Here is a 115,343-nt window from a genome sequence, read left to right as displayed (position 1 = left end):
TCAGCCGGAAGTCCGCGGCGGCGGCGCTCATCCGCGGCAGCAGCGCGGTGATGATCGAGACGGCGACGATGCCGTGGGCCATCATCATCAGCAGGTACACGTTGTTGTAGACCAGCACGCCGGCGGCGCCGGCCGGCGACTCGGCCCGGGCGTTGTTCAGCAGCCGGAGCAGGATGACCACCCCGACCTGGCTGACCACGACGTAGCAGAACATCCAGGCGCCCAGCCGGCCCAGCTCGCCGAGGTCCAGCTCGCGGAAGCCGCCGCGCCACTTCCAGGTGAACCCGACCCGGCGCAGCGCCGGCCACATGCCGGCGGCCTGGACGGCCACGCCGAGCAGGGTGCCGCCGCCGAGCAGCAGGATCGCGCCGGCGGACATGTCGGCCAGCTCGGGGCGGTTCGGGCCGTACACCGCGATGAAGACGCCGCCGATGCCGATCACCACGAGGTTGTTCAGGATCGGCGCCCAGGTCGGCGCGGCGAAGTGGCCGCGGGTGTTCAGGATCGCCGTGAACAGCGCCGACATGCCGGCGAAGAACATCATCGGCAGCATCAGGTACGACAGCAGGGTGACCAGCCGGCGGTACTCCTCGCCCGCCCCCGCCCCGGCGAACACCGCGGTCAGCAGCGGCGCCGCGACCACCGCGAGCACGGTGGCCACGCCCAGCGCGAGCACCGCGAGGGTGAGCAGCCGCTGGGTGTACACCTGGCCGCCGTCGGCGTCGGACCGGCGGCGGCGCACCAGCACCGGCACCAGCACGCTGGACAGGATGCCGCCGAGCAGCAGCTCGTAGATCATCGCGGGGAAGAACTGCGCGGTGCTGTACGCGTCGCCCACCGCCAGCGCGCCCAGCGCCGCGGCCACCGTCGCCGTCCGCAGGAACCCGGTCGCCCGGGAGATCACGGTCAGGCCGGCCATCGTCGCGCTGTGCCCGGCCACGCCGGGGTCCGCGGGCTCGCCGCCGCCGGTCGCGGGCGGTTCGACCGGGTCGCCGCCGGAGCGGGAACTGCGGTACACGCGACCAGACAAGCGGGGCCTCCTTCGCGGGCGTCTCGCCCACCTTAGTGAGCCGCCGCGCGCGGCGGTTAGGCTGCATGACCGATGTCCTCCGCCAACGCACCCACCCCCACCGGCCCGTCCGCCGCCGCGCTGACCGCCGCCCAGCGCCGCGCCGTCGCCGAGCTGCTCCGGGTCTCCCCGGTCGCCGACGAGCTGGGGCGCCGCTTCGCCGCCGCCGGGCACGAGCTGTACCTGGTCGGCGGCTCCGTCCGCGACGCCCTGCTCGGCCGGCTCGGCGACGACCTCGACTTCTGCACCGACGCGCCGCCCGAGGCGACGCTGGCCGCCGTCCGCGGCTGGGCCGAGGCGATCTGGGAGACCGGCCGCGAGTTCGGCACGATCGGCGTCGCCCGGCGCGGGCTCCGGCTGGAGATCACCACGTACCGGGCCGAGGCGTACGACGGGGTCACCCGCAACCCGGCCGTCGCGTACGGCACCGACCTCGCCGGCGACCTGTCCCGCCGCGACTTCACCGTCAACGCGATGGCCGTCAGCGTGCCGGGGCACGCGTTCGTCGACCCGCACGGCGGGCTCGCCGACCTCGCCGCCCGGGTCCTGCGCACGCCGGGGCCACCGGAGCGGTCGTTCGGCGACGACCCGCTGCGGATGCTGCGCGCGGCCCGGTTCGCCGCGCAGCTCCGGTTCGCCGTCGACCCGGCCGTCCGGGCGGCGATGACCGCGATGGCGGCCGACCTGGACCGGATCACTGCCGAGCGGATCCGGGACGAGTTCAGCAAGCTGCTCTGCGGCGCCGACCCGGTGACCGGCCTGCGGCTGCTCGTCGACACCGGGCTGGCCGACCGGTTCCTGCCGGAGCTGGCCGGGCTGAAGCTGGAGATCGACGAGCACGCCCAGCACAAGGACGTGTACGAGCACACCCTCACCGTCGTCGCCAACGCCGTCCGGCTGGAGCGGGACACCGGGCCGGACCTCGTGCTGCGGCTCGCCGCGCTGCTGCACGACGTCGGCAAGCCGGCCACCAAGGAGGTCAGCGGCGACGGGCGGGTGAGCTTCCACCACCACGAGGTCGTCGGCGCGCGGCTGGCCCGGACCCGGCTGCGGGCGCTGCGGTACCCCAAGGACGTGATCGGCGACGTCGCCCACCTGGTCGCGCTGCACCTGCGCTTCTACGGGTACGGCCGCGGCGAGTGGACCGACTCGGCGGTGCGCCGGTACGTGACCGACGCCGGGCCGCTGCTGTCCCGGCTGCACCTGCTCACCCGGTCGGACTGCACGACCCGGAACAAGCGCAAGGCGGCGGCGCTGGCCGCCGACTACGACGCGCTGGAGGGGCGGATCGCCCGGATCGCGGCCGCCGAGGACCTGGCCCGGGTCCGGCCGGACCTCGACGGCAACGCGATCATGGAACTGCTCGGGGTACCGCCGGGGCCGGTGGTCGGGCGGGCGTGGCGGTACCTGAAGGAGGCCCGCTTGGAGCGGGGTCCGCTGTCCCGCGACGAGGCGGAGACCCTCCTCCGCGAGTGGGCCGCCCGCGAGGGCCTCTGACCCCGCCGCCCGCGGACCGGTTGGAGATCATGAGGGTGAGTACCTCGTCGAGTGCCGAGAGGTGTGTCAGCCCATGTTCGCGTCAGCAGGTCTTGTAGACGCCGCCGCCGGTGTACGCGCAGGTGTCGATGAGCTGGTTGTTCGGGTTGTACAGGCGGGCCGTGTCCGTCCCGGTGTTGTTCCAGACGTAGTTGCCCATCCCCCAGTACCGCGTCGTGCTCGTGTTCGTCCCCTTGCCGGTGCGGACGACCACCCGCCGGTTCGGCTGGACGAGGAAGGTGCCGGTGAACGTGTACTTGTGGCCGTGCGCGTCCTTGAACCACCACTTGTACAGGTTCGTCGGGAGCACCCGGCGGTTCCACAGTTCGATGTACTCCTGGTTGATCTTCGCGTTCGTGCGGGTGTCCGTGCCCGGCGGGTCGTAGTAGATCTTCGTGATCATGACCGCCGGGCCGCCGGCCTCGGCCGGGGCCGTCGCCGCGACCGCGCCGCCGGTCGCGCCCAGCGCGAGCGCGAGCACCGCGCGCACCATCCTGCTCATCGGGACCACCTCTTCTCCGTACGGGGACTGCCCGGATAACCCGGCCGCCCCGCCGATGGTCGCGCGGGCCGGGCGGGTCGATCACGGGAACGGGCGTTTCGCTCCCGCCCCGACCCGCCCGGCCGGGCCTCACGGAGTCAGCGTCGCGACCCGGCCCGCCTCGCCGGAGGCCCAGCACGCCCCCGCCGCCGTACAGGCGACCGCGTCGAAGCTCCCGGTGTCGAACCGGGTCCAGGTGCGCCCGCCGTCGGCGCTGGCGTCACTGCCGGTCGGGCCGACCGCCAGCACCGTCTCGCTGCGGCCCACCCAGGCGGCACCGGACCGGTACTCGCCCGGCGCCCGCCCCGCCGGCTGCCACGTGCGCCCGGAGTCCTCGCTCAGCGCCGCGTGCTGCGGCGCCTCGGTGGGCTTGGTGTAGTCGCCGCCGAGGGCGACGCCGCGCCACCAGTCGCGCATGGCCAGCGTGTAGATGCCGGTGCTGCCGCCGCCCGGTACCGGGCTCTCGGCGAGCGTCCACGTGAGACCGCGGTCGTCGGTGCGGAACACCCGCGAGCGCGGGCTGCCGGTGGTGGCGAACCACGCCGCGCTGCCGCCGCGCTGGGCGACCAGGCAGGTGCCGCTGGCGGCGAACGCGCCCTCGCCGGCCTGCGCGGCCGGCATCCCGTCGCTCGGCACGACGCTCCAGCTGTCGCCGCCGTTGCTCGTGCTGACCAGGCGGAACTTGCCGTCTACCGCGTCGGACAGGGCCAGGCCGTGCCGGGTGTCGAAGAAGGCCAGGCAGTCGTAGAACGCCTTCGGGTCGGTGTTGCGGAAGCCCTCGGTCCAGGTCCGGCCGCCGTCGCGGGTGCGGTAGATCCGGGACGCCTCGCCCTCCCCGATGGACAGGATCACCGCGCGGTCGGCGTCCCAGGCCGTGATGTCGCGGAAGTCCAGGGCCTCGGCCCCCGGTACGGCGAGCCGGGTCCAGTGCTGCCCGCCGTCGGTGGTGCGCAGCACGGTGCCCTTGCTGCCGCTGGCCCAGGCGACCCTGTCGCTGACCGGGGCGAGGCCGCGGAGCCGGGAGTCGGCGCCGGTGGGGCGCAGGGTCCACGTCGGAGCGTCGGCGGGGGCGGCGGCGGCCGGTGCGGCGCCGGCCAGGGCGAGCAGGAGCGCGGTGGCGCTGATCGATGTACGTCTCATGCTCCGGCAACCTACCGCCGGCCCGGGGCGCGGGCGAGGGCCGCGCCCCGGGCCGGCGCCGGGTCAGCGGGTGCCGGCCAGCGTGGCCGCGACGCCCTTGTCGCCGACGGCGAAGCAGGCGCCGGCCGCGGCGCAGCCGACGGAGTTGAAGCCGGACGCCGAGAACGTCGACCAGCTCTGCCCGTTGTCGGTGGTGACGTCGCTGCCGGTCGGGCCGACGGCGACCGCCCGGCCGTCGGACACCCACGCGACCGCCGACTTGAAGTCGGCCGGCTGGGCGCCGGCCAGCGCCCACGTCCCGCCGGTGTCGCCGGAGACGGCCGAGCCACCGGAGACGCCCGCCGCGGCGCGCGCGTCGCCGCCGACGGCGATGCCCCGGTCGCCGCGGAAGGCGAGGCTGAAGATGCCGCCGTACTCGGCGGCCGGGAAGTCACTGGCCGCGGAGGTCCAGGTGGCGCCGTGGTCGGTGGTGCGGAAGTAGTGCGACGCCGTACCGCCGCTGCCGAAGACGGCCGTGCCGGCCGGCGCGCCGGCCGGGGCGACCAGGCAGCCGCCGGAGGCGGCGAACGCGTACTCGCCCTCGGCGGCGGCCGGGCCGTCCGAGGTGGTCCAGGTCTTCCCGCCGTCGGCGGTGCTGATCAGCCGGAACTTGCCGCCGACCGGGTCGGAGACGGCCAGCCCGCGCTGGGTGTCGAAGAAGGTGACGCAGTCGTAGAACGCGGTGTCCTCGGCCGACCGGAACGTCTCGGTCCAGGTCTTGCCGCCGTCGGTGGTCCGGTAGATCCGGGACAGCGCCCCGGCGCCGGCCGACAGCGCCAGCGCGTGGTTCTCGTCGACCGCCTCGATGTCGCGGAAGTCGAGGTCGGCGGTGTCGGGCGGGCCGACGGCGGCCCAGGTGGCGCCGCCGTCGGTGGTGCGCAGTACGGCGCCGCCGAGGCCGCTGGCCCAGGCGATCCTGTCGCTGACGACGGCGAGGCCGCGGAGGTTGGCCTCGGACCCGGTGGCGGACGGCTTCCACTCCAGGTCGCGGGGGGCGGCGGCGGCCGGCGCGGCCAGGGCGCCGACGGTGAGCACGGGGGTTATCGCAAGGGCGAGGGCGATCGATGCGCGTCTCATGTCGACGGAACCTACCGGCGTAGCGGTCCGGTCGCACCGGGTGATTTTTGCGCCACGGGTCAGTCCGGCGATCACGGTGCGTGCACGGTGCTGGTCATGGTCGTCGCCGCGGGCGGATCGGGTCGGGATCCGAAATGTGATGCTGCGCAGCATCCCCCATTTCGGCGGGCCCGGTGGTCGGTGCGGTGGCGGATCGGACGACGGGTGGGCGGTGCCGCGGGGACCTTGTCCACGGCACCGCCCGCGGCCCGCGATCCCGTGAGGTCGGTCGCGGAACCGCCGTCCCCGGCCGGCCGCCGCCGCCCGCCGCCGGGCTGGCCGCGAGGCGCGGGCCGGCGTCCGCGGGCGGCGGGGAGCCGCCGAACCGGGGGTGTCCCGTGAGGACAGACGTTAGGGTGCGGGCCTGGTCGCGGGCTGTCTGCGATCCGACAGTGTCAGGTAGCGGACTCGGCACTGTCGAGCAGGCCGGCGAGCGTGCGCAGGTCCACGTTTCCGCCGGTGACGACCGCCACCGTCCGGCCGGGCGGCAGCTCGGCGCGCCGGAACAGGTACGCCGCGGCCGCGACCGCCCCGCTGGGCTCGGCGACCAGCCGGCCGCGGGCGGCGAGCACCGGTACGGCCGCGGCGATCTCCGCTTCGGAGACCGTGACGATCCCGGCCACCCGCTCGCGCAGGTGGGCGAGCGTCAGGGCGGACAGCGACCCGCGCAGCCCCTCGGCGGCGGTCCGGGCGCGCTGCTCCACCGGCCACTCGCGCAGCTCGCCGGCGCGCAGGCTCTCGGCGGCGTCGGCGGCCAGCTCGGGCTCGACGCCGACCACCCGGGCCCGGGGCGCCAGCGCGCGCAGCGCGGTCGCCACGCCCGAGGCGAGGCCGCCGCCGCCGACCGGGACGAGGACGACCTCGACGTCCGGCAGGTCCGCGGCGATCTCCAGGCCGACCGTGCCCTGGCCGGCGATGACGTCCGGGTGGTCGTACGGCGGGACGAACGTCAGGCCGCGCGCGGCGACCAGCGCGGCGGTCCGCGACTCCCGCTCTGCCGCCGGCACTCCGACGATCTCGGCGCCGAGCGCCGCCACCGCGTCCCGCTTGACCGCCGTGGTCGCCGCGGGCATCACCGCCACCATCGCCACCCCGGCCCGCCGCGCCGCGTACGCCAGGGCGAGCGCGTGGTTGCCGGACGAGTGGGTCACCACGCCGGCCCGCCGCTGCCGGTCGTCCAGCCGGGACAGCGCGTACGCCGCGCCGCGCAGCTTGAACGCCCCGGTGGGCTGCAGGTTCTCGGGCTTGAGCCACAGGTCCCCGCCCGCGGGCACCAGCGGCGTCCGCACGACATCCCCGGCCAGCACGCCGGCCGCCCGCTGTACATCCTCGATCGTCACCAACCGCATCCCGCCAGCATGCCCCGGGCACCCCGCGCTCCGCGAAGATCGACAAGAGCCGGGGTACCGAATCCGCGTGTGATTCGGTACCCCGGCTCTTGTTCGCTGGCGCGGGTTCGGTGGCGCGGGGTCAGCGCTCGATGTCGCCGCGGATGAACGACTCCACCGCCGCGTGGGCGTCGTGGTCGGCGTACTGCTCCGGCGGGGACTTCATGAAGTAGCTCGACGCCGACAGGATCGGGCCGGCGATCCGCCGGTCCAGGGCGATCTTCGCCGCGCGGACCGCGTCGATGATCACGCCGGCCGAGTTCGGCGAGTCCCACACCTCCAGCTTCAGCTCCGCGTTGAGCGGCACGTCGCCGAACGAGCGGCCCTCGAGCCGGATGTACGCCCACTTGCGGTCGTCCAGCCACGGCACGTGGTCGGACGGGCCGATGTGGACGTCGCCCTTGGCGATCTCGTGCGGGATCTGGGACGTCACCGACTGCGTCTTGGAGATCTTCTTGGAGATCAGCCGGTTGCGCTCCAGCATGTTCATGAAGTCCATGTTGCCGCCGAAGTTGAGCTGGTACGTGCGCAGCAGCTCCACCCCCCGGTCCTCGAACAGCTTCGCCAGCGCCCGGTGCACGATCGTCGCCCCGACCTGGGACTTGATGTCGTCGCCGACGATCGGCAGCCCGGCGTCGGTGAACTTCCGCGCCCACTCGGGGTCGGAGGCGATGAACACCGGCAGCGCGTTGACGAACGCGCAGCCCGCGTCGATCGCCGCCTGCGCGTAGTACTTGGTGGCCGCCTCGGAGCCCACCGGCAGGTACGCGACGACCACGTCGGCCCGCGCCTCGCGCAGCGCCGCCGCCACGTCGACGGCCGGCTCGTCGGCCTCCTCGACGATCTCCCGGTAGTACAGGCCCAGCCCGTCGTGGGTCGGCCCGCGCTGGACGGTCACCCCGGTCGGCGGGACGTCGCACAGCTTGATCGTGTTGTTCTCGCTGGCCACGATCGCCTCGGCCAGATCCCGGCCGACCTTCTTGGCGTCCACGTCGAAGGCGGCGACGAACTCCACGTCCCGGACGTGGTAGTCGCCGAACTGGACGTGCATCAGACCCGGAACGCGCGTGGTCGGGTCGGCGTCACGGTAGTACTGCACGCCCTGAACCAGGGACGACGCGCAGTTCCCGACTCCGACGATAGCGACGCGGACGGAGCCCATCGGGTGCCTCCTCTTCCTGTGGCGGGCCGCCGCCGGCGGCCGCCGTTCCTCGTGTGGTGACCGCCGCAGCGATCGGGACTTCGGTGCGTGCGGGCCGGTACGCGATGCCCGGCTCCGGGTGCCGCGGCGGGCCGCGGGTGGTGCCGGCGGCCGCCGGCCGCCGTGGTGCGTCGGGACCGCGGGGCCGCGGTCGGGGGGCGGGGGTCAGCCGCCCCGGCCGCCGGTGGGCGGCGCGGGGTCGGCGGGGTGGCCGGGCGTGCGGCCCGACCGCTCGTTGGCGATCAGCTCCTCCAGCCAGCGCACCTCGCGCTCGCACGCCTCGAGGCCGTGCTGCTGGAGCGCGAGGGTGTAGGTGTCGAGGCGCTCGGCGGCCCGGCCGAGGACGTCCCGCAGGCCCTCCCGGCGCTCCTCGACCCGCCGCCGGCGGCCCTCGAGGATGCGCAGGCGGGTCGCGCGGTCGGTCCGGGCGAAAAAGGCGAAGTGGACACCGAAACCCTCGTCGTCGTACGTCTCGGGACCCGCGCTGGCCAGCAGCGCGGCGAAGCGCTCCTTGCCCTCGGCGGTGATTTTGTACACAACCCGCCCGCGCCGGCTGGTCAGCGGCGGCGCCTCGGCGGCGCTGTCGTCGAGTTCGGTGATCCAGCCGGCCTGGCGGAGCCGGCGCAGCGTCGGGTACAGCGTGCCGTAGCTGATCGCCGCCCGGAACGCGCCGAGCTTGGTGGTCAGCTCCTTGCGCAGCTCGTACCCGTGCATGGGGGTCTCGCTGAGCAGTCCGAGGATGGCGAACTCGAGCACGGCATCCTCCTCGGGCGGGTCGGCGCCGCCGCCCGCGGCCCGGCCGGCGGCCGGTGGGGCGCCACGGTGGCGCGGTGTACTGGCGGCGCGCCACAGCGTCGAGCTGTCGGCGCGATGTATCGGTGCGATACATCGCAACGGTAGATCGTCGCCCACCCCGGCCGCAACAGCCGGTGTCCCCCGGGTGTCGTCCGTACCGCTTCCCGCACTGGTAGCGACGGATGTCGCCTTGCGCGGGGGTTCCGCGTACCCTTCAGCCATGTCCGCGCAGCACCGGGTGGTCGACTACTCGCTGAGGAGGCGAGCGGTCCTGCGCGATCATGGGCGCGGTCTGGTCGCCACGGGGGAGATCTGCGACGCTTCGCCCTACCTGCGCAGTGCCGCCCGGTTTCACGGGGAACCGACCGAGGTCCGGTGCCCGGTGTGCCGGCGGGAGCACCTGACGTACGTGCACTTCGGCTACGGGGACGCGCTGCGGCAGTCGTCCGGCCAGGCGCGGCGTCCGGCCGAATTGTCCGAGTTGGCCGCGACGGTCGGCGAGTTTCTGGTCTACGTGGTCGAGGTGTGCCGGCGCTGCAGCTGGAATCATCTACGTGAGCACTATCCCCTGGGTGGACGCCCCGGGGCCGGGCCCGGGGCGGGGGAGTCCCCGGGCGGCGAACCCGCGGTGCGGGCCGGGAACGGTCGGCGGCGCGGTGAACGGCCCGGGCCGTCCGTCCGTACTTATCGAGTGGTGGGGCGCGACAGCGCAATCGCTACGGCAGGGTGTGACGAATGACTTCCTTCGGTGACTCGAACTCCGCCTACGGCGGGGCCGCGCCGCCGGCCGACGACAACGGCGGGTGGCCCGCAAACGGGCGCGCGTCCGCGCGGGCGAGCGTGAGCGCGTCGACCCTGTCGGCATCCGTACCGGCCAACCCCGCCCGCGCCACCGCCTCCGCCCGCGTCGCCGCCCGGCCGCCGGCCGGCGGCGCCCGCGCCTCGGCCCGGGTGCCGGGCAGCGGCCCGGCCGGCCGCGCCGCGCCCACCGGGCGGGCCCGGGTCACCGCCTCCGGCGGGTACGGCGGCCCGAACGGCCCGCACACCGGCTCGATCAGCCGGTTCATCGAGAACCTCGGCGGCAACTCCGAGGACCCGCGCGCCCGCAAGCGGCGCCGGATCAACATCATCGTCGGCGCGATCTCGATCCTCGGCGTGCTGCTCGGCGCGAGCGTGGTGGGCCTGACCTACTACTCGACGACCGTCGCCCTGCCCGCCGACTTCGACAAGCTCGCGCTCAGCTCGAACCTGCTCTACGCCGACGGCAAGACCGAGATCGCCAAGATCGGCAAGGAGAACCGCACCTACACCAAGATCAACCAGATCCCGGCGCACGTGCAGTTCGCCGTCGCCTCCGCCGAGGACCGCAAGTTCTACGAGCACTCCGGCGTCGACTACGTCGGCATCGCCCGGGCCGCCTGGAACAACGTCAGCGGCGGCGACCAGCAGGGCGCCTCCACGATCACCCAGCAGTACGCGCGCAACGCGATGGACCTGCAGGCCGAGGGGTACGCCCGGAAGGTGAAGGAGGCGATCCTCGCCTCCAAGCTGACCGACAAGTACAGCAAGCCCGAGATCATGGAGTTCTACCTCAACACGATCTTCTTCGGGCGCGGCGCGTACAGCATCGACACCGCCGCGCAGGCGTACTTCGGCAAGCCGATCAGCCGGGTCAGCATCGCCGAGGCGGCCGTGCTCGCCGGCGTGATCAAGCAGCCCGAGCCGTCCGAGACGCACAAGGGCTTCGACCCGGGCTTCAACAAGCAGGACGCGGTCGACCGCTGGCGGTACGTGCTCGACGGCATGCGGGAGAAGAACTGGATCAACCCGCAGCAGTACCAGCAGGCCCTCGCCCGGTACCCGACCGTCAAGCCGGTGCTCAACAGCAACTGCGGCAACGAGTGCGGGCTGGCCAAGCCGGCCGGCATCATCCTGCCGTACATCACCCGCGAGCTGGCCCAGATGCGCGACCCGAAGACCGGCAAGGCCCTGTGCACGTTCGGCCAGTGCCGGGACGCTCTGGCCACCGGCGGCTTCCGGGTCACCACGACGCTGGACCCGAAGGCCCAGAACGCGGCGGTCAACGCGGCGTCCGAGACCGGCCAGATCCTGCGCGACCAGCCGAAGAACCTGCGCGCCGCGCTCGTGTCGATCAACCCGGAGAACGGCGCCGTCGTCGCCTACTACGGCGGCATGAACAAGAACACCGCCGCCACCGACTACGCCGGGCTCAACGTGGCCAGCAACGGCAAGCAGTTCGGCGGGCACGCGCCCGGCTCGAGCTTCAAGGTGTACACGCTGGCCGCGGCGCTCGCCGAGGGGTACCGCACCGACTCGCGCTGGCGGGCACTGCCGCGCAAGGGCGCCAACGGCGAGACGCTGACCAACGCCGGCCGCGACAGCGCCAGCGGCGGCCTGATCTGCGGCAACAGCTGCACGCTGCGGACATCCACGGTCGAGTCGTACAACATCCCGTTCTACGGCATCGCCGAGAAGATCGGGCCCGGCAAGGTCGTCAACATCGCGGTCAAGGCCGGCGTCCGGACCATGTGGAACGACCAGGGCCAGGCCCTCGACGTCGCCGGCATGAGCCCGAACAAGTACGAGGGCCGGTCGCTGTTCGACTACAACATCGGCTTCGGGCAGTACCCGGTGACGGTCCTGGACCACGCCAACGGCATCGCCACCTTCGCCGCCCGCGGCATCTACAACAAGGCGCACTTCGTCGCCAAGGTCGAGCGCAAGAACCGGGCCACCGGCAAGTACGAGCCGGTCGGCGGCGCGGTGATCAAGCCGGAGCGGCGGATCGAGCAGTCGGTCGCCGACGACGTGACCGACGTGCTCAAGGGCGTGCCGCCGCACGACGGCAAGCAGCTCTTCAACCGGCAGTCCGCCGGCAAGACCGGCACCTGGGAGTTCAACGAGACGTCCGGCAAGAACGGCGACGCCTGGATGACCGGGTACACCCCGCAGCTCGCCACCGCCGTCTGGGTCGGCAGCCAGGAGGACAAGCGCTCGCCGATCGTCACCAGCGGCGGCGCCGACATCTTCGGCGGGCGGACGCCGGCGGAGATCTGGCGCACGTACATGAACGACGCCCTGCAGGGCGAGGAGCGGGCGGACCTGCCGTCGGCGGCCAACGGCGGCGACCCGAACCTCAAGGGCGACGGCGACTACCCGCGGCCCTGCCTGTTCGGCATCCTGTGCGACGACAACGGCCGCCCCGGCCGCGGCGACGACGACGGCCGCGGCGACGACGACGACGGCGACATCTTCCCGTTCCCGATCCCCGGCGGCGCCACCCGGCCCGGCCAGGGCGACGGCACCGGCGGACCCGTACGGCCCGGTACCGGCAACAACGGCGTATCGCCACCGGGTACCGGCCTCGTCGGGTAGCGCCCGCCGCACGGAAATCCCCTGATCGCCGTCGCGTGGCTCGGCCCGTCGCCGCGGCGGCGGTCGGGCAGGATGGTGGCATGAACCTGCGGCGTGCGGTGGTCGACCTGCCCGGTCGGTCGGACGGATTCGTCCGCGGGCTGAGCGAGGCGATCGGCGGGCCGCCCGGCAGCCACACCGCGGGCGCCGACAGCCCCGGCGGGCCGTGGCGCGGTCGCTTCTGGACGGCGTCGCGGGTGGTCCTGGCGCTCGCCTGCCTGACGCTGGTGCTGCACTGGGTGCAGAAGTCGCCGTGCATGGACGGTGCGTGGACGGACAACATCCAGTACAAGCGGTACTGCTACACCGACGTCCTCGCGCTGTACTTCGCCGAGGGGCTGGACCAGGGCAGGATCCCGTACGTCGATCACCCCGTCGAGTACCCGGTGCTGACCGGGGCGTTCATGGGCCTGCTCGGGCTGCCCATCCACCGGCTCGGCGCTGGCGACCCGGCGATCAACCAGGGCATGTGGTTCTACCAGGCGAACGCGCTGGTGCTCGGCGTGCTGGCCGTCGCCGCGGTCGGGATGCTGCTCGCGCTGCGCCGCCGCCGGCCGTGGGACGCGGCGCTGTTCGCCCTCGCCCCGGCCATGTTCATCAGCGCGACCGTCAACTGGGACCTGCTGTCGATCTTCTTCGCCGTCGGCGGGCTGCTCGCCTGGGCGCGGTCCCGGCCGGTCCTCGCCGGCGTGCTCCTCGGGCTCGGTACGGCGGCGAAGCTCTGGCCCGGCTTCCTGCTGGTCGCCATCGCCCTGCTGGCGCTGCGCGCCCGGCGGCTCGGCCCGGCCGCGGCCGCGGGGGCGGCGGCGGTGCTGACCTGGCTCGCCGTGAACCTGCCGGTGATGTGGCAGCACTACGACAACTGGTCCCGGTTCCTCACGCTCAACCGGGAGCGGGCGGTGGACTGGGGCACGCTCTGGTACATCGGGGACCACTTCCCGCGCGGCGGCGGCAAGTACGGGCTGGCGCTGTTCCAGGACCTCGCCCGGGACATCCCGCGGCTGAACCTGGTGACGTACGTGCTGATCGCGCTCGCCTGGCTGGCGATCGGGCTGCTGGTGCTGCGCGCGCCGGAGCCGCCGCGGCTCGGGCAGGTGGCGTTCCTCGTCGTCGCGGCGTTCCTGATCTTCAACAAGGTGTGGTCGCAGCAGTTCGTGCTCTGGCTGGTGCCGCTGGTCGTGCTCGCTCGGCCGCGGTGGTGGGCGTTCCTCGCCTGGCAGGCGGCGGAGTTGTGTTACTTCGCGGCCTTCTACGGGGAGTTGATGGGGGCCGGGGGGAAGCAGGTTTTCCCGGAGGGTGTTTTCGTGCTGGCTTCGGTGCTGCGGTTCGGGACCGTGGTGCTGTTGTGCGGGTTGATCGTTCGGGATGTGTTGCGGCCGGCGGGGGACGTGGTGCGGGGTACGTACGGCGGTGATCCCGATGCCGGGCCGCTGGCGCCGCGGCCGGTGCCGGAGGTGTCGTCGCCGCCGGTTCCTGTGCCTGCTTGACCGGTCGCCTCCAGCGGCTCTCGGCCTGTCCGATCCCGCCCGCCGCCGAACGGGATCACCCTCGACCGCCCCCTCCCGCTGGATCGGCGGCGTACGGTGCTCGCGGGTTCGGGGCTCGGGCGCTCGTGTTCTGTTCTCTGTGTTCAGTTCAGGCGGAAGGTTGTGGCGCCGGGGGTGTCGGTGCGCTGGACCGAGTAGTCGAGGTTGGGGTTCGTCAGGAGGTTGGCCCAGGGGGTGCCGGGGAGGCGGTCGGGGAGGACCACGACGGAGCGGACGCCCAGGCTGCGGAGGTTCGCGACGCTGGCGGCGTCGGGGAAGCCGGCCACCGCCTCGCGGGTGCGGGCCAGCGACTCCGGGGTGAAGCCGCTGTTGCCGTTGACCAGGCGGGGGAAGCCGTCGGTCGACCAGAGCAGGGCCAGGCTGTCCGTGGTGAAGTCGCTGGGGAGGACCAGGACCGGCGACGGGGCGTCGCGCAGCGCGGCCGGCGGGCGCGGGACGCGCGGGTGGGCGACGGTGTTCAGGCACTCGACCGCGAGGACCAGGACCGGCAGGACCGTGGCGAAGCGCAGCAGGGTGCGCAGGCCGAAGCGCAGGGCCGTGGGGTGCATCCGGGCGGCGCGGCCGAGGACGGCGCTGATGCCGCCGGCGGCCAGGATCGCCAGGAACAGGGTCGTCCACAGGATCAGGCGGCCGGGGGCGCGCAGGCCGTCCCAGCCGGGGAGCCAGCGCAGCAGCGGCAGGTACGTGTACCGGCCGTCGAGGAACTGGGTGCCCAGGGCGAGCACGGCGGTGACCACCGCGCCGGCCAGCAGGAGCAGGCGCTGGCGGACGGTCCAGACCGAGTACAGCAGGCCGGTCGCCGCCAGCGCGTACAGCGTGAAGCCCGGCAGCAGGGTCATCTCCGGCGCCCAGCCGAGGTCGGCGCGCAGCGGCGCGTGCGCCGGGCCCCAGAGCAGGGACTCGCCGGGCGCGATGAGCAGCGAGCGGGCCGGCGGGGAGTAGAGGTCGATCAGGTCGGCGGTGCGGCGGGCGTACGGGTGGGCGGCGGCGACCAGGAAGTACGGGATCGCCATCCCGACGCCGACGCCGGCGAAGACCAGGCCGCCGACGCCGTCGGCGAGCAGCAGGCGCCAGCCCCACGGGTGCCGGGGCGCGCGCCGGATCCGGGCCACCAGCCAGCACAGCGCGGTCACGAGGACGGCGAGCAGCATCAGGTACCCGAACGGCAGGCCCACGCCGAACCCCAGGCTGAGCTGCCACGCCGCGACCATCCAGCCGGCCAGCGCCCAGCCGGGCCGGCGGACCCGGAACCGGTGCCCGCGGCGCAGCGCCCAGCCGTGGCCGCGGGCGAGCATCGCCAGCGCGAGCACGATCCCGCCGGTGGAGACGACCTGGAGGTGGCCGGCCTGGGCCAGCCGCCACGGCGCGAACGCGAACGCCAGCCCGGCGATCGCGCCGCCGGCCCGGCCGGCGCCGAGCTGCCGGACGAGGGCGTACGCGCCGAACAGGGCCAGCGCGTGCGCCAGCACGAAGACGATGTTGTACCGCAGGACCGCGGCGGCCGGGCCCTCGCCGAGCAGGCCGAACGGGGCGTAGCCCAGCAGGGTGTCGGAGAAGGCGTAGCTGAGCCGCTCCGGGAAGAAGCCGTTGCCGTTCCAGAGCCCGCCCGGGTCGGTGGTGAGCGCGTGGCCGGACCAGGCGAGCTGCCACGCCTGGAGGGCGGGGTCGACGGTGTCCTGCGGCAGCGTACGGGTGGGGTGGCGCAGGGTCGGCCAGGTCAGGGCGGCGGCGGTCGCGACGCTGACCAGGGCGGCGACCGTCCACTCGTGCCGGACGACGCGGGCGGCGGCGCGGCCGAACCGGCGCAGGCGGCCGGGCGGGCGCGCGGCGGGCGGGGCGAAGGCGGCGAACGGGTCGGACTCGGTACCGGTCCCGGCGTCCGCGGCCCCGGCGTCCTTGCTCGCGGGGTCCGCGGTTGTGGTGTCCGCGGTTGTGGTGTCTGCGGTTGCGGTGCGCGTGGTGCCGGTTGCGGTGCTCGCGGCCGGGCCGTCGCGCTTCGCGTCGGACCCCTCCGGGGCGCCGGACCGCGAACCGGGATCGGGCGCGGACCCGGAGTCGGACGCCAGCGGCGGGGCCGCTGCGGAGTCCGCGCCCGCGGCCGGATCGGCACCAGCAGCGGAATCCCCGGTGCTGGTGGCGGGGTCGCCGTCGGTGCCCGTGCCCGTGCCCGTGCCCGTGCCTGCGGTGGCGGTGGCGGTGGCGTGGCTGCTGTCGGTGGATGCGGTGTCGGCGGGGGTGGGCTCCGGGTCGGCCGTCGTGGCCGGCGTGGGCTCGGTGTTCTCGGCCGCGGTTGCCGGTTCGGCGCTCGCGGCGCGGGCGTCGCGCGGGGGCGCTGCTGATGCGGCCGCGGCGGTCGGATCGCTCGCGCCGGGGCCGGTCGCCGCGGGGTCGGCAGTCGTGGCGGGGCCGGCCGGCGGGTCGGGGTCGGCGGCGGGTGGTGCGTCGGCGTCGTCGCGAGGGGTCGCGGCGCCGACCGGTGCGGCCGGCGGGTCGGCGGCCGGGGGCGGTTCGGGGCGGCGGGCGTCCGGGCGGCGGCGGTCGCGGCGCCACCAGCGCCGGCGGCGCGCCGGCCCGCCGGCCGGCTCCGCGCCGGTCGGCTCCTGCCCGCCGGGCGGGCGCTCCGGGTCCCTGGCCGCGGTGGTCGAGGACATCACCCGCCCAGCTTGTCACGCAGGTAGGCGATGTCGCTGGCCTGCCCGGCCGTGCCGCCCGGGGTTTCGACGATCGCCGGGGCGTCGGCGGCCCGGACGACGGCGACGAGCAGGTCCGGGTCGATCACGCCGCCGGTGAGGTTGTCGTGCCGGTCGCGGCCGGAGTCGAACGGGTCCTTGGAGTTGTTGACGTGCACCAGGTCGATCCGGCCGGTGATCGAGCGCACCCGGTCGACGACGCCGAGCAGCTCCTCGCCGCCGGCGTGGGCGTGGCAGGTGTCCAGGCAGAAGCCGGCGCCGTACTCGCCGACGGCGTCCCACAGGCGCTTGAGCGCGTCGAGGCGGCGGGCGCAGGCATTGTCGCCGCCGGCGGTGTTCTCGATCAGGATCGGCAGGCCGAACCCGCCCTCGTCGGCGGCGTACGCGAAGGTCTTCCGCCAGTTGTCGAAGCCCACGTCGGGGTCGGCGCCGGCCGGGACGTGGCCGCCGTGCACGATGAGCCCGGCGGCGCCGACGGCGGTGGCGGCCCGGGCGTGCGCCAGCAGCAGCTTGCGGCTGGGGATGCGGATGCGGTTGTTCGTCGTGGCGACGTTGAGCACGTACGGTGCGTGGATGTAGACCGCGGTCTCGGCCGCGGCCAGCTCGGCCGCGTCGGCGCGCGGCTTCGGGGCCGTCCAGCCCTGCGGGTCGGCGAGGAAGAACTGGACCGCGTCGGCGCCGCGGGCCGCGGCCTCGGCGAGTGGGGTGCTGCGGTCGACGTGGGCTCCGATACGCATGCGGGGCAGCCTACGACGCCCCACCGACACATCCCGGCCGGGCGGGTCGGTGGCGCCGGCCACCCGGACGTCACCCGACCGATGGGCGTGTCGTTGCATCGGGTGGTGACGCACGCTTCGCCGACCTGGGGGTAGTGATGGCAGTTTCGGTTCGCGGCCGGGTGCTCGCGACCGCGGGGGCGGTCGCCGCGCTGGTCGGCCCGGCCGTGCCCGCGTCGGCGCGGCCGGAGCAGCGGGTGCGGGAGGTCGTGTTCGACGGCGGCGGGCTGCTGGGGCTGCGCTGCGCGTCCACCCCGGACCAGGACACGATCACGGTGACCGCCGAGACCCAGCTCCGGGTGCGCAACGAGACCGGGCACCGGGCCACCCTGCTGATGGACGGCGAGCCGCGCGGCGAGATCGGCGAGGGCACGGTCGCCGAGGTGCTGTTCCACCGCGGGCCGGTCGAGGTGGCGCTGAAGCCGCACTGCGTGGTGACCCGGCAGGAGCCGCTGCGGGTACAGGTGGTGGGCCAGCCGGTCGAGCCCGGCGAGCCGACGCCGAGCCCGCTGCCCGGTACGCCGTCGCCGCAGCCCACGGCCAGCGCCGGCGCGCCGACGCCGAGCCCGACGGTGGCGCCGCTGCTGCGGCCGCCGGCCGGGACGCCGAACCCGCTGGTCGGCCTCGGCCCGGGCGGGACCGCCGGGTCGGTGGACGTGCCGGTGGTGGACGAGGCGCTGGCCGCCGACGGCAACCCGGCGGCGGAGCCGATGGCCGCGGTGGACCCGGTGGTGGACCGCGGGCCCGTCACCCTTCTGGGGTTGATCGCGCTCATCTGCATCGGCGGAGTTTCCATTGGGGCAATACGTGCTATTCTCGCACAGCGGTCGATTCGGGCTATTCGCGTCTAAATCACCGCCTGTTCTCCGCGGGGTACCGTCGCTTCACACTCGTCGGTGTGGTCGTTCCTCCCCAGGTCCCACCCTAGGAATGCGGAACGGCGGTCCCCGCGGTCCGTGCCCGGCCGCGCCCCGCCCCCGCGCGGCCCGCGGCCGCCCACGACCGGTATCCTGACCGGGCTCGCCGCCCGACCCTGTGCGGCCGGCGGGCGACGCCGGACCTCCTGCCGCGGAACGACCGCGGCCATCAGCCCATGGGAGGTGAGTACGTCTTGCGTCATTACGAGATCATGATCATCCTCGATCCGAGTCTGGAGGAGCGCACCGTCGCTCCGTCACTGGACACGTACCTCAACGTCATCCGCACCGCGGGTGGCTCGGTCGAGAAGCTCGACATCTGGGGCCGTCGCCGCCTGTCCTTCGAGATCACGAAGAAGGCCGAGGGCATCTACGCGGTGGTCGACCTGCAGGCGACCCCGGAAGCGGTCGCCGAGCTGGACCGCCAGCTCCGGCTCAACGAGTCGGTCCTGCGTACCAAGGTGATCCGGCCGGACGTTCGCTGACGCGACGTACGGCTCCCACTCGCACTGTCGCACGCGGCGTGTAAGCCTGGTGCGGCAGACGCGGCGACTGAGGAGTTGGCAATGGCAGGAGACACCACCATCACCGTCGTCGGGAACCTGACCGACGACCCCGAGCTGCGCTTCACCCCGTCGGGTGCGGCCGTGGCCAAGTTCCGGGTCGCCTCGACGCCCCGGTTCCTGGACAAGGCCTCCGGCGAGTGGAAGGACGGCGAGCCGCTGTTCCTGGCCTGCAACATCTGGCGCCAGGCCGCGGAGAACGTCGCCGAGTCCCTCCAGCGCGGCTCGCGGGTCATCGTGACCGGCCGACTGCGACAGCGCTCGTACGAGACCCGCGAGGGCGAGAAGCGCACGGTCATCGAGCTGGAGGTCGACGAGATCGGCCCGTCGCTGCGGTACGCCACGGCGAAGGTGCAGAAGATGTCGCGCTCCGGCGGCGGTGGCTTCGGTGCCTCCGGCGGCGGCCAGGGCGGCGGCGGCAGCAACAACGCCGACGACCCGTGGGCCAACGCCGCGCCGGCCGGCCGCAGCTCCGGCGGCGACTCCCGGGGTGGGAACTTCGACGAAGAGCCACCTTTCTAGAGACTTCACGAGGTACGGATATGCCGAAGAACGCGCCACTGCGCAAGCCCAAGAAGAAGGTGAACCCGCTCGACAAGGAGGGGATCACCTACATCGACTACAAGGACACCGCGCTGCTGCGCAAGTTCATCTCCGACCGGGGCAAGATCCGCGCCCGCCGGGTCACCGGGGTGACCTCCCAGCAGCAGCGGCAGATCGCCCGCGCGGTCAAGAACGCCCGCGAGATGGCGCTCCTGCCGTACACGGCCACGGCCCGCTGAGAGGAGGACCGAGCATGAAGATCATTCTGACGCAGGAGGTCTCCGGCCTCGGCTCGCCCGGCGACATCGTCGAGGTCAAGAACGGGTACGGCCGCAACTACCTGCTCCCGCAGGGGTACGCGATCGGCTGGACCAAGGGCGCTGAGAAGCAGGTCACCTCGATCAAGCGGGCCCGCGAGGCCCGCGAGATCCGGGACCTGGGCGAGGCGAGCACGGTCAAGGAGCAACTGGAGGGCCTGAAGGTCACCCTGCGCGCCCGGGCCGGCGACGGCGGCCGGCTGTTCGGCTCGATCACGGCCAGCGAGGTCGCCGACGCGGTCAAGGCCGCCGGCGGCCCGGCGCTGGACCGGCGCCGGATGACCGTCTCGCCGATCAAGGCGATCGGCCGCCACACGGTCGCGGTGCGGCTGCACCCCGAGGTCGTGGCGGACATCAACGTCGACGTCGTCAAGTCCAAGTAGGGCGACGGTACGGCCGGAAGCGGCGCGTCGGGCTAAGGCCCGGCGCGCCGCTTCCGTATGGCGGGGGTGCTCGCGGGGCGGTCAGCCGAGGGGCTGGCCGGTGATCACCGAGACCGCGACCGTGGCCAGGCCGCCGCCGACGACCGCGGCCGCGAAGCCCACCGTGGACGCCTTCCACGTCGAGCTGAGCCGCCGCAGCGCCACGGCCACGGCCAGGCTCAGCACGAGGATCGCGCCCCCCTTCGGCAGCTCGGTCAGCAGCGAGGCCAGCGCGGCGCCGCGCTGGGAGTCGCACGGCAGGCCGTCGACGCAGTTCGCGGACGCCTCGCCGTTCAGCGTGAGACTCCACAGGACGAGCACCACCAGCGGTACCGCGAACCACAGCGCGGTGTACGCCATCGCCTGCTTGTAGCCGTTGTCCCGCTTCGGCGGCTCCTCGGCCTCCACCCGGCGGATCCGGCTCTGGGTGCCGGTCGTCGAGCCGGCCGAGCCGCCGCGGTACGACGCGACCCCGGTCGCCGGCCCGGCCGGCGGTGCCGCGGCCTGCCGGTACGCCGCCGGCTGCGCCGCGATGGCCCGCCCGCCCAGCGAGTCGCTGACCGGCTGGTCGAGCAGGTTGTTCGAGGAGTCGTCGGTCAGCACCGGGCGGCGCCGCGCCGCGCCCCGGTAGCCGGCCGGGTCGGGGCGGCGGGACTCGGCGGTCTCCGGCCGGCGGCCGGGCGGGCGGCGGTCGCCGTCGCGGCGGGGCTCGGCGGGGTCGGGGCGGCGGGCGGCCGGGGCGCGGCGGGGTTCGCCGTCGTCCGGCCGTCCGGCCGGGCGGCCGCGGCCGTCGGTGGCGGAGCGGTAGCCGCCGGCGGCGGTCGGCTCGGAGAAGTCGTCGTAGGGCGCGTCGTCGTCGCGGTCCGCGGGGCGGCGGTCGCGGCGCTGGTCCGGGCGGCCGCCGTCCGGCTGGCGGTCGTCCGGGCGGCGGGGGGCCTCCAGGGCGGCGCGGGGGCGGGTACCGGACCGGGGCGGCGGCGCGGCGGCGCGGCGGCGCGGGACGTCGTCCGGCTGCGCCGAGCCGGCCGGGCCGCGGCGGGGCTCGCCGCCGTTGCGGGGGCGCGGGGCGGGGTAGGGGTCGTCGTCGCGGTCGCCGCGGGGGGCGTAGCGGGTGTCGGCGTCGGCGGGGCGGCGCGGTTCGGGGTACCGGGCGTCGTCGCGGGAGCGGCGGGGGCGGTCCGCCGCGGAACGGTCGCCGTCCCGGGCGTCGCGGTCCGGCCGTTCGCCGCGGCGGGGGGCCTCGGGGCGGTCGCTGTCGCCGCGGTCGTACCGGGGGCGGCCGCGTGCGTCGGCGGGGTCGGGTCCGTCGTCGGGGCGGCGCGGGTCGGGCTCGCGGAAGCGGTCGGCCCGGCGGGCGCGGTCGGCTCGACCGCCGCGGTCGGCGGGGCGGTCGTAGGCCGGGTCGTCGTCGTAGCCGGGATCGTCGTCGTAGCCGGCTCGGGCGGGGTTCTCGCGGTCGTCGCGGGTGGCGCGGCCGGAGGGCGGCCGCGCGGTGCCGTAGCGGTCGCGGTCGAGCGGCCGGCGCTCGCCGCGGGGTCCTTCGCGGTCGGGTCCTTCGCGGTCGGTCGCGTCGCGGTCGGCTCGCTCGTCGGCGTAGCGGTCGCGGTCGGCGCTGCCGTAGGCGGGCTCGTCGCGGTCGGTGCGGTCGCCGTCGGCTCGGACCCGGTCGGCCCGATCGCGATCGGCCCGGTCGCGGGTGCGGTCGGTCGCGCGCTCGTCCGGGTAGCTGTCCCGGCCGGCGGCGCGGTCGCGGCGGGCCGGATAGCGGTCGTCGCGGTCGGCGTACCGGCCGGGCTCGGGGCCGTCGTCGCGGTCGGCGTACCGGGTCGGCTCGGCGTAGCGGGCGTCGTCGGGGGCGCGGCCCGCGCCGGTGCGGCGGGGCTGGCCGGCGTCGGTGTCGCCGGGGCGGCCGCGGCGGAGCACGCCGCGGGTGTCGTCCAGCCGGTCGTCGGCGCGCGGGCCCCGCGACGCGGCGGGGGCGTCGTCGTACTCGTCCTCGCCGTACGCCGGGCGGCGGCCCGCGGGCGGCCCGGTGCGGCGGGCGTCCGGCTCGTCGTCGGCGCGCGCCGCGGCCCGGCGGTCGGCGCGGCGGCGGCGCGGGGCGTCCCCGCCGGCCGGTCGGGCGTACTCGTCGGGCTCCGCGGGCCGGTCGTCGCGGGCGAAGCCGTCGTCGTCCGGGCCCTCGGTCGGGCGGCGGCGGGAGCGGGTGGGGCGCTCGGCGTCGGGGTCGCCGGGCGCGGTGCGGCCGCCCCGCGGGTCGTCGGCGGCGCGGCGGTCCTCGGCTGCCCCGCGGGGCGGGCGGCTGGTCTCGGGCTCGACGTACGCCCGCCGGCCGGCGGGGTCGCCGCCGTACCCGTCGGTCCCGCGGCGGCGCGGGTAGCGGTCCTCCGCCGGGTCGTCGGCCTCGAACCGGCCCGGGGTGCCGCGGCGGTCGTCGGACCGGCCCGACCCGCCGTCGTACGGGTCGTCGGCGTCGAACCGGCCGGCCGCGGCGTCGTAGCGGTCGTCGGACGGGCGCCGGTACGCGCTGTCCGGGTCGGCCGAGCGGCGCGGGCGGTAGCGGTCGACGTCCTCGTCGCGAGCCGGGTACCGGTCGGCGTCGGCGGCGTACCGGGTGCCGTCGGCGGGGCGGGCGTCGTCCGCGGGGTACCGGGCCCCGGCGCCCGACAGGCCGGCCGGTGCGTCGTAGCGGTCGTCCGCGGCGTCCCGGCGGTCGTCGTGGGGTGCGGCTCCGCCGGTCCGGCGGCGCCCGGCGCCCGGCGGCGCGGCGGGCCCGCGGTCGGCGGCGCCGCTGCCGGGGGCGTAGTCGGCGTCGTACGCGCGCGCGTAACGGTCTGCCGTGGGCGGCGGGGGTGCCGCCGGGCCCGGGCCGGCGGGTCCGGCGCCCGCGGGTCCGGGGACCGCGGGCCCGCTCCGGCCGGGCGCTGCGGGGTCGGGTGCGGCGGGCCCGTTCGGGGCGGGGTAGGCGGCGGGGGCCGGGTCGGCGGGGGCGTAGCCGCTGCCCGCGGCGTAGCCGGCCGAGCGGCCGACCGCGTACCGCGGCGGGTCCGGGTCGGCGCGGCGGCGGCCCGCGCGGGTCCGGTCGGCGTCGCGCGGCCCGGCCGGGTCCGGCGCGGCACCGGCGGGTGCGGCCGGGCCGCCGGCGGGCGGCGGACCGCCGGGGACCGGGCGGGTGTCGACGCGCGTGTGGTCCGCGGCGCGGGTGTCGGGGTAGCGGCGCGCGTCGGCGCCGCCCGGGGCGGCGCCGGGGCCGGTGTTGTCGCGGGGGCGGCCCGCGTCGCCGTACGGCTCGCGGGCGCGCGGTACCGGGCCGTCGCGGTACCCGGCCGGCGGCTGGGTGGCGGCGGGCCACTGTGGTCCGCCGGGGTGCGGCGGGGCGCCGGGGTCGGCGCGGGCCTCGTCGTCGGCGGCGTACCGGCGACGGGGCGGCGGATAGCCCGCGCCCGGCCGGCGCTCGACGTCCGACCCGGTACCGGCCGCGGCGAAGCCCCCTGCCCCGGCCACGCCCCGCTCGGTCGAGCCGAAGCCGGTCGAGCCACCGCCGGTCGAGCCGAAGCCGGCCGAACCACTGCCGGTCGAGCCACTGCCGGTCGAGCCGAAGCCGGCCGACCCGGGGCCGGTCGAACCAGGTGCGGTCGAACCGGGGGCAGTCGAGCCGCGGCCGGCGGAGCCGGCCGCGTAGCTGTTGGGGTCGGCCGCGTAGCCGGAGCCGGCCGCGTGGTTGCCGGGCCCGGGCGGGTAGGCGCTCGACCCACCCGCATAGCCACTCGACCCGGCCGCGCCACCGCCGGACCCGCCCGCGTATCCGCCACCGCCCGCCGCGCCGGCGTAGCCGCTCGACCCGCCCGCGTAACCGCCTGACCCGGGTACATAGCCGCCCGCACCGGACGCATCGCCGCCCGATCCGGTCGGGTAGTCGCGCGATCCGCGCGAATCGGGTCGGGCAGGGTCGTTCGGGCCGGGGGTGCGCGCGGTGAAGCCGGGAGCGCGGTCGCTCGGTGCGGGCCGGACGTACCCCTTGGGCCGGTACCCGTTGGGGCCGAAGCCGTTGGGTGCGGAGCCGTTCGGGTCGTACTCCGGCCGCTCGGGACCCGCGGTGCCGTAGCCGGCGTACCCGGACGACGAGCCGTCCGACGCGGCGCGGTCCGGTGTGGAGTATCCCCGGGGCGTCGCGGGGCCGCCGGGCGGAGTGGGGTCGGCGCCGTGCGGCGCCGGGTAACCCGCGGTGGCGCCTCGACCGCGGGGAGTGCCGTCGTCGGCAGTCGGCCGCCGGCCGGCCGCGCCGGGGTCGCGCGACGCCGGATAACCGTCACCGGCGGCCGCCTGGCCGCCCGCGCCGGAAGCTGCATAGCCGCCCGCGCCGGCACCCGAGTAGCCGTCCGCGCCATTGCCCGAGTAGCCGCCGGCACCGGCGCCCGGGGAGCCAGCGCCCGAGTAGCGCCCGGAACCGCCGTAGCCGCCCGCCGGATCCCCGGCGCGGCCGCTGGCGCCGTAGCCGCCCGACGCGCCGGCACCCGGCCGGCCGCCGGCCGCGGACCGGCCAGCGGCGTCGGACCCGGTCCGACCCGGGGGCGTCGCCCCGCCGGACATGGCGTCGTAGCCGCCGCCCTGCCGGTAGCCCGGTGCCCCGCCGGCCGGGCGGTCCCGCGGCGGTTCGCCTGCCGCGTACCCCGGGCCGTCGGCGGGGTACCCCTGCCGCGGGCCGTACTCGTTGCCGGGGGCTCCGGACCCGTCCGCCCGGCGCGGCCGGTACCCCGGCGCCGGGCGATCGTCGTAGCCGCCCGCGGCGTCGACCGGCCCCGCCGGTCGCCAGCCGGGCTCCGTGCCCGCCGGGGGTTGGCTGTCCCGCCACGCGTTGCCCGCGGCCCAGTTCGGCCCGGCGTCGTACCCGCCGGTGCGGCCGGCCGGCGGCAGGATCTCGCCGACGTACGCCGTGTCCTCTTCGTCGCTGGCCCGGTGCCGTCCGGAATCGGACTCGGACCAGCCGTTCGCGCCCACGCCGGCGGCAGCGCCCAGCGACGCGCGGTCCGCCCCTTCGAGCCACCCGTCCGCGGGGTACCGGGCCGTCCGCGCGCGTGGGCCCTCCTCCCGATCTCGGTGGTAGCTCACCTGGCGATGGTTTCCTCTCCACCACGGGTTAGCAATGGGCTGGTCAGGCAGGGACCGCTGACCGACGCCGGGCCGCTCGACAGTGGGCGGAGCGACGCCGTCCGGCCGGGTGGGTGGTACGGGCCGCTCGGCTGACATGGCCGCTGTTATACCCATGGCGGCCGCTGTTGTACCGAGCGTAGCCAGCGGTTGTGCTGATTCGTCGATGGCCGGGTGTGGGAAGCGTAGCCGGCCGACCGGTACGGGCGGAAGGGGACGTGAGCGTCATGACCCCCACGATGGGGACCCGCCGGGGGCCGACTTTCTTTCATCCACAGGCTGTGTATTTCTGAACCACAGGTCAGCGGCTATATGGGCGGATCATTCATGTTTCTGTCCACAGGTTGTGCACAGGGTTATCCACAGGATCCGAGCGGTTATCCACAGGTTGTCCCCGGGCCTGTCCACCGGTCGACTGGCCGTCGGGGGTGACCCTTCCCTATCGTTTGCGGACGGCCTCCGCACGCCGGCGCGGCACCACCCCCCGGCCGCGTCCCCGGCCCCGCCGAGCACGCCGCACCACGCATTTCAGCGAGGGGGAACCAGTGTCGATCGACGACGGCGTGCGACCCGACCAGCGGTCGGGCGACGACGCCGCGCCCCCGCCCGTACCGGAGCGGCGGGCCCCGTCCGGCGGCGGCGGATATGACCGGACCCCGCCCCAGGACATTGCCGCGGAGCAGTGCGTCCTCGGCGGCATGCTGCTGTCCAAGGACGCCATCGCCGACGTCGTCGAGATCCTCAAGCCGAACGACTTCTACCGGCCGCACCACGCCACGATCTTCGACGCGGTGCTGGACCTGTACGGCCGCGGCGAACCCGCCGACGCGATCACCGTGGCGGCCGCGCTCGCCGACTCCGGCGCCCTGGCCCGGATCGGCGGGGCGCCGTACCTGCACACGCTCATCGCCGCCGTGCCCACGGCCGCCAACGCCGCCTACTACGCCCGGATCGTCGGCGAGCGGGCGATCCTGCGCCGGCTGGTCGAGGCCGGTACGAAGATCGTCCAGCTCGGGTACGGCTCGGCCGGCGGCGGCCGCGACGTCGACGACGCGGTCGACCTGGCCCAGCAGGCGGTGTACGACGTCACCGAGCGGCGGGTCAGCGAGGACTTCGCGGTGCTCGCCGACATGCTCCAACCGACGCTGGACGAGATCGAGGCGGTCGGCGCGGCCGGCGGCGTGATGACCGGCGTACCGACGGGCTTCTCCGACCTGGACCGCCTGCTCAACGGCCTGCACTCCGGCCAGCTCATCATCGTGGCCGGGCGGCCCGGCCTGGGCAAGTCGACCGCGGCGATGGACTTCGCCCGGTCGGCCTCGCTCAAGCACAACCTGGCGAGCTGCATCTTCTCGCTGGAAATGAGCAAGGTCGAGATCGTCATGCGGCTGCTCTCGGCGGAGGCCCGGGTCGGCCTGCACACGCTGCGCTCGGGGCAGCTCTCCGACGACGACTGGACCAAGCTCGCCCGGCGGATGGGCGAGATCAGCGAGGCGCCGCTGTTCGTGGACGACACCCCGAACATGAACCTGATGGAGATCCGGGCCAAGGCGCGCCGGCTCAAGCAGCGGCACGACCTGAAGCTGATCGTCGTGGACTACCTCCAGCTCATGTCCTCGCCGAAGCGGGTGGAGTCGCGGCAGCAGGAGGTGTCCGAACTGTCCCGGGGCCTCAAGCTGCTGGCCAAGGAGGTCGAGTGCCCGGTGATCGCGGTGAGCCAGCTCAACCGCGGCCCCGAGCAACGAACGGACAAAAGGCCCCAACTTAGCGATCTACGCGAGTCGGGATCAATCGAGCAGGATGCCGACGTCGTGATCCTGCTGCACCGCGACGACTACTACGACAAGGAGTCGCCGCGGGCCGGCGAGGCCGACTTCATCGTGGCCAAGCACCGTAACGGCCCCACCGACTCGGTGACCGTCGCCGCGCAGCTCCACTTCTCCCGCTTCGTCGACATGGCCCTCTGACCCGCCGGCCGGCGTGCGCCGGAACCAGCGTGCGCCGGAACCAGCGTGCGCCGGAACCAGCGTGCGCCGGAACCAGCGTGCGCCGGCGTGCGCCCGCAGCAGCGTGCGCCGGGTTCAGCCCGCTGCGGCCGCCGCGGCCAGCAGCACCGCCCCGCACCCCAGCCCGAGGTGCGCCGTACCCAGCAGCAGCGCCGCCGCCACCCGCCGCTCCCGCAGTAGCGCGAACAGCTCGTACCCCAGCGTCGACCACGTGCTCAGCGCCCCGCACACGCCGGTCGCCGCGAGCAGCAGCAGCCACCCCGGCAGCCGCGGCCCGGCCGCGGTCAGCGCGCCGAGCCCGGCGGACGCGGCGCCGTTCGCCGCCAGCGTCGCCCACGGCAGCCGGCCGGGCGGCAGCAGGGCGGCGAGCAGGTACCGCAGCACCGCCCCCGCGGCCCCGCCCAGCACCAGCGGCAGGACCGTCACCGCCGCCACCCCGCCGCCGTGTGGCCGCACCACGTGGCGGCGAGGACGAGCGCGACCGTACCGAGCAGGTACGCGACCGCCGGGCCCGGCCGGCCGGCGAGCAGCAGGGCGCGGACGTCGACCGCGTACCCGGAGAAGGTGGTGAAGCCGCCGAGCAGGCCGGTGGCGAGCAGCGGGCGCAGGTACCGGTCCGGGCGGCCGGCGGGGCGGCGCAGCAGCGCGCCGATCGCGAGGCCGCCGAGGACGTTGATCGCCAGGGTCCCGGCGGGGCCGGGCCAGAGCTGGCCGGCGGCGTACCGCAGCAGCGTCCCGGCCGCGCCGCCCAGCGCGACCGCGGCCGTGGTGCGCGCGGTGGGCCGGCGCGCGGTCACGCGGCGCCCCCGACCGGCCCGCCGCGACCCCCGCCACCGACGCCCGCCGGGCGGGCCGCGGGCGCCGGTGCACGCGCCGCCGACGCGGGTGCGCGCAGGGCCGGGGCCCAGGCGGCGAGCGCGGCCGGGTACAGCAGGTAGCCGAATCGGGTCGCCGGCAGCAGCAGCATCGCGGCGAGCAGCCCGGCGGCGCACAGCAGCGCCGCGGCGGCCGCGTCGCGCGGCGGCCGGCGGCACAGCCGGGCGGCGATGGCGGCGCCGGCGGCGGCGAGCGCGGCGAGGGCGAGCAGGCGGCCGTACGGCAGGGCGTGGGCGACGAGGTACCCGGGCAGCGGCGACGCGGCGGGGCTGCGCACGACGCCGTGGCCGAGCGGGAAGCCGACGAGGTTGTCGGCGACGGCGCGCGGGTCGGCCAGCAGGACGGGCAGCAGGCAGGCCAGCGGCAGCCCGACGGACCCGGCGAGGTACCGCCCGAGGGCCGCCCGGCCGCCGCCCGCCGCCGCGCCGCGCGCGCCCGCGGCGGCGGCGACGGCGAGGACGAGGGCGATCGGCCAGGCGAACAGCTTCAGCGCGCCGGCCGCGCCGATCGCCAGCCCGGCCGCGCCGGGCCGCCCGGCGGCGAGCAGCGCGCAGGCGAGCAGGGCGAGGGCGAGGACGGGCAGGTCGTCGCCGCCGGTGGCCAGGGTGAGGGCGCAGATCGGCAGGACGGTGGCGGCCTGGGCGGCGCGGATCCGGGCGCCGGGCGGGCCGGGCGCCAGCCGCAGCGCGGCCGCGAGCGCGGCGAGGGTGGCGAGGGCGAAGGCGAGCCGGGCGTCGGTCCACCAGTGGGTGCCGGCGAGGGCGCGGGGCAGGCCGAAGGCGGTCATGCCGGGCTGGTACGGCAGGTACCCGACCAACTGTTCGGCGGGGGCGCGGGCGGCGATGGCGGCGTCGGTGAGGTACGGCGTGCCGGTGTCCAGCAGGCGGCGGGCGCCGTCCTCGACGACGGCGACCTCCTCCTGGGCGCGGTCGGCGCGGCCGGCGGCGCGCTGCGCCGCCTGGGCGAGCAGCGGGGCGAGGACGGTCGCGGCGGCGGTGGCGGCGGCGAGCGCGGCCCGGGCCCGGCTGCCGGCGAGCGGGTGGGCGGGGTCGCGGGCGCGGAGGGCGAGCTGGGCGGCGACGGCGAGCGCGGCGGCGGCGTAGCCCCAGGCGGCGAGTGCGCCCCAGGCGCGGTGCGGCGGCAGGGTGGAGGTGGCGGCGGTGAGGCCGGCGAAGAGGGCGCCCGCGGTGTACAGCGCGGCGTCCGGGGCGAGCCCACCGCCGGCGGCGTCGAGGCGGCGCCAGCGGTCGGCGGTCACGCCGGCAAGTGTGGCAGACGGGGGTTGCGGCCGGTGGGACGGCGGGCGGTGGGGATGCGGATGACGGCCCCCTCGTCGTGCAGGGGCGAGGCGAGCAGGCCGGGGCGGCCGTGGGTGCCGCGGTGCAGGGCGGCGAGCAGCCGGCTGGCGGCCATCGGGCGGGCGAAGAGGTGGCCCTGGCCGGCGGCGCAGCCGAGTTCCCAGAGGACGCGGCGCTGGGCCTCGGTCTCGACGCCGGTGGCGACGACGGCGACCTTGAGGCTGCGGCCGAGTTCGACGGCCGACCGGACGACGGTGGCGGCCTCGGCGGAGCTGGCCATCCCGCGGACGAACTCCGGCCCGATCTTCAGCTCGTACAGCGGGAGCTGGGACAGCACGGCCAGCGAGGCCGAGCCGTGGCCGACGTCGTCGAGGGTGAGCTTGACGCCGGCGGCGCGGAGCTGGCCGAGGACGTCCTGGACGACGTCCAGCGGGGTCAGGGCGAGGCTCTCGGTGAGTTCGAGGATGAGCCGCTCGGGGGCGATGTCGTGGGTCCGCAGCCGGGTGATCACGGCGGCGGGGAAGCGAGGGTCGAGCAGGCTGCGCGGGGCGATGTTGACGCTGACCGGCAGGTCGAAGCCGGCCTCGCGCCAGTCGGCGGCGGCGAGCAGGGCGAGGTCGAGGACGATGTCCTGGAACTGCGGCAGCAGGCTCGGCCGGTCGACGGCCTCCAGCAGCCCGGCCGGGTCGTCGGCGGGGGTGGGGAAGTCCTTGAGTCGGACCAGCGCCTCGGCGGCGACGACCTGCCCGTCGGCGAGGTCCACGATGGGCTGGAACAGCACCGAGAACTCCTGGTCGGCGACCAGCCCGGGGCGCTCGCCGCCGCGGGTGCGCCGGCCGACCTCGCTGGTGTCGCGGCGGCGGCTGTACACGGCGACGCGGTCGCCGGCGCGCTTGGCCTGGTACATCGCCACGTCGGCGCGGCGCAGCAGCTCGACCATTCCGGAGGTGCCGGTGGCGACGGCGACGCCGCCGCTGGCCTCCATCGCGACCTGCATGCCCTCGATGTCGACGGGGTGGTGCAGGGCGTCCACGATCTGCGCGGCCCGGTTGCTGGCGATGGCCGGCGCGGGGAGCTGGGTGAGCAGGACGGCGAACTCGTCGCCGCCGAGCCGCGCCACGATGTCGCCGGTCCCGGCGGCGGCCCGCAGCCGCTGCGCCGCCGCGATGATCACCTGGTCGCCGGCGGCGTGGCCGAGGGTGTCGTTGACCTCCTTGAAGTGGTCGAGGTCGATCAGCAGCAGGGCCATCACGCCGTGGGTGTGGCGCTGGCCGAGCAGCTTGGCGCCCTGGTCGAGCAGGGCGCGACGGTTGGTGAGGCCGGTCAGCGGGTCGTGCGCCGCCGCGTGCGCGTGCGCGGCGGCGACCCGTTCCAGCTCGGCGTAGGCGGCCGCGTTGCGCAGCGCGGTGCACAGGGCCGAGGCGAACGTACGCAGCGTGTAGCGCTCCCGTTCGGACAGCGTCACCTTGCCCCGGAAGCGCAGGCGCAGCTCCCCGATCTCGGGGCCGTCGTGCGGCCCGCTGAGCGGGACGGCGATGGAGTCGCGCGCCTCGGTCGGCGCGACGGTCTCCGGCGGGCCGTCGTGGTGCACGCCCCGGGAGTCGCCGCGCAGCAGGCGCGTGGTCTCGCCGTCGCGGTAGGCGATCTCCACCTCGTCGGCGGAGAAGAGTTCGGCGGCCCGGATGACCCCGAGGGTGAGGACGGCGTCGAGGTCGACGTCGTTGAGCCCCTCGGTGGTCGTGGCCAGTTGCTGCCACGCCTCACGTTCGGCGCGGCTGCGCAGCCGGCTCGCGGACCACAGGTGCAGACTCAGGACCAGTCCCGGTACGGCGACCAGCAGCGACGGCGTCATCAGGACGAGGACGACGGTGCCGATCGCCAGGACGGTCTGCGCCGCGACGAGCATCAGGCGGATGTCGAGCTTGTCGGTGAAGCGTTGGATGATCGGGGTGCGGCTGGCGAGCGCGACCACGGGTACGACCAGGAGGTCGCCGACCAGTTCCATGGTGACGTACGCGCACAGCAGCGAGCCGATCAGGCGCCACGATTGTGGATCGCCGGCGGAGAAGTGGGTGAGTGCGAGTGCCGCGCTGCCCGCGGCGGCGAGGACGACCTCCTTGGCGATGCTGAACAGGAAGCGCAGTGCGGCGAGGCGGAGTACCGCGCCGTAGACGATCGAACTGACGAAGACGCACAGCACGACCCAGTGCGATTCGATGGTGGCCAGAGCGATGAGGATGCCGAAGCAGTTCCAGCTCGTCGCCTGGTGCGTACCGCCGACGCGGAGGCGCACATAGGCAATGCGGGAAACCGAGATGAGGACGGTGAGCGTCATCATCGTGGCAACGGTCGGCGTGCGGCTGTCGGGCTGAATGGCCCGATGAACCGCCCAGGTCAAAGCTACTATTGCCGAGACTGCAGCGAGCGTGACCAGGCGCCTCAATTGGCGATCGGCCCATGCGTTGCCCGGCTGGTTCACGCAGCTATTCCTGCTTCTTTCGACTGTGTGGTGCCCCATTGTTCGTGCGGCTGGCCCGATTTCCGGGCGGCCGGATTACTGCCAGTCCTGCCCACGCATGGTAACCCTCCTCCATCGACTCCGTCAGTGGTGAAAGCCGTTGTCTTGCGATGGAGAGAACGGTAGAACAGGATTCAATGGTTTGGGTACTATTAAATGTCCATTTGTACATATTCCGATAATGTCGGCATGGTTTGCCACGTATTGTCCACATAAGACCACTGACTGTCCCGGCGACCACGGGACGTGTAGATAGTCCCACCGGCGGCGTGGGTTTGTTCTGATGGAAATTGCGGCGGATGCACCACAACTCGCCAGTAGAGAAATGGTATACACCGAAAAGTATGGATAAATGGTTCAACGGTTTCGCGTACGATGAGCGCATGTCCGCCGCCTCGCCCTCACCCTCCGCCAATGCCCGGTCCCTCGGCGCGGCGCCCGGCGATCCGCCGGCGGCGACCGCGCCCGACCCGGACCCCGCGGGACTGACCCATCTCGACGCCGCCGGGGCCGCGCGGATGGTCGACGTGAGCGCCAAGGCGGTCACCGCCCGCACCGCCGTCGCCACCGGCCGCCTGCACACCACGGCCGCCGTGGTCGACGCGCTCCGCCGGGACGGGCTGCCCAAGGGCGACGCCCTGGCCACGGCCCGGCTGGCCGGGATCATGGGCGCGAAGCGGACGCCGGACCTGATCCCGCTCTGCCACCCCATCGCCCTGCACGCCGTCGCGGTGGAGCTGGCGCCCGGCACGGACACCGTGGAGATCACCGCGACCACCCGGACCGCCGACCGCACCGGCGTGGAGATGGAGGCGCTGACCGCGGTGGCGGTGGCGGGGCTGGCGCTGTTCGACATGATCAAGGCGCTGGACCCGGCGGCGCGGCTGGACGGCGTCCGGGTGCTGCACAAGTCCGGCGGGGCGACGGGCACCCGGAACCACCCGTGACCCCGCACCCCTCCCCACCCGCCGACCCCGCTCCCGCGCCGACGGCGGCGGTGTCGCCAGCCGCCGCCCACCTCGACGAGCGGGTGGTCGGCGGGCGGGCGCGGGTGGTGGTGGCGTCCGACCGGGCCGCCGCCGGCCGGTACGCCGACCGCAGCGGGCCGCTGCTCGCCGACGGCCTGCGCGCCCTCGGGTACGCCGTCGAGGTCGTCGTCGTCCCCGACGGCCCGCCGGTCGCCGCCGCCCTGCGGGACGCGCTCGCCGCCGGCCTGGACCTGGTGTTGACCAGCGGCGGTACCGGAGTCAGCCGCACCGACCGCACCCCCGAGGCCACCGCGCCGCTGCTCGACCGCCCGCTGCCGGGGATCGCGGAGGCGATCCGCGCGCGCGGTGCGCGGTCGGTGCCGACGGCGGCGCTCTCCCGCGGCCTCGCCGGCGTGGCGGGGTCGACGCTGGTCGTCAACGTGGCCGGGTCGCCGGGGGCGGCGCGCGACGCCCTCGCCGTGCTCGGCCCGCTCCTCCCGCACACCCTGGCCCAACTGCGCCCCGCCCCCGCCCCCGCCCCCGCCCCGGCCCCCGTCCCCGCCCCGGCCGCGGCTGCGGACGAGCCGCCGGACGCCGACCCGTCGCCTGCCGCCGAACCGGCCGGGGCGGCGGCCGGGTGCGGGGGTGGCGGGGCGCTGGCGTGGGCGGAGGCCCGCGTCGCCGCGCACGCCGCCGCCCGCCCGCTGCCGCCCGTCGACGTGCCGGTCGGGCGCGCCGCCGGCGGTGCGCTCGCCGCGCCGCTCGCCGCCCGGACCGCGCTGCCGGCGTACGACACGTCCAGCGTGGACGGCTACGCCGTGCGCGGCCCCGGGCCGTGGCGCCCGGTCGGGCGGGTGCTCGCCGGGCAGCGGCCGGAGCCGCTGGTCGCCGACGGTACGGCCGCCGAGGTCGCCACCGGCGCGATGCTGCCGGCCGGCAGCACCGCGGTGATCCGCGTCGAGGAGGTCACCCGGCGCGGCGACCGGATCCACGGCACGCCGCGCCCGGCCGGCGCGCCGGTGCCCGAGTGGCGGCCCGCCGGCGCCGAGGCCGCCGCGGGGGCGGAGCTGCTGCCCGCCGGTACGGTCGTCACCCCGGCCGTCGCCGGGCTGGCCGCGGCGTGCGGGTACGACCGGCTGCCGCTGCGCCGCGCGCCCCGGCTGGCGCTGCGCGTCTTCGGCGACGAGCTGCGGACCGCCGGGCCGGCCGGCGACGGCCGGCTGCGCGACGCGCTCGGCCCGGCGCTGCCGGCGCTGCTGCGCGCGCTCGGCGGCGCGGTCGCCGACCCGCCGCCGCCGATCGCCGACACCCTCGACGCGCACGTCGCGGCGCTGCGCGGGGCGCTGGCCGACGCGGACGTCGTCTGCACCACCGGCGGGACGATGCGCGGCCCGGCCGACCACCTGCACCCGGCGCTGGCGGCGCTGGGGGCGCGGTACGTGGTGGACACCGTCGCCGTCCGGCCGGGGTACCCGATGCTGCTGGCCCGGGTCGGCGACCGGTTCGTGGTCGGGCTGCCGGGGAACCCGCAGTCGGCGGTGATCGCCGCGCTGACGCTGGTCGGGCCGCTGCTGGCGGGGCTCGCGGGGCGGCCGCTGCCGGCGCTCGCGGCGGTGCGCGCGGGGGTGGCGCTGGGCGGGCGCGGAGCGGACACGCACCTGGCGCTGGTCCGGGTCGCGGGGGGCGGGGCGGAGCCGGTGCCGTACGTGGGGTCGGCGATGCTGCGCGGGCTGGCGCTGGCCGACGGGTACGCGGTGATCGCGCCCGGCGGCGGGGCGGCCGCGGGCGACGAGGTGCCCTACCTGCCCCTTCCGCCGGCACCGCCGCCGGAGTACGGCGCGGCCGACCGCGCCGCCGGCAACGCGGTGGCGTCGGGTTCGGGTGTGGTGATCGCGGCGGTGGGTGCCGCGCCGCTGGACCCCGCCGCGCACGAGGCCGCCGTCCGGCACCCGGCGGCGGGTGCCGTGGCGGGGTTCGCGGGCGTCGTCCGGGACCACGACGGCGGGCGGGCGGTGGTCGGGCTGGAGTACGAGGCGCACCCCGACGCCGCGGCCGTCCTCGCCGGGATCGCCGCCGAGGTGGCCGCGGACCCGGCCGTCCGCGCCGTCGCGGTGAGCCACCGGGTCGGGCCGCTGGCCGTCGGCGAGGTCGCGCTGTGCGCGGCGGTGAGCAGCGCCCACCGAGGGCCGGCGTTCGCCGCGGTCGCCCACCTGGTCGAGTTGGTCAAGGAGCGGCTGCCGGTGTGGAAGCGGCAGCGGTTCGCCGACGGTACGCAGGAGTGGGTCAACTGCGCGTGAGGGCCCGGCCGCGACATCGGCCGGGCCCGCGCCGCGCGGTCAGCGCTTCTTCATGCAGAGCACGTAGCTGTCGGTGGGCGGGTCGCTGCCGGGGTGCGTGTACGTCGAGTCGTACTGCCCCCGCCCCGCGCCCAGGAACGGGTTGTCGCACTTGGTCCGGTCGGTGGTGAACAGCAGCCGGGCCACGACCTCGTACGCGCCCGCGGCGCACGGCACCTTGCGCAGCTTGGCGTCGCCCTCGTTGCCGTCGTTGACGACGCAGTCGCCCTTCTCGAACAACTGGTTGTCCGCGCCGGACGTCGTCGGCGTGGCCACGCCGGTGGGCAGCGCGTCGTCCTTCTTCTTCGCCTCGTCGAAGCCGAGCTTGGCGATCCAGATCGCCGCCGCGCCGCAGAGGCAGAGCAGCAGCACGATGACCGCGATGATCACCGCGACGACCTTGCCGGTCTTGCGCTTCGGCGGCGGTACGGGGAGGCCGGGCCCGGGGTACGGCTCGCCGATCGCCGGCGGCGGACCGCCGGGCGGGGGGAACGCGTCCCCCGGCGGGAAGGCGCCGCCGGGCGGCGGTACGGGCGGTGCCGGCGGCGGGGCGGCGGCGGGCGGGAAGCCGGGCGGGACCGCGCCGGGCGGCGGGAACGCGGCCGGCGGCGGCACCGCGCCGGGCGGGGGCGGTCCGGGCGGCGGGGGGAAGCCGCCCGGCGGCGGGCCGGGCGGGGGCGGGGTACCCGGCGGCAGGTCCGCCCCCGGCGGCCGCGCGGGCGGCGGCGGCGTGGGGTCGCTCGCCGGGTACATCGGCGCGGTGGGCTCCTCCGCCGGGTACAGGTGCCGCGTGGGCTCGTCCGGGTCGTTGCCGTACGGCGGCCGGGGCGGTTCGGACATGGTTCTCCTAGAGTCGTGGTCGCCGTGAGCGCCCGGGCACGGATCGCCCGACTCCCGGCGGCGCGCCCGGTGGGCACAGTCTTCCGGTCCTCAACCTAGCGGGCGGGGCGACACGCAGGGCCCCCGCGGCGCCGGTCGCGGCCCCGTCCGGCGCCGCTAGCGCGGGGTCGGAGCGGGGCGGCGGCGCAGGCACAGCACGAAGTCGTGGCTGTCCTCCGCGGCGTCGAAGAAGTAGTAGAACTCGTACCCGTCGATCTTGCCCTTGCACTTCTTCGTGTAGTCGCGGGTGCCGTCGAACCGGGCCAGGACCTGGTACTCCGCCGCCGAACAGGCCGCCACCCGCAGGTCCGGCTTGCGGTCGTTGCCGCGGTTGACGAGGCACTGCCCGGCGGTGACGCTGCGCGCGTCCGTGCCATGCGGGGTGGGCTCCGGCGGGCTCGTCGGCTGGTACGTCGGCGACGGCGGTGTGATGGTCGGCACGGCCTGCGGCGCGCGGCCGCCCTGCCGGCCCCACAGGTAGATACCGACGCCCCAGCCGGCGGCCGCGAGGATGGCCAGCAGGCACATGACCAGCGCCACCGTGAACGACCGCCGCCCGCGCGACGGCGGTGCGGGCGCCGTCCACTCCGGGGCCGGCGAGTCGACCGGCGCGGCCTGGGCCGGCGGGGCGTAGGAGACGCCGGTCGGGTCGTACGGCGGGACGTTCTGCGGCGGATGCGCCCACGGGCCGAGCGGGGCGCCGTTGCCGCCCCACGGGTCCGAGGGCTCGTCGTACCGTTCCGCGGCGGCGTCCTCGCCGGCGCCCCATGGTTCGGGCGGCTGCCCGGCGACGGGCGCGTCGTGCGACATCGGACCTCCTGGCTGCCCGGCGATCTCGCTCGCCGGTCCTGACGGGCACAGCCACCGTAGCGTGCAGGCCCGCCCGGGTCGCCCCCCGGGAACGCGCGGTCACCCCGCCGCCGCCGGGAATCGCGCGCCGCGCCGACGTGCGTGATCTGCGGAAATTCCCGCCGGTCGGCGCGCCGCGGCGAACGGTGCGCCCGGTCGGCGCCGGCCCGCGCGCCGGGCGACACCACCTCCGGGACACGCCGCGACACCACCTCCGTTACACCGCAGCGCATCCGTACCCACACGACGAGTGACCAACGCCACGGTGCATCCGGGGCTCGCGCGCTGGCCGGGGGTCCGCGGCCGGGGCCGTCGGCATCGCCCGGATCCGGGGCCGCGCCGGCGCGGCCGGGGTCAGAGGAGGCCGTGCTCCGTGGCCGCGGCCAGCGCCTCGGCGCGGCTGTGCACGCCGAGCTTGTCGTACACCCGGGCGAGGTACGTCCGGACCGTCGACTCGGTGAGGTCCATGCTGGTCGCGATCGCCGCGTTGTTGGCCCCCACGTACAGGTGGCGCAGCACCTGGGTCTCGCGCGGGCTCAGCGCGGCCGGCGCCCGCCGGCGGGACAGCGCCCCGGTCGGGTCCGGCGCGGCGAAGTTGGTCGGCGCCAGCGCGGCGCGGTGGATCGCCGCGCGGACCGCCTCGACGCCCGCCGAGCGGGTGAGGTACCCGGAGAACCGGTGCTCGAACGCGCGGTACAGCACCGCGTCGTCGACCGGTCCGACCAGGATCAGGCCGAGGTGCGGCTGGTCCTGCCGGAGCAGGCGGCCGAGTCGCAGGCCGTCGACGCCGGGCAGGTCCAGGTCGACGAGCAGGACGTCGGGGCGCCGGGCGGCCACGAGCTGCCGGGCGGGCGCCGCGTGGCCGGCCTGGCCGACGAGGTCGAGTTCGGGGTCGGCGTCCAGCGCGGCGGCGTAGCCGAGCTGGGCCATGGTGTGCGGGTCGGCGGTGACGACACGGATCACGGCACCCTCCTCTGGATCTGTCGTACGGGAAGCCCAACGCGCCGCGCCCGCCGAGGAAACCATCACGACTCGCCATAAGTATGGTCAAGGTAAGACAAGTAGGTCGTGCGGCGTCACCCCCTCCTCGACCAGCGCGCCCAGGCCCCGGACATCGAGCTGGCGCAGCGGCGAGCCCGTGTCGGCGTCGTACGTGGTCAGCGTCGCCGGCTGCCCGAGGTCCACCGGCTGGTGCAGGACGTGCAGCCGGCTGTCCGACCAGTACGTCAGCGCCAGGCCCATCCGGTACGGCGGCAGCGGCAGCGCCACCCCCCGCCGGACCTCGCCGGTGGCCAGCGTGACCGCGAGGATCCCGCCCTGCCCGTCGACGTGGTACAGCCGGCCGGCGTGCACGTGCGTGCTCCGGTCGACGTGCCAGCTCGTCAGCTCCTCCTGCTCCTCGGTGTCGGCGTACTTGCGGACGAGCCGGTGCCGGACCGCCGCGGTGCGCAGGTCGACGCTGCACACGGCGGCGGCGGGGGCGGCCCCGATCGTCTCGTACCAGAAGTGCACCGCGCCGCCGGCGCAGCCGAGCCGCCCGGCCACCGTGCCGAACGTCGCCGGCGTGCGCGGCCAGCGGGCGACCGTGGTGACGTCGAGCCGCTCGCCGAAGCGCAGCCGCAGCAGGCTCACCGGGCGCTCCGGCGCCCCGCCCGGGCCGTGCGCCTCGGCGAGCGCGTACACGTCGTCGCCGCACTCCCCCGCGGCGATCAGGTACCGGTCGATCGACCCCGCCCGGGCCGGGCCGGTGCCGTCGGGCCCGCCGCGCCAGGTCGCCTCGAAGCGGTACCCGCCGGGGACGCCGGTGCGACCGGCGTTGAACAGCGTCACGTACCCGGCCGACGGGAGCCAGGCGGCGAAGAAGCCGATCGCCCGCGGCGCGCGTCGGTACGTGCCGCCGGCCCCGCCGACGACCGTCTCCGCGGTGGCCTCCGGGACCTGCACCGAGAGCCGGCCGCGGCCGGCCAGCTTGCCCATGTCGAGGCCGCCGGTGCGGTACACGTCGATCCCGCCGTCCCGGCCGACGAACACCGCCCGGCCCTGCTGGCTGCTCTCGAACGACTGGGTGGACAGGTGGATCACGGCGGCGCGGTCGGTCAGGTAGTCGGTGGGGAACCGGTGCCCGGCCAGCAGGGGGGCCTCCCGCCCGCAGCCGGCGGCGGCCAGCGCGAGCGCGAGGACCAGGGTGAGGGCGGCGGGCAGCGCCGGGGGGATGCGGGGGATCACGGCAGCGCGCTATCCGCCGATGACGCGGTACACGGTCGACTGCGGCGCGTCGCGCACGTCCCGCGGGTACACGCCGGCGCCGCCGTTGCGGTCCAGGTCGGGCCCGCCGGTGGCCCGGTACGCGCTCCACACCAGCTTGCTGCAATTCTTCGCGCCGACGTGCGCGGTCAGCCGGTTGGTGGCGAAGTTGTACGAGTACCCGTCCCGGCCGACCCGGCCCAGCGCCCAGGCCACCGCCCGGTCCCGGCCGGCCCGCGCCACCCGCACCTCGAACAGCGCGGCGCCGGAGCGCACCCAGCGCCCGTGGTACGGGATCGTGTACACCTTCTTCCCCGCCGCGATCTCGGTGATCTGGTCGACGGCCGAGTACAGGCCCACGTGCCCGTGGTCGACGCCCGCGGTCGCCGCGGGCGTGTAGTAGGCGTCGCCGGCGTGCCGCGCCCGGACCAGCCGGTGCTCGCCGCCGCTCCCGCCGTACGGCCGGGGGGCGGCGGCCGCGCGCACCCGGCGCTGCTCCGCGGCGCCGCGGGCGCGGTCGGCGGCGATCTCGGCCAGGACGCGGCGCGCGGCGCGCGCGACGGTCCCGCCGTCGGCCGCCGCGGCCGCGCGCAGGGTCGCCCGGACCTCCGCCGGGGGGACGCCGGGCAGGGCCGCGACCAGCGCGGCGACCGGGTCGTCGGGGGCCGCGGCGGGCGCGCCCGCGGCCAGCATCGTCAGCACACCCCACACCGCCAGGTCCGGCATCGGACACCTCCCGCGGGACGGCCGAGCCCGGCCGGGGGGTGCCGGTCGGGGTCGGGAACGGGCTCCACTGCGGACGCCCTACCCGACGGTAAGCGCGGGCGAGAAGGCGGGTCAATCGGCGGGCGCGCGGAGCGAAATCGATCACGTCGAACGACGCCGAAACGCCGCCCGCCACGCCGCCGCTCGACATGATCACGACCACCACCGCGACCACCACCGCGACCGCGGCCACGCCGTCCGGCCACGACCACGGCACCGGGAGCGCCCGGCCGCGGTGGGCGGATCAGAGCGCGCACCCGCTGATCGACGGCCAGCGGGCTCGGCCTCGGCGGCGGCGGGTCGCGATGGACGGGATCAGAGCAGGCGGAGCTGGCGGTCGCGCGGGGCGCGGACCGTCGTGTCGTGCAGCGTCCGCAGCAACCCGGGGTCGATCGCCGCCAGGAACGGCGTCACCCGCGCGTCCCGCTGCGCCCCGAACCGGAACCGGGTCGCCGCCGACGACAGGTACAGCCGGTTCTGCGCCCGGGTCAGCCCGACGAAGAACAGCCGCCGCTCCTCCGCCACCGCGCCCTCCGACGGCGGGTCGCCGGGCAGCCGCAGCGGCAGCAGCCCGTCCTCGCAGCCGACCAGGAACACGACCGGGAACTCCAGGCCCTTCGACGCGTGCAGGGTGAGCAGCGTGACCGCCTCGGCGCGCGGGTCCAGCGCGTCCACCTCGGCGCCGGTGGCGATGGCGGTAAGGAACGCCGCCGGGTCCGCCGCGTGCTGCGCGGCCAGCGGGCCGAGCAGGTCGGCCGCCGCCCACACGTCCTCCGGGGTGACCGCGCCGGCGCCGTCCAGGGTCGGGGCGGTGTGCCGGTCGGCGAGCTTGCGGGCCGCGGCGGCGAGCCGGTCCGGTACCGCGCCGCCGCCGCTGGCCAGCCGCAGCTCGCGGGCGAGCGCCGCCACGCCCGCGCGGTCGCGCAGCCGGTTGTGCGAGCGCTTCTGCACCGGGATGTTGGCCCGGCTGAGCGCGTCCACGATCGGGGCGGCCTGGGCGTCGGTGCGGTACAGCACCGCGATGTCGCCGAACGACAGCGCCTCCGGCACCGCCGCCCGGGCGTCGACCCGGCCGTCGAACGAGCGGTGGGACAGGCCGCCGACCAGCTCGTCGACGGTCCGCGCGACGAACTCGGCCTCGTCGGCGGGCGTCCGGGCGGCGTACCGGCCGATCAGCGGGGCGTCGGGGTCGAGCCGGGCCGGGTCGAGCCGGCGGTCCCGGACCAGCGAGGTCGGGGCGATCGCCTGGACGGCCGCGGCGACGATCGGGGCGGCCGAGCGGTAGTTGCGGGTGAGCCGGACCTGCCGGGCGTCGGTGAAGTCGTGGGCGAACCGCAGGAAGTACTCCACGTCCGCGCCGCGGAAGGAGTAGATCGCCTGGTCGGGGTCGCCGATCGCGTACAGGTTGCCGTCCGCCGGGGAGAGCAGCCGGAGCAGGGCGTACTGGTCGGCGTCGACGTCCTGGTACTCGTCCACGAAGATCCACACCCACCGGTCGCGGTACTCCCGGACCAGCTTCGGGTGGCCGTCCAGCATCGCCACGGCGAGCGGGACCAGCTCGTCCAGGTCGACCAGGTTCGTGGCGCGCAGCGCCTTGCGGTACGCCGCATCGTCCTCCCCGGCCTCGTCGCGCGCCGCGGCCCGCTGGACCTCGTCGGCGATCGCGAAGCCGTCGGCGAGGCCGGCGGCGCGCGGGTGCTCGCGCAGGAGTTGCAGGGCGAGCGCGTGGAACGTGCCGACGGTGATCTGGTCGGCGTCGAGCGCGAGCAGGTCGGTGAGGCGTTCGCGCAGCTCCTGCGCCGCCCGTCGGGTGAACGTGATCGCCAGACATCGCTGCGGGTTGACGTTCAGCTCCGCGCACAGGTACGCGATCCGGTGGGTCAGCGTGCGGGTCTTGCCGGTGCCGGGGCCGGCGACGATGAGCATCGGTCCGCTGTGCACGGACGCGGCGACCCGCTGCATGGCGTCGAGCCGGTCCAGCAGGCCCGTCCCGACCTCCTCCATCCCGGCCAGCATCGGCTCGAACGGCTCGTGCGGCGACGCCTTGCCCGCCGGGCCGACGGCCGCGGGCCGCGGCGCCGGGGCGGGGGGCGGGGTCGCCGGGCGGGCGGCCGCGCCGTCCCCGCCGCGCCGGGCCGCCGCCGCCACGGGGGCGGCGGGCGCGTCGGCCACCACGGGCGCGGCGGCGCCGTCGCCGCCGCCCCGCCCGGCCGGGACCGCCGGCCGCGCCGCGGGCGCCGGCCGCGGCGCCGGCACGTCGAACAGCGCCTCGGCCTGGGCGGCGGTCTCCCGGCGCAGCTCGTCCGGGGCGAAGACCTTGATCACGCCGTACACGCCGTCGTAGCCCGGCGTCCGGTGCACCGCGCCGCGGCGCAGCCGGCCGATGGCCTCGCCGAGCAGCTCGCCGCCGGCCCGGCCGACCTCGTCCAGCGGTACGGACGTGAGGATGTCCAGCTCCGGCCCCAGCGCGGCGACGAGGTGCTGGATCCGCCCCTCGACGGTCTTGCTGCGCGGCCCGACGCCGTGGATCTCGCCGACCACCTCGGCCAGCGGGATGAGGTGGGTGACCGGTTTCGCGTTCGGCCGGGTGGCGCCGGCCGGGCGGTCGGCCAGCTCCTCGATCCGGCTGAGTACGCCGACGGTCAGCCCGTGCCCGCAGACCGGGCAGATGCCGCCGGCCGCCCGGGTGCGCTCCGGGTCCCAGCGGACGTCGCAGGCCCGGTGCCCGTCGGCGTGGTACTTGCCCTCCTCCGGGAAGAACTCGATCGTGTCGTGCAGGCCGTCGCCGGTGCGCAGTGCCGCCCGGATCGCGTGGTAGTCCAGGGCCGCGGTGAACCGGGTCGCCTCCCTGGCCAGCGCGGGCGGCGAGTGGGCGTCCGAGTGCGACACGAGCTGGTACCGGTCCAGGCTGGACACCCGCCAGTTCATCGCCGGGTCGCTGGACAGGCCCGTCTCCACCGCGAAGATCTCGTCGGCCAGGTCGGCGTAGCAGTCGGCGATCGCGTCGAAGCCGGACTTGCTGCCCAGCGCGGCGAACCACGGCGTCCAGATGTGCGCCGGGACCAGGTATCCGTGCTCGCTGGCGGTCAGCGTGATCTCCAGCAGGTCGCGGGAGTCCAGGCCGAGGATCGGGCGGCCGTCCGAGCCGAGGTTGCCGATCCGGCCGAGCACCTGGTTGAACCGGGCCGCGGCGCCCAGGTCCGGCAGGTACACCAGGTGGTGCACCTTGCGGGTGGCCCCGTCCCGCTTGTAGATCGTGGAGATCTCGACGGACAGCATGAACCGGGTGTACGCGCCCTCGTCGGCGAGGATCGGCGGCAGCCGGCGGTCCACATCGGCCTGCGGCTGCGGGCGCAGCCGGAACAGCCCCGGCTCGGCGGGGACGAGCGACTCGCGCAGGTGGTCGTACCAGGCGGGATGGGTGAAATCACCCGTACCGAGCACGCTGATCCCCTTGCGCCGGGACCACCAGGCGAGGTTCGGCAGCGTGAGATCGCGGCTGCACGCCCGCGAGTACGAGGAGTGAATGTGCAGGTCGGCGACGTACGGCCGGTCGACCGGCGGGGGCGCGGCCGCGGGCTCCGGCCGGGCCAGCGGCGACCCCTCGACCCCGTACGGCGACACGACGGTCCCGGGCACACCGGCCCCGGGTACGGCGGGATCACCGGCTTCGGAACGCAGCGGAGGCACGCCGCATCTTGGCACGCCGCGCCGGCGCGTCCGCACGCGCCACGCGCGGGAGGCGGAATCCGCCGGACCGGCGCCGGTCCTTACCGGTCCGCGCGCAGCCGGACCAGCGAGACCTGCGGCGGCGCGCCGACCCGCACCGGCGGACCCCAGAAACCGGCCCCGTTGGTCACGTACACCCGGGTGCCGTCGACCTCGCCCAGCCCGGAGACGACCGGCTGCTCCAGCCCGACCAGGTAGTTGAACGGGACCATCTGCCCGCCGTGGGTGTGGCCGGAGAGTTGCAGGTCGACGGCGTACTTCGCCGCCTCGTGCGCCTGCACCGGCTGGTGCGCCAGCAGGATCGACGGCCGCGCCGGGTCCCGGTCGGCGAACGTCCGGGCGAAGTCCGGGGCCAGGCCGTCGCCGACCGGGCCGAAGCCCTGCGGCTCGCCGCCGGCCACGTCGTGCACGCCGGCCAGGTCGAGGCCCTCGATCGGTACCCGCTCGTTGGCCAGCACCCGGACGCCGAGCCTCGGCAGCTCCACCAGCCACGGCGCGACGCCGGAGTAGAACTCGTGGTTGCCGGTGACGAAGAACGACCCGTACCGGGAGCGCAGGTCGCGCAGCGGCGCGGCGGCGGCGCCCAGCTCCTCGACCGTGCCGTCGACCAGGTCGCCGACGATCGCGACGGCGTCGGCGCCGAGGCGGTTGATCGCGGCGACGATCCGCTCGGTGTGCGCGCGGCCGTTGATCGGGCCGAGGTGGATGTCGGAGACGACGGCGATGCGGAAGCCGTCCATCCCGCGCGGGAGCTTGGCCAGCGGGATGTCGACGCGGTCGAGCTGCGGGGGGCCGAGGGCGGTGCGGATGCCGTACCCGGTGATGCCGGTGGCGGTGAGGCCGGCGAAGATCGCGGCCCCGCGGCGCAGGAGCAGCCGCCGGGCGGCGTCGTGATCGGCCCCGTCCGGCTCCGCCCGGCCGGGCGGAGCCGCTGGGTCCGGGGCCGGCTCCGCGGGCTCGCCCGGCGCCGGCTCCGGCTCGCCCGGCGTCGGCTCGCCCGGCGTCGGCCCGGCCGGCTGCTCCCCGGTCGCGGGGGTGGCCGGGGCGGGCCCGCGGGCGCGGCGGCGCCAGAGCGCGGCCGCCAGCGGGAGTTCCAGGGCCAGGAGGACCACCAGCAGGTAGAACATGAGGGCGATCCACACATAGCCGGGGGCCAGCCACCCGGCGCCCTGCCGGGTGCCCACCAGCACCACCGGCACCAGGAGGGCCAGCGCGACCACCAGCGCCGTCCCCGCCCGGCGCGGCCAGCCGCCGCGCGCGGTCGTGTCCGCGACCAGGCGCCGCCACAGGTAGCCGTGGATGCCGCCCACCACGGCGAGGATCACCCCGAAGAAGATCACCGTACGCACTCCGCACCCCACTCCCCGGCCGCCCGGCCCGGCTCGAACGTACCCGGGGGGAGGTCAACTCCGCGACGGGACACCTCGTACGGTGACGCGATGACCATGTCAGTCGGGCGCGGGCGGGTCCTGGTCGTGTGCTCGGCGGCCGGGTTCGGGCTGATGCCGGTCCTCGCCCGGTACGCGTACGCCGCCGGTCTCAACGTGCCCACCCTGCTGCTGTGGCGGTTCGGGCTGGCGGCGGCGCTGCTGTTCGGGTACCTGGCGCTCGCCGGCCGGCTGCGGCTGCCCGCCGGGCGGGAGTGGGGGCGGCTGCTCCTGCTCGGCGGGGTGCTGTACGCGCTCCAGGCGATGCTGTACTTCTCCGCCGTCCGGTTCGTCTCGCCGGCGCTGGCGGCGCTGCTGCTGTACCTGTACCCGGCCCTGGTCCTGCTGCTGCACGCGGCGCTGTCCCGGACCCGGCCCGCGCCCCGGCAGCTCGCCGCCGTCGGGGTGTCGCTGGCCGGGCTGGCGGTGGTGCTCGGCTACCCGGGCGGCGGCGTCCGGCTGGCCGGGGTGCTGCTGGCGCTGGCCGCGGGCGGCGTCTACGCCGCGTACATCGTGCTCGGCGACCGGACGGCCGGGACGATGCCGCCGCTGCTCACGGCGGGCTGGGTGGCGGCGTTCGCGGCGGCGGCGTTCGGCGTGACCGGGGCCGCGACGGGGTCGCTGCACGGCGGGATCACGGCGGCCGGCTGGGGCGCGATCGCCGGGGTGGCCGTGTTCTCGACCGTCGTGGCGATCGGCTGCTTCTTCGCCGGGATGGCGGTGATCGGGCCGACCGGTGCGGCCATCCTGAGCATGGTCGAGCCGGTGGTGAGTGTGGTCGCGGCGGCGGTGCTGCTGAGCGAGGCGGTGACCGGGTGGCAGGCGGCCGGCGGCGCGCTGGTGCTGGCCGGTGCGGCGTGGGGCGTCCTGGCCGACCGCCCGCCCCGCCGCGACACCCCGCCCACCTAGCGGCCCGCCCGGCCCGCGCCGGCCCGCCCGCGCCCGGCCCGCATCGGCCCGGCCGGCGCCGGCCGCCAGGCCGCGGCGCCCGGCCGCCGGCGGCCCGCCGGTCAGCCGCCGGCGAAGGGCGGCAGGACGTCGAGGGTCGCGCCCGGCCGGACCGGGCCGGCGCGATCCCGCGCCGCCGCCCCGTCGACCAGGTACGAGCAGCGGGCCAGCACCCCGGCCAGCGCCGGCCCGTGCCGCTCGCCCAGCCCCGCCAGCACCGCGCCCAGCGGGCCGGCGGGGACCCGCTCGCTGTCCGTGCCCGCCGCGGCCCGGGCCGCCGCGAAGTACCGCACCGTGATCATCCTCAGCCCCCGATCGCCGACATCGGCCGCGGCGGCGGGGCGAACCCCGGCGCGTCGACCCCGTGCCCGGCCGCCTTGCCCCACATCGCCGTCCGCCAGCGCTCGGCCAGCGCGGCGTCGTCCGCGCCGGACCGCAGCGGCCCGCGCAGGTCGGTTTCGGCCCGGGCGAACAGGCACGCGCGGACCTGCCCGTCCGCGGTCAGCCGGGTCCGGTCGCAGGCGCGGCAGAACGGGCGGGTCACGCTGGCGATCACGCCGACCCGGGCGGGCGCGCCGGCGGCGTCGCGGTACCCGTCCACCAGCCAGGTCTCGGCCGGCGCCGGGCCGCGGTCGGCCGGGTCGGGGCGCAGCCGGTACCGCGCCCGCAGCGCGCCGAGGATCTCGTCGGCGGTGACCATGTCCGCCCGGCGCCAGCGGCCGCCGGCGTCCAGCGGCATCTGCTCGATGAACCGCAGCGCGTACCCGTGGGCCAGCGCGTACGCCAGCAGGTCCGGCGCCTCGCCGTCGTTGACGCCGCGCATCAGCACGGCGTTGAGCTTGACCGGGGCGAGCCCGGCCGCCGCGGCCGCCGCGATCCCGGCGAGCGTGTCGGCGAGCCGGCGGCGGCGGGCCAGCGCGGCGTACCGGTCGGGGTCGAGGGTGTCCAGCGAGACGTTGACCCGGTCCAGGCCGGCGGCGCGCAGCTCCGCCGCCCGCGCGGCCAGGCCGATCCCGTTGGTGGTGAGCGACAGCCGCGGGCGGGGGCGCAGCGCGGCGGCGGCCGCGACGATCCCGGCCAGGCCGGGGCGCAGCAGCGGCTCGCCGCCGGTGAACCGCACCTCGCTGACCCCGAGCCGGGTCACCGCCACCCGGATCAGCTCGCCCACCTCGGCGTCGGTGAGCAGGTCCGGCCCGGGCAGCCAGGGGACGCCCTCGGCCGGCAGGCAGTACGTGCAGCGCAGGTTGCACCGGTCGGTCAGCGACACCCGCAGGTCCCGGGCCACCCGCCCGTGCACGTCCACCAGCCCGCCGGCCGGGTCGCGCTCGCGGCCGGCCGCGCCGGGCGGGTCGGTGGTCACAGCCGGTCCGCCGCCGCGCGGACCGCCCCGGCGTACCCCGCGCCGAACAGCGCCGCGTGCACCAGCAGCAGGTGGAGCTGGTGCAGCGGCACCCGGTCCCGCCAGCCGTCGGCCAGCGGCGCGGCCTCGGCGTACGCGGCGAGCAGCCGGTCCAGGTGCGGCAGCCCGCCGAACAGCGCCAGCGTCGCCAGGTCGGTCTCCCGGTGCCCGCCGTGCGCGGCCGGGTCGACCAGCCACGCCCGCCCGTCGGCGGCCCACAGGACGTTGCCGGGCCACAGGTCGCCGTGCAGCCGGGCGGGCGGCTCGTCCCCGCCGTACGCCCCGATCCGGTCCCGCACCCGCTCGACGGCGGCGACGTCCGCGGGGGACAGCGCGCCGGCGTCGGCGGCCCGGCGCAGGTATGGGTCGAGCCGGCGGCGGGCGAACCACGGCCCCCACGGCCCGGCCCCGGCGGTGTTGTCCAGCGGCAGCCCGCCGATCCAGCCCGGCCACGCCGCCCCGAACGCGGGCGCCCCGGCGGCGTGCAGGGCGGCCAGCCCCCGGCCCAGCTCCTCGGCGCCGGCCGCGGTGGGCGCGCCGGGCTCGACCCAGTCGAGCGCGAGCAGCTCCGGCAGCGCGGTGAGCACCCCCGGTACGGGCACCGCCCCGGCCTCGCCGAGCCAGCGCAGCCCGGCGGCCTCGGCCGCGAACAGCCCGTCCGGCGCGGGCCCGGCCCCCGCCGGCCAGCTCTTGGCGAACACCGAGTGGCCGTCGTCGAGGGTGAGCCGGCGCGCGGTGCACGTGCCGCCGCCCGGTACGGGCGTCTCGCGGATCCGCTGGTGGGTGAGGAAGGTGGGCAGGTGGTCGGGGTGACGGCGCAGGTAGGCGATGTCCATGCGATCTCCCACTTCGGCTCCGGCGGGGGCGGATCGGGTTCATTATGGCGACATGACCGATCGCTACGGAGCGACAGCTATCAGTGACCGGATCGACGTGGCCGTCCGGCCGTACCGGCCGACCGACCACCGCGAGGGCCGCCACCTCTGGGCGGAGCTGGCCGCCGAGCGCGCCCGGCAGTACCCGCTGGCCGCCGACGAGGGCGACGGCGAGACCGCGCGCGGCGCGGGCTTCGAGGAGTACCTGGCCCGGATCGACCTGGCCGGCGTCTGGGTCGCCGAGGACGACGACGAGGGCGTCGTCGGGCTCGCCGGCCTGGTCCTGCGGGAGAACGCCGGCGAGATCTGGCCGATCGTCGTCAGCGAGCCGTACCGGGACAGCGGCATCGGCACCGCCCTGGTCCGGGCCGTGATCGACGTCGCCCGGCGGCGCGGGATGCGGGCGCTCGGCGTGTCGCCGGCCGTCCGGGACACCGCCGCCCTGCACTGCCTGCACCGGGCCGGCTTCACCGCCCTGGCCAGCGTCGAGCTGACGCTGGACCTCGGCCGCCGCCGGCTCGACTGGCAGGAGGGCATGGACGTCGCCGGCCTGCCCTTCCGATACTGAGCCGCGCGGCCCCGCCCGGGCGCCGCGCGAAGGGGGAGCCGTGCGCGAGCTGACCTACCTGGTCGCGGTGACGATCGACGGGTACATCGCCGGCCCGGACGGCGGGTTCGACTTCTTCGCCGCCGACGCGGTACCGGAGATCGCCCGCGCCTGGCCGGAGACCATGCCCGCGCCGCTGCGGGCCGCGTTCGGCGTGGCCGACGCGCCGAACCGCGCCTTCGACACCGTGCTGATGGGCCGGGCCACCTACGCCCTCGGGCTGCCGGACCGGCCCAGCCCGTACCCGCACCTGCGCCAGTACGTCGTCTCCGCCACGCTGGCCGACCCGGACCCGGCGGTCACGGTGATCCGGGCGGACCCGCTCGGCGCGGTCCGCCGGCTCAAGGCCGAGCCCGGCGGCGGGATCTGGCTGTGCGGCGGCGGCAAGCTGGCCGCGGCGCTGCTGCCGGAGATCGACGCGCTGGTGCTGAAGGTGAACCCGGTGCTCGCCGGGGACGGGATCCCGCTGTTCGCCGGCACCGCGTTCGACCCGCGGCGCTGGGACCTGACCGAGCGGCGGGAGTTCGCCGGCGGCGTCGTCGCCCACCGGTACGCCCGCTAGCGGGGCCCGTCCGGGAGCAGGTCGCGCAGCGGCCCGGCCGGCACCGGCTCGGCCGGCGGGGTCCCGCCGCCCTCCTCGCCGCCGCGCACGACCATGCCGGGGCTGTTCCACTTCTGGAGCTGGACCAGGGACGGCAGGGCCACGCTCTCGTCGTCGTCGGCGGGCCGGTCCTCGGTCCGGCACGGCAGGACGCCCATCTTCTGCGGGCCGGTGTAGCTGTACCAGTGGGCCTGGAAGTCGTGGAACGACGGGTCCCGCTGGGCCTCCTCGGTACCGGGGATGGTCAGGCACCGGCCGGTCGCCGGGTGGGTGATCCGGTACTCGGTGTCGTAGTCGCCGGTGTCGCCGTACCGCACCCACTGCTGCTCCGCCGACCCGTCGCAGCGCAGCGGCTGGACCAGGCGGCGCGCGTTCGGCTCCAGGCAGAGCCGGGTGGTCCCCTTCACGGTGTAGATCGGGCCGGGTTCGCTGGCGCCGGTGCCGGTCGGGGTGGCGGGCAGGCGGAAGAGCTGGGACCAGTCGGTGTCGGCGACGCTCGGGTTCTGGAAGCACTCGCTCGGGAACATGAACGTCTCGTCCGGGACCTCCTGCCGGACGTAGATGTTGTTGCTGTCGTCGATGGCCGCCGCGCAGTAGCCGGGCGCGACGGCGTTGCGGAGCTGGGCCAGCTCGCACGGGTGGGCCGGCCGCTCGGGGCAGGCCGCCGTGCGCATGCCGGCCACCCCCGGCCCGACGTACGGGAACGGCGCGAAGTGCTGCCGGGTGTTCAGCGCCCGGACGCGGCAGTTGCCGCCGGTGGCGATCACCAGGCCGGAGCCGGGCGTGCCCGGGTCGGCCACGTTCAGGCAGCGGCCGCTGAGCGTGTTCGCGGCGGTGCCCAGCTCGTAGTTGCGGAAATTGTTGTAGTACCACTTCTGCCGCGGCGGCACCGGGGTCACGCAGGGGCGCATCGTCGGCACGGTGCCGGCCGGCGGCGCGTCGGCGCCCGCGTCCAGGCACATCGCGCCGCTGGCGTTCGGCGTGCGCAGCGAGCCGACGGTGGCCAGGGTGAGGTCGGAGCGGTAGTACCAGAACTGCTCGTACCCGACGCCCAGCCGCTCCCGGAAGTCCATCGGGCACGGCTGCATGGTCACCGGCGTGCCGGCGGGCGGGACGGAGCCGCGGGCCTCCATGCACAGCGCGTCGGTGGGCGGCGCGCCGACGGGGTTGAAGGCCAGGATCAGGCGCGGGTGGGCGTACACGTCCTCGGCCGGGGTGTACGGCGCCACCTCCCCGCCGCCGGCGTGCAGCGGGTACAGGCCGCTGAGCGTCCGGCTGGCGCCGCCGGTACCGGTGCCGGTGGCGGTCAGCCGCATCCACGTGCTGCCGGGCGCGCAGGCCGTCGCGGCGTCGCCGGTACCGGGGGCGCGGCTGCCGGCGGTGGCGTAGAACTGGGCGACGACGGTGTACCGGTTCGCGCCGGTGCTGGCCGCGAACGTCACCGGGCTCGCGCTGGGGCTGCTGCCGCACAGCTCGCCGTACGTGGTCATGCTCCGGACCCGGGCCAGCGCCACCTCCAGGCCGGTCTGCGCGCTGCGCAGCGCGGCGCCCCGGTCGACGGTGAGCCGGGTGTGCCCGGCCCGGGTGAGCGCGGCCGGCAGGGCGGCGGCGGTGAGCGCCATCGCGACGAGGGCGAGCAGCATCGCCAGCGGCATCGACCCGCGGTCGGCACCGGCGGGCTCCGGCCCGGCGCCGCCCGGCGCCCGGTCGGTCATGGCGGCGCCCCTGTCCACCGCACCCCCCTCGTTCCGGTCCGCACCTCTCATGATCGGCAATCGGGCCGGCGACCTGACCCCGGACGCGGGAACGCGCCCGGGGGGCGGCGGCCGTGGCCACCGCCCCGCGGGCGTCGTTTTCTGTCTGTTTCGTGCCTCAGTGTCCGATCGTGCCGAGGGCGGCCCGGCGGCGGCGCGCGGCCACCGTCAGCAGCCCGCCCACGCCGAGGGCGAGCACGCCGCCGCCGATCAGCAGGCCGAGCGAGGTGCCGGTGACCGGCAGGCTCGGGCCGGCCGGCGGCTTCGGCGCCGGGTGCGCCGGGGTCACGCCGGCGACCTCGACGCCGACGCCGACGGTCTGCGCCACGTCGTCGATGTCCCGGTGCTCGGCGACGACCCGGCCCTTGCGGGTGATCGTCTCGAACGCGACCAGCGTCCGCCCCTCGTGGTCGTCGCCGACCTCGAACACGACCTCGACCGTGCCGTCGACGTGCTTGCCGTCGCCCTCGGCCTCCGGCGTGGTGAACGTGCGCCGGGCGGTGATCCCGGTGCCCCTGCCGGTGGCCTTGTCCATCAGCTCGCCGGAGATGGTGAACTCGGTGTCCGCGCGCAGCCCGGAGTACGTCACGACGTCGATCACCCGGCCGCCCCGCGGGGTGAGGGTCTTGTCGCCGTCGGCCTTGTCCGACGCCGAGGTCGTCAGGGTCGGTACCGGCTTGCCCGGCTTCGGCGGCTGGCCCGGCTCGGTCGGCGTCGGGGTGACCACGGGCGGCTTCGGCACGGCGGTCCAGCGGACGATCGTCCGGTCGTGCGCCGGGCCGTACTGCCGGCTGCCGGTGACGTACGACTGGGTCCGCACCGAGGTGCCGGTGAACACCCGGCCGGCGTTGACCAGCACCGCGTTGTCCGAGGTGAAGTCCAGGCTCGCGGTACCGGCGGCGGCGTCGGCGGGCGCCTTGACGAACAGCTTCTGCCCGTCGCCCAGGTTGTTCGGGTCGACCGGCGCGCCGGCGCTGTCGACGAGCTGCACGCCGGCCGGCAGGGCCGAGGTCAGCCGGGCCTTGTCGCCGCTGGTTCGGACGGTCATCGGGCCGATCAGCGTGCCGGCGGCGCCGGAGGAGTCGGCCGGGCTGACGGACATGCCGGTCCGGGCGCCCTCGCCCTCGGCCAGCTCCTCGGTCCGGTCGACGAAGAAGTCGTACACCTTCCGGGTGTCGCCGACGGCGCCGTCGGCGCCGCTGCGCGCGTCCGGGCTCCGCACTTCGGCCAGCGCCGTGTCGTCGCTGAGGGACCAGAGCGCGGCCTGGGTACCGGAGATCGCCTCCTGCGCCTGGAGGCCGTTGGTCAGCCCGGTCCGGCCCTCGGCGGCCAGCCACTCGGCGACCTCGCGCTGCATGGTCGAGGCGCCGACGGCGGCGATGCTGTGGTTCACCACCCAGTTGATCTCGGGCAGGTGGTCCCGGGCGTTGTTCTTGCCGGGGTACTGCGCCCACGGGACCTGCTGCATCGCGGCGTTGGTCCGCGTCGTCCGGGTCAGCTCGATGCAGTACGCCATCAGCCGGTCCCGGGCGTTGCCGTTGATGTCGATGCCCTGGCGCGAGGCGGACCACGTGCCGCCGACCATCCGGATCGGGATCGGCGCCCGGCCGAGCGCGCTCTGCGACCACTGGGTCGGGGCGCTGGTCGCCCTGCCGGCGGTGGCCGGGTCGGCCAGGGCGGCCCCGGGCAGGACCGCGGCGCCGGCGGCGCCGACGAGGGCGGCCAGGGCGAGCGCGCGGCGGCGGGGGGAGGAGTGAGCCATCGCTGTGTGCAACCTTCCGGATTACGTAGACCGACGTCCGTGGGTTCAAAGGCTGCGGTGATTCCCGCCGGACGGGAAGGTCGCGGCGGCCGAACTGGCGGGGCGGCCGGGCCGCTCGTGCCGACCCGGACCAGCCGCCCTCGGGTGAACGCGACGGCCGGCCGGGCGGCCGGGACGACGCCGCCCCCGACGCCCCGCCCGCGGCGGCGAAAACCACGCCGACCGGACGAATCGCCGCGGCGACGTGACTTTTAGGTAAGGCTTGCCTAAGGTATGGGCCATGGAGATGGGTGTAGCCGAAGTGGCCCGGACGCTGCTCAACGGGCGGCTCGCGGGGGCGCTGCGCTGCGACGGGTCCGGCGAGGCGCTCGCGGTCTGCCACGCCACCGACTGCACCGGGCGGCCGATGGTCCTCGTCCGCGACGGCGACGACCTGGCCCGGGCGCTGCTCTGGCGCACCGCCGCCGGCGACCCGCTCGCCGTGCTGACCGTCCCCGACGACCCGCCGGTGCTCGGCGCCCCGAGCCGCGGCCGGGCCAGCGTCGCCGGCCGGCTGCGCCGCGTCCCGGACCCCGAGCTGCGGACCGCCCGGATCGAGTTCGCCGAGGCCAACCCGGTGCCGGCGCTGTTCGACGTCGGCGCGGGCGCGGCGCTGTACCGGATCGACATCGAGGAGATCCGGCTGCACGCCCCCGGCGAGCACCACCTCATCGACGCCGACGACTACATCGCCGCCGACCCCGACCCGCTGCACGTCGTCGAGCGGGACATCCTGCTCGACCTCGCCGACCACCACAGCCCCGAGATGGAGGGGTACTTCCGGGCCATGCTCGCCGCGGCCGGCATCGGCTGCCCGCAGCCGCCGCGCGCGGTCCGGCTCGACCGGTACGGCTTCGTCGTCCACGTCGGCGGCCCCGACCCGACCATCCGGCTGGAGTTCCCGGTACCCGTCCGGGACGAGCAGGACCTGGCCCACCTCCTCCACCCGGTGCTGTTCCACGGGTCCCTGCACGGCGCCGAGTAGGCCGGACGTCGGGTTTCGTCGATGCCCCGGGCGTCGTAGGCTCGGCACCCCCGTCCGTCAGGAGTGCACCGTGCCGCACCGCACCGTTCGTACCGGTACCGCTCCGCTGGGTGCCGCCCTCCTCGCGCTCGCGGCCGCCGCCCTCACCGGCTGCGGCGGCTCCGCCGACCGCCCGCCGGCGGCCATCGCGACCACGCCGCCGCCGTCCGCCGGCACCCCGGCCGACCCCACCGCGACCCCCGGCGGGCCGACCGGCGGCGCCACCCCCGCCCCGGGCCGCCCGAGCGCCGACCCCGCGCCGAGCCGCCGGCCCGGCGGCACCGGCGGCGGGGGCGCCGCCCGCCCCGGCGTCGGACCCGGCGCGCCGGACCGCTGGCTGTGCACCTGGGAGCGGCTGTGGCTGGCCGAGCAGGCCGACCCGGCGACCGCCGCGCAGGCGCTGAAGAAGGTCGAGGAGTTCCGGACCAAGCCCGGCTACCAGCAGCTCGACGGCCCGGCCCGGCAGTCGCTGGACGACGACATCGCGAAGGCGCGCAAGGGTGACGGGAGCGGATTCCGGGCGTACGTGGATTCCCGCTGCTGAGGCGTCCACATAGGGTGGTGGGCATGACCCGCCGCGTGGCGCTGCTGCGCCGACCGTCCCCGCTGCTCGCCGACGGCCTCGTCACTCACGTGGACCGGCGCCCGGTCGACCCCGCGCTGGCGCTGGACCAGTGGACCGCGTACGCCGCCGCGCTCACCGCCCACGGCTGGACCACGCTGGAGGTGCCGCCGCTGGACGCCTGCCCCGACGGGGTGTTCGTGGAGGACGCGGTCGTCGTGTACGGCGACCTGGCCGTCCTGCTGCGCTCCGGCGCCCCGTCCCGCCGCCCCGAGACCGCCGGGCTGGCCGACGCGCTGGAGCCGTTCGGGTACCTGGTCGCCACCGTCGCCGACCCCGCCACGGCCGACGGCGGCGACGTCCTCAAGCACGGCGACCGGGTGTGGATCGGCGCCAGCGGGCGCACCAACGCCGCCGGCGTCGCCCGGCTCACCGACCTGCTCGCCGCCCGCGGGGCGACGGTCTCGGCCGTACCGGTCAGCCGGGTGCTGCACCTCAAGTCCGCGGTCACCGCGCTGCCCGACGGCACGATCCTCGGCCACCCGCCGCTGGTGGACGACCCGGCCGCCTGGGGTACGGCGTTCCTGCCGGTACCGGAGCCGGCCGGCGCGCACGTCGTCGTGCTGGACGAGCGGACGGTGCTGCTGTCGGCGGCGGCGCCGCGGACGGCGGAGCTGCTGGCCGGGCGCGGGCTGGCGGTCGTACCGGTGGACATCTCGGAGTTCGAGAAGCGCGAGGGCAGCGTCACCTGCCTCTCGGTCCGCCTCCGCTGACCCCCTCGACCGCCGCCCGAGCGGCGGGGGTCAGAGGCGGTGGCGGACCCAGACGTTCGGCTCGACGTACACCGCCACGCCCGCCGCCGCGTCGCAGTGCACCGGCGCCAGCGCCCCCGGCACGACCACCGGCCCGGTCCGGTCGAACGGCAGCCCCGTCCGCTCCCGCCACTGCGCGAGCGTGCCGGGGATCGTCATCGAGTACGGCGCCACCCCCAGCACCGCCCCGCCGAGCCGCTGGTGCACCCGCAGCCAGGGGTCGGCGAGCAGGCCGTCGGGCCGGGTCCGTTCGAGGTACGCCGCCATCGACTCGGCCGGGTACGCGTGCTTGCCGCTCGGCCGCACCGGCGCGACCAGGTCCCGGAAGCCGAGCGCCCGGGCCCGGTCCCGCATGGCCGCCAGCAGCGGCAGCGCCAGCCCCTTGCCCCGGTACGCCGGGCTGATCCCGATCTCCAGCGCGGACGCGACCGGGCCGGGCGGGGCCGCGCCCAGCCGGTGCCCGGCGCCGGCCAGCACGACGGCGTCCCAGCCGCCGGGCGGCAGGTCGGCGGCGAGGTCGCCGTCGAACGGGAACGGGGTGAAGTACAGCTTGGCGACCGGGTTGTCCGCGCCGTCGTCGGCGACGAGGACGTACTCGGCCAGCTCGTCCTCGCGGCCGTAGACGAGCGCGGCGACGGGGTCGTGCCACATGAACCGCGGCCAGACGTCGCCGAGGCGCTCGGCGATCAGGGCGCGGGCGGCGGGCCACTCGGCGAGACTGCGTACGCGAAGCTCCACCCGCCGATCGTCGCCGATCCGCGCCGCGCGCGCGACGCCATTCCCGACCCGCGGCCCCGCCCGGTGACCCTCAGCCCAGGGCGCGGCGGCGGAAGCCGAGCAGGCCCAGCACCGTGAACAGCACCGCGAACCCCGCCAGCGCCAGCACCGACCACACCGGCGGCACGTGCTCCACCGCCGGTACCAGCGCCGCCCGCACCCCCTCCGTGCAGTACGTCAGCGGGTTGAGCGCGCTCACCACCTGGAACCAGCGGAGCTGGTCCAGCGCCAGCAGCGGGTACTGCGTCGCCCCGGTGAACATCAGCGGCCCGATGATCAGCCCGAACATCACGCTGATCTTCGACGGCGGCACCGCGGTGCCGATCGTCATGCCGATCGCCGCGCCCGTCCACGCCCCGAGCACCAGCGCCGCCGCCAGCAGCGGCAGCCCCGCCGACCGCCAGGGCGCGCCGCCGAGCACCAGCGCGCTGACCGGGTACATGATCACCGCCGCGAACAGCCCGCGCAGCGCCGCCATCACCAGCTTCTCGACGGCGACCAGGTCGGTCGGGATCGGGGCGAGCAGCCGGTCCTCGATCTCCTTGGTCCAGCCGAACTCCATCACCAGCGGGAACGCCACGCTCTGCAGCGCGGTCAGGAACGCGGCCAGCGCGACGATGCCGGGCAGGAACAGCGTCCGGCCGAAGTCGCCCTGCACGTACCCGAGGCTGCCCAGCACCTTGGCGAAGATGAACAGGGTGAACAGCGGCATCAGGGTGACCTGCACCAGCAGCACCCAGAACTCCTTGCCGGTGACGAACACGTCCCGCCAGAGGATCGCCAGGAACGCGCGGCCGGGGCCGCCGCGCGGCGCGGGGATCGGGTCGATCATCGCAGCCCCCGTCCGGTCAGGTCGATGAACACGTCCTCCAGGCTGGCCGTGCCGAACTGCACGTGCCGCAGCGCCGCGCCGCGGGCGTCCAGCGCCGCCGCGACCGGGCCGAGCTGCCCGGCCGGGTCGCCGTCGACCCAGAGGCGCAGGTGCAGTTCGTCGCCGGGCGGGCCGAGGTGCTCGCCGCGGGCGATGCCGGGCAGCCGCTCGAGGTGGGCGAGGGCGTCGCCGTCCGCGCCGGCCACGGTGAGGTCGAGGACGGACGTACCAGTCAGCCGGCGGGTCAGCGCGGCCGGCGAGTCGAGCGCGAGCAGCCGGCCGTGGTCGACGATGCCGACCCGGTCGGCGAGGTCGGCGGCCTCGTCCATGTCGTGCGTGGTGAGCACCACGGTCACGCCGCGGTCGCGCAGCCCGCGGACCCGCTCCCAGACGAACCGGCGCGACTGCGGGTCCAGCCCCGTGCTGGGCTCGTCCAGGAACAGCACCCGCGGCTCGTGCATCATCGACCGGGCGATCATCAGCCGCTGGGCCATCCCGCCGGAGTAGGCGTCCACCTTGGCGTCGGCCTGCTTCGCCAGGCCGAACTCGTCCAGCAGGGCCGCCGCGCGGGCGTTGCGCTCGGCCCGCCCGAAGCCGTGGTACGCCGCGTGGAAGGTGAGGTTCTGCCGCGGCGTGAGCGAGCGGTCCAGGTTGCTGCGCTGCGGTACGACGGCCAGCCGGGCCCGGGCGGCGACCGGGTGGGCGGCCACGTCGATGCCGTCGACGGCGGCGCGCCCCTCGGTGGCCCGGACGAGCGTGGTCAGGATGCCGACGGTGGTCGACTTGCCCGCGCCGTTGGGGCCGAGCAGGCCGAAGATCTCGCCGGGCGCGACGGCGAAGCTCAGCCCGTCGACGGCGTTGCCGTCCGCGCCGGGGTACCGCTTGACCAGGTCCTCCACCTCAACAGCCGGCGCCATCGCCCGCCCCTCCCCGTGTGATCACGTCGATCAGGTAGTCCCGGATGATCGCCTCGCGTACCGGGTCGACGGGAACCGCCGGCGGCAGCGCCGCGCGCAGGTCGCGGGCGATGTCCCCGGCCCGGGCCGCGCCCGCGTCGGTGAGCGCGAGCCGGGCGGCCCGGCGGTCGGCGGGGTCGCGCTGACGCTCGACGTACCCGGCGCGGACGAGCGTGTCGACCACGCCGCTCAGCGTGGCCGGCGTGACGAACAGGTACTCGGCCACCCTGGCCTGGGTCAGCCCGCCGCCGCGCCGGGCCCGGTACAGCACGGCCAGGGTGCTGGCGCCGGTCGGCGACAGGCCGTCCTGCGCGCTCACCACCGCGGACCACTGCCGGCCGACGATCCGGCCGGCGATGGCGAGCAGCGCGCTGAGCGGCCGGTCCGCCAGGCTCTCCCGTGGTGTGGTCACCCCACGATGTTAGGCCCCGAACGATTAGCTGCCAAACCTTTTTCCGCGGCACCGTGGACCATCCTCGGCGATCATGCGGTGGTCAGCGCGGGAATCCGGCATTCCGCGTCCGCTCGACATGGTCACCCGGGGCAACGCGCCGGCCGGGTTGTGACCGGCGTCGGGGACGGTGGAGGATCGTGGGCGTGGATCGGGCAGCAGAGGTCTTGCAGCGGGTTTTCGGCTACGACGCGTTCCGGGGTGACCAGCAGGAGATCATCGAGCACGTCGCCGGCGGCGGCGACGCCCTCGTGCTCATGCCCACCGGCGGCGGCAAGTCGCTGTGCTACCAGATCCCGGCGCTGCTGCGCGACGGCGTGGGCGTGGTCATCTCGCCGCTGATCGCGCTCATGCAGGACCAGGTCGACGCCCTGCGCACGCTCGGCGTCCGCGCCGGGTTCCTCAACTCCACCCAGGACGCGCACGAGCGGCGCGCGGTCGAGGCCGCGTTCCGGTCCGGCGAGCTGGACCTGCTGTACCTCGCCCCGGAAGGGCTGAACACCGGCGCCGCCGCCCGGCTGCTGGACGAGGGCCGGATCGCCCTGTTCGCGATCGACGAGGCGCACTGCGTGTCCCAGTGGGGCCACGACTTCCGGCCCGACTACCTGGGGCTGTCCGTCCTGCACGAACGGTGGCCGGACGTACCGCGGATCGCGCTCACCGCCACCGCCACGACCGCCACCCGGGACGAGATCGTCGACCGGCTGCAACTCGCCGGCGCGCGCCGCTTCGTCTCCAGCTTCGACCGGCCCAACATCCAGTACCGGATCGTGCCCAAGAACGAGCCCCGCAAGCAGCTCCTCCAGCTCCTGCGCGACGAGCACCCCGGCGACGCCGGGATCATCTACTGCCTGTCCCGCGCCGCCGTGGACAAGACCGCGGAGTTCCTGGTGGGGCAGGGGATCGCCGCGCTGCCGTACCACGCCGGGCTGGACGCCGGCACGCGCGCGCGGCACCAGAGCCGGTTCCTGCGCGACGACGGGCTGGTCATGGTCGCCACGATCGCCTTCGGGATGGGCATCGACAAGCCCGACGTCCGCTTCGTCGCGCACCTCGACCTGCCCAAGTCGGTCGAGGGCTACTACCAGGAGACCGGCCGCGCCGGCCGGGACGGGCAGCCGTCGACCGCCTGGCTCGCGTACGGGTTGCAGGACGTCGTCCAGCAGCGCAAGCTCATCGACACCTCGGCCGGCGACCGGGCGCACCGGCGCAACGCCACCGCCCACCTCGACGCCATGCTCGCGCTCTGCGAGACCGTCGAGTGCCGGCGGATCCGGCTGCTCGGGTACTTCGGCCAGGAGGCCGGACCGTGCGGCAACTGCGACACCTGCCTCCAGCCGCCGCAGGCGTGGGACGGCACGGTACCGGCGCAGAAGCTGCTGAGCACGGTCCTGCGGCTGCACCGCGAGCGCGGCCAGACCTTCGGCGCCGGCCAGTCGATCGACATCCTGCTCGGCCGGCGGACCGACAAGGTCGTCCAGCACCGGCACGACGAGCTGACCACGTTCGGCATCGGCGAGGAGCTGGGCGAGTCCGAGTGGCGCGGGGTGGTCCGGCAGCTGCTCGCCCAGGGCCTGCTGGCCGTCGAGGGCGACTACGGCACGCTCGCGCTGACCGCCGACAGCGGCGCCGTGCTGAGCCGGCAGCGGCAGGTCATGCTGCGCCGCGAGCCGAAGCGCCCCACCCGCACCGCCGGCGCCCGGCCGAGGGCCGCCGCCGTGGACCTGGCGCCCGAGGCCGAGCCGGTGTTCGAGCGGCTGCGCGCGTGGCGGGCCGTGACCGCGAAGGAGCAGGGCGTGCCGGCGTACGTGATCTTCCACGACGCGACGCTGCGGCAGATCGCCACCGAGCTGCCGGGCGACCTGGCGGCGCTCAGCGGGATCAGCGGCGTCGGCGAGACCAAATTGGACAGGTACGGCGAGGGGGTGCTCGGTGCGCTCGCCGGTACCGGCGAAATAGCGGACTAGCCCGCGGAGCGCAAGCCGCATCCACCGTCATCGTTCGGTGTTATGCATCACGGAAAATCGGGGACGATGAATGGACTCATGAGCCGAATCGGCGGTATGGTCCGGCCGAATTCCCCCACCCGAATTCGGAGGTGAGCCATGCGCACCCGGTTCCGGACGCTCGCTCTCCTGACCGCAGCACTGACCGGATCCGCCCTGATGACCGCCGCGCCCGCCGCGGCCCGCCCGGCCCCCGAGCCCGGTCCGGCCCGCCCCGGCGCCGGCGGGCCGCACCCCGACCGGTCGGACGGCCGGGTGAGCATCGGCCAGCCCGACCGCGCGGTCCGGCCGGGCAGCGTCCCGCGCCCCGGCACCCCGCCGGCGGTCGCCCGGGCGACCGCGCTCGCCGACTCCGCCGTCCTCACGGCCCGCACCGTCGACCCCGATCTCGCGTACCGGCGGCTGGACGTCCAGAGTGGCCCGTCCGGCGTGGTCTACGTCGCGTACGAGCGCGAGTACCGCGGCCTGCCCGTCATCGGCGGCGACGCCGTCGTCGCCGTCGACCGCGCCGGCTACGTGCTGGACGCCACCCGCGCGGTCAGCGCGCCCCGGCTGAGCCTCGACACCGCGCCCGCCCTGTCCGCCGACCGGGCCGCCGCGGCGACCCGCTGGCTGCTGCCGATCGTGCACCGGGTGCAGCCGCCGGTGCTCTCGGTGTTCGCGCCGCCCGGCCGGGAGCCGGTGCTCGCGTACCACGTGGTGATCGAGGGCGCCGACGCCGCCGGCCCGCACGCGCTGCACGCCGTCGTCGACGCCCGGACGGGCGCGCTCCGCTCCCGCTGGGACCAGGTCGCCCACGCCAACCCCGCCACCGGCAGCGCCCCCGCCACCGGCAGCGCCCCTGCCACCGACAGCGCCCCCGCCGAGCGGGGCGCCCGCGGTCGGGCGGGCGAGCGGATCAAGGTCCCCGGCGGCGCGGCGGCGAAGGGCCACTACAGCGGCGACGTCGTCCTGGACACCCGGGCGGCCGACCGCGGCCGGTACGAGCTGTCGGACCCGGGCCGCCCCGGCCTGCTCTGCGGCGTCCGCGGTGACACCCCGCTCGCCGGCCCCGACGACGTGTGGGGCGGCGGCGGCCCGACGGACGCCGAGACCGGCTGCGTGGACGCGTACCACGCGGCGCAGCGGCAGTGGGACATGCTGCGCGACTGGCTCGGCCGGGACGGGTTCGACGGCCGCGGCCGCGGCTACCCCATCGCGGTCGGGCACAAGCAGGCCGACGCGTACTGGAACGGCCAGCACGCCGTGCTCGGCCACAGCCGGGACGGCCGGCGCCAGCTCACCGACGTCGACACCGTCGCGCACGAGTTCGGCCACGCGGTGTTCCAGACCACGCCGGGCGGCATCGTCGGCGAGGGCGAGACGCACCAGCTCAACGAGGCCACCGGCGACATCCTCGCCGCGCTGACCGAGCACTACGCGAACAACCCGGTCAACAAGCCGGACTACGACCACGGCGAGCTGTCCGACCCGCTCGGCCGCGGCGCGGAGCGCAGCATGCGGGACCCGGCGCGCGCCCCGAGCGCGCAGCCGTCCTGCTGGTCGCCGCAGCTCCGCGACGCCGGGCCGCACGCCGGCGCCGGGCCGCTGGGCCACCTGTTCTACCTGCTGGCCGAGGGTACGAAGCCGGCCAACGGGCTTCCCGCCAGCCCGGTCTGCCAGGGCGGCCCCGCCGCGATCGCCGGCCTCGGGATCAAGGACGCGGGCCGGGTGTGGATGGAGACCCTGCTGCTCAAGCAGAGCTTCTGGACGTACGCCGATGCCCGGGTCGCCGCGCTCACCGCGGCCGGCCGGCTGTTCCCCGGCGACTGCGCGCGGTTCGCCGCGGTGAAGGGCGCGTGGGACGGCATCGCCGTCCCGGCCGCGCCCGGCGAGCCGACCTGCGCCACCGGCCCCCCGCCGGGCCGCCCGGACCGCATCGTCGGCGGCACCGAGGTGACCACGCCGGTGCCGTGGGCGGCGGCGCTGGGCGTGTGCAGCGCCTCGCTGGTCGCCCCGCAGTGGGTGCTCACGGCCCGGCACTGCATCCCGGACACCACCGAGCGCCCGGTCGTCGCGATCGGCTCGGCCGACAAGACCAAGGGCGTGCCGTACGGGACGATCGAGGTGATCGCCTCGCCGACCAGCGACCTGCTGCTGCTCAAGCTGGCCACCCCGGTGCCGGACGCGCAGCCGGTCCGGCTGGCCAACGCCGACCCGCCGGGCGGCGCCGAGATCGACATGTACGGCTGGGGCCGGGTCTGCAAGATCACGGCATGCGTGCGCCCGAACGTGCTGAAGACCGCGCGGATGCGGGTCACCGACCCGGACGCGCGGGACATCGGCGGCGGGCCGGCGCTGTACCTGGACGCGATCACCGGATCGCCGTGGAAGGGCGACTCCGGCGGGCCCGCGTTCCACAACGGCGAGCAGGTCGGCGTGCTGTCGGCCGGCACCGAGTCCAAGACCGACGCCTGGTACGGCAGCGTCGCCCGCAACCGCGACTGGATCCGCGCCGTCGCCGGCGCCTGACCGACCCCCCGGCTGAGCCGGGGTGCACCCCGGCGCCCCCGTGCGCCGGGGTGGGTCAGCGGCCGCCGGCGATCTGCCGGACGGCCGCGATCGCCTTGTCGATCTCCTCGGGCGTGTTGATGCACGCCGTGCCGATCCGGGCGTACGGCACCGAGTACGTGGCGTGCGACGCCAGCAGCCCCTGCGATTGCAGCCGGCTGACGATCGTCTGATTGCTCACCCCGCTGATCTCGAAGCAGTTGATGCCCGCGGACATCGCCGGGTCCCGCGGGGTGCGCAACTGCATCCCGCGGATGCCGGCCAGCCCGTCCTTGAGCCGGGTCGACAGCTCGGCGATCCGGCCGGCGATGTTCTTCCGGCCGATGTTGTCGTGCCAGGCGATCGTCGTGGGCAGCGCCCAGCGCGCCTCGTACGCGTGGAAGCCGCCCGGGTTGAGGTCGCCGCCGCCGTACGAGTGGTGCTGCGGCCAGAAGTGCTGCACCGCGCTGGCCTTGTACCAGACCACGCCGGTACCCCGCGGTCCGAACAGCCACTTGTGCAGGCCGGCGAGGAACACGTCCACGCCGGACGCCGCCGGGTCGTCGTCGACCGCGCCGAGGGCGTGCACGCCGTCGACGATCAGCAGGCAGCGGTCCGGCTCGGCGCGGCCCTTGTTCGCCTCGGCGATCACCTGGGCCATGACCTTGAGCGGCATCCGCACGCCGCAGCTCGACATGCCCCAGGTCGTACCCACCGCCCTGGTCTTGGGGGTGATGGCGGCCTTGAGCTTGCCGGCGATCTCGTCGGCGGTGGCCTTGCCGGGCTCGGCGAAGAGGCTGACGGTCCGCTTCTTCGCGCCGGTCCGCCGGCACAGCAGGTCGATCGAGCCGTGCTGGACGAAGTGGTCGTACCCGCTGACCAGGATCTCCTGGTCGGCCTTGATCTTCAGGCTGCCCCAGACCAGCCCGTGCGCGGTGGTGGTGTTCCAGCACAGGGCGGTCTCGCCGCCCTGTGCGCCCAGGTACCGGGCGACCGCGCTGGCGGCGTTGCCGTCGCCGTCGTACGCGCGCATCGGGTCGGCGTCGAACTGCGCCGACACCTGCGCCATCCGCTCGCGGATCGGGGTGGGGTTGGAGGAGAGCAGGAACAGGGAGAAGTGCACCTTGTTCGGCGCCAGCCGGAACTGGGACCGGACGGCGGCCCAGTCGACGGCACCGGTGCCGGGGTCGACGACCTGCGGGCCGGGGTCGATGCGGTCGAGGTCGCTGTGGGCGGCGACCGGGGTGGTGGTGGGTGAGTGGGTGGTCGGGTGGGAACCGAGCAGGGCGGGGCTGACCAGAGCCGTTCCGGTCAGGGCACCCATGCCGGTGAGGAACCCGCGGCGGTGGAGACCGTCGTGGGGCATGCGAGCCTCCTTCGAGTCCCGTGCCATGCCGGTGAGCGACGCTCACGCATTGACGGATGCGAATGGCTCGGAAATCGTGCTCGCCAGGATGCCGCACGTCGCGGCAGGTGTGAAGGCCCCTATCCGGACTTCCCAGTCGCGCCGGAAAGTCAACTGTCAAACGTCAGGGAGGAATCCGACGCGGGTGGGCGAAAGGGCGCGGGAACCGCGATTCAGTGAAGTGTGAAACGGCGGCGGCGCAGTGATCGGTGGCCGTCGGCGTCGGTGATTATCTCGTGGGTGGCACCGGGCGGCAGCTCCGTGCCCTCGGGCACGGCCTCGCCGCGGGCGATGGCGTCGGCGATGAACCGCTCCTCGTCCGCCCGCCGCTCCCGCTCCGCATCCCCCGCCGCGTCCGCGCCGCCCGCCGGCCCACCGCTACCCGCGCTGGCGGCCGCGGGGTCCGCCGCACCACCACCGCCGTCCGCGCGCTCGGCGTCCCGGTCGGTCACGGCCGGTCCCCGCAGTCGAACAGGCGCCGGCGCAGCGTCGGCCCGTCGCCGTCCGCCGTGATCTCGTGCGTGTGCAGCCGGTCGTCGGTGGCCAGCGCGGTGTCCCCGCGCAGCTCCTCCGGCACGGCGACCCGCCCGCGCCGGAACAGGTCCTCGACGAACGACTCCGCCACCCGGGCGGCGTCGCCGGGCGCGATCGCGCCGACGTCCGGCGCGGCGCCGGCGACCGCGAAGCGGCTCGGCGCCGTCGGCGCCGGGGCGGCGAACGCGCTGGTCAACCCGTACGCCTCGCCCCGGATCGTCACGGTCCCGGCCGCCGCGGCCGAGGCCGGCGCCATCCCGGCGGGCGCGCGGTGCAGCGCCTCCGCGGTCAGGCCGGTCGCCGCGGCGGGGGCGAGCACGCCGTACTGGACGAACGCCATCCGCAGCGCCCGCGCGTACCGGCCGCCGAAGAGCTGGGCGTCCGCCGCCAGCAGGTGCGCGGCCACCTGGGCGAAGTAGTCCGGGACGACCGGCGCGCCGGTGACCGCGACCACCAGCATCCGCCCCAGCTCGGTGGCGACCCGGCCGAGCGCCGTGGTGTCCGGCGTGTCCTGCTGCCGCCACATCGAGGCGAGCGCGCGCAGGAACGCGCCGGTGAAGACCCGGGAGAACGAGTGCGGCTCGCTGCTCAGCCGGCCGGCCGGGGCGCGCGAGGGCAGCGTGACCGGGTCGGCGTAGAAGAAGCTGTTCGCGGCGTTGCGCAGGCAGTCGGTGTCGACCGAGCCGGGCCGGGCCTGCCGGATCGCCCAGCCGAGCTGCTCGGCGAGCCGGCTCAGCGAGCTGGACTTGGCCAGGTCGCCGAGCGTCTCGGCGATCACCTCGGCCCGGACGGACTCGAGTTGCAGCGCGCACAGGATCGCGCTCATGTCCCCGAACGCCTCGTGGAACGCCGCCCCCTCGGTGCTGGCCACCGACCAGAGCTGCGGCTGGAGCACGTCGAGGACCGCGTGCCCGACCTCGTGGCAGACCACGTCGGGGCTCTCCGCGGAGTACACCATCACCCCGCCGACCGCGTGGTGGAAGAACATCAGACCGGCCCGGTCGTAGTACGCGTTCAGGTCGTCGCCGTGGTCCAGCGTCGCGCACAGCGCCTGCCCCACCTCGGGCCGCCACCCGGCCCCGGCGGGCAGCAGGCCGCCCCAGAAGTCGGCAGCGCGGCGCAGCGCGGCGGCGAGGTTCCAGTACCGGAACTCCGCGGACCCCGGCTGGTCGCCGGCCGGCGACGGGATCGCGCCCCGGATGCCCACGGGCATCGGCCCGAGCGCGAGGTTGGGCCGGGCGCACAGCAGCGGCGTGCGCTTGGCGCTCGGGTGGCCGGGGTCGTCGGACCAGGCCCAGACCTGGTCGACCATCGTGGTCTGGAGCATGCTCATGGGTGCCTCCCGGTACTGGGGCCGGCGGCCGCGGCCGTTGCCCCAGTATGAGCACGCAAAGCGGTTCTTTTCGGGCGGATCCTCAGGTCAGCGCGGACTTGCGCACCTTGCCCAGCGGCGTCCGCGGCAGATCCGCCACGAATCGCACTTCGCGGGGCCGCTTGTGCCGGGCGAGCCGGTCGGCGACGAATGCGATCAGTTCGTCCGCGCTGACCGGGTCGGCGACCACGTACGCCGTGACCTGCTGCCCGAGGTCCGGGTGCGGCGTGCCAACCACCGCCGCCTCCCGGACGGCCGGGTGCAGCCGCAGCGCGTCCTCGACCTCGCCGGCGCCGATCCGGTACCCGCCGCTCTTGATCAGGTCGACCGACGCCCGCCCGACGATCCGGTACCGCCCGCCGGGGTCCACGGTGGCGATGTCGCCGGTCGCGAACCAGCCGTCCGGGGTCCGGCAGTCGGGGCGGCCGAGGTACCCGTCGAACAGCGTCGCCCCGCGCACGTGCAGCTCCCCCATCGCCTCGCCGTCCGCCGGCACCGGCGCGCCGGCCGGGTCGACGACCCGCGCCGCCACGCCGGGCAGCGGCCGCCCGACGGTCGTCGCGTCGCCGGGGTCGTCGGCCCGGGCGCTGATCGTGATCAGGGTCTCGGTCATGCCGTACCGCTGCACCAGCGCGTGCCCGGACGCGGCCGCGACCCGCTCGCGCACCGGCACCGGCAGCGCCGCGCTCCCCGACACCAGCAGCCGGGCCGGCGCCAGCGCCGCGGCGGCGGCCGGGTCGGCGGCGACCCGCGACCACACGGTCGGCACCCCGAAGTACAGCGACCCGCCGGCGGCGGCGTAGGCCGCGGGCGTGGGGCGGCCGACGTGGTGCAGGCGGCTGCCGACGTGCAGCGGGCCGAGCGCGCCGAGCACCAGGCCGTGCACGTGGAACAGCGGCAGGCCGTGGACGAGCAGGTCGTCGGGGGTCCAGGCCCAGGCGTCGGCGAGGCCGTCGAGGCAGGCGGCTAGCGCACCGCGGGACAGCACCGCGCCCTTGGGCGGCCCGGTCGTGCCGCTGGTGTACAGGACCAGCGCCGCGCCCGCGGGGTCCAGCGCCGGCAGCGCGCGGTCGGACCGGCCGGCCGGCATCGGCGCGGTCGGCGTCACAGCGGTGTCCATGCTGGACCCGGCCGCGGTCAGCAGCAGGTCGGCAGCCGAGTCGCGGAGGATGTGGTCGCGCTCGTCCGGGCCGGCGTCCGGCGGTACCGGGACGGCAGCGCCGCCGGCCAGCACGGTGCCGACCACGGCGGCCAGCGCGGCCAGCGTCGGGGTCGCCTCGACGGCCACCCGGCCGGCGCCGGCGACCAGGCCGGCGACGGCGCGGGCGCGGGCGAGCAGGTCGGCGGCGGAGGCGGCGTCGGGGCCGAGGCGGACGGCGTCGGGGCGCTCGTCGGGCGCGGCGACCAGCCGGGACAGCAGCACGCGCACCTCCGCGATGTGGGGACCGCCGACATCCTACGGCGGCACCCGCCGCCCGGTCCGCAGATCAGCGGCAGTATCGACAGTGGACCGCACATGAGGTGAAGCAGGCGACCGGGGGACTCGGCAGGCGTATGAGCGGGAGTACCGGGCGGCCCACCCGCGCGGGCCGCCCAGTCTTCTCGGTGAGCAAAATTGTCCGGTGCGCCGGCAATTCGCGCACGGACAGCACCCGGCTCCATCCCGGTGGCCAGCCATAGCTTTATCTATTTGACATTCATTCACATCGATTCTGCGGTTTACCGTGGGGGACCCCTCGACCATCGGCGCCCCTCGATCGACGCCGGTGCTCGGCCCACCCTCGTCCCCCGGGAGCCCGAGTGATGTTCCTCCAGCGCGCCGCCCTGCTGGCCGCCGCCGCGGCCACCGTCCTGGCCTCCGCCGCCCCGGCCCTGGCCAGCGACGGCGACCCCGACCGCAACCGCATCGTCGGCGGCAAGGTCTCCACCGAGCAGTACCCGTACACCGGCCACCTCGGCGGCTGCGGCTCCACGCTGATCGCCGCCAAGTGGCTCGTCACCGCCAAGCACTGCGTCAGCAGCGCCCGCCAGGTCCGGCTCGGTACCAACAGCGCCAACTCCGGCGGCGAAGTGATCGGCATCCGGCGCAGTGTGAACGGGCCGGGCGGCAAGGACATCGCCCTGCTCGAACTCAACAGCGAGGCGCGCACCGCCCCGATCCGCATCGCCCCGTCGCACCCGACGCCCGGCACCCGTACCCGGATCATGGGCTGGGGCTCGACGACCTCGGACGGCAGCCGCCCGTCGAACGTGCTCAAGGAGCTGGACACCAGCGTCGTGGACGCCAGCAACTGCGCCCGCCTGCCCGGCGGCGTCGAGCCGGCGGACAGGGACAAGGAGCTGTGCACGCAGAGCCCGAACAACCAGGGCGCCTGCCACGGCGACTCCGGCGGGCCGCAGATCACCCAGATCGACGGCACCTGGTACCTGATCGGCGCCACCAGCCGGGGCGCGCCGCGGGCGTGCGCGGTCAACTCCTCGCCCTCGATCTACATGAGCGTGCCCGCGTTCATCGACTGGATCCGCAGCACCACCGGCATCAGCAGCCTGGGCCGGTAGCCCGGACCAGCGCGGCCGCGGGTGGCGGCGCGTCGGCTCACGGCCGGCGCGGCGCCACCCGCCGGCGCAGGGTCAGCCGGTCGACCTCCGTGCCGGCGTCCTTGCCCGCGGCGGTGACGGTCCGCATCGTCATCGTGGCCAGCCCGCCCGGCCGGGCCGGCACCACGTCGATCGCCACGTAGCTGTGGCCGGTGTACCGGACCCGGGACCAGGCCACCTTCTCCCGGATCTTCGTCCGGCCGGGCCCCCAGTGGTACGTGCCGACCTCGTCCACGTCCTTGACCCTGCCCAGGTAGCTCTCCGGCGCGCCCTTCGGGAAGTTGTAGAGGCCGCCGCCGCCCCCGCCCGCGACGACGTACACCGTCCCGTCCGTGGCCGGGTCCACCGTGCCGCCGGCCGGGGCCGGGCGGGTGGGCCGGCCGTGCCGGATCGGGTCGGTGCGCTCGTACAGGTGGTTGTGGCCGTTGAGCACCAGGTCGACGCGGTACTTGTCGAACAGCGGGCCCCACTTGCGCCGCACCCCGCCGTCCGAGGCGTGGTTGGTCGACGTCGAGTACGCGCAGTAGTGCAGGAAGCAGACGACGAAGTCGATCGTCGGGTCCGCCCGGTACGCGGCCAGCCGCTCCTCCGCCCACGACGTCTGCCGGCCGCGCGAGTAGCCGCGGTTCGACTTCACCTCGTACGCCACGTCGTTGGAGTCCAGCGCCAGGATGCCCACGTTGCCGTACCGCACCGCGTACACGCTCGGGCAGCCGCTCGGCCCGTTGCCCGGCAGTTGGAACCGGTACGCGAAGCCGCCGTACCCGTTGTGCGCGTCGGCGTCCCAGTGCCGCGCCTCCATGTCGTGGTTGCCGGTGGTCACCAGCCACGGCACCCGGCGGGCGACCGGCTCGATGGTGCGCAGGTACTTGTCCCAGATCGTCGGCACGTAGTCGTCGGCGAGGGTGCCGCTGCCGCCGCGGTTGGCGTACGAGATGTCGCCGATCAGCAGGTGGAACCGCGGGTCCTCGCGCAGCACCCGGCGGGTGATCGCCCCGCCCGCGTCGCCGCCGCCCTGGTCGCCGACGGCGGTGAAGGTGAACGGCGCCAGCGGCCCGCCGGCGGCCGGCGCGGTGGTGAACGAGTGGATCGGCCCGTCCGCCGGGTCCAGCCCCGCGTGCCCGACCGCGTAGTAGTAGGTGGTGCCGGGGCGCAGGCCGTCCAGCGCGGCCTGGCCGTAGAACTGGTTCACCGCGTGGTCGTCGAAGATCGTTTGCAGGTTGCGCAGCACCGCCGGGTGCCGGTCGCTCAGGTCGCGCTTGCTCAGCCCCAGCCGCAGTACCGGCCGGTCGACCGACTGCGGCACCTGCCAGGTCACCCGCATCTGCGTCGCCGGGTCGGCGCCGTAGCCCAGGTGCCGGCCGAACGGCGTGATCCGGGCGCCCGCGCTCGCGCACGCGGTGGTGCCGCCGAGCAGCACCGGACTGGCCGCCAGGCTCGCGGCGCCCGCGGCGCCGAGTTGCAGCGCCCGCCGCCGGGACACCGCCCGCGCCCGCTCGTGCCAGTACGCCATCTGCTCGGCCATCGTCATCTCGGCCGCCCGCGCCGGCGGAACGACGAATCCCCGTGGTGCCAACCCCCGTCACCCTCTCTCATCGATGTCGGTGTCGTCGTGACCGTACGGGATCAACCGGCCCCTCACTGTCGGATGGCCGACAGCACGCCCGGTCGAGGGTGGGTAGCCTGCACCGACCACTGTGCTCACTCCGTCGAGGTCAGCATGGCCCTGCCGCCCCGTCCCGCCGCCCCACCGTCCCCCGCCGCGCCGCCGGTTGCCGCGATGCCGGTACCCCTCGGCGTGTCCCGCCGCCGGAGCGCGCCACGCCGAGCGTTCCGGTCGCGCGGCCCGGGCGCGTCAGGCGTGGCGGCGTTGTTCGGGCGCGGCACCGGCGGGTGGGGCCGGGGGTGTTCGCGGCCGGCGTCCGGGGCCGTGCGGGAGGCGGCCGGGTCGCGGGCGGCGTTCGTCGTCGCCGGTGTGCTGGCCGCGGTCGTCGGCCCCGGCGCGCCGCCCGCCGCCGCCGGGTCCGCGGGCGTGTCGGTCGAGGGGCGGGTGTACCACGACCGGGACAACGACGGCCGGCGCGCCGCCGACGAACCCGGCCTGCCGGGGCTGCGGTTGCAGGAGCCGAGCACCGGCGCGTCGGCGGTCACGGACGCCGCCGGGCGGTACCGGATCGACGGCCTGCCGCGCGCCGGGCGGCTGGTGCTGCACACCGGCTGGCTGCGGTCGCAGTGCTTCGCGGCGGACGTGCTCGACTGCCCGGCCGGGCCCGGTCCGGACAACGGCTTCCCCGTCCGCAACCAGCTCCTCGAACTGCCGCTCGACCCCGCCCCGGCCGGCCCGGTCGACGTCGGCCTCCTGCCGGACTGGCCCGGCCGCACCACCACCCCACCCGCCGCCGGCGAGCCGGCTGCCGGCGCTCCGGCCGACCCCGTTGATCGGGTCGATCCGGCCGGTGGCGCCGATCGGGTCGGTCCGGTCGATCGGGTCGATCGGGTCGGGGAGGCTGCGGCGGGGGTGTGGCGGGTCGGGCCGCGGCGGGGCAACGTGCGGGATGTGGCGGCGCGGCTGTCCGCGGATGCCGGGCCGTGCGGGTCGGCGCCGCTGGCGGTCTGCCGGCTCGGGGAGGAGTACGTGCAGGCCGGGCAGGTGTTCAACCAGGGGACCGCGCCGCTGACCGGCGTCCGGGCGAAGCTCGCCGTCGCGCCGGGCGACTGCCTGCGCGGGGTATCGCTCGTCGCCGGCGCCACGAGCGAGGGCGTGACCGGGCTGACCGTACGGCCGGCGGCGTGGACCTGCGCCACCCGCGAGGTGGAGGTGGCGCTCGCGGGCACGCTGCGCCCGGCCGGCGCCGCGCGGCTGCGGATCGTCGGCGCGGTGGCCGCCGGCCCCGGCACCCCCGGTTGCCACGCCACCGCGCCGGAGCGGGCCGGGGTGGGGCCGGATTGTCCGACGGCCGCGCCGCAGGGCCGCGCGGCGACGCTCGGCGTCAGCCACCTCGACCCCGCCGGGCCCGGCGAACCACCCGCGACGGCGCCGGCCGACGACGAGGGGCCGCTGTGCGCCGCGACCCGCCCGGTCGTCGAGTGCCCCACCGGCCTGCACGACAAGCGGCGCCAGCCCGACGAGGTCGACCCCGCCGGCCACAACGTCGACGCCGCCCTGGCCCCCGCCGACCGGGTCAACCTGGCGATGCGCCTGGCCGCGCTCCCCGCCGACCCCGACCACCCCGGCGCCGTGGTGCTCCGCGGCTGGGCGGTGAACCGCCTCGACCCGGCGGCGGCGACCGGGCTGGTCCCGGCGGGCGCGACGATCCGGTTCGCGTTCCCGCCCGGCACGGCGGTCCGCGCCCTCCCGGCCCCGCACGTCCTCGCCCGCTGCACCCCGCCCCACCCCGCCACCGCCCCGGCCCGCCCCGCTGCCTTCCCGCCCGACCCCGCCTCCTCGTCCACCCGCCCCGTCACCGCCCCGACCGAACGCGGTGCCCCGACCGGCCGCGGTTCTCCGACCGGCCGCGGTGCTGCTCGGGCCGGCGTGGTGGTCGACTGCGTGCTCGGCGGGCCGCTCGCCCCGGACGCCGCCGGCCTCGCCCTGGACCTGGTCGTCCGCCCGCCCGGCACCCCGCGGTCCGGCGCCGGGCAACCACGCGGCGGTGCGGCGTTCGCGGTCGCCTGCGTGGCGCCGCCCGCCGCCGCCCCGCCGGAGACCGTCCCGGCCGACCCCGGTGGCTGCGACGCCGGGACCCTCCCCGCCGCCACCCCGACCGACAACGACGCGGCGCTGCCGATCACCCACCGTTCGTGATCACCCGCTGGCCGGATAGACCGAGGCGGATGGGCATCGGCGCGTGACCTGCGTGTTGACGAGCCGGCCGGTCTGCTATTAACTGCTGTCTATGTAACGGCTGCCACACCCGCGCGTCGCAGCCCCCGTGGCGCGCGCCGGTGCCCCCGCGGGCGCCGGTCCGGGCGAGCGTGTGCCCGAAAAATCCCACCCCCTCGCACCCGACAGCTTCAGGCCCCCGCCGGCGCTCGCCGCCCGGGTGCCCGGAGAGGAGTCCCCCTCATGGACAACAGAACCCGCAAGGCCGGCATCGTGCTCGGCGTGGTCGCGCTCGCCCTCGCGGCGGGCCTGCCCGCGGCCGCCCACGACACCCGTACCGAGGAGGGCAAGGCCGAGGCCGCCGCCATCCTCAAGGAGTACCGGCCGGGCTGGCAGGCGCCGGAGGCGATCAGCGGCGCGCCGCAGGCGTGCGTGAACGGCAAGATCGACAAGTACCCGTGCAAGAACGTCGAGCTGCTCAGCTTCACCCCGCAGAACACGATCGGCGGCAGCAACAGCTCGTCGAGCATGTGGGAGTGGTACGACGAGCAGACCAAGGACGAGTACGTCCTGTTCGGCCGGGACAACGGCATCTCGTTCGTCAAGGTCACCGACCCGCTGAAGCCGGTCTACCTGGGCAACCTCCCGTCGTACAACGGCGTGAAGGCCACCTGGACCGACGTGCGCGTGTACAAGAACTGGATGTTCACCGGCAAGGACTCCGTGAACAACGGCATCCAGGTCTTCAACCTGGAGAAGCTGCGCAACGTGACCAGCGCGCAGACCTTCAAGGAGGACGCCCACTTCAAGGGGCTGACCAACAGCCACACGCTGTGGATCAACCAGAAGACCGGCTTCCTGTACGCGTCGGGCGCCAGTAGCTGCAACAGCGGCATCACGGTGATCGACATCAAGGACCCGCTGAACCTCAAGCAGGTCGCCTGCTACTCGTCCGAGGTCTACTCGCACGAGGCGCTGGTCTGGAACTACAACGGCCCGGACACGCGGTACACCGGCAAGGAGATCGCGTTCAACTTCACCGGCCAGGGCAAGACGATCACGATCCTGGACGTCACCGACAAGTCCAGCATCAAGGTCCTGTCCAAGACCAGCTACCCGGGCGCGAGCTTCACCCACCAGGGCTGCTTCACCGAGGACATGAAGTTCCTGAGCATCAACGACGAGACCGCCTCGACCAAGGGCGGTAGCTGGAACATCCTGTTCAACATCGAGAAGCTGGACGCGCCGAAGTTCACGGTCAACGCCAAGGACTCCTACGAGGCGGTGAACCACAACTGCTACACCGTCGGCAACCGGGCGTACCAGGCGGCCTACAAGGGCGGCCTGCGGATCCGGGACGCCGGCCAGTTCGCCAACGGCAAGCTCTCCGAGCTGGGCTACTTCGACACCGAGCCGAACAGCGACAGCAGCGGCTACAGCCACACCTGGATGATCCTGCGCCCGCTGCGCAGCGGCGCGATCCCGGTGGGCTCGATGGGCATCGGCCTGTTCCTGATCAAGCCGACCGGCGAGGCCGTGGGCACGGGCACCGGCCCGTTCCCGCCGGGCACCTGATCCGGTAGGTAAGGCAGCGCGACAGGAAGCGGCCCGGTCCACTGGACCGGGCCGCTTCCGCGCGCGACCGGCCGCCGGGAACGGCCTCAGTACTTGAACGCCCGGACCAGCGCCACCAGCTCCTCGGACAGCGAACTCAGCCGCCCCGCCCCCGCCCGCGACGCCGCCGCCTCCCCGGCCGAGACCTCGGCCGCCCGGGACAGCCCGTGCATGGACTGGGTGATCTGCTCGCCGCGGTCCGCCGCCACCGCCATGCTGCGGTGCATCTCCGCCGCCGTCGCCGACTGCTCGGTGACCGCGGAGGCGATCGTCGTCTGGTAGCTGTTGATCCGTTCGATGATCGAGGCGATCTGGGCGATGCCGTCGACCGCGCGGGCGGTGTCCTCCTGCATCGTGCGGACCCGGGCCGCGATGTCCTCGGTGGCCCGCGCGGTCTCCTGCGCCAGGTCCTTGACCTCGCCGGCGACGACGGCGAAGCCCTTGCCGGCCTCGCCGGCCCGGGCGGCCTCGATCGTCGCGTTGAGCGCGAGCAGGTTGGTCTGCTCGGCGATCGAGTTGATCGTCTGGACCACCGAGCCGATCTCGGCCGAGGACTCGTCCAGCTTCACCATGCCGGCGTTGGTCTGCTGGGCCATCTGCACGGCCTCGCCGGCGACCCGGACGGCGTCCTCGGCGTTGCGGGCGATCTCGGTGATCGACTGGCCCAGCTCCTCGCCGCCGCGGGCGACGACGCTGATGTTGTGCGACACCTCGGTCGAGGTCTCGGTGACCGTGCCGGCCTGCGCGCTGGCGTCACCCGCCGCGGCGGCGATCCGGTCGGCCAGGCCGGACATCTCGCCGGCCGACGTGCCGAGCTGCTCGGCCGAGTGGGTGACCGCGCCGACGGCCGTGCGCAGACTCTCCAGGGTGCGGCAGAGCGCCTCGGCCATCGCCCCGATCTCGTCCTCGGAGGTGACCATGGGCTCGCGGGTGAGGTCGCCGTCGGCCATCGCCCGCAGGACGGCGGACACCTCGCGCAGCGGCCGGCGGATGCTGGCCAGCACCCAGCGGATGCCGACGAGCAGGATCACCGCGGCGCCGAGCGCGGCGATGCCGAGCAGCCACATCGCGGTGGTTCGCTGGTCGCCGACGGCCCGCGCGGCGGCGGTCGCCTCGGCCTCCAGCGCGTCGGTGATGGCCGGCATGCCGTCCTCGACGGCGGCGAAGCTGACCTGGAACCGGCCGGCGGCCGCGCCGCTGTCGGCGCCCGCGGTGGCGAGCCGGGCGACCTCGTTGGCCAGCGTGACGTACCGGTCGACCTCGGGCAGTACGACGGCGGCGGCCGCGCGGACGTCGGGGTGGTACCCGCCGTCGCGGAAGTCGGCGACCTGGTCCCGGAGGATCTTGCTGTGCTCGGCCAGGTCGGCGGTCGCCTCCCGGCGCTCGGCCGGGTCGGTGGCCAGCCGGAGCCGGAGCACGTCGGAGCGGATGGCGTCGTGCGCCATGTCCGCCTCCATCTGCGCGCGGACCCTGGCGCCGGCGGCGGCGGAGTCCTGCGCCCGGTCGGCGGCATTCGTCAGACCGATCGCCGCCACCGTGGTGGTCACGGCCACGGCGGCGAGCGCCAGCCCCGCGACCCCGCCGAGTTTGGCGGTGATGCTGCGGCTGCTCAGCCACGCCCCCATTGCCATGCGGTCACCCCCCGGATCAACCCCCATTGTTGGACCGGCCGGCCGCTGACGCGGCGAGTTGCCGTTATTGCCCGGACGGCAATTCGATCCACAGCTCGCTCATGGGTTCGGCACAGCGGGCGCCCGGGTCGGCGGGGTGAGCTGTGCGGGCGCTGCGGCTCCCGGGCGAGTCATCCCACGCGGCGCGACACGCGGTACCGGGGCCGGCCCGTGCGGAGCGGGCCGCTCCCGGCGCCCGCGGCCCCGCCGGCCGTCGCGGCCGGAGCGGCACCCGCCCGGCCGCGGCATCGGCCCGTCGCGGCCGGGCGTCCGCGGGTCGGCTCCCCGGCCCGCGACCCGGCCCCGGCCGGTGGTCGGCCGCCGCGGGGCATCCGGACGGCCGGCGGTCCCGGCGTCGCTGGCCTTCCCCGGGGTCAGCCGGCGGCGGGGCCGCCGGGCCACTCGGCGCGCAGGATCGAGAACAGCTCCGAGTCCCGCCAGGCGTCGTTGGTGTGGACGTGGTCGCGCAGCCGCCCCTCGTGCCGCATGCCGAGCTTGCGGACGACGGCCAGCGACGCCGCGTTGTCCGGCCCGACCGCGGCGGAGACCCGGTGCAGGCCGAGCGGGCCGAAGCCGAAGTCGAGCATGGTCCGGCAGGCGTCGGTGGCGTACCCGCGGCCCCAGTCGGCGGCCCGGACCGCGTACCCCAGCTTGGCCGCCCGGACGCCGGCCAGCCCGAGCCGGACGAAGCCCACCAGCACGTCGGCGGCGTCGGCGACGGCGAGGTAGTACTCCCCCCGCGGCTCCAGCCGGGACCGGGCGATCGCGCCCGCGACCAGGTCGGCGGTGGCCGCGGGGCTGCGCGCGTCGAACGACAGCCAGCGGGTGACCCGGTCGTCGCCGACGACCGCGAGCGCGCCGGCGACGTCGTCGTCCCGGAACTCCCGGAGAGTGATCGCCCGGCCGCGCAGCTTCACGGGGTACATGCGCCCGATCGTGCCCTATCCGGGCACCCCCGGGACAGGGGCGGCGGTGAATGCGTCGATCTCCTCGACGAGCCCGGTGCCGGCCCCGGCGAGGCCGGCGTGGACCAGCGCGCGCTGGACCCGGCGGACGGAGTGCCGCACGCCGTTGATCCGCTGCGCGGCGGGCAGGTCGAGGACCGGGCGCAGGGCGTCGCCGGCGCCGTCGAGGTCGCGGCCGGCGATCCGGGCGATGGCCAGGTCGGTGTGGCTGCCGGCGCGGTCGCCGAAGGCCCAGGCCGGGTCCCGCGGGTCGGCGTACGCGGCGACGGCGGCCTCGGCGTACCGGCCGGCGGTGGCGGCCTCGGCGGGCAGCCAGGCGAGCGCGTCGGCGGCGTAGTAGAGCATCCGGGCGCGGGTGAACGTGCAGATCCCGCCGAGGGCGTCGACGTCGTCCGGGCGGACCCGGGACCAGCCGTCGTCGGCGCGGCGGATCGCGGCCAGCGCCCGGCCGGCGTCGCCGAGCGCGGCGTGCGCCCGGGCGGCGCTGACCGGCAGCCACACCGCGGCGGTGCCGCCGGCGCGGTCGGCGAGGGCGGCACCGGCCTCGGCGTACCGGACGGCGTCGGCGTACCGGCCGGCCCAGTACGCGACCAGCGACTGCAACCCGCGCAGCCAGGCCCGCAGCCCGTCGTGGTCGGCGAGGTCGGCGCAGAGGACGGCGGTCCGCGCCTGGAGCATGGCCGCGTGCGGCTCGGCGAGGTCGTGCGACGCCTTGGCCAGCAGCCCGGAGACGACGGCGGCGAGGAAGTGCAGGCGCCGGGCCGGGCCGGGCGCCTGCCGGCGTTCGAGCAGCGTGAACAGGGTGTCCTGGGTCTCGGTCAGGTCCGGCAGGAGGGCGCCGACGGGCTGCTGCGGGTACGCCAGCGTGAGCCGGTGCACGTCGTCGTGGAGCTGGTCGAGAACCGCGCCGGCGGTACCGGCGTCGGCGGTGAGCAGGGCGAAGCGTCGGGCGCGTTCGGCAGCCATGGTCAGGGTGCTCCTTCCTCCGCCGTCGGGCGGTGCGGCGCCGGCGCCGTCGGCCGGACCGATCGGGGGCGGCCAGGGGGAGAGGAGGCGGTCGACGGAGTGCCCGAACACGGCGGTGAGCGCGCGCCGGGTGGCCGGGTGCTGCCCGGCCCCGCCGCGCTCGGCCCGGGCCAGCCGGCCGAGGTGGCGGGCGCTGATCGCGGCGCCGTCGTCGGCGGCGGCGAGGACGCGGGCCCACTCCTCCAGCGTGCGATCGCTCTGCTGGATCAGGGCCGCCAGCAGGGTCCGGGGTTGCTCCCGCATAGCCGCTCCCTCCCGAGGTCGCCCCACCACCATGGCCGGTGCGGGGCCGGCTCGCGGGAAAGGTCCCCGAGAGGTCCCGGCCGGGTCCGCAGAGGTCCGGTGGGGAGCGTCGACTGGTCCGCCGCGCATCCGTGATGCTGCACAGTGTGACGCAGTGAACCCATCCGGACGAGGCCCCGTCTGGCCACAGTGGAGGGAGGTGGCGCCGATGGCGCGGGACCGTGTTCTCCTGCTGGACGCGTACGGGGTGCTGTTCGCCGACCCGATGCGCCCGCTGTTCGAGGTCGTCGGGGCCGACGCGGCCCGGTCGGCGACGGCGGTGGCGGCGATCTTCGAGTACGAGTTCCGGCAGCCGCTGTACTCGGGTGACCTGCCCGAACCCGAGTTCTGGCCGCTGCTGGCGAGCCGCTGCGGGATCGAGCCGGCGGCGGCCCGCTGGCGCCGGGTGCTGCGCCGGGCGGCGGCCCCGCTGCCGGCGCTGTTCTGGCTACCGGCGCTCGCCGACGAGGTCGACGTGTGGCTGCTCGTCAATCACCGGCACGAGTGGTTCGAGCCGGCGCTGCGCGACTGCGGCGCGGACCGGTACGTCGCCCGGACGCTGGTGTCCAGCCGGACCGGACTGGTCCAGCCGCAGCCGGCCGCGTACCGGCGGGTGCGGCGGCTGGCCGGCGAGCGGGCGGCGGTGTTCGTGGGCGGCGCGCCCGCGCACGTGGCCGGCGCCCGGGCGGCCGGGCTGCCCGCGCGGCTGGCCGACGCCCGGGCCACCTGGGCCACCGAGGCCCGACTCGACGGAAGGTAGCGGGCGTCGTACTTTCGGTCACCGACCGTGCTGCCCCGGCGCGGCCTCGGCTGCCCGGTATGCCCGAATAATCCTTGCCATACGCGAAGCTTAATGAGGGCTTCAGGGAACGCAATGCGGCTCGCAAGGCATCCAAGGCGATAGTTGACCCGCCAGCCAGCGAGAGGGGTCGTGATGCGCTACCAGGGCAATCGCCGCTCGGGCCGCCAACACCGCCGGCGGATCGGCAGCCGTGGGGCCGTCCTGGCCGTCGCCGCGCTGATCGTCGCCGCCGGGACCGTCGCCGTCGCGGACAGTGAGCAGCTCCCGTTCGCCACCGAGCGGACCGGCTCGACCGACGCCGCCGCGCCGGTCGACGACGCCGCGGCCACCACCCCGTCGGCCCCGGCCGCCGGTACGCCGACGGCCACTCCCGGTACGGCCAAGCCCGGCCGGACGGCCGCCGCGGGCCGCACCGACCGGCGGACCGCGAAGGCGCCGCCGGGCCTCAGCCGGGAGGCCGCGCGCAACCAGTGCGCCACCATCGGCAGGCCGGTCGGCGACGGCGGCTTCTACGACTACGCCCCGCCGATCCGCGAGTCCGGCGACGCGCTCGCCGGCTGGCCCGAGCGGGTGCAGACCGGCACCGGTACCGACGCGGCCGCGCTCGGCCGGGCCGGCGACGCGCTCTCCCGGACGTCGTCGGTGCGCAGCTTCGTCGTCGTCCGCAACGGCAAGCTCGCCTACGAGCGGTACTACGGCGGCAGCTCCCGGCAGCAGAGCAACAACGTCCACTCGGCATCCAAGAGCATCCTGCAGGCGCTGGTCGGCGCGGCGATCGAGCGCGGCCAGCTCAGCCTCGACAGCACCGCGGCCGACGTCCTCGGCAAGAAGATGAACATCCCGGCCAGCCAGGGCCGGGTGACCGTCCGCGAGCTGCTGACGATGACGTCCGGCCTGGACTGGGTCGAGGACCGGACCGAGTCGGAGGTCGCCCGCTCGCGCAACTGGGTGTCGAGCATCCTGAGCCGGCCGCGCAGCGGCAACCGGTTCAACTACAGCACCGGCAACACGCACGTGCTCTCGGCGATGCTCCAGGCCGCCACCGGGCGGACCACCTGCGAGCTGGCCGCCGAGACCGTCCTCGGCGGGATGGGCGTCGCCCCCGAGCGGTGGGCCCGGGACCCGCAGCAGGTCTCCTCGGGCGGGTTCAACCTGTACCTGACGGCCCGCGAGCTGACCCGGTTCGGGCAGCTCTACCTCGACGACGGGACGTACGCCGGCAAGCGGCTCATCCCCAGCTCGACCGTCACCGAGGCGCGCACGGTCACCGACCGCCGGCAGGGGTACAGCGCCGGCTGGTGGATCAGCGACATCAACGGCGTCCGGGTGCAGAAGGCGTGGGGCTGGGGCGGCCAGTTCGTCGCCGTGATCCCGAGCAAGAACATGGTGGTCACCGCCACCCAGGACACCAGCCGCTACGACGGGTACCCGGCCCAGGACATCGACCTGAACCGGTTCCTGCGGGAGTACGTCCTGCCCGCCACCCGCTAGACCGGGGCCGACCCGTGGACCCCGCCCGGTTCGGGCGGGGTCCACGGCCGTTCCGGCGGGCTCGGTACACGCGCGCCCGGCGGGTGGATCAGGCGGCGACGTCGACCAGGTCGCCCTGTCCGGCCAGGATCGGCCGCAGCGCGCCGAGGTCGACGCCCTTCTCCCGGAGCAGTGCGAGCAGGTCGGCGCCGCTGCTGACCCGGTCGACCAGGTCCTCGGTGTCCATCTCCAGCAGGTCGGCGAGCTGGTCGAGCTTCGACTCGTCGCCGACCGCGCCGATCCGCCCGCCGCCGGCGCCGGCCGGGCCGCCGGGGCCGCCGCCGGGCGGGGGCGGCGGGGGGCCGGTCCGGCCGGCGACGCCCTCGGCGAACGCGGTGGCGTCGACGCCGCTCGCCGCCCCGGCCGGCAGCCCGGCCTTGATCGCGCTGATCAGGTCGTCGTGCGAGACGCCCTGCGCGGTGGCGACGTCATCCAGGCTCTGCCCGGCGTCGAGCTGCGTGCGCAGCTCGCTCCTGGACAGGCCCAGCGTCTTGGCGACGCCCGCCATCGGGTCGGCGCCGCGGGGCGGGGCGGGCGGGGGCCCGCCGGCCCGGGCGGTGCTGCCGGCGCTGATGCCGCTGATCGATGTCATCTCGGGTGCTCCTCGGGGTGGGTGGATCCGCCACCACCGACAATGCGGGCAAATGCCGTCAGGGCTCTGTCGGCGACCTGTGCCGCTCCTGTGCGTTCGGGCCGGCCGGGCCGGCGCCGGCGGCCAGCCCGCGCGGGGTCCCGACTCCCCGCCGGCTACCGGTCGGGCGGCGGTGGCGCGTGGTCGGGGAGGACGCGGTGGGGTGCGGCATAGACGTTCATCCGCTCGCCGCGCAGGAACCCGACCAGCGTCAGCCCCGCCCCCGCCGCCAGGTCCACCGCCAGCGTGCTCGGCGCCGACACCGCCGCCAGCACCGGTACCCCGGCCATCTGCGCCTTCTGGGTCAGCTCGAAGCTCGCCCGCCCCGACACCAGCAGCACGTGCCCGGCCAGCGGCAGCCGCCCGGCCCGCAGCGCCCAGCCGACCACCTTGTCCACCGCGTTGTGCCGGCCGATGTCCTCCCGGGCGACCGCGAGCGTGCCGTCCGCGGCGAACAGCCCCGCCGCGTGCAGGCCGCCCGTCCGGTCGAAGGTCCGCTGCGCGGCCCGCAGCCGGTCCGGCAGCGCCGCCAGCACCGCCGGCGGCACCCGGACCGGGTCGCCCGCCACGTCGTACCGGGACCGCGTCCGCACCGCGTCGATGCTCGCCTTGCCGCACACCCCGCACGCGCTGGTCGTCCCGAACGTGCGCCGCGGGTCGACCGGCGGCGGCGGTACGTGCGCCGCCAGCGCCACATCGACCACGTTGTACGTGTTCGCCCCGGCCTCGCCGGCGCAGAGCTGCGCGGTGACCACGTCCCCGGCGGCCCGGATGACGCCCTCGTTGTGCAGGAAGCCGAGCGCGAGGTCCAGGTCGTCGCCGGGCGTGCGCATCGTGACGGTCAGCGCCGGCCGCTCCCCGCCGGCCGGGCCGACCCGGATCTCCAGCGGCTCCTCGCCGGCCAGGGCGTCGGGCCGCCGCGCGACGCCGCCGGGCTCGACCCGCCAGACCGGTCGCCGATCGCTGGCCCGTCCCACGCCACCCCCTCCGTCGCCGCCACCCTACGCTGAACCCGTGCCCGAACCAGCCGCTCCGGACCCCGCCGCGTCGCCGGTCGAGTATGCGGCGATCGTGCTCGCCGGCGGGGCCGGGCGGCGGCTGGGCGGCCCGGACAAGCCCGACCGCGCGGTCGCCGGCCGGTCCATGCGGGACCGCGTCCTCGCCGCCGTCGCGGACGCCGCCGCCCGGCTCGTCGTCGGCCCGCCGGGCCCGCCGCTGCCGCCGGGCGTGCGCCGGGCCCGCGAGGACCCGCCGGGCGGCGGCCCGGTCGCCGCCGCGTCCGCCGGCCTCGCCGCCCTGGACACCGCACCGACCTCCCCCGCCGGCCCGGCGGCCGCCGTCCCCGCGGTTGTCGCGCTGCTGGCCGCGGACCTGCCGCTGCTCGACCCGCCCGCCGTCGCTCGGCTGCTGGCCGCACTCGCCGCCGACCCCGCCGCCGACGCGGCGCTGTACGTCGACGGCGGCGGCCGGTACCAGTACCTCTGCGGGGTGTGGCGGACGGCCGCGCTGCGCGCCGCCCTCGCCGCGGCGCCGCCCGCCGGGCGCCCGGTGCGGGCGCTGCTCGCCGGCCGGCGCGTCGTCGGGGTCACCGCCGGCGGGCCGGGGCCGGCGCCGTGGTTCGATTGCGACACCGAAGCGGAGCTGCGAGCGGCACGGGAGTGGGCGCGATGACCGTACTGGACGAGTGGGCCGAGACGGCCTGCGCCGAGCTGGGCCTGGACCCGGCCGACGCCAACCTCGACCTCATCCTGCAGTTGGCCAAGGACGTGGCGCACACGGTCACCCGGCCGGCGGCGCCGGTGACGGCGTACCTGCTGGGGATGGCGGTCGCGCGCGGCGCCGACCCGCTGGCCACGGGCGCCCGCCTCGCCGGCCTGGCCGCCGGCTTCGCCGCCACCCGCTAGCAAAACGAATCGTCTACAGATAACCCTACCTGTAGACGATTCGTTTGGTCTTTGCGGGGAGGTGGACATTATGGCGGCCATCAGCCCGCGAACGGCCGCGGAGTACGGGCTCTCCAGGAGTCGTCTGTACCGTTCGGTGCAATCCGGTAATTTTGAGCGAATCGCCCGCGGTCTCTATGTGGCCACGGATGCCGCGAACGCCGATTGGGAGTGGCTGGAGGCCGCCGCGCGGCGCGCGGACGCCACCATCTGTCTCGTCTCGGCCCTGGCCCACCACGACCTGACCGATGTGGTTCCCGACGCTCTCGATGTGGCGATTCCCCGGGGCGCGCGCATCCCCGCCACCCACTCGGCGATCCGCTGGCACTCGTTCGCGGCCGATACCTTCGATCTCGGCCGCGAGGAGATCTTGATTCCGGGATCCTCCATGACCATCGGGATCTATTCGCGGGAGCGATGTATCGCCGACGCGCTTCGGCTCCGTGGGGATCTGGGGTACGAACTGGGGCGGGACGCGTTGCGGGAATGGTTGCGCGGGGGCGGGAAGCCGGCGGACCTGATGGCGATCGCCGGCCGGCTCCCGCGGGCGCGGAAGGCGACGCTGGAGACGCTGGCGGCGTTCGGGTGAACCCTGGCGAGGACATCTTCCGGGAGTTGCGGCGCAGGGCGCGGTCCGACGGGGCCCGCGCGGGCGGGCCCACCCCGACAGCCGCGTACCTGATTCGACACGGGCTGGAATCGTTCCTGGACCGGTTGACGCACACGCCCCATGCGCCCGACTTCGTGCTCAAGGGCGGAATCCTGCTCGCCGCGTATGACATTCGCCGGCCGACCAGGGATATCGACGCGGAGGCGGTCGGCGCCCCGGTCACCAAGGCCCACATCGAGCAGGTGGTACGCGACGTCGCTGCTGTGGATGCACCGGACGGAATGGTCTTCGACCTCCTTCCCTCGATGTCCGGGAGATTCGCGAGGACGCTGGGTATACCGGCCTCCGAGTGAGCGTCAAGGCCGCGATCGGTAGCCAGAGGATCACCGTTGTGTGGGACGTTTCCACCGGTGATCCGATCGTGCCGCCACCCGAGCCGCTCCGGGTCCCCCGGCTGCTCGGTGAGGCGATCGAGATGCTCGGCTACCCGCCGGAGATGGTGGTGGCGGAGAAGGGCGTGACCATATTGGAGCGGGTATCGCCAGTACGCGTTGGCGCGACTACGTCGACATCGTGCGATTGGCGCAGGGCCCCGGCCTGGACCACGGCAGGCTCCGCCGGGCGGCCGAAGCAGTCGCCCACCACCGCGGCGTGCCGCTCGGCCCGATCGCCGCCAGCGTGGTCGGTTACGGCGCGGTGGGGCAGACGAAGTGGGCGGCCTGGCGACGCAAGCAGGGTGTCGAGCACCTCAGCGAACCCGAGCCAGCTCGCCCGGGTTGCCGAGGTTCTCGATCCGGTCTTCGGGGGCTGAGTCCTCCCGGACTTCCACCCCCATGCCGCGACCCGGCGCAGCCGCCCGACCAGCGGCCCGGTGGTCAGGTCGGTGGGGCCGCGGCCGGTTCCAGGCGGACGATGATCTGCTTCGAGGTCGGCGTCCGGGAGCCGGCCGCGAACGAGTCCAGCGGCACCAGCACGTTCGCCTCCGGGAAGTACGTCGCCGCGCACCCCCGCGCCGTCGGGTACGCCACCGCCCGGAACCCCGGCGCCCGCCGGTCCACCCCGTCCCGCCACTCCGACACCAGGTCGACCAGCGCGCCGTCGGCGACGCCCAGCGCGGCCAGGTCGTCCGGGTGCACGAAGACCACCCGGCGCCCGCCGCGCACCCCGCGGTACCGGTCGTCCAGGCCGTAGATCGTGGTGTTGTACTGGTCGTGGCTGCGCACCGTCTGGAGCAGCAGCCGGCCCGGCGGCACCTCGATCACCGTGAGCGGGCTGACCGTGAACCGGGCCCGCCCGTCCGGGGTGGGGAACGCCCGCTCGTCCCGGCCCGGGTGCGGCAGCGTGAAGCCGGCCGGGTCGGCCACCCGGGCGTTGAAGTCCGCGAAGCCGGGCACGGTGTCGGCGATGAGGTCGCGCAGCGCGGCGTAGTCGTCGGCGTACGCGGTCCAGGGGATCGGCGAGCCCGGCAGCGCCGCCGCGGCGACGCCCGCGATGATCGCCATCTCGGAGCGCAGCTCCGCCGAGGCCGGCGCGAGCCGGCCGCGCGAGGCGTGCACGGCCGACATCGAGTCCTCGACCGTCACGAACTGCTCGCCGCCCGGCCGCACGTCCCGCTCGGTCCGGCCGAGGCAGGGCAGGATCAGGGCGGTCGCCCCCGGTACGGCGTGCGAGCGGTTCAGCTTCGTCGACACCTGTACGGTCAGCCGGCACGCCCGCAGCCCCGCCTCGGTGACGGCGGTGTCGGGCGTGGCGGCGGCGAAGTTCCCGCCGACGGCCATGAACACCCGCACCGCCCCGTCGCGCATGGCGCCGATCGCCGCGACGGTGTCGTACCCGGTCGCGGCCGGCGCGGCGAACCCCAGCCGGGCGGCCAGGCCCGGCACCCACGGCGGCGGGTGGTGCACGATCCCCATCGTCCGGTCGCCCTGGACGTTGGAGTGCCCGCGGACCGGGCACAGCCCCGCCCCCGGCTTGCCGATCATGCCGCGCAGGAGCTGGACGTTGACCACCTCGCGGATCGCCGCGACCGAGTCGGCCCGCTGCGTCAGGCCCATCGCCCAGCAGGTGATCGTCGCCGTCGACGTGGCGAACAGCCGCGCCGCCGCCTCGATCTCCGGCCAGTCCAGGCCGGTCGCGGCCACGACGGCGGCCCGGTCGGGGGCGTCGGCGGCGTACGCCTCGAAGCCCGTGGTCCGCTCGGCGATGAACGCCCGGTCCAGCGCGCCCCACTCGACCAGCAGCGCGCCGACCGCCCGGAACAGCGCCTGGTCGCCGCCGACCCGGATGCGCAGGAACAGGTCCGCCAGCGGGGTGCCGCCGCCGACCAGCCCGCGCGCGGTCTGCGGGTTGCGGAATCTCAGCAGGCCGGCCTCGGGCAGCGGGTTCACCGCGACGATCCGGGCGCCGCGCCGCTTGGCCTCCTCCAGCGCGGACAGCATCCGCGGGTGGTTCGTGCCGGGGTTCTGCCCGACGATCACCAGCAGCCGCGCGGCGTGGATGTCGTCCAGCGTGACCGAGCCCTTGCCGACGCCGATCGTGTCGCCGAGGGCGACGCCGGACGACTCGTGGCACATGTTGGAGCAGTCCGGCAGGTTGTTGGTCCCGTACGCCCGGACGAAGAGCTGGTACAGGAACGCCGCCTCGTTCGACGTCCGCCCCGAGGTGTAGAAGACGGCCTCGTCCGGCGTCGCGCAGGCCCGCAGCTCGGCGGCGACCAGCGCGAACGCCTCGTCCCAGCCGATCGGCGTGTAGTGCCCGGCGCCCGGCCGCCGGACCATCGGCTGGGTCAGCCGCCCCTGCTGCCCCAGCCAGTGCTCGGACCGGGTCGCCAGGTCGGCGATCGGGTGCGCCGCGAAGAAGTCCGGCCCGACCCGGCGCAGCGTCGCCTCCTCGGCGACGGCCTTCGCCCCGTTCTCGCAGAACTCCACGTGGCTGCGCCGCCCCGGCGGCGGCTCCGGCCAGGCGCAGCCCGGGCAGTCGAACCCGTCGGCCTGGTTGAGCCGGCGCAGCGTCAGCGCCGTCCGCCGCGCGCCCATCTGCGCCCACCCGGCGGCCAGCGCGTGCCCGACCCCCGGCAGCCCGGCGGCGGCGTCGGCCGGCGGCCCGACGCGCAGGTCGCGGTCGCCGGGGTCCTCGCGCGGGGCGTCACGTGCCATCCGCCCACGATATCCGCGCATAGGCTGCCGGGGTGGACCTGCCGACCGAACCGCCCCCGGACTGGGCCGCCGCCCGCGCCGCGGCCCACGCGGCGGGCGCCGCGGCGCCCCGCACCGCGCGGCGGCTGCCGCTGTCCGCGGCGTTCGGGGGCGCGGTGCTCGCGGGGGCGCTGCGGGCGCGGACCGACCTGCCGTCGTTCCCGACGAGCGCCGTGGACGGCTACGCCGTGCGCGGCCCGGCCCCCTGGCGCCTGGTGGGCCGCGTCCTGGCCGGCCACGAACCGCCACCCCTGACCGCGGACGGCACCACAGTGGAGGTCGCCACCGGCGCCCACGTCCCGCCGGGCACCACGGCGGTCCTCCGCTACGAGCGCACCCACCGCATGTCCGACACCGTGACCCCGCACGCCGATGCGCTGTCGGACCGGTTGACCGGGTGCATCCGTGGTCGCTCCGGCCACCACGAACGCACCCGCTCCCCGTCACCCGACCCGGTGCCGGGGGACGGGGGTGCGGCGGGGGATTGTCGGCCCGCCGGGGAGGAGGCGCGGGCCGGGGAGGTGTTGTTGGCCGCCGGTACGGCCGTCACCCCGGCGGTGGTTGCGCTGGCCGCGGCGGCCGGGCACGACGAGCTGTCGGTGTGGCCGGCGCCGGCCGTACGGGTGCTGGTCCTCGGGGACGAGTTGCTGGCGGCCGGCCCGGCCACCGGTGTCCGGCTGCGCGACGCGCTCGGACCGGCCCTGCCGGGCTGGCTGCTGGCCCTCGGCGCCGCCCCGGTACCCCCGGCCGAACCGGTACCGGACACCGTGGACGGCCACCTCGCCGCGCTGCGCGCCACCCTCGCCGCGGCCGACGTCGTGTGCACCACCGGCGGGACCATGCGCGGCCCCGCCGACCACCTGCACGCCGCCCTGCGCGCGCTCGGGGCGGTACCGCTGGTCGCGGGCGTGGCGGTCCGGCCGGGCGGGCCGATGGCGCTGTACCGGGTCGACCCACCCGGCCGCCCGCCGGCGGAACAGCCGACCCACGATCCGGCCGACCGGCCGCGGTTCGTGGCGGGGCTGCCCGGAAATCCGCAGGCCGCCGTCGCCGCGCTGGTCACCCTCGTCGGCCCGCTGCTGGCCGGGCTGCGCGGACTGCCCCTGCCGCCGCTGCCGACGGCCGCGCTCGCCGCGGCGGTGCCGGGGCGCGCGGGCCGGACCCGGCTGGTCCCGGTGCGGTTCGACCCGGCCACGGGCGCGGCCGTACCGGTACCGCACGCCGGCCCCGCCATGCTCCGCGGCCTCGCCGTGGCGGCGTCCTACGCCGCCGTCCCCGCGACCGGCGCGGCCGCCGGCGACCGCGTCCCCACCGCGCCCCTGCCCGGCGCCTGACCGCGGCTCAGCGGGTCGCCAGGGCCGGCGGGCGGGGGGTGGGGCTGAGGAAGAGGTGGAGGGCCAGGCCGGTCAGGGTGGCGCCCATGGCGTACCGCTGGGCGCGCAGCCAGACCGGGCGGCGGTGCAGGAAGCGGGCGACCGTACCGGCGCCGAGGACCAGCAGGCCGTTCATCGTCAGGGCGACCGTGACCTGGATCAGCCCCAGGATCAGGCTCTGCGTGGCGACCGAGCCGCGGGCGGGGTCGACGAACTGCGGCAGCAGGGCCACGTACAGCATGGCGATCTTGGGATTGAGCAGGTTGGTGACCAGGCCCATGAGGAACAGCCGGCGGGGCCGGTCCCGCGGTACGGCGGCCGGCTCGAACGCCGAGCGCCCGCCGGGGCGCAGGGTGGTCCAGGCGAGCCAGAGCAGGTACGCCCCGCCGGCCACCTTGATCGCGACGTACACGGTCGGCACCAGCGTCAGGACGGCGACCACGCCGGCGGTGGCGAGGATCAGGTACCCGAGGAAGCCGGCGCCGACGCCGGCCAGCGAGATCAGCCCCGCCCGCCGGCCCTGGGTGAGCGACCGGGACACGAGGTACAGCATGTTCGGCCCGGGCGTGAGGACCAGGGCGACGGCGACGGCGGCGATGCCGAGGACGGCGGCGGTGCTGGGCATGGGTGGGCTCCGGAGGGGGGTGGTGCGGCGGCGGACGGATGCCGGGCCCGAACGCTACCCCCGCACCCGCCGCACCGCTGTTGCCCGCGGCACAGCCGGGTCGCGGTGCCCGTCCGGCCGGGCCGCCACCGGGGTGGCGGCGGCGGGTCCGGCACCACCCGGCGCCGTTCCCGTCGATGCATCGGTGGGCGCCATTGTTGCGCGGTGGGCAGTTTTCGGCCGATGTAAGGACCGCCGGCCGTCCGGCGCGCGGCAAATGTGACCGACATTCGTGATAAAACCGGAGCGGGCGGCGATCCGCCGACCGAGTCCTCAGTCGCTGTACCGACCGGCCGATGGGACGTCCGCTAGGACCGCTGCGATCGCGCGCGGCCCGGCCCGGCGGGAGCAGGGGGGCGCGAGTGGCGACCGGTATGACGCGCCGCGGTGGCGTCGCCGCGGGCGACGCCGGATTCACCCTGGTCGAAGCCCTGGTGTCGATCGGCCTGGTCGGCACGGTGATGGCGTCGCTCGCCGCGTTCTTCGTCTCCGGCCTCGCCATCTCCCACGACCAGGGGCAGCGGGAGGTCGCCGCGCAGCTCGCCGGCGACGCGATGGACCACGTCCGGACCCTGCCCAGCGCCGACGTCGGCGAGCGGGTGCGGGCGCTCGCCCCGCGGACCGCGCTGGTCAACGGCGTGCCGTACACCCAGACCTTCACCGCCTGCTGGCAGCCGGCGACCGGCGGCGCCTGCGCGGCGACCCGGCCGGCGATCGCGGCCGACGCGGCGCTGGTCCGGGTCACCGTGACCGTGGCCTGGCCGGCGCGGGAGTGCGCCGGCGGCACCTGCCGGCAGAGCACCGCGACGCTGGTCAGCGTCGCCGACGCCGAGCCCGTGGTGGAGACGTGAGCGGGCGGCGGCGGTGGTGGCGGGACGAGCGGGGCTCGCTGCCGATGGTCCTGCTGCTCACCCTCGTCGGCGTCTCGCTCAGCGCGGTGATCACCCCGACGGTGGTCCGGCAGGCGGGCGCGACCCGGGAGGCGGTCAGCCGCGAGCGCGAGCTGGACGCCGCGCGGGCCGGCCTGGCGGTCGCCCAGGCGCGGATCCGCGGCGCCGTCGACCCGGCCCGGCCGGGCGTGCTGGACCGGACCCGGCTGCCCTGCGGCACGCCGCTGGCCGGGACGGTGGACGCCGCGGGGTCGGCGATCCGGTACCGGGTGGAGATCAGCTACTTCGCCGGCGACCCGCTGGCCGTCGGGGCGACCGCGCTGCCGTGCGCGACCGGCGGCGGGCCGGGGACGGCGCCGGCGTACGCGCGGCTGCGGTCGTGGGGCAGCGCCGCCGCGGCGGGGGAGATCCGGCGGCCGGGCGAGTACCGGTACCTGGCCGGGACGTACGTCTTCGCCGCGGTCCGGGCCGGTTTCGACCCCAACGTGCCCCGGCAGATCTCGCTGTACAGCCCGCCGCAGACGGTCCTGGGCACGTTCGGCTTCCTGCTCAGCCCGGTGATGGCGATCTTCCTGCGGCAGAAGGTGTGCCTGGACGCCGGCACCGACGCGGCCGTCCCGCCGGCCGGCACGCCGCTGACCGGCCGGGACTGCGCGACCCGGCCGACGCTGCGGCAGAACTTCCTGTACCGCGACGACCTCGCCCTGATGCACGCCGGCTCGTACGCCGCCGGCCGGCCGATGTGCGTCGACGCGGGCGACGTGCACACGGCCGGGCGGCAGGTGACGCTGGAGCCGTGCGGCTCGGGGCAGGCCGGCTGGCGGCACCGGTGGTACTACAACAGCGCGAACAACTTCGAGGGCGTCAAGCCGCAGGACGGTCCGCGGTCCGCGGACGAGCTGGACGGCTTCTGCCTGAACCGGCCGCGCGCGGCGGTCGGCGGCGCGTACCCGATCATCCTCGGCACGGCGGCGGCCCAGCAGTGCCACAAGGAGATCCCGGACGGCCTGGCCGCGCTGGACGTCTTCTCCGACCTGCTCAACCTCATCGAGGGGTACGGCCTCCAGTCGTGGAGCTTCCTCGACGACGTCGGGCCGGGCCTGGCCGGCGACGCGCAGGGCTCGGACTGCACCGTGGAGGCCGGCCGCCCGTGCCGGGCGGGGCAGCTCGTGAACGTGGGGCTGCGCAGCATGTGCCTGGAGCACCGGCTCGGCGAGTTGTACGGCCCGATGGTGGCCAAGGAGTGCACCGAGCACCCGGTCACCGACCGGATCGACCCCGAGCAGCTCTGGCACGTACCGCTGCCGGCCGCGGGCCAGACCAGCGCGACCGGGCCGATCTACCAGGTGGTGGACGGGCGGACGTACTGCCTGAGCGCCAACGACCAGGCGGCCTCCCAGGTGATCGGCGGCCTGCTGGCGCTGGTGACGCTGACCAGCGACTGGCCGGACTTCGCCGGCCGCGCGGCGTGCAACCCGAAGACGGCGTCCGGGGCGCTGCTGTGGCGGGTCAACGGCGACACCGGCAACGCGGCGGCGAGCTTCCGGATCGAGAGCACGTCGACGCGGCAGTGCCTGGCCGTCGGCGAGGAGTCCGACCTCAACAAGCCGAACCTGGCCACGCTGATCACGCAGGTGATGCAGGGCGTCGCGCGGCTGCTCGGCACGCAGATCGCGCTGCCGCTGGACCCGTTCGTCTACGAGTGGACGGGTACCCACAACGGCCTCAAGGTCGTGCTCCGCACCTGCTCGGGCTCGGACCGGCAGAAGTGGGCGAGCCCGCTCGGCCAGCCGCTCCCCGCCGCCGGCGCGGCCGCGCCGGCGGCGCCGGGCGCCGGGCAGTCGAGCGAGCCGCGCGCGCTGCGGGACATCGCCGAGGAGGAGCCGGGCCCGGCCGGGGCCGGCGGGTGAACGCCGCCCCGCGCCGCCCCGGGCCGCGCCGGTCCGGGCGAGCCGGCGGGGACGCCGGGGCCACGCTCGCCGAGGTCGTCGTGTCGATGGGGATCACCACCGTCGTGCTCACCCTGGTCGCCGCCGGCCTGGTCCTGATCAGCCGCTCCATCAGCCGGACCGAGGGCCTGGTGGACGCGCAGGAGCGGACGGGCCTGGCGTTCACCCGGCTGGACAGCGACGTGCGGTACGCGGCGGACATCGCCGACCCGGCGGTGGTCGGCGGGGCGCCCACGGTGACGTACCTGGTCACCGTCGGCGCCGCCGGGCCGCAGTGCCGGCAGCTCCGGCTGGCCGGCGACCGGTTGGAGCGGCGGGCCTGGCCGCAGGGGCGGCCGGCGGCCGGCGGCTGGTCGCTGGTGGCCGCGCGGGTGGCCGCGGCGCCGCCGCCGCCGACCAGCGCCCCGGCCGACCCGGCGGCCGCGCAGGCCGCCGCCGCGGCCGCCGCGACCGGCCGGACGGCGGGACCGTTCACCCGCTACCCCGCGGCGGTCGGCGGCGGCTACCAGCGGCTGGAGCTGCGGGTGCGGGCGCAGGACGGCCCGGACAGCGCCGCCAGGGAGACCGCGGTGACGTTCACGGCGTGGAACTCCGCGGACGGGGTGACGGGCGCCGACGCCTGCGCCGCCGCGGCCGCCGGGTGATCCCTCGACGATTGCCGCGATCGATTTCATTGCATGATCGATACGCATGATCAATTCGCGTGAATCATGTGGCAAAATGTCTGATGGTTCGGTTAGCGCGATCATGGGCCATTCAGCCGAGGTCGGGCAGCCACTCGGCCCGACAAATTGCGATCTATGCGCTATATACGTCTTTTGCAATCCTCTGTTGAATACGCAGAGTGAGTGTCTACGGTCAGTCGGTAGTTTCCGGCAGATTCGGGAACTGTCCTGAGGGTGTTTGTTGTGTGTACTTTCATCGGAGAGTAATCAAGCAACCACGGGAAGTGGTGCTGCCGTGAACCCTCAACTGACGATCAACGACTCCGTCGAACTCATCGACCGCTGGACGCGGACGGAGTTCACCGCACTCAACCGGGCCATTCTCGGCGGCACCGCGGCGCCGGAATCCCTCACCGATCGGTTCCACGCCGATCTCGTCCCCCTGCTCCCCGAGCCCGACGGCCTCCCCCCGCTCGCGGCCCGGCAGCTCGTCGTCCTGCTCGGCCTCGTCGGCGCCGCCATCGCCCGGTACCGGCAGGAGCGCGACCCCTGCCCGCCCGAGCACTCGTTCGAGGGCGTCGACCTCGGCGGGCCCGACTTCGCCGAGTGGTTCGCCCGGATCGCCGAGCGTACCGGCGCCGGCCACCCGCCGCGGGACAGCTACACCTCGCTGGTGCGGTGGAACGTCCCCCGCTGCGAGGTCACCTGGCAGGGCCTCGAACTGGCGGCCATCGACGGCTGCTTCCCGGACAACCGGATCCGCACGTACACCGGCGCGGCCGGCGAGGAGAGCTTCTTCGAACTGGTCAAGCAGGGCGAGACCCTGGAACGGGCGGTCAACCTCATGCTCGCCCCGATCGCCTCCGGCGAGCTGGACTTCGCCGGCGCGGAGACGCTGTGCCGGCTCGGCACGGCCACCGCGCTGCTGGACGTCCTGCGCCGGCTCCTCGGCGACTTCCCGCACCTGCCGCCGGCGACCCGGATGACCGCGGACCAGTTCATGGACATCTTCCGGCAGTTCGCCGTGCACTGGCGCACCGGCGACCTGCCGCCCAGCGGCGCGTTCGACACGGAGGCGCTGCAGCGGGACTTCCTGCTGGGCATGGGGTACCCGCACTACCGCGACGGCGTCCGCCGGCTGTACCCCGGCCTGCTCGCCGACGAGCGGGACGAGCTGGACGTGATCATGGACCGGCCGTCCCTGCCCGAGCGGCTGCTGGCCGGGCTGGGCGTACCGCCGGGCGGGCTGGACGCCCTCACCCCGGACGGCCGGGACGCGCTGGTCGCCGCCCACCCCGAGCTGATCCCCTGGTTCGGGCTGCTGCAGGCGCACGCCCGGCTCTCCTCGGCGCACCTGGGGCTGACGAAGCGGATGTTGTTCAATCCGCAGCGGGCCCGCGAGGTGGCCGAGCTGGCCGGGAACCCCGTCGTCAACAATTCGACCGGAACGACCGGCATGACCGAGCGATACTTGCTGGAGCTGACCCGGCACCGCCGCGATCACGCGCTCCTCGCGCTCCGCGAGGCCGTGGTCGGGCGGCGCCCCGCCGCCCCGGCGGCGGCCCCACCGCAGATCGTCGTGAGCGTCGCCGGACGGAGCGTGTATTCGTGACCGAGCCGCCAGCCCTGCGCCGGGCCGCCGCGGGCCCCCTGCCCGCGGTCGGCCTGGAGCAGCTCATGGCCCTGATCGACAGCACCTCGGCCGTCGTGTACATGCGCGACATCGCCGGGCGGTACCTGCTGGTCAACCGGGAGTACGAACGCCTGTTCGGGGTGTACCGGGAGGACATCGTCGGCCTCACCGACCACGACCTGTTCCCGGCGGGCATCGCCGACGCGTTCCGGGCCAACGACCTCGACGCGCTGGCCAGCCCCGAGCCGCTGCGGATGGAGGAGGTGGCGCCCGGCGACGACGGGCCGCGGACGTACATCACGGTCAAGTTCGCGCTGACCGACGCCGCCGGCCGCCCGTACGCCGTCGCCGGCATCTCCACCGACATCACCGAGCAGAAGCGGGCCGAGGACGAGGTCCGCCGGCTCAACAGCGAGCTGGAGAAGCGGGTCCGGGAGCGGACGGCCGAGCTGGAGGCGTCGACCCGGGAGCTGGACGCCTTCTCGTACTCGGTCTCGCACGACCTGCGCGCCCCGCTGCGGGCGATGGAGGGGTACGCCCAGATCCTCCGCGAGGACTACGGCGCCGTGCTGGACGACGAGGGCCGCCGATACCTGGACCGGGTCCAGGCCAACGCGGTGCGGATGGCGTCGATGATCGACGACCTGCTGCACCTGTCCCGGGCCGCCCGCTCCGAGATGTGCCGGGAATTCACGGATCTGAACCAAATCATCGGTACGGTGATCGAGGAGCTGCAGCAGGAGACGCCGGACCGGGAGGTCGCGGTGGCAGTGGCGCCGGGCCTGACCACGGAGGGGGACCCGGCGCTGATCCGGCTCGTGGTGCAGAACCTGATCAGCAACGCCTGGAAGTTCACCGGCAGGACGGCCGACGCCCGGATCACGGTCGACAGCCCGGAGCCGGGGACCTTCCGGTTCGCCGACAATGGGGCGGGCTTCGATATGACGTACGTCGACAAGCTCTTCGATCCGTTCCAGCGCCTGCACACGACCAGCGACTTCGAGGGCACGGGGATCGGCCTGGCGATCGTCCACCGGATCGTCCGGCGGCACGGCGGCCGGGTCTGGGCGGAGAGCGCGCCGGGCGCCGGGGCGACGTTCTGGCTGACGTTCGGCGACGACGGGAAGGCGGGGCACTCGGCATGATGAACGCGCCGATCCTGCTCGTGGAGGACAACCCGGACGATGTCGAACTGACCGTCCGGGCGTTCCGCCGCAACAGCATCGGCAATGAGATTGTGGTGGCGTCCGACGGCGAGGAGGCGCTGCGGATGCTCAGCCCGGCCGAGGGGCAGCCGCTGCGGCCCGCGCTGGTCCTGCTGGACGTGAACCTGCCCAGGGTGGACGGTCTGGAGGTGCTGCGCCGCATCCGCGCGGAGGAGGCGACCCGCACCCTGCCCGTCGTCGTCCTCACCACGTCCAACGAGGAGCGTGACATCGTCGACAGCTACCGCTTCGGCGCCAACAGCTTCATCCGCAAGCCCGTGGTGTTCACCGAGTTCCTCGAGGCCGCGCGGGTCGTGGGCCTGTACTGGCTGCTGCTCAACCAGCCCATGCCCGGCGGGCACCCGGTGGGGTGACGCCGGTGGACCCGATCCGCGTACTGATCGTGGAGGACAGCGACGACGACGCCGTCCTGATCGTCCGCCGCTTCCACAGCGCCGGCGTGCCCATCGAGCACGAGCGGGCGGAGACCGCCGCGCAGGTCGCCGAGGCGCTGGACGCCCGCCGCCCCGACGTGGTGATCTCCGACTACAACGTGCCCGGCTTCGGCGCCGAGGCGGCGCTGCAACTCCTGCACGACGCCGGGATCGACGGCGACCTGCCGTTCATCGTCGTCTCCGGCGAGGTCGGCGAGGAGACCGCGGCGGCGCTGATGAAGGCCGGCGCGCACGACGTCGTGCTCAAGGACCGGCTGGCCCGGCTCGTCCCAGCGGTCCAGCGGGAGCTGCGCGAGGCCGCCGACCGGCGGCAGCACCGGCTGGCCGAGGACGCGCTGCGCCGCAGCGAGGAGCGGTTCCGGATGCTCGCCGAGCACGCCCAGGACATCATCTTCCGCTGCCGGCTCGTCCCCGAGCTGGCCCTGGAGTACATCAGCCCGGCCGTCCGCGGCATCCTCGGCTACGAGCCGGACCAGCTCTACGCCGACCCCGGCATCCTGTACTCGGCGATGTGCGACAACGGGATGGAGCGGGTGCTCGCCACCTGGCGCGACCCCGAGCCGGAGCGGCTGACCGTCCAGTGGCGCCGGCCGGACGGGCGATTCGCCTGGACGGAGCAGCGGGTCGTCCGGATCACCGACGACGTGGGCACCCCGGTCGCCGTCGAGGGCATCCTGCGCGACGTCACCGAGGCGGTGCTCGCCGAGCAGGAGCGGGAGCGGCTGGAGCGGCAGCTCCGGCAGACCGAGCGGCTGGAGTCGCTGGGCCAGCTCGCCGGCGGGATCGCCCACGACTTCAACAACCTGCTCGCGGTGATCACCGGGTACTCCGAGATGATCGACGACTCGATGGCCCCGGACGACCCGGCCCGGGACGACCTGGACGGCATCCGCGCGGCGGCCCGCCGCGGCGCCGGCCTGACCCGGCAGTTGCTGATCTTCAGCCGGCGCGAGCCCAGCCGCCCCGAGCGGGTCGACCTGAACGAGGTGGTCCGGGCCACCCACATCCTGCTCCAGCGCACGCTCGGCGAGGACATCGAGGTCGCCCTGGACCTGCACGCCGACCTGCGCCCGGTCGTCATCGACGCGAGCAAGCTGGAGCAGGTCGTGATGAACCTGGTGGTCAACTCGCGGGCGGCGATGCCCGACGGCGGGCGGCTGAGCTTCACCAGCGGCCTGGTCCGCAACGTGGACGACCCGCGCCCGCCGCCGCCGGACGAGGGCGGGCTGGTGTACCTGACCGTCGCCGACACCGGCTGCGGCATGCCGGCCGACGTGGCGCAGCACGCGTTCGAGCCGTTCTTCACCACCCGCGGGCCCGGCGAGGGCAGCGGGCTCGGCCTGGCCACCGCGTACGGCGCGGTCCGCGAGGCCGGCGGCGAGATCCGGCTGGACACCGCGCCCGACCGCGGTACGGCCGTGACCATCTACCTGCCCGCCGCGGCCGGCGCCGCCGCGCCCACCGCGCCGGCCCGCCCGCCGGCGCCGGACGGCGTGCCGGGCGGCGACGAGCGGATCCTCGTGGTCGAGGACGAGGACGCGGTCCGCGAGCTGGTCCGGCGGACGCTGGAGCGGTCCGGGTACCGGGTCGCCGTGGCCGCCGCGCCGATCGAGGCGCTGCGGCTGTTCGACGCGCGGCCGCAGGACGTCGACGCGGTCGTCGCGGACGTGGTCATGCCCGGCATGTCGGGTACGGCGATGGCGGCGAAGATGCTCGAACAGCGGCCCGAGCTGCCCGTCCTGTTCGTCTCGGGGTACACGATGGGCCAGGCCCCCGGCGGCTACGCGCTGCCCGACGGCGCGCCGCTGCTGCGCAAGCCGTTCGAGGCCGACGCGCTGCTGCGCAAGCTGCGCGGCCTGCTCCGCGGCACCCGCCAGGGGTGATCGCCTAGGCTCTGGCCGTGGCGGAATTCGAGGAGATCGTCGCGCTCGTCGCGGTGGTCGTGGCGGTGTCCGCGCTGGCCCGCCGGATCGGCGTGCTGGCGCCCATCGCGCTGGTCGTCGTCGGGCTCGGACTGTCCCTGGTGGTCGACCTGCACCTGCACCTGTCCGGCTCGTTCGTGCTGGTCGGGATCCTGCCGCCGCTGCTGTACGTGGCCGCGCTGCAGATCTCGGTGCCGGCGTTCCGGTTCAACCTGCGGCCGATCCTGCTGCTCGCCGTCGGGCTGGTGGCGTTCACCACGGCGGCGGTCGGGTTCGTCCTGCACGCGCTGCTGCCCGGCGTACCGCTGGCGATCTGCCTCGCCCTCGGCGCCGTCGTCGCCCCACCCGACGCCGTCGCGGCCACCGCCATCGCCCGGCGGATCGGGCTGCCCCGGCGGCTGGTGACGATCCTGGAGGGCGAGAGCCTGCTCAACGACGCGACCGCGCTGGTGCTGTTCCGGGTCACCGTCGCCGCCGCGGTCGGCGCGGCCGCCGGCCCCTGGCACATCGCCGGCGACTTCGCCCGGGCCGCCGGGGGCGGGGTGCTGGTCGGGCTGCTCGGCGCGTTCGTCATGGGGTACCTGCACCAGCGCACCACCGACCCGCTGCTGGACAACACGCTGTCCCTGCTCACCCCGTTCGCCGTCACGCTGGTGGCCGAGCACGTGGGCGCCTCGCCGGTCGTCGCGGTCGTCGTCACCGGCCTGTACCTCGGGCACCGGCTCGTCGTGCTCAAGGCCGCCGCGTTCCGGCTCCAGATGCGCGCGTTCTGGAAGATGGTGACCTTCCTGCTCGAAGGGCTCGTCTTCCTCCTCGTCGGCCTGCACCTGCGCGACGTCACCGCCGGCCTGGACACCCCGCCGGCCACCGTCGCCTGGCTCACCGCCGCCGTCGTCGGCACCGCGATCGCCGCCCGGATCGTCTGGCTCTACCCCGCCACGTACCTGGCCCGGCTCATCCCGCGCGTCCGCGAGCGGGACCCGGCGCCGCCGCCGACCGTACCGGCGCTGCTGTCCTGGGCCGGGATGCGCGGGGTGGTCACCCTGGCCACGGCCATCGCCCTGCCGACCACGCTGGCCGGGGGCGCGGAGTACCCGCGGGAGCTGTTCGTCTGGCTCGCCTTCGCCACCATCGTCGTCACCCTGGTCGTGCAGGGCACGACGCTGCCCGCCGTCGCCCGCTGGCTGCGGATCCCGCCGGACGACGCGTCCGCCGACCTGCTCGCCGAGGCCGGCGTCCAGCACGACGCCAGCCGCGCCGCCGCCCGCCGCCTCGACGAGCTGGCCGGTACGGCGCCGGCCGGGGTGGTGGCGCGGCTGCGGGAGCAGGCGGCGCACCGCAGCAACAGCGCCTGGGAGCGGCTCGGCGCGGCCGGCGAGACCCCGACCCGGGCGTACGCCCGGCTCCGGCTGGCGATGCTCGCCGCGGAGCGGGAGGTGTTCCGGCGGGCCCGGGACGAGGGCCGGATCGCGGAGGAGGTCATGGCCCGGGCACAGTACGACATGGACCTGGAGGAGTCGCTGCTGCTGCCGCGGGGCGGCGAGGAGGCGGCGGCCGGTGAGGAGCGAGGGTCATGAGCTGCGAACACCTGAGATCGTGGCCGGTACCGGCGGATGCCGGCGCCGGGGCGGTGGGCGCCGGCGGGTGCCCGGACTGCGTGGCGGTCGGGGCGACCGGGTGGGTCCACCTGCGGCAGTGCCTGGCGTGCGGGCACGTGGGGTGCTGCGACTCGTCGCCGTACCAGCACGCCCGGGCCCACTGGAACGCGTCGGGCCACCCGGTGATGCGCTCGATCGAACCGGGCGAGTCCTGGCGCTGGTGCTGGTCCGACGACCGCCTCGGCTGACCGCCGGGCCGCCTCAGGCGGGCTCGGAGCCCTCCACGATGGCCCGGGCCAGGTCGGACAGCCGGCGGTTGCGGGCGCGGGCGGACGCGCGCAGCCGCGTGAACGCCCGGTCCATGTCCATGCCGTGCCGCTCCGCGATGACGCCCTTGGCCTGTTCGATGATCACCCGGCTGTTGAGCGCGGTCTGGAGCTGTTCGGCCAGCGTGGTGGTCTCGCTGATCGTGCGGGCCTGCAACAGGCCGATCGTCGCGATGTCCGCGAGCGCCTGGCCCAGCCGGACGACCTCGCCGGGGAAGTGGCCCGGCCGGGTGTCGAACAGGTTGAGCGCGCCGATGACCTCCCGGCGCAGCCGCATGGGCAGGGCGTGCACCGAGGCGAAGCCGATGCGCCGCGCCTCGTCGACGAACCGGGGCCAGCGCCCCGCGACAGCCGCCAGGTCGACGACGGTCACGGGCCGGCCCGTGTGGAAGCACTCCGGGCACGGGCCCTCGTTGCTCTGGAGCTGGAGCACCTCCAGCAGCCGGGTCTCCTCGGTCGAGGCCGCCACCACGTTCAGCGCGCCGCGCTGGTCGGCGAGCAGCAGGCCGACCGCCGGGACGTCCAGCAGGTGCGCGCTGCGGACCGTGAGCCGGTGCAGGAAGTCCATCAGGTCGAAGTCGCCGACGAGGGTGTCGGCCAGCTCGACGAACACCTCGGCCAGTCCATGCTCGGTCAAATCTCTCTCACCCTCGCCGTGCGATTCTCCCGGCGGATTCCGGGGCTTGCCGGATGAACTCGGAATCGGGTGACGCGCCGGTCAGGTCGGGCCATCGGGTCGTCCCTCGGTGTTGATGTGCGGCTCCGGGTGAAAACGTAACCGTCGGGCGACCACATCGCGAGCGACGTCGCTGAGTCGTCGATCGTGCGCGTAGGCGTACGCCCGCAGCCGGACGAAAGCCGCTTCGGCACTGATTCCCGCCTGGACGAGAATCATTCCGGTCGCCTGGTGCACCACCGCGTTGTGGTCGGACCGGCCGTCGGGCTTGTCGGGCGGGTCGGCGCCGTCGAGCAGGAGTACGCAGGCCGTGTCGGCGACCACCAGCACGTCGGCCAGCTCGTCCGCGGTCAGGCCGCCGGCCCGGCGGCGGTACAGGGTCAGCACCCCCACCCGGATGGCGCCCACCTGCAACGGGAGGGCGATCACCGCCCGCACGCCGGCGGTCAGCGCCGCGGGCGCGAACGCGGGCCAGCGGGCCAGGGCCGGCGGGGACTCCAGGTCGACGGCGATGACCGGTCCGCCCCCGGCCGTCGCGGCCACGGCCGGTCCCTCGCCGAACGCCAGGTGCCACTCCTCCACCCGCTCGGCGACGGCGTCCGTCGCGGCGATCGGCTGCCGCGCGGTGGGGCCCGCGGTGATGGCCACCGCCGCGCCGTCCACGCCGGCGACCGCGGCCGCGGCCGCGGCGAGGTGTGCCAGGGTCACGGGTTCGCCGTTGGTGTACTCGCTGATCCGGGTCCAGACCCGGAATGTCCGCTCCTCGCTCACCCCGGCATCACCGGGTCGGACCGGCGCCGGCCCGGTGATGCCGGGGCGGCCGCGCCGGCCACCTCACCGCCGGGCCGCGGGGGAGCCGGCGTCGCGCTCAGGCAAGGTCCCAGCTCGACCCCTGGAGGCGGTCAGCCGCAGAGATGATCATGGCGTCTCCCGATCGTCTGCGTGGCCCTGCGCGGCTCTGTGGCCCGCCCGCGCACTGGGCCGGGCCGCCGGCGTCCGGTTGGTCGATCATGGGGTGGGACCCCCGGCCCCGGCGACGATGATCCGGGAGAACGGAGCAACGGCCTCACCCTACACCCGGCACCGCAGCCGGAACCGGCGTCGGCGGCCCGCCGGTTCGGTGCCCGCCGCGCTGGTTCCGGCGCGGGCGGCGGTCGGAAGCGGTGCCCTCCCGGCCGGACCGGCGCCAGCCGGGTCCGCAGCACCCGCCGTGCCGGGCCCGGTACCCGTCGTCGGGGCCCCGGACACTGTCCGGGGCCCCGACTCCCCCAGTGTGACGGCAGTGCCAGCGCCCCCGGCCGACCAGGGCGAGATCCGCTCCACGCAACCGCGGAGGCGAATCAGTGGGGACGATGACCGGCGCCGTCGAGTTTCGGCTATCGCGGCTTGCGGAATCGGGATTCGGCCTGCGGCTGCGGCGCCCCGTTCAGCACCGGACGCCGGCCGTGAGCAGGCGTGGCGGGTACCGGCAACAGCCGCGGGGTGGGATTCATCGCCGACCGGACCCGGGCCGGCGGCGGAAGGGGCGAGCGGGGCGCAGCCGGCATGGCCGCACCGTCCCGGCGGACCGTGATCGCGGCAGTCGGACCCTGCCCCGCCGGTGGCCGCGGCGCGTCACCGGCCGCTCGGGAGCTGACGTCGATCGGCGACCCGCGGTGTCGCCGGGCCAGCACCCAGATCCCCGACAGAGCCGGGAACGGAGGGGCGCCGCGGCGTGGGGCGGGCGGGGGCGGATCGTCGACATCGCACATGCTGGCCTCCCGGCGAGGAAAGAGCACATGCCGGGGACTGGGGCATCGGCCTTGATGGGCCAGTGAGGACGGTACGCGCCCGGGCCAACGCCCGCAACACGACGGACGTCCGCCCGGCTCCCGGCCGGCGCGGTGGCCGGGAGCCCGGGTGGTCCGCCGATCCCGGGGTGGAGCGCCGGGCCATCGATGCACCCCTTCGGGGGCATCGTGCGGCCCCGGCCACGCCCCGGCGCGATCGCGTCTAGCGTCGAAAATGACGGTCGGAGGGGGTACGGATGGCCAGAGCTGCGCACGGCTACCGGGCCGGCAACGAGACGCTGCCCCGCCTGCTGGACGGCCTCGGCGTCCCGGCGGTGGGGAGTGGACCGCACGGGCAGGCCGCATGGGCGAACGCCGCCGCCCGGGCGCTGTTCGGCGGGCCGGCCGAGGGCGGGCCGGCGGAGCTGATGCGGGCGTGGGGCACGTGGTACGACGCCGACCGGAGCCCGCTGCGCGGCGCGGACATGCCGCTGGCCCGGGTCATGGCCGGGAACGTGCTCCGCGACCTGGAGGTCATGGTCAAGCCGGTCCGGGCGGCGCCGCGGTTCTTCCTGGCCAGCGGCCGGCCGCTGGGCGAGCCCGGCCCGGCCGGCGCGGAGTCGGTGGTGGTGCTGCGGGAGGTCACCGCGCGCCGCCGGATGACCCAGATCAGCCGGTGCCAGGCCCGGGTCGGCGAGTTGTTGTCGGAGCCGGCGCCGGTGGACGCACTGCTGCCGGAGGTGGTGGCGACCATCGGGTCGGCGCTGGAGTGGGCGGCAGCCGAGTACTGGACGGTGGACGGCGTCGCCGGCGTGCTGCGCCGGCGGTTCGGCTGGGATCCCCGCGACCTCGTACCGCCCGAGCTGCCGCCGCACCTGCGGTGCGACGAGGGGCTGGCCGGCCGGGCCTGGCGGACGGGCGGCCCGCTGTGGGTGCCGGACCTGCGCGCCCGCCCGGACAGCGCCGACGTGGCGGGCACCGCCGTGGACTGGGCCACCCTGCGGGCCGGCCTGGCCGTGCCGGTGCCCAGCGGCCGGACCATCCTGGCGATCATGGTGCTGTACAGCGACAGCCCCGAGGACAGCGGCGACACCCGGGCCGCGCTGCTGCCGGGGATCGCCTCCATGATCGGGCAGTTCCTGGAGCGGCGGCGCGCCGAGCGGCTGGACACGGAGCTGGACGAGAGCCGCGGCGAGTACGTCAACCTGGTCAGCCACGAGGTGCGCACCCCGCTCGCGGTGATCGAGTCGTACGCGGACCTGCTGGCCGCCGACCCGCACCTGGGGGGCGATCAGGCCGAGCTGCTGGCCGTCATGCGGCGCAGCGCCAAGAGCATGCACGCCATGGTCGACAAGCTGCTGGACATGGCCGCCCTCCGGGCCGGCGACCGCACCGTCGACCGGGCGCCGGTGAATCTGACCGCCCTGTGCCGCGACGCCGCGGCCGCCGCGCGGGCGGCCGGCGCGGACGTCGAGGTGGACGCGCCCGCCGACGACCTCATCGTCGACGGCGACGCCGCCCGGCTGCGCCGGGTGCTCGACGAGCTGCTGCCGGCGGGCGGCGGCGACGCCCACCGCGTCGAGTTGCGACTGCGGGCCGACGGCCCGACGATCACGGTCAGCCGGGACCGGCCGGCGGTGCCCCCCGACGCCCCGGGCGCCGGCGTGCCGGGCACCGCGCTGGGGTTCACCCTGATCCGCGCGATCGTGGAGGCCCACCACGGCCACCTGACCGCCGACGACGGCAGCGGCGCGGTCGCGTCGTACACCATCCGGCTGCCCGGCCGGGACGCCGCCGGTCCGCCGGCGTCCTGAGCCGCGGGCGCGCCCGCGGCTCAGCCGTTGTCGGGGTACCGGCAGGCGGCCCGCGCGGCCGCCGCGGCCGCCGCCGGGTCGAGCGTCGTCGGGCGCGGCCTCGGCGTGGTGAGGGCCAGCGCGGTCAGGACCGGGGACGGGCCGTCGCCGCCGTAGCAGGCCGCCGCGACGGCCGTCGCGGGCTGCCCGGTGGCCGCCGTCCGCGCCGTGGCCGCCGCGCCGGCGGCGCCCGCGTCGGACCAGCCGGCCTGGCGCCAGTACGGGGCCGTGGGGGCGGAGACCGCGAAGCCGAGCAGCTCGGCGTCCGGGCCGCTCGCGCGCAGCGTCCACCGCCCGTCCCGGCCGGCGGTCGCGGTCAGCGTGAGGGTGCGCGGGTGCGGGCGGGCGTTGGCGCAGGCGATCGGCGGCGCGCCCGCCGGCGGGTTGCCGTGCACCACGGCCGAGGCGACCACGCCGCCGCCGGGCAGGACGAACCAGCGCAGGTCGGGGTACCCGCCGGTGAGGTCGCGGACCTTCTGGCCGAGGCAGTACCCGACGAACCCCACCGTGCACTCCGGCGGCAGCGTGCGCAGGACGGTGGCGTCCCGGGTGGCGCCCGCCCGGACGTGCGCGCCGCCGCGCTTGGTCGAGCCGGTGAAGGCGGCGCCGGTACCGGCGCCGGGGCACAGCGGGGCGGCGTCCGCGGCCGGCTTGTCCGGCTCGTACAGGAGGCCGCCGGCCAGTACGGCGGCGGCGAGCCCGCCGCCGACCCCGAACAGCGCCCGCCGCCGCGCCCGCCGGCCGATCCACCGCCCGCCCCGCTCCCCGCCCGCCGCCGGGCCCGCGGGGGGATCACCCGCCGGCCGCGCCGCGCCGGCCGCCGCCGGGTCCGCCGGTGGATCACCCGCCGGTCCCGCCCCCGCCGGCGCGGCGGGCTCCCCGGCCGGCGGCGCGGCCGGCGGTGCGGCGGCCGGGCCGCCGGCGGCCGGGGTCGGCGGCGAGCCGGCGGCGGCCACCGCGTGCCAGCGGGCGCGCCACGCGGCCGGGTCGCCGCCGCAGGCGCCCACGTACGCCAGCAGTACCTCCAGCGTCGGCAGCCGGGAGCCGCCGGCGGCCTCGGAGAGCGTCGTCGCGCTGTACCCGGCGCGGGTCGCCAGCGCGCGGTACGTCGGATTCCCCGCCGCCGCGCGCAGGCGGCGCAGGTCGTGTGCGAGCGCCGCGAGCGGGCCGGCGGTCGGATCCACGGGGCGCTCCCTGCGGGCCATGGGCTGCTCCGTCCACTTCGGGTGCGCGGGTCACCCGATTGTGTACCGTGCGCGCCCGGCCGCGGGCGGCGGCGCCCGTTGTCCGGGATTGATTGACCGGATCGCCGCCGGGCTTCCGGGCAACCGGGCGGCGGGGTGTGGTGGGGCGGGGCGACCGCCCCACCCGCGTGTCACGACTGGAGGAAGCCATGCGCTACACCCCGACCACCCGGTACCGGACGGCTGCGGCGGCCGCCGCCGCGCTGCTCGCCGCCGCCCTCGCGCCGCCGCCCGCCGCCGCCGCGGCGGTCCCGGCGCAGGGGCCCGGACCGGCCACTCCGGCGGTGTCGGCCGCGCCGGCCGCCGGCTGTACCGGGAAGTTGATCGAGAGCCGGAACCTGACCGTCGCCAAGAAGAAGGTCGGCGAGCTGGACGTCTACTTCGACAGGAAGAAGAACCGCAACTGCGCCGTCATGAACCACGCCAACGCCACGTGGGGCAAGAAGCTGCGCACCCGCGCCTGGGTCGGCGTCTGCACCGAGCGCAAGCCGACCCACAAGCCCTGCCACATCGTGCCGAAGTCCGACCACGCGCAGGAGGGGAAGTTCGCGTACCGGGCCGGTCCGGTGTGGACCAGGGCCGCCTCGTCGGGCCGGTGCATCTCGGCCAGCGGGTACCTGTGGATCGGCGGCAAGCGGTACACGGTCGGCACGAGCCCGTGGGTCGGCCACTGCGGCTGACCCGCCCGGGCCCTAGGGGGTGACCCGCAGCCCCAGGCCGGACAGCACCGCCTCGGCCACCGCCGGTGCCGGCGGCCGGACGTCGACGGTCAGCACGTCCTCGTCCGGCCCCGGCCGCTCGGCCGCCGCGAGCTGGCTCGGCAGCAGCGCCGGCGGGAGGAAGTGGCCGCGCCGGGTGGCCAGCCGCTCGGCGATCACCTCCGGCGGGCCGTCCAGCAGCACCAGCCGTACGGCCGGGCGGCCCTCGGCCAGCGCCGACCGGTGCGCCCGGCGCAGCGCCGAGCAGCTCAGCACGCCCGGCTCGGCGGCCGCGCCGCGGGCGTCGAGCCAGGCGCCGACGGCGGCGAGCCAGGGGCGCCGGTCGTCCTCGTCGAGCGGCTGGCCGGCGGACATCTTGGCCACGTTGGCGGGCGGGTGCAGGTCGTCGCCGTCGACGTACGGCCAGCGCAGGAGCGCGGCCACGAGCCGGCCGACGGTGCTCTTGCCGCTGCCGGCGACGCCCGTCAGCACGATCACGGGCGGGTCGGCCACGGGTACCTCCAGGGGATTCAGGACAGGGTCAGCACGACCTTGATGTCGTCGGGCCGGGCGTCGAGGGCCTCGGCGTACCGGTCCAGCGGCACCCGGCGGGTGATCAGCCGGTCCAGCCAGTCGGCCGGGCAGGCGGTCAGCGCCGCCACCGCCGCCCGGTAGTGCCGGAGGTTGGCGTTGACCGAGCCGACGAGGACGTTGTTCTCCAGCACGAGGTCGCGGTTGCCCGTCCCGACGTCCACCGGCAGCAGCCGGCCGGGCGGGGAGACGCCGGTGAGGCACGCGATGCCGTACGGCGCCAGCCCGGCCGCCGCGGCCACGATCACCTCGGGTACGCCGGTGCTCTCGATGACGACGTCCGGCGCGAGCCCCGCGACCACCTTCTCCACCGGGTCGGTGTGGTAAACCGCGCCCAGCGCGGCGACCGCCGCCGGCTTGGGCCCGTCGGCGACGACGTCCAGGACGTGCACCTCCAACCCGCGCTGGGTGGCCAGCAGGGCGGCGAGCAGGCCGATCGGGCCGGCGCCGGTGACCAGGGCCCGGCGGGGGGCGTACCAGGACCGGGCGCCGATCCGCTCGACCTGCTCCCACGCCTTCGCCACCACGCTGGCCGGCTCGACCAGCACGCCGCGCTCGCCGAGCGACGCCGGCACCGCCACGGCGTACCCCGCCGGGACGGTCCACCGCTCGCTGGCGTACCCGTCCAGCTCCTTGATCCCGCGCTCGGTGTACCGGCCGTTGCGGCACGAGTCGAACTCGCCGTGCGCGCAGGCCCCGCACGGCTCCGGGTCCGGCCGGCGGACCACGCCGACGACGAGGTCCCCGGCGAGGACGTCGGCGCCGGGCGGGGCGGCCAGCACCCGGCCCAGCGACTCGTGCCCGAGCACGAGCGCGTCCTTGCCGGGCGGCGGGGTGCCGAACCAGCCGGCGACGATCTCCCGGTCCGTCCCGCAGACGCCGACCGCCAGGCCCTCGACCAGCAGTTCGCCGGGGGCGGGGGTGGGCGCGGGCACGTCGGCCAGGGTGGTGCTGCCCGCCGTACCGGGGCGCACCGTCAGGGCCCGCATCCGCTCCGCTGTCATGCTTCCGGGTTACCCGGACGCCGTGGCGGGAAACGGTCAGCCCGATATGTCTCGGTTACCGCGGACGTCGGTCCGCCGACCCGGCCGGGCGGGGGCGACCGGTGATGCCGGCGGGTGGCCAGCGATCGCGGCGGCTGTCGGTGGTGGTTGGCGGTTGTCGGTGGCCAGCGGTTGTTGGTGGGTGGCCAGCGGTGGCCGGCGGGCGGGTCGGTCAGTGGATGGTGGCGTGGTCGGCGGGGTGCAGGGCCGGGTGCGGCGTGCGCAGGGTACGGCCGGAGAACGCCAGGTGCCCGCCCAGGAACGCGCTGAAGCCCGCCACCCCCAGCCCCGCCCCCGCGAGCGCGCGCCCGAGCCGGCCGGACCGGCCGGCGGCCAGCGAGGCGGCGTACAGGCCCAGGGCGACCAGGTTGGCGCCCGCGTGGACCACGCCCACCCGGCGCTGGTCGCGGGGCAGCGCCAGCCAGTCGTTGAGCCCGGTCACCATGGCCGGCGCGGCGCCGACGATCCCGACGGCGGTCAGGACGGCCGCGGCCGGTCTGGTCCGCGGGGACAGGTCCAGCACCGCCGCGCTCACCCACGCCCCCACGGGCAGGTGGACGACCGCGGGGTGCAGCGGATGCCCCAACCACCGCCCGCCCAACCCGGCCCGCACGGCCCGCGGCAGCACCCGCCGCACGCCCCGCCACACGGGCTCGCCGACCCGATCCAGCCCCGCCGCCCCGGCAATCCGCTCGGTCACATCCATGACCCCGCCTTCCCCCCACCCCCGCCCCCGAAACCCCGCCAACATGGGCTGAGGCACCGATCCACCCACCATTCGGTACCTCAGCCCATGATCGCCGGCTGCCGGCTGCCGGCTGCGGGCTGCGGTGGGGTCCAGGAGGTGACCCGCGGCCCCGGGCCGTGGTGGACGGTGCGGACCCGGGCGTGGGTGGGGCGTCGTTGGTCGCCGCCGCCGGGCGGGCCGCGGGAGTCGGGGTCGGCGGACCGCGGGTGTCAGGGTCGGGTGGGTGCGGGGTGTCGGGGTCGGGAGACCACGGCTGGGCGGGTATTCGGTCGGTGGGTCAGGAGGTGGTGAGGAGGGTGCGGACGGCGCGTTCGATGCGGCGGCGGGCGGGGGAGTCGCCGTTGTCCAGGTGGGACACCGCGTCCGCCGGGACGGCCGCCACGTCGCCGTCGGCGTAGCGGTCCAGGACGCGCGGGTCCACGTACGACGCCCGGGCCACCGCCGGCGTGTTGCTCAGCAGCTCCGCCACCTCCACCATCACCGCGCGCACCGCCCGCTGCCGGGCCCGCCCCGAGCGCGCCGCCGGGCGGGTGGCCAGGGACGCGGCGGCGTGGACCGTCGCCCACCAGCTCCGGAAGTCCTTGGCCGTGAAGTCGGTGCCGGTCGCCGTACGCAGGTACGCGTTGACGTCCTCGCCGCGGACGGGGCACCAGCGCCGGCCGGCCCGGTCCCAGTACCGGAACAGCCGCTCGCCCGGCGCCCGCCGCAGCCGCCGCAGCACCGCGACCAGCCGCGGGTCGGCGACCACCCGCCGGACGGCGACACCGCCCTTGCCGGCGTACCGCAGCTCCACCGCGCCCCGCCGCGACCGGACGTGCGCCCGCCGCAGCGTGGTCAGCCCGTACGTCGGGTCGTCGGCCGCCGCGGACTCCTCGCCGCCCACCCGGAAGGCGCCCGAGTCCAGCAGCGCGACCAGTACGGCGAGGACGCGGTCGCGGTGCAGGCCGGTCCGGTCGAGGTCGGCGGCGACCCGGCGGCGCAGCCGGGGCAGGCGCGTGGCGGCCGCGGCGACCCGGTCGAACTTCGCCGCGTCGCGGTGCTCGCGCCAGGCGGGGTGGTACAGGTACTGGCGGCGGCCCGCCGCGTCCACGCCGGTGGCCTGGAGGTGGCCGCGCGGGTCGGGGCAGATCCAGACGTCGCGCCAGGCCGGCGGGATGGCGAGGGCGCGCAGGCGGTCGAGGGTGGCGCGGTCGGTGACCGGGGTGCCGTCGGGTCCGGTGTAGCTCGCGCCGCGGCCGCGCCGCCGGCGGGCCAGGCCGGGGCGCCGGGGGTTACTGCGCCGCAGCCGCACCGGGCCACCCGCCGGCCGCGACCCCGCGCCGGCCGGGCCGGACCCCGTAGACGTCGGACGCTTCCATGCGAGCGCCCTTTCCCCGCCCGGCATCCGTCCAACCGAGCAGACAATTCGCCCGGCCCGCACCGCGCCCGGCCCGCACCGCGACCGGCCCGCACCGCGACCAGCAACCCGTGGCCGCGCGGCATAGTTCGCGCGCTGTCGGGTACCTGCACGGCGTGGCTATCACCCGACGCGTCATCGATGCCCCCGCTGAGCGGGTCTACGCCGTCCTCGCCGACGGCTGGACGTACAGCGACTGGGTCGTCGGCACCGCGCACATCCGCGACGTGGACCCCCACTGGCCCGGGCCGGGGGCGCGGATCCACCACAAGGCCGGCCCGTGGCCGCTGTCGCTGCGGGACACCACCGTCGCGCTGAGCTGCGAGCCCGGCCGGCAGCTCGTCATGCGGCCGCGGCTGTGGCCGTTCGGCGAGGCGATGGTGACGATCCGGCTGCACCCGCACGGCGATACCGCCACCCTGGTCACGATCGAGGAGGAGTTCGCCGCCGGGCCGCTGCACTGGGTCCAGACGAAGCTCAACGACCTCGCCCTGCACCAGCGCAACGTCGAGTCGCTGCGCCGGCTGGCGGACATCGCCGAGCGCCGCCGCCCCACGACCGCCACCGCGGCCACCCCGAGCGTCGCCGCCCCGGACGCCGCAACCGCCGCGAACCCCGACAAGCCGGCACCCGGCAAGTCGGCATCCGGCAAGTCGGCACCCGACAGGCCGGCGCGCGCCGAGAGGGCCGTCCGATGAGCGGGCCGCGGGTCGTGGTCGTCACCGGTGGGTCGTCCGGCATCGGCCGGGCCACCGCGCGGGCCTTTGTCCGCCGCGGCTGGGCCGTCGTCGTCGCCGGCCGGGACCCCGCCGCCCTGGACCGGGTCCGGGACGAGTGCGGCGCGTACGGCGTGCCGACCGACGTCAGCGACCCCGACGCCGCGGTCGCGCTCGCCGCCGCGGCGGTGGACCGGTACGGCCGCCTGGACGCCTGGGTGAACGCCGCCGCCGTCGCCGCGTTCGGCAGCGTCGAGGCCACCCCGCCGGCCGACGCCCGCCGGGTCGTCGAGGTCAACGCGCTCGGGTACCTGTACGGCGTCCGCGCCGCCCTGCCCCACCTGCGCCGGGCCGGCGGCGGCACGATCGTCAACGTCGCGTCGGCCGTCGGCGTGCTCGGGCACCCCGGCGCCGCCGGCTACGCGATGAGCCGGTTCGCCGTCCGGGGGCTGTCCGCGAGCCTGCGGCAGGAGCTGCTGCTCGCCCGGGAGCGGCGGATCGCCGTGTGCACGGTCCTGCCGGCGAGCGTCGACACCCCGCTGTACCGGGCGGCCGCGAACCACTCCGGCCGCGTCGTCCGGGCACTGCCGCCGGTGTACCGGCCGGGGCGGGTCGCCGCCGCGATCGTCGGCCTGCCGGACCGCCCCCGCCGGACCACCTACGTCGGCGCCGCCGGCCGCGCGGCCGGGCTGGCCTACCGGCTGGCGCCCGCGCTGGTCGACCGGGTGTACGTGGCGCACGCCCGGCGCAACCAGTTCCTCCCGGAGCCGGCCGCGGCCACGTCCGGGAACCTGTACGAACCACTCCACCCCGACCCGCGCGAGCAGACCGGGCCCGAGACGACGGAGGCGGCGGGTCCGGAGCCGGCATGGACCCGGTAGCCGCCCGCCGCCGCGGCCCGCTGCCCGGCCGCCGGGTGGACGCCGTCGTCGTCGGCGCCGGCCACAACGGCCTGGTCGCGGCGAACCTGCTCGCCGACGCCGGCTGGGACGTCGTCGTGCTGGAGGCCACCGGGGCGCCGGGCGGGGCGGTGCGCTCGGCCGAGGTGACCGCGCCGGGGTACCTGTCCGACCTGTACAGCTCGTTCTACCCGCTCGGCTACGCCTCCCCGGTCCTGCGCGGGCTGGGTCTCGACCGGTACGGCCTGGCCTGGCGGCACGCCCCGGACGTGCTCGCGCACATCCTCCCGGACGACCGGGTGGCGGTGCTGCACCGCGACCTCGACCGCACGGCCGCCTCGCTGGAGGCGTTCGCCGAGGGCGACGGCGACCGCTGGCGGGCGGCGTACGCCGACTGGCGCCGGGTCGCCGGCCCGATGGTCGACCTGCTGATGACGCCGTTCCCGCCGGTCCGGCGCGGCCTCGGAATGCTCGGGACGCTCGGCGTCGGCGACGCGCTGCGGCTGGCCCGCCGGCTGCTGCTGCCGGTGCGCAAGCTCGGGCAGGAGCTGTTCGCCGGCGCGGGCGGGCGGGCGCTGGTCTCCGGCTGCGCGCTGCACGCCGACATCGGCCCGGACGACGCCGGCTCCGGCGTGTACGGCTGGCTGCTCGCGATGCTCGGCCAGCAGGTCGGCTGGCCGGTCCCGGCCGGCGGCGCGCAGGCGATCACGGACGCCCTGGTCGAGCGGCTGCGGGCCCGCGGCGGGGAGATCGAGTACCACGCCGCCGTCGACCGGATCCCGATCGCGCACGGCCGGGCGCTCGGCGCCCGGACCACCGACGGCCGGGCCTGGCGGGCCCGCCGCGCGGTGCTGGCCGACGTGCCGGCCCCGGCGCTGTACCTGGACCTCGTCGGCCCGGCCGCGCTGCCCGCGCGGCTGGTCGAGGACCTGGCCCACTTCCGCTGGGACGGCAGCACGGTCAAGGTGGACTGGGCGCTGTCGGCGCCGGTGCCGTGGCGCAACCCGGCCGCCGCGGGCGCGGGGACCGTCCACCTCGGCGCGGACGTCGCCGGCCTGGCCCGGTACGCCGGCGAGCTGTCCGCGGGGGACCTGCCGCGGGAGCCGTTCCTGCTGGCCGGGCAGATGTCGGTGGCCGAGCCGGCGCACTCGCCGCCGGGTACGGAGTCGATGTGGGCGTACACCCACCTGCCGTTCCGCCGCACCTGGTCCGCCGCGGAGATCGCCGAGCACGCCGCCCGGATGGAGGCGATGCTGGAGCGGCACGCGCCGGGCTTCGCCGATCTGGTCGTGGGCCGGTACGTCGCCGGCCCGGCCGAGCTGGAGCGGGAGAACCCGAGCCTGGTCGGCGGGGCGATCGGCGGCGGTACGGCGGCGGCGTACCAGCAGCTCTTCCTGCGCCCGGTCCCCGGCCTCGGCCGCGCGGACACCCCGGTCGAGCGGCTGTACCTGGCCAGCGCCTCGGCCCACCCGGGCGGCGGGGTGCACGGCGCGCCCGGCGCCAACGCGGCCCGGGCGGCCCTGGCGGCGGCCCGGCCGCTGGTCGGCGGCGCGTACCGGGCGGCGGTCCGGACGGCGCACCGCGCGCTCTACCGGCCGGCCGCGGCGCCCGCGCCGACGCCGCCGGGCGCCGGCGGCCACCCGATCGAGGAGTCGTCCCGCCCGCTCACCGGCGCCGACCGCTGAACCCCGCCGACCGCTGAACCCGGTGACCGGCGCCCGCGGCGCGGAGCCGGCTACGCGGTGGCGGCCGCGGGCGGCCGGGCCCGGCGGGCGGCGGCGCGGCGGCGCAGGAAGCCGGACACCGCCGGTACCGCGGCCCAGCACGCGTACGCCCACGGCGTCACCAGCGCGACCGGGATCGACACCAGGAACGCCGCGGCCAGCACCGCGGACCCGCGCATGTTGTCGGCGAGCACGCCGGGCGGCGTCTCGGGGTGCGCCAGCCCGGCCCGCCGGACGTGCCGGATCATCAGCAGGAACAGCACGTTCGCGGTCGCCTGGACCAGCGCGTAGAAGCCGAACCGGACCTGGAACGCGCCGTCCTCGCTCAGCACCTCGGTGGCGAACGGCGTGATCACCTGGAGGAACAGCCAGCCGGCGGTGAGCCGGCCGAGCGTCCGGTCGAGGTGGTCGACGTGCCGGAACACCCGGTGGTGCCCGGACCAGTGCGCGAAGATCACCAGGAAGCTGATCGCGAAGGCGACGTACTCCCCGCTGTCCGCCCGGGCCGCGTGCAGCATCTCCCGGTTGGTCGCGCCGGCCGGCACCGGCAACTCCAGCGCCAGCAGCGTGATCGCGATGGCCAGCACCGCGTCGGTGAACAACTGCTGGCGCTCGCTGGCCGCCGCGCTGAACCGATTCCGCACCACACCCCCACCCTGCCAGACGCCCGCGGGCCCGGGCGCCCGCACGCGGACAACAGAGCCGGGGTACCCGTGCGGGTACCCCGGCTCGTGTTCGGTTGTCGGCACCGCGCGCGGTGCCGGGGGTCAGGAGGCGTGCAGCCAGGTGGCCGTCGTCGGCCCCCAGTTGCCCTGCTTGTCCTTCGCCCGGACGTACACCAGGTGCTTGCCCGGCGCCAGGCCCGCCGCCGCGGCGACCGTGCCGGTCGCCGTCGCGACGCCCCGCACCGACCGCGCCAGCGCCATCGGCGTGGCGTCGGCGAAGCTCGGGTCGAGCGCGAACTCGGCGACGGCCAGGTCACCCTCGGCCCGCTCGCGGCCGGCCGAGGCCAGCTCGTACGTGCGGGTGTCGATCCGCGCCGTCACCGTCGTGCCCGAGGTGCTCGCCTCGCGGACGTTCGGGCCGAGGCTGCTGGCGTACGGCGACTTGGCGATCTTGCTCAGGTACATCAGCACCTTCTGGTTGGCGTTCCAGTAGGTGTCCACGCAGGAGTACGGCGGGTGGAAGTTGGTGCCGCCGCACTGGCCGCTGCCGCCCAGCTCGATCGTCGCCGAGGCGACGCCCAGCTTGTCGTAGACCCAGTCGTCGTGCCCGCCGGAGGCGGCGTAGAGGATCTGCGGCGCCTGGCCGGTCTGGTAGCCGTTGTACGACTTCATCTGCGCGCCGATCGCCTTGAGCGGCCGGTCGTTCGGCGTGGGGGTGTTGGCGTACTGCCACGGGATCAGGTTCATGCCCGCGACGGTGTGGATGGAGAGCATGTACCCGGTGGCGGTGGCCGGCGCCGGGCCGTTGCCGTCGCGCTGCTTCTTGAAGATCTTCTGCCAGATCCCCTGGAGCGCCTGGTTCTCCACCTCGCTGTTGGCGCGCGGCCCGAGGTAGGTGTCGTTGCACGGGTCCTTCGAGGTGCCGGCCCCGCCCCAGTTGCTGCCGTTGTTGCGGTTCAGGTCGACGCCGACCGACACGCCGGTGCAGTTGCCGCCGGTGGGGTTGCGGTTCTTGCGCTGCATGCTCGGGCGGGAGCCCTGGGCGACGACGTCCAGGCCGTCCGGGTTGTGCACCGAGATCACCCAGACCTCGGTGGAGTCCAGCAGGGCGGTGACCTCGGCGTCGGTGCCGTAGCTGCCGGTGAGCTTGTCGATCAGCTTGTACGACATCTCGCCCGCGGCGATCTCCCGCGCGTGCGTCTGGGTCATCAGGAAGAAGCGCGGCTTCTTGGCATCGGTGCGCTGCTCGCAGTCGCCGGCCCCGATCTTGGTGATGCAGAGGACCTGGAGGTCGTACTTGCCGGTGTACGACTTGCCGATGTTGTACAGCTTGGCCAGGTCGGGCTTGGCCGAGGCGACGGACTCCACGTGGTTCTTGTGGCCCATCGAGGTGTGGTACCCGCCGTAGAACGTGTCGGCGACCTTCTGCGGTCCGGTCCGGCCGATCAGGCCGCCCGGGTTCGCCCAGGCCGGCTTGAGCGTCTCGAACACCTCGGTGTGGAACCCGGCCGCGACCAGCCGCTCCCGCGCGGCCTCGTCGCCGGCGACGTAGAGGGTGTCGCCGTCGCGGTCCTCCAGGAGGTCGAAGCCG

At 76.0% G+C, this 115,343-nt stretch carries 95 protein-coding genes and 3 pseudogenes (2 of these 98 cut by a window edge); 47 read left to right on the top strand and 51 right to left on the bottom strand.

Annotated features, from left to right (window positions below; genetic code table 11):
- Positions 1-1,030 carry the 5' portion of a murein biosynthesis integral membrane protein MurJ gene (gene murJ / locus IEY94_RS08415; protein ID WP_189169528.1) on the bottom strand. 665 nt of this gene lie to the left of the window's left edge, so the window shows 1,030 of its 1,695 coding nt (coding positions 1-1,030); it begins with the start codon at positions 1,028-1,030; the stop codon falls past the left edge of the window.
- Positions 1,031-1,102: 72 nt separating this feature from the next.
- On the opposite strand from murJ, the gene IEY94_RS08410 reads away from it, so the two are divergent.
- Positions 1,103-2,566: a CCA tRNA nucleotidyltransferase gene (locus IEY94_RS08410; protein ID WP_189169527.1), complete on the top strand. Its 1,464-nt coding sequence runs from the start codon at positions 1,103-1,105 to the stop codon at positions 2,564-2,566.
- A gap of 82 nt (positions 2,567-2,648) precedes the next feature.
- Here the strand turns inward: IEY94_RS08410 and IEY94_RS08405 are convergent, their stop codons facing one another.
- The 6 genes from IEY94_RS08405 to IEY94_RS08380 form a co-directional block, all read right to left on the bottom strand.
- Complete coding sequence (locus IEY94_RS08405; RefSeq protein WP_229783441.1) at positions 2,649-3,107, bottom strand: lamin tail domain-containing protein; 459 nt, start codon at positions 3,105-3,107, stop codon at positions 2,649-2,651.
- 129 nt (positions 3,108-3,236) lie between these two features.
- Positions 3,237-4,286 (bottom strand): WD40/YVTN/BNR-like repeat-containing protein, encoded by a 1,050-nt coding sequence (locus IEY94_RS08400; protein ID WP_189169526.1) that lies wholly within the window; start codon positions 4,284-4,286, stop codon positions 3,237-3,239.
- Between the two features lie 63 nt (positions 4,287-4,349).
- Positions 4,350-5,402: a beta propeller repeat protein gene (locus IEY94_RS08395; RefSeq protein ID WP_189169525.1), complete on the bottom strand. Its 1,053-nt coding sequence runs from the start codon at positions 5,400-5,402 to the stop codon at positions 4,350-4,352.
- A gap of 434 nt (positions 5,403-5,836) precedes the next feature.
- A complete protein-coding gene (locus IEY94_RS08390; RefSeq protein WP_189169524.1) occupies positions 5,837-6,790 on the bottom strand; it encodes a threonine ammonia-lyase in 954 nt (317 codons plus the stop codon).
- 121 nt (positions 6,791-6,911) lie between these two features.
- Positions 6,912-7,991 carry an inositol-3-phosphate synthase gene (locus tag IEY94_RS08385; RefSeq protein ID WP_189169523.1) on the bottom strand — a complete coding sequence of 360 codons (1,080 nt, stop codon included), beginning with the start codon at positions 7,989-7,991 and terminating at the stop codon, positions 6,912-6,914.
- 204 nt (positions 7,992-8,195) lie between these two features.
- Entirely contained in the window at positions 8,196-8,786 is a 591-nt protein-coding gene (locus tag IEY94_RS08380) for a PadR family transcriptional regulator (RefSeq protein ID WP_189169522.1), read from the bottom strand.
- A gap of 259 nt (positions 8,787-9,045) precedes the next feature.
- On the opposite strand from IEY94_RS08380, the gene IEY94_RS08375 reads away from it, so the two are divergent.
- The 3 genes from IEY94_RS08375 to IEY94_RS08365 all read left to right on the top strand — a co-directional run bounded on the left by IEY94_RS08375 (position 9,046) and on the right by IEY94_RS08365 (position 13,747).
- Positions 9,046-9,564, top strand: coding sequence for a DUF5318 family protein (locus tag IEY94_RS08375; protein ID WP_189169521.1), 519 nt, complete (start codon positions 9,046-9,048; stop codon positions 9,562-9,564).
- A complete protein-coding gene (locus IEY94_RS08370; protein ID WP_189169520.1) occupies positions 9,561-12,221 on the top strand; it encodes a transglycosylase domain-containing protein in 2,661 nt (886 codons plus the stop codon). Before IEY94_RS08375 ends, IEY94_RS08370 begins: the two co-directional genes overlap by 4 nt.
- Positions 12,222-12,301: 80 nt before the next feature.
- On the top strand, positions 12,302-13,747 hold the full coding sequence (locus IEY94_RS08365; RefSeq protein ID WP_189169519.1) for a glycosyltransferase family 87 protein: 1,446 nt from the start codon (positions 12,302-12,304) through the stop codon (positions 13,745-13,747).
- A 143-nt stretch (positions 13,748-13,890) separates the two neighbouring features.
- Here the strand turns inward: IEY94_RS08365 and IEY94_RS08360 are convergent, their stop codons facing one another.
- Entirely contained in the window at positions 13,891-16,458 is a 2,568-nt protein-coding gene (locus tag IEY94_RS08360; RefSeq protein WP_189169518.1) for a hypothetical protein, read from the bottom strand.
- Positions 16,458-17,234, bottom strand: a complete 777-nt coding sequence (locus IEY94_RS08355) for a deoxyribonuclease IV (protein WP_189169517.1) — start codon at positions 17,232-17,234, stop codon at positions 16,458-16,460. The genes IEY94_RS08360 and IEY94_RS08355 overlap by 1 nt, the downstream gene beginning before the upstream one ends.
- A gap of 137 nt (positions 17,235-17,371) precedes the next feature.
- Between IEY94_RS08355 and IEY94_RS08350 the strand changes: the two genes are divergently transcribed.
- From IEY94_RS08350 to rplI, 5 genes are all read left to right on the top strand, one after another.
- The gene (locus tag IEY94_RS08350; protein ID WP_189169516.1) at positions 17,372-18,124 is read left to right on the top strand and encodes a hypothetical protein; all 753 of its coding nucleotides are present in this window, start codon (positions 17,372-17,374) and stop codon (positions 18,122-18,124) included.
- 260 nt (positions 18,125-18,384) lie between these two features.
- Positions 18,385-18,675 (top strand): 30S ribosomal protein S6, encoded by a 291-nt coding sequence (rpsF, locus tag IEY94_RS08345; RefSeq protein ID WP_189169515.1) that lies wholly within the window; start codon positions 18,385-18,387, stop codon positions 18,673-18,675.
- Between the two features lie 81 nt (positions 18,676-18,756).
- Complete coding sequence (locus IEY94_RS08340; RefSeq protein ID WP_189169514.1) at positions 18,757-19,275, top strand: single-stranded DNA-binding protein; 519 nt, start codon at positions 18,757-18,759, stop codon at positions 19,273-19,275.
- 20 nt (positions 19,276-19,295) lie between these two features.
- Entirely contained in the window at positions 19,296-19,535 is a 240-nt protein-coding gene (gene rpsR / locus IEY94_RS08335) for a 30S ribosomal protein S18 (protein WP_189169513.1), read from the top strand.
- 14 nt (positions 19,536-19,549) lie between these two features.
- On the top strand, positions 19,550-19,996 hold the full coding sequence (gene rplI / locus IEY94_RS08330) for a 50S ribosomal protein L9 (protein WP_189169512.1): 447 nt from the start codon (positions 19,550-19,552) through the stop codon (positions 19,994-19,996).
- An 81-nt stretch (positions 19,997-20,077) separates the two neighbouring features.
- Here the strand turns inward: rplI and IEY94_RS08325 are convergent, their stop codons facing one another.
- Positions 20,078-23,539 carry a hypothetical protein gene (locus tag IEY94_RS08325; RefSeq protein ID WP_189169511.1) on the bottom strand — a complete coding sequence of 1,154 codons (3,462 nt, stop codon included), beginning with the start codon at positions 23,537-23,539 and terminating at the stop codon, positions 20,078-20,080.
- Positions 23,540-25,728: 2,189 nt separating this feature from the next.
- Here IEY94_RS08325 and dnaB point away from each other — a divergent pair.
- On the top strand, positions 25,729-27,150 hold the full coding sequence (gene dnaB / locus IEY94_RS08320) for a replicative DNA helicase (protein ID WP_189169510.1): 1,422 nt from the start codon (positions 25,729-25,731) through the stop codon (positions 27,148-27,150).
- A 114-nt stretch (positions 27,151-27,264) separates the two neighbouring features.
- On the opposite strand, the gene IEY94_RS08315 is transcribed toward dnaB, so the two are convergent.
- The 4 genes from IEY94_RS08315 to IEY94_RS08300 are packed head-to-tail and all read right to left on the bottom strand — an operon-like array spanning position 27,265 to position 31,701.
- Positions 27,265-27,615 carry a fluoride efflux transporter FluC gene (locus IEY94_RS08315; RefSeq protein ID WP_229783440.1) on the bottom strand — a complete coding sequence of 117 codons (351 nt, stop codon included), beginning with the start codon at positions 27,613-27,615 and terminating at the stop codon, positions 27,265-27,267.
- Positions 27,612-27,986, bottom strand: a complete 375-nt coding sequence (locus IEY94_RS08310; RefSeq protein WP_189169509.1) for a fluoride efflux transporter FluC — start codon at positions 27,984-27,986, stop codon at positions 27,612-27,614. Before IEY94_RS08310 ends, IEY94_RS08315 begins: the two co-directional genes overlap by 4 nt.
- Entirely contained in the window at positions 27,983-29,323 is a 1,341-nt protein-coding gene (locus tag IEY94_RS08305) for a glycosyltransferase 87 family protein (protein ID WP_189169508.1), read from the bottom strand. The genes IEY94_RS08310 and IEY94_RS08305 overlap by 4 nt, the downstream gene beginning before the upstream one ends.
- Positions 29,320-31,701 carry a putative bifunctional diguanylate cyclase/phosphodiesterase gene (locus tag IEY94_RS08300; protein WP_229783439.1) on the bottom strand — a complete coding sequence of 794 codons (2,382 nt, stop codon included), beginning with the start codon at positions 31,699-31,701 and terminating at the stop codon, positions 29,320-29,322. The genes IEY94_RS08305 and IEY94_RS08300 overlap by 4 nt, the downstream gene beginning before the upstream one ends.
- Before the next feature lie 665 nt (positions 31,702-32,366).
- Between IEY94_RS08300 and moaC the strand changes: the two genes are divergently transcribed.
- From moaC to IEY94_RS23380, 4 genes and pseudogenes are all read left to right on the top strand, one after another.
- Positions 32,367-32,828, top strand: a complete 462-nt coding sequence (gene moaC, locus IEY94_RS08295) for a cyclic pyranopterin monophosphate synthase MoaC (RefSeq protein ID WP_268244830.1) — start codon at positions 32,367-32,369, stop codon at positions 32,826-32,828.
- 83 nt (positions 32,829-32,911) lie between these two features.
- A pseudogene (locus IEY94_RS23390) lies at positions 32,912-33,370 on the top strand (MogA/MoaB family molybdenum cofactor biosynthesis protein); the annotation flags it as partial.
- A 135-nt stretch (positions 33,371-33,505) separates the two neighbouring features.
- Positions 33,506-34,687, top strand: a pseudogene (locus IEY94_RS23385) (molybdopterin molybdotransferase MoeA); the annotation flags it as partial.
- Positions 34,688-34,714: 27 nt separating this feature from the next.
- Positions 34,715-35,146, top strand: coding sequence for a molybdenum cofactor biosynthesis protein MoaE (locus tag IEY94_RS23380; RefSeq protein ID WP_229783486.1), 432 nt, complete (start codon positions 34,715-34,717; stop codon positions 35,144-35,146).
- A gap of 39 nt (positions 35,147-35,185) precedes the next feature.
- Here the strand turns inward: IEY94_RS23380 and IEY94_RS08285 are convergent, their stop codons facing one another.
- The 7 genes from IEY94_RS08285 to IEY94_RS08255 all read right to left on the bottom strand — a co-directional run bounded on the left by IEY94_RS08285 (position 35,186) and on the right by IEY94_RS08255 (position 45,000).
- On the bottom strand, positions 35,186-36,025 hold the full coding sequence (locus IEY94_RS08285; protein ID WP_189169504.1) for an LppU/SCO3897 family protein: 840 nt from the start codon (positions 36,023-36,025) through the stop codon (positions 35,186-35,188).
- A 156-nt stretch (positions 36,026-36,181) separates the two neighbouring features.
- Positions 36,182-36,874 (bottom strand): LppU/SCO3897 family protein, encoded by a 693-nt coding sequence (locus IEY94_RS08280; RefSeq protein ID WP_189169503.1) that lies wholly within the window; start codon positions 36,872-36,874, stop codon positions 36,182-36,184.
- A gap of 393 nt (positions 36,875-37,267) precedes the next feature.
- Entirely contained in the window at positions 37,268-37,876 is a 609-nt protein-coding gene (locus IEY94_RS08275) for a response regulator transcription factor (protein WP_189169502.1), read from the bottom strand.
- A gap of 84 nt (positions 37,877-37,960) precedes the next feature.
- Positions 37,961-39,139 (bottom strand): YycP family beta-propeller protein, encoded by a 1,179-nt coding sequence (locus IEY94_RS08270; protein ID WP_189169501.1) that lies wholly within the window; start codon positions 39,137-39,139, stop codon positions 37,961-37,963.
- Between the two features lie 9 nt (positions 39,140-39,148).
- On the bottom strand, positions 39,149-39,883 hold the full coding sequence (locus IEY94_RS08265; RefSeq protein WP_189169500.1) for a hypothetical protein: 735 nt from the start codon (positions 39,881-39,883) through the stop codon (positions 39,149-39,151).
- 354 nt (positions 39,884-40,237) lie between these two features.
- Positions 40,238-43,516, bottom strand: coding sequence for a UvrD-helicase domain-containing protein (locus IEY94_RS08260; protein ID WP_189169828.1), 3,279 nt, complete (start codon positions 43,514-43,516; stop codon positions 40,238-40,240).
- A 176-nt stretch (positions 43,517-43,692) separates the two neighbouring features.
- A complete protein-coding gene (locus IEY94_RS08255; RefSeq protein WP_189169499.1) occupies positions 43,693-45,000 on the bottom strand; it encodes a metallophosphoesterase in 1,308 nt (435 codons plus the stop codon).
- A 90-nt stretch (positions 45,001-45,090) separates the two neighbouring features.
- Between IEY94_RS08255 and IEY94_RS08250 the strand changes: the two genes are divergently transcribed.
- Complete coding sequence (locus IEY94_RS08250) at positions 45,091-45,987, top strand: DMT family transporter (protein ID WP_189169498.1); 897 nt, start codon at positions 45,091-45,093, stop codon at positions 45,985-45,987.
- Positions 45,988-46,088: 101 nt separating this feature from the next.
- Here IEY94_RS08250 and IEY94_RS08245 read toward each other — a convergent pair whose 3' ends face one another.
- Genes IEY94_RS08245 through IEY94_RS08235 form a run of 3 tightly spaced genes read right to left on the bottom strand, consistent with a single transcriptional unit; the run spans position 46,089 to position 48,261 of the window.
- Entirely contained in the window at positions 46,089-46,328 is a 240-nt protein-coding gene (locus IEY94_RS08245; RefSeq protein ID WP_189169497.1) for a MoaD/ThiS family protein, read from the bottom strand.
- Positions 46,329-46,330: 2 nt separating this feature from the next.
- On the bottom strand, positions 46,331-47,386 hold the full coding sequence (gene moaA / locus IEY94_RS08240) for a GTP 3',8-cyclase MoaA (RefSeq protein WP_189169496.1): 1,056 nt from the start codon (positions 47,384-47,386) through the stop codon (positions 46,331-46,333).
- Positions 47,383-48,261 (bottom strand): fructosamine kinase family protein, encoded by an 879-nt coding sequence (locus IEY94_RS08235; RefSeq protein ID WP_189169495.1) that lies wholly within the window; start codon positions 48,259-48,261, stop codon positions 47,383-47,385. The genes moaA and IEY94_RS08235 overlap by 4 nt, the downstream gene beginning before the upstream one ends.
- Positions 48,262-48,313: 52 nt before the next feature.
- Here IEY94_RS08235 and IEY94_RS08230 point away from each other — a divergent pair, with 52 nt between their 5' ends.
- The gene (locus IEY94_RS08230; protein WP_189169494.1) at positions 48,314-48,868 is read left to right on the top strand and encodes a GNAT family N-acetyltransferase; all 555 of its coding nucleotides are present in this window, start codon (positions 48,314-48,316) and stop codon (positions 48,866-48,868) included.
- 40 nt (positions 48,869-48,908) lie between these two features.
- Positions 48,909-49,469 (top strand): dihydrofolate reductase family protein, encoded by a 561-nt coding sequence (locus IEY94_RS08225; protein WP_189169493.1) that lies wholly within the window; start codon positions 48,909-48,911, stop codon positions 49,467-49,469.
- On the opposite strand, the gene IEY94_RS08220 is transcribed toward IEY94_RS08225, so the two are convergent.
- Together IEY94_RS08220 and IEY94_RS08215 are read right to left on the bottom strand one after the other, a co-directional pair.
- Positions 49,466-51,241, bottom strand: coding sequence for an RICIN domain-containing protein (locus tag IEY94_RS08220; protein WP_189169492.1), 1,776 nt, complete (start codon positions 51,239-51,241; stop codon positions 49,466-49,468). The two genes, IEY94_RS08225 and IEY94_RS08220, sit on opposite strands and share 4 nt — an antisense overlap.
- 139 nt (positions 51,242-51,380) lie before the next feature.
- Complete coding sequence (locus IEY94_RS08215; protein WP_189169491.1) at positions 51,381-53,024, bottom strand: VaFE repeat-containing surface-anchored protein; 1,644 nt, start codon at positions 53,022-53,024, stop codon at positions 51,381-51,383.
- Positions 53,025-53,304: 280 nt separating this feature from the next.
- Between IEY94_RS08215 and IEY94_RS08210 the strand changes: the two genes are divergently transcribed.
- The 3 genes from IEY94_RS08210 (at position 53,305) to ddaH (ending at position 55,422) form a co-directional block, all read left to right on the top strand.
- A complete protein-coding gene (locus tag IEY94_RS08210) occupies positions 53,305-54,048 on the top strand; it encodes a DUF2470 domain-containing protein (protein WP_189169490.1) in 744 nt (247 codons plus the stop codon).
- Positions 54,049-54,118: 70 nt separating this feature from the next.
- Positions 54,119-54,631: a hypothetical protein gene (locus IEY94_RS08205; RefSeq protein ID WP_189169489.1), complete on the top strand. Its 513-nt coding sequence runs from the start codon at positions 54,119-54,121 to the stop codon at positions 54,629-54,631.
- A gap of 23 nt (positions 54,632-54,654) precedes the next feature.
- Positions 54,655-55,422: a dimethylargininase gene (gene ddaH, locus IEY94_RS08200; RefSeq protein ID WP_189169488.1), complete on the top strand. Its 768-nt coding sequence runs from the start codon at positions 54,655-54,657 to the stop codon at positions 55,420-55,422.
- Positions 55,423-55,452: 30 nt separating this feature from the next.
- Here the strand turns inward: ddaH and IEY94_RS08195 are convergent, their stop codons facing one another.
- The 4 genes from IEY94_RS08195 to IEY94_RS08180 form a co-directional block, all read right to left on the bottom strand.
- Entirely contained in the window at positions 55,453-56,199 is a 747-nt protein-coding gene (locus IEY94_RS08195; protein WP_229783438.1) for a GNAT family N-acetyltransferase, read from the bottom strand.
- A gap of 70 nt (positions 56,200-56,269) precedes the next feature.
- Entirely contained in the window at positions 56,270-57,070 is an 801-nt protein-coding gene (locus tag IEY94_RS08190) for an ABC transporter permease (protein ID WP_189169487.1), read from the bottom strand.
- Positions 57,067-58,026: an ABC transporter ATP-binding protein gene (locus tag IEY94_RS08185; RefSeq protein ID WP_189169486.1), complete on the bottom strand. Its 960-nt coding sequence runs from the start codon at positions 58,024-58,026 to the stop codon at positions 57,067-57,069. Before IEY94_RS08185 ends, IEY94_RS08190 begins: the two co-directional genes overlap by 4 nt.
- The gene (locus IEY94_RS08180) at positions 58,010-58,477 is read right to left on the bottom strand and encodes a MarR family winged helix-turn-helix transcriptional regulator (RefSeq protein ID WP_189169485.1); all 468 of its coding nucleotides are present in this window, start codon (positions 58,475-58,477) and stop codon (positions 58,010-58,012) included. Before IEY94_RS08180 ends, IEY94_RS08185 begins: the two co-directional genes overlap by 17 nt.
- 185 nt (positions 58,478-58,662) lie before the next feature.
- Between IEY94_RS08180 and recQ the strand changes: the two genes are divergently transcribed.
- Positions 58,663-60,483 (top strand): DNA helicase RecQ, encoded by a 1,821-nt coding sequence (recQ, locus tag IEY94_RS08175; RefSeq protein ID WP_229783437.1) that lies wholly within the window; start codon positions 58,663-58,665, stop codon positions 60,481-60,483.
- A 138-nt stretch (positions 60,484-60,621) separates the two neighbouring features.
- Positions 60,622-63,033, top strand: coding sequence for a trypsin-like serine protease (locus IEY94_RS08170; RefSeq protein WP_189169484.1), 2,412 nt, complete (start codon positions 60,622-60,624; stop codon positions 63,031-63,033).
- Positions 63,034-63,088: 55 nt separating this feature from the next.
- Here the strand turns inward: IEY94_RS08170 and IEY94_RS08165 are convergent, their stop codons facing one another.
- The 4 genes from IEY94_RS08165 to IEY94_RS08150 form a co-directional block, all read right to left on the bottom strand.
- Positions 63,089-64,417, bottom strand: a complete 1,329-nt coding sequence (locus IEY94_RS08165; RefSeq protein ID WP_189169483.1) for an aminotransferase class V-fold PLP-dependent enzyme — start codon at positions 64,415-64,417, stop codon at positions 63,089-63,091.
- A 212-nt stretch (positions 64,418-64,629) separates the two neighbouring features.
- Positions 64,630-64,908, bottom strand: a complete 279-nt coding sequence (locus IEY94_RS08160; RefSeq protein ID WP_189169482.1) for a hypothetical protein — start codon at positions 64,906-64,908, stop codon at positions 64,630-64,632.
- On the bottom strand, positions 64,905-66,323 hold the full coding sequence (locus tag IEY94_RS08155) for a gluzincin family metallopeptidase (RefSeq protein ID WP_189169481.1): 1,419 nt from the start codon (positions 66,321-66,323) through the stop codon (positions 64,905-64,907). The genes IEY94_RS08160 and IEY94_RS08155 overlap by 4 nt, the downstream gene beginning before the upstream one ends.
- Positions 66,324-66,405: 82 nt before the next feature.
- The gene (locus IEY94_RS08150) at positions 66,406-67,791 is read right to left on the bottom strand and encodes an AMP-binding protein (protein WP_373291242.1); all 1,386 of its coding nucleotides are present in this window, start codon (positions 67,789-67,791) and stop codon (positions 66,406-66,408) included.
- A 374-nt stretch (positions 67,792-68,165) separates the two neighbouring features.
- On the opposite strand from IEY94_RS08150, the gene IEY94_RS08145 reads away from it, so the two are divergent.
- Complete coding sequence (locus IEY94_RS08145; protein ID WP_189169479.1) at positions 68,166-68,921, top strand: S1 family peptidase; 756 nt, start codon at positions 68,166-68,168, stop codon at positions 68,919-68,921.
- Positions 68,922-68,958: 37 nt separating this feature from the next.
- Here IEY94_RS08145 and IEY94_RS08140 read toward each other — a convergent pair whose 3' ends face one another.
- Entirely contained in the window at positions 68,959-70,536 is a 1,578-nt protein-coding gene (locus IEY94_RS08140; protein ID WP_229783436.1) for a purple acid phosphatase family protein, read from the bottom strand.
- A gap of 354 nt (positions 70,537-70,890) precedes the next feature.
- Between IEY94_RS08140 and IEY94_RS08135 the strand changes: the two genes are divergently transcribed.
- Positions 70,891-72,765 carry a hypothetical protein gene (locus IEY94_RS08135; protein ID WP_189169478.1) on the top strand — a complete coding sequence of 625 codons (1,875 nt, stop codon included), beginning with the start codon at positions 70,891-70,893 and terminating at the stop codon, positions 72,763-72,765.
- Positions 72,766-73,026: 261 nt separating this feature from the next.
- Positions 73,027-74,358, top strand: a complete 1,332-nt coding sequence (locus IEY94_RS08130) for a choice-of-anchor B family protein (RefSeq protein WP_189169477.1) — start codon at positions 73,027-73,029, stop codon at positions 74,356-74,358.
- Positions 74,359-74,444: 86 nt separating this feature from the next.
- Here the strand turns inward: IEY94_RS08130 and IEY94_RS08125 are convergent, their stop codons facing one another.
- The 3 genes from IEY94_RS08125 to IEY94_RS08115 form a co-directional block, all read right to left on the bottom strand.
- Entirely contained in the window at positions 74,445-76,028 is a 1,584-nt protein-coding gene (locus tag IEY94_RS08125; RefSeq protein ID WP_189169476.1) for a methyl-accepting chemotaxis protein, read from the bottom strand.
- A 413-nt stretch (positions 76,029-76,441) separates the two neighbouring features.
- The gene (locus tag IEY94_RS08120; protein ID WP_189169475.1) at positions 76,442-76,993 is read right to left on the bottom strand and encodes a GNAT family N-acetyltransferase; all 552 of its coding nucleotides are present in this window, start codon (positions 76,991-76,993) and stop codon (positions 76,442-76,444) included.
- A gap of 15 nt (positions 76,994-77,008) precedes the next feature.
- On the bottom strand, positions 77,009-78,301 hold the full coding sequence (locus IEY94_RS08115) for a hypothetical protein (RefSeq protein WP_229783435.1): 1,293 nt from the start codon (positions 78,299-78,301) through the stop codon (positions 77,009-77,011).
- A gap of 208 nt (positions 78,302-78,509) precedes the next feature.
- On the opposite strand from IEY94_RS08115, the gene IEY94_RS08110 reads away from it, so the two are divergent.
- Positions 78,510-79,100 (top strand): HAD family hydrolase, encoded by a 591-nt coding sequence (locus tag IEY94_RS08110; protein ID WP_189169474.1) that lies wholly within the window; start codon positions 78,510-78,512, stop codon positions 79,098-79,100.
- Between the two features lie 174 nt (positions 79,101-79,274).
- The gene (locus tag IEY94_RS08105; protein WP_189169473.1) at positions 79,275-80,633 is read left to right on the top strand and encodes a serine hydrolase domain-containing protein; all 1,359 of its coding nucleotides are present in this window, start codon (positions 79,275-79,277) and stop codon (positions 80,631-80,633) included.
- A gap of 88 nt (positions 80,634-80,721) precedes the next feature.
- On the opposite strand, the gene IEY94_RS08100 is transcribed toward IEY94_RS08105, so the two are convergent.
- Both IEY94_RS08100 and fdhD read right to left on the bottom strand, forming a co-directional pair.
- Positions 80,722-81,264, bottom strand: coding sequence for a hypothetical protein (locus IEY94_RS08100; RefSeq protein WP_189169472.1), 543 nt, complete (start codon positions 81,262-81,264; stop codon positions 80,722-80,724).
- A 155-nt stretch (positions 81,265-81,419) separates the two neighbouring features.
- Complete coding sequence (fdhD, locus tag IEY94_RS08095) at positions 81,420-82,280, bottom strand: formate dehydrogenase accessory sulfurtransferase FdhD (protein ID WP_189169471.1); 861 nt, start codon at positions 82,278-82,280, stop codon at positions 81,420-81,422.
- Positions 82,281-82,317: 37 nt separating this feature from the next.
- On the opposite strand from fdhD, the gene IEY94_RS08090 reads away from it, so the two are divergent.
- From IEY94_RS08090 to IEY94_RS24275, 5 genes are all read left to right on the top strand, one after another.
- Positions 82,318-82,974, top strand: coding sequence for an NTP transferase domain-containing protein (locus IEY94_RS08090; protein ID WP_229783434.1), 657 nt, complete (start codon positions 82,318-82,320; stop codon positions 82,972-82,974).
- Positions 82,971-83,207, top strand: a complete 237-nt coding sequence (locus IEY94_RS08085) for a DUF6457 domain-containing protein (protein WP_189169470.1) — start codon at positions 82,971-82,973, stop codon at positions 83,205-83,207. Before IEY94_RS08090 ends, IEY94_RS08085 begins: the two co-directional genes overlap by 4 nt.
- Before the next feature lie 70 nt (positions 83,208-83,277).
- The gene (locus IEY94_RS08080) at positions 83,278-83,835 is read left to right on the top strand and encodes a type IV toxin-antitoxin system AbiEi family antitoxin domain-containing protein (protein ID WP_189169469.1); all 558 of its coding nucleotides are present in this window, start codon (positions 83,278-83,280) and stop codon (positions 83,833-83,835) included.
- Positions 83,832-84,209, top strand: coding sequence for a nucleotidyl transferase AbiEii/AbiGii toxin family protein (locus tag IEY94_RS23370; protein WP_229783433.1), 378 nt, complete (start codon positions 83,832-83,834; stop codon positions 84,207-84,209). The genes IEY94_RS08080 and IEY94_RS23370 overlap by 4 nt, the downstream gene beginning before the upstream one ends.
- Entirely contained in the window at positions 84,206-84,667 is a 462-nt protein-coding gene (locus tag IEY94_RS24275) for a nucleotidyl transferase AbiEii/AbiGii toxin family protein (protein ID WP_373291241.1), read from the top strand. Before IEY94_RS23370 ends, IEY94_RS24275 begins: the two co-directional genes overlap by 4 nt.
- A gap of 64 nt (positions 84,668-84,731) precedes the next feature.
- Here the strand turns inward: IEY94_RS24275 and IEY94_RS08070 are convergent, their stop codons facing one another.
- Positions 84,732-87,011 (bottom strand): FdhF/YdeP family oxidoreductase, encoded by a 2,280-nt coding sequence (locus tag IEY94_RS08070; RefSeq protein ID WP_189169468.1) that lies wholly within the window; start codon positions 87,009-87,011, stop codon positions 84,732-84,734.
- Positions 87,012-87,043: 32 nt separating this feature from the next.
- Between IEY94_RS08070 and IEY94_RS08065 the strand changes: the two genes are divergently transcribed.
- Positions 87,044-88,384 carry a molybdopterin-binding protein gene (locus tag IEY94_RS08065; protein WP_189169467.1) on the top strand — a complete coding sequence of 447 codons (1,341 nt, stop codon included), beginning with the start codon at positions 87,044-87,046 and terminating at the stop codon, positions 88,382-88,384.
- A gap of 7 nt (positions 88,385-88,391) precedes the next feature.
- On the opposite strand, the gene IEY94_RS08060 is transcribed toward IEY94_RS08065, so the two are convergent.
- Entirely contained in the window at positions 88,392-89,048 is a 657-nt protein-coding gene (locus IEY94_RS08060; RefSeq protein WP_189169466.1) for a LysE family translocator, read from the bottom strand.
- Positions 89,049-89,461: 413 nt separating this feature from the next.
- On the opposite strand from IEY94_RS08060, the gene IEY94_RS08055 reads away from it, so the two are divergent.
- The 9 genes from IEY94_RS08055 (at position 89,462) to IEY94_RS08015 (ending at position 99,652) form a co-directional block, all read left to right on the top strand.
- Positions 89,462-89,938: a type IV pilus modification PilV family protein gene (locus IEY94_RS08055; RefSeq protein ID WP_189169465.1), complete on the top strand. Its 477-nt coding sequence runs from the start codon at positions 89,462-89,464 to the stop codon at positions 89,936-89,938.
- Positions 89,935-91,887, top strand: coding sequence for a hypothetical protein (locus IEY94_RS08050; RefSeq protein ID WP_189169464.1), 1,953 nt, complete (start codon positions 89,935-89,937; stop codon positions 91,885-91,887). The genes IEY94_RS08055 and IEY94_RS08050 overlap by 4 nt, the downstream gene beginning before the upstream one ends.
- Positions 91,884-92,570 carry a PulJ/GspJ family protein gene (locus IEY94_RS08045; RefSeq protein ID WP_189169463.1) on the top strand — a complete coding sequence of 229 codons (687 nt, stop codon included), beginning with the start codon at positions 91,884-91,886 and terminating at the stop codon, positions 92,568-92,570. Before IEY94_RS08050 ends, IEY94_RS08045 begins: the two co-directional genes overlap by 4 nt.
- 316 nt (positions 92,571-92,886) lie before the next feature.
- Positions 92,887-94,203 carry a hypothetical protein gene (locus IEY94_RS08040; protein WP_189169462.1) on the top strand — a complete coding sequence of 439 codons (1,317 nt, stop codon included), beginning with the start codon at positions 92,887-92,889 and terminating at the stop codon, positions 94,201-94,203.
- Positions 94,200-95,369 carry a sensor histidine kinase gene (locus tag IEY94_RS08035; protein WP_189169461.1) on the top strand — a complete coding sequence of 390 codons (1,170 nt, stop codon included), beginning with the start codon at positions 94,200-94,202 and terminating at the stop codon, positions 95,367-95,369. The genes IEY94_RS08040 and IEY94_RS08035 overlap by 4 nt, the downstream gene beginning before the upstream one ends.
- Positions 95,366-95,803 carry a response regulator gene (locus IEY94_RS08030; protein ID WP_189169460.1) on the top strand — a complete coding sequence of 146 codons (438 nt, stop codon included), beginning with the start codon at positions 95,366-95,368 and terminating at the stop codon, positions 95,801-95,803. Before IEY94_RS08035 ends, IEY94_RS08030 begins: the two co-directional genes overlap by 4 nt.
- Before the next feature lie 5 nt (positions 95,804-95,808).
- Positions 95,809-97,767, top strand: coding sequence for a hybrid sensor histidine kinase/response regulator (locus IEY94_RS08025; RefSeq protein ID WP_229783432.1), 1,959 nt, complete (start codon positions 95,809-95,811; stop codon positions 97,765-97,767).
- A gap of 17 nt (positions 97,768-97,784) precedes the next feature.
- Positions 97,785-99,383, top strand: coding sequence for a Na+/H+ antiporter (locus IEY94_RS08020; RefSeq protein WP_189169459.1), 1,599 nt, complete (start codon positions 97,785-97,787; stop codon positions 99,381-99,383).
- The gene (locus tag IEY94_RS08015) at positions 99,380-99,652 is read left to right on the top strand and encodes a UBP-type zinc finger domain-containing protein (RefSeq protein WP_189169458.1); all 273 of its coding nucleotides are present in this window, start codon (positions 99,380-99,382) and stop codon (positions 99,650-99,652) included. The genes IEY94_RS08020 and IEY94_RS08015 overlap by 4 nt, the downstream gene beginning before the upstream one ends.
- A gap of 13 nt (positions 99,653-99,665) precedes the next feature.
- Here the strand turns inward: IEY94_RS08015 and IEY94_RS08010 are convergent, their stop codons facing one another.
- On the bottom strand, positions 99,666-100,367 hold the full coding sequence (locus IEY94_RS08010; RefSeq protein WP_189169457.1) for a GAF and ANTAR domain-containing protein: 702 nt from the start codon (positions 100,365-100,367) through the stop codon (positions 99,666-99,668).
- A gap of 81 nt (positions 100,368-100,448) precedes the next feature.
- Positions 100,449-101,177 carry a GAF and ANTAR domain-containing protein gene (locus IEY94_RS08005; RefSeq protein ID WP_189169456.1) on the bottom strand — a complete coding sequence of 243 codons (729 nt, stop codon included), beginning with the start codon at positions 101,175-101,177 and terminating at the stop codon, positions 100,449-100,451.
- Positions 101,178-102,432: 1,255 nt separating this feature from the next.
- Between IEY94_RS08005 and IEY94_RS08000 the strand changes: the two genes are divergently transcribed.
- A complete protein-coding gene (locus tag IEY94_RS08000) occupies positions 102,433-103,989 on the top strand; it encodes a GAF domain-containing sensor histidine kinase (RefSeq protein WP_189169455.1) in 1,557 nt (518 codons plus the stop codon).
- 20 nt (positions 103,990-104,009) lie between these two features.
- Here IEY94_RS08000 and IEY94_RS07995 read toward each other — a convergent pair whose 3' ends face one another.
- The gene (locus IEY94_RS07995; RefSeq protein WP_229783431.1) at positions 104,010-105,212 is read right to left on the bottom strand and encodes a helix-turn-helix domain-containing protein; all 1,203 of its coding nucleotides are present in this window, start codon (positions 105,210-105,212) and stop codon (positions 104,010-104,012) included.
- Between the two features lie 209 nt (positions 105,213-105,421).
- Between IEY94_RS07995 and IEY94_RS07990 the strand changes: the two genes are divergently transcribed.
- Complete coding sequence (locus IEY94_RS07990) at positions 105,422-105,952, top strand: hypothetical protein (protein WP_189169453.1); 531 nt, start codon at positions 105,422-105,424, stop codon at positions 105,950-105,952.
- 12 nt (positions 105,953-105,964) lie between these two features.
- Here the strand turns inward: IEY94_RS07990 and IEY94_RS07985 are convergent, their stop codons facing one another.
- The 4 genes from IEY94_RS07985 to IEY94_RS07970 all read right to left on the bottom strand — a co-directional run bounded on the left by IEY94_RS07985 (position 105,965) and on the right by IEY94_RS07970 (position 109,643).
- Positions 105,965-106,483, bottom strand: a complete 519-nt coding sequence (locus IEY94_RS07985; RefSeq protein ID WP_189169452.1) for a gluconokinase — start codon at positions 106,481-106,483, stop codon at positions 105,965-105,967.
- 17 nt (positions 106,484-106,500) lie between these two features.
- The gene (locus IEY94_RS07980) at positions 106,501-107,565 is read right to left on the bottom strand and encodes a glucose 1-dehydrogenase (protein WP_229783430.1); all 1,065 of its coding nucleotides are present in this window, start codon (positions 107,563-107,565) and stop codon (positions 106,501-106,503) included.
- 211 nt (positions 107,566-107,776) lie between these two features.
- Positions 107,777-108,304: a DUF2231 domain-containing protein gene (locus IEY94_RS07975; RefSeq protein ID WP_189169451.1), complete on the bottom strand. Its 528-nt coding sequence runs from the start codon at positions 108,302-108,304 to the stop codon at positions 107,777-107,779.
- Positions 108,305-108,629: 325 nt separating this feature from the next.
- Positions 108,630-109,643 carry a DNA topoisomerase IB gene (locus IEY94_RS07970; RefSeq protein ID WP_189169450.1) on the bottom strand — a complete coding sequence of 338 codons (1,014 nt, stop codon included), beginning with the start codon at positions 109,641-109,643 and terminating at the stop codon, positions 108,630-108,632.
- A gap of 221 nt (positions 109,644-109,864) precedes the next feature.
- On the opposite strand from IEY94_RS07970, the gene IEY94_RS07965 reads away from it, so the two are divergent.
- The 3 genes and pseudogenes from IEY94_RS07965 to IEY94_RS07955 form a co-directional block, all read left to right on the top strand.
- Positions 109,865-110,446, top strand: a complete 582-nt coding sequence (locus IEY94_RS07965) for an SRPBCC family protein (protein WP_189169449.1) — start codon at positions 109,865-109,867, stop codon at positions 110,444-110,446.
- Positions 110,443-111,345, top strand: coding sequence for an SDR family NAD(P)-dependent oxidoreductase (locus tag IEY94_RS07960; RefSeq protein ID WP_189169448.1), 903 nt, complete (start codon positions 110,443-110,445; stop codon positions 111,343-111,345). The genes IEY94_RS07965 and IEY94_RS07960 overlap by 4 nt, the downstream gene beginning before the upstream one ends.
- Positions 111,333-112,958 (top strand): annotated as a pseudogene (locus IEY94_RS07955) (phytoene desaturase family protein); the annotation flags it as partial. The gene IEY94_RS07960 and the pseudogene IEY94_RS07955, both read left to right, overlap by 13 nt.
- 140 nt (positions 112,959-113,098) lie before the next feature.
- Here IEY94_RS07955 and IEY94_RS07950 read toward each other — a convergent pair.
- Entirely contained in the window at positions 113,099-113,731 is a 633-nt protein-coding gene (locus tag IEY94_RS07950) for a TMEM175 family protein (RefSeq protein ID WP_229783429.1), read from the bottom strand.
- A 123-nt stretch (positions 113,732-113,854) separates the two neighbouring features.
- On the bottom strand, positions 113,855-115,343 hold the 3' portion of the coding sequence (locus IEY94_RS07945; RefSeq protein WP_189169445.1) for a M14 family zinc carboxypeptidase. It continues 203 nt past the right edge of the window; only the last 1,489 of its 1,692 coding nucleotides appear in the window; the start codon falls outside the window, past its right edge; its stop codon occupies positions 113,855-113,857.

The organism is Pilimelia anulata (assembly GCF_014647895.1).
In the GTDB taxonomy this organism is placed as follows: domain Bacteria; phylum Actinomycetota; class Actinomycetes; order Mycobacteriales; family Micromonosporaceae; genus Pilimelia; species Pilimelia anulata.
This window is presented reverse-complemented; position numbering and strand designations above follow the sequence as displayed.

Coding starts and splice junctions, on each gene's coding strand:
- IEY94_RS08120 (WP_189169475.1), bottom strand. CDS start 76,993: ATGTACCCCGTGAAGCTGCGCGGCCGGGCGATCACTCTCCGGGAGTTC.
- IEY94_RS08250 (WP_189169498.1), top strand. CDS start 45,091: ATGACCATGTCAGTCGGGCGCGGGCGGGTCCTGGTCGTGTGCTCGGCG.
- IEY94_RS08155 (WP_189169481.1), bottom strand. CDS start 66,323: ATGAGCATGCTCCAGACCACGATGGTCGACCAGGTCTGGGCCTGGTCC.
- IEY94_RS07960 (WP_189169448.1), top strand. CDS start 110,443: ATGAGCGGGCCGCGGGTCGTGGTCGTCACCGGTGGGTCGTCCGGCATC.
- IEY94_RS08410 (WP_189169527.1), top strand. CDS start 1,103: ATGTCCTCCGCCAACGCACCCACCCCCACCGGCCCGTCCGCCGCCGCG.
- IEY94_RS08350 (WP_189169516.1), top strand. CDS start 17,372: ATGGCAGTTTCGGTTCGCGGCCGGGTGCTCGCGACCGCGGGGGCGGTC.
- IEY94_RS08145 (WP_189169479.1), top strand. CDS start 68,166: ATGTTCCTCCAGCGCGCCGCCCTGCTGGCCGCCGCCGCGGCCACCGTC.
- IEY94_RS08395 (WP_189169525.1), bottom strand. CDS start 5,402: ATGAGACGCGCATCGATCGCCCTCGCCCTTGCGATAACCCCCGTGCTC.
- rplI (WP_189169512.1), top strand. CDS start 19,550: ATGAAGATCATTCTGACGCAGGAGGTCTCCGGCCTCGGCTCGCCCGGC.
- IEY94_RS08015 (WP_189169458.1), top strand. CDS start 99,380: ATGAGCTGCGAACACCTGAGATCGTGGCCGGTACCGGCGGATGCCGGC.
- IEY94_RS08400 (WP_189169526.1), bottom strand. CDS start 4,286: ATGAGACGTACATCGATCAGCGCCACCGCGCTCCTGCTCGCCCTGGCC.
- IEY94_RS08070 (WP_189169468.1), bottom strand. CDS start 87,011: ATGGCACGTGACGCCCCGCGCGAGGACCCCGGCGACCGCGACCTGCGC.
- IEY94_RS08110 (WP_189169474.1), top strand. CDS start 78,510: ATGGCGCGGGACCGTGTTCTCCTGCTGGACGCGTACGGGGTGCTGTTC.
- IEY94_RS08360 (WP_189169518.1), bottom strand. CDS start 16,458: ATGTCCTCGACCACCGCGGCCAGGGACCCGGAGCGCCCGCCCGGCGGG.
- IEY94_RS08055 (WP_189169465.1), top strand. CDS start 89,462: ATGACGCGCCGCGGTGGCGTCGCCGCGGGCGACGCCGGATTCACCCTG.
- IEY94_RS08190 (WP_189169487.1), bottom strand. CDS start 57,070: ATGATCGACCCGATCCCCGCGCCGCGCGGCGGCCCCGGCCGCGCGTTC.
- IEY94_RS08165 (WP_189169483.1), bottom strand. CDS start 64,417: ATGCCCCACGACGGTCTCCACCGCCGCGGGTTCCTCACCGGCATGGGT.
- IEY94_RS08100 (WP_189169472.1), bottom strand. CDS start 81,264: ATGACATCGATCAGCGGCATCAGCGCCGGCAGCACCGCCCGGGCCGGC.
- IEY94_RS08115 (WP_229783435.1), bottom strand. CDS start 78,301: ATGCGGGAGCAACCCCGGACCCTGCTGGCGGCCCTGATCCAGCAGAGC.
- IEY94_RS08185 (WP_189169486.1), bottom strand. CDS start 58,026: ATGGCGCCGGCTGTTGAGGTGGAGGACCTGGTCAAGCGGTACCCCGGC.
- IEY94_RS08170 (WP_189169484.1), top strand. CDS start 60,622: ATGCGCACCCGGTTCCGGACGCTCGCTCTCCTGACCGCAGCACTGACC.
- IEY94_RS08375 (WP_189169521.1), top strand. CDS start 9,046: ATGTCCGCGCAGCACCGGGTGGTCGACTACTCGCTGAGGAGGCGAGCG.
- IEY94_RS08230 (WP_189169494.1), top strand. CDS start 48,314: ATGACCGATCGCTACGGAGCGACAGCTATCAGTGACCGGATCGACGTG.
- IEY94_RS08340 (WP_189169514.1), top strand. CDS start 18,757: ATGGCAGGAGACACCACCATCACCGTCGTCGGGAACCTGACCGACGAC.
- IEY94_RS08370 (WP_189169520.1), top strand. CDS start 9,561: ATGACTTCCTTCGGTGACTCGAACTCCGCCTACGGCGGGGCCGCGCCG.
- IEY94_RS08245 (WP_189169497.1), bottom strand. CDS start 46,328: ATGATCACGGTGCGGTACTTCGCGGCGGCCCGGGCCGCGGCGGGCACG.
- IEY94_RS08300 (WP_229783439.1), bottom strand. CDS start 31,701: ATGATGACGCTCACCGTCCTCATCTCGGTTTCCCGCATTGCCTATGTG.
- IEY94_RS08130 (WP_189169477.1), top strand. CDS start 73,027: ATGGACAACAGAACCCGCAAGGCCGGCATCGTGCTCGGCGTGGTCGCG.
- IEY94_RS08000 (WP_189169455.1), top strand. CDS start 102,433: ATGGCCAGAGCTGCGCACGGCTACCGGGCCGGCAACGAGACGCTGCCC.
- IEY94_RS07980 (WP_229783430.1), bottom strand. CDS start 107,565: ATGACAGCGGAGCGGATGCGGGCCCTGACGGTGCGCCCCGGTACGGCG.
- IEY94_RS08405 (WP_229783441.1), bottom strand. CDS start 3,107: ATGAGCAGGATGGTGCGCGCGGTGCTCGCGCTCGCGCTGGGCGCGACC.
- IEY94_RS08105 (WP_189169473.1), top strand. CDS start 79,275: ATGCGCTACCAGGGCAATCGCCGCTCGGGCCGCCAACACCGCCGGCGG.
- IEY94_RS08265 (WP_189169500.1), bottom strand. CDS start 39,883: ATGCCGGACCTGGCGGTGTGGGGTGTGCTGACGATGCTGGCCGCGGGC.
- IEY94_RS08210 (WP_189169490.1), top strand. CDS start 53,305: ATGGAGATGGGTGTAGCCGAAGTGGCCCGGACGCTGCTCAACGGGCGG.
- IEY94_RS08030 (WP_189169460.1), top strand. CDS start 95,366: ATGATGAACGCGCCGATCCTGCTCGTGGAGGACAACCCGGACGATGTC.
- ddaH (WP_189169488.1), top strand. CDS start 54,655: ATGACCCGCCGCGTGGCGCTGCTGCGCCGACCGTCCCCGCTGCTCGCC.
- IEY94_RS08390 (WP_189169524.1), bottom strand. CDS start 6,790: ATGCGGTTGGTGACGATCGAGGATGTACAGCGGGCGGCCGGCGTGCTG.
- IEY94_RS08080 (WP_189169469.1), top strand. CDS start 83,278: ATGGCGGCCATCAGCCCGCGAACGGCCGCGGAGTACGGGCTCTCCAGG.
- IEY94_RS08085 (WP_189169470.1), top strand. CDS start 82,971: ATGACCGTACTGGACGAGTGGGCCGAGACGGCCTGCGCCGAGCTGGGC.
- IEY94_RS07990 (WP_189169453.1), top strand. CDS start 105,422: ATGCGCTACACCCCGACCACCCGGTACCGGACGGCTGCGGCGGCCGCC.
- IEY94_RS08280 (WP_189169503.1), bottom strand. CDS start 36,874: ATGTCGCACGACGCGCCCGTCGCCGGGCAGCCGCCCGAACCATGGGGC.
- IEY94_RS08060 (WP_189169466.1), bottom strand. CDS start 89,048: ATGCCCAGCACCGCCGCCGTCCTCGGCATCGCCGCCGTCGCCGTCGCC.
- rpsR (WP_189169513.1), top strand. CDS start 19,296: ATGCCGAAGAACGCGCCACTGCGCAAGCCCAAGAAGAAGGTGAACCCG.
- IEY94_RS08385 (WP_189169523.1), bottom strand. CDS start 7,991: ATGGGCTCCGTCCGCGTCGCTATCGTCGGAGTCGGGAACTGCGCGTCG.
- IEY94_RS08125 (WP_189169476.1), bottom strand. CDS start 76,028: ATGGCAATGGGGGCGTGGCTGAGCAGCCGCAGCATCACCGCCAAACTC.
- IEY94_RS08285 (WP_189169504.1), bottom strand. CDS start 36,025: ATGTCCGAACCGCCCCGGCCGCCGTACGGCAACGACCCGGACGAGCCC.
- IEY94_RS08365 (WP_189169519.1), top strand. CDS start 12,302: ATGAACCTGCGGCGTGCGGTGGTCGACCTGCCCGGTCGGTCGGACGGA.
- IEY94_RS08235 (WP_189169495.1), bottom strand. CDS start 48,261: ATGGACATCGCCTACCTGCGCCGTCACCCCGACCACCTGCCCACCTTC.
- IEY94_RS08215 (WP_189169491.1), bottom strand. CDS start 53,024: ATGGCTCACTCCTCCCCCCGCCGCCGCGCGCTCGCCCTGGCCGCCCTC.
- IEY94_RS08355 (WP_189169517.1), bottom strand. CDS start 17,234: ATGCGTATCGGAGCCCACGTCGACCGCAGCACCCCACTCGCCGAGGCC.